Annotated in this window: 103 protein-coding genes (2 of these 103 cut by a window edge); 26 read left to right on the top strand and 77 right to left on the bottom strand. The window is 45.3% G+C overall.

Features of this window, described 5'->3' with window-relative positions:
* A protein-coding gene (locus AC27IB_RS05545) for an IS982 family transposase (RefSeq protein WP_487119501.1) crosses the window boundary here: on the top strand, nt 1-366 show its end. Its footprint begins 519 nt before the window's first position; only the last 366 of its 885 coding nucleotides appear in the window; the start codon falls outside the window, past its left edge; the stop codon is at nt 364-366.
* A 66-nt stretch (nt 367-432) separates the two neighbouring features.
* Here AC27IB_RS05545 and AC27IB_RS05540 read toward each other — a convergent pair whose 3' ends face one another.
* The 18 genes from AC27IB_RS05540 to AC27IB_RS05455 form a co-directional block, all read right to left on the bottom strand.
* Entirely contained in the window at nt 433-804 is a 372-nt protein-coding gene (locus tag AC27IB_RS05540; RefSeq protein WP_044447462.1) for a hypothetical protein, read from the bottom strand.
* A gap of 49 nt (nt 805-853) precedes the next feature.
* Nucleotides 854-1,306: a hypothetical protein gene (locus AC27IB_RS05535; protein ID WP_487119499.1), complete on the bottom strand. Its 453-nt coding sequence runs from the start codon at nt 1,304-1,306 to the stop codon at nt 854-856.
* Between the two features lie 10 nt (nt 1,307-1,316).
* Nucleotides 1,317-1,970, bottom strand: coding sequence for a methyltransferase family protein (locus AC27IB_RS05530; RefSeq protein WP_487119497.1), 654 nt, complete (start codon nt 1,968-1,970; stop codon nt 1,317-1,319).
* Nucleotides 1,960-2,283 carry a DUF2933 domain-containing protein gene (locus AC27IB_RS05525; protein ID WP_013755268.1) on the bottom strand — a complete coding sequence of 108 codons (324 nt, stop codon included), beginning with the start codon at nt 2,281-2,283 and terminating at the stop codon, nt 1,960-1,962. Before AC27IB_RS05525 ends, AC27IB_RS05530 begins: the two co-directional genes overlap by 11 nt.
* 46 nt (nt 2,284-2,329) lie before the next feature.
* On the bottom strand, nt 2,330-2,683 hold the full coding sequence (locus tag AC27IB_RS05520) for a cupredoxin domain-containing protein (RefSeq protein WP_123324659.1): 354 nt from the start codon (nt 2,681-2,683) through the stop codon (nt 2,330-2,332).
* A gap of 12 nt (nt 2,684-2,695) precedes the next feature.
* On the bottom strand, nt 2,696-5,044 hold the full coding sequence (locus tag AC27IB_RS05515) for a heavy metal translocating P-type ATPase (RefSeq protein WP_487119494.1): 2,349 nt from the start codon (nt 5,042-5,044) through the stop codon (nt 2,696-2,698).
* A gap of 24 nt (nt 5,045-5,068) precedes the next feature.
* Nucleotides 5,069-5,479: a MerR family transcriptional regulator gene (locus tag AC27IB_RS05510; protein ID WP_487119492.1), complete on the bottom strand. Its 411-nt coding sequence runs from the start codon at nt 5,477-5,479 to the stop codon at nt 5,069-5,071.
* A 119-nt stretch (nt 5,480-5,598) separates the two neighbouring features.
* Nucleotides 5,599-6,651, bottom strand: a complete 1,053-nt coding sequence (hypE, locus tag AC27IB_RS05505) for a hydrogenase expression/formation protein HypE (RefSeq protein ID WP_487119490.1) — start codon at nt 6,649-6,651, stop codon at nt 5,599-5,601.
* Nucleotides 6,648-6,932: a Kae1-like domain-containing protein gene (locus tag AC27IB_RS05500; protein ID WP_241155671.1), complete on the bottom strand. Its 285-nt coding sequence runs from the start codon at nt 6,930-6,932 to the stop codon at nt 6,648-6,650. Before AC27IB_RS05500 ends, hypE begins: the two co-directional genes overlap by 4 nt.
* A gap of 16 nt (nt 6,933-6,948) precedes the next feature.
* Entirely contained in the window at nt 6,949-8,172 is a 1,224-nt protein-coding gene (locus AC27IB_RS05495; protein WP_487119487.1) for a hypothetical protein, read from the bottom strand.
* A 12-nt stretch (nt 8,173-8,184) separates the two neighbouring features.
* Complete coding sequence (locus AC27IB_RS05490) at nt 8,185-8,979, bottom strand: multiheme c-type cytochrome (RefSeq protein WP_013755284.1); 795 nt, start codon at nt 8,977-8,979, stop codon at nt 8,185-8,187.
* A complete protein-coding gene (locus AC27IB_RS05485; RefSeq protein WP_013755285.1) occupies nt 8,976-9,734 on the bottom strand; it encodes a hypothetical protein in 759 nt (252 codons plus the stop codon). The genes AC27IB_RS05490 and AC27IB_RS05485 overlap by 4 nt, the downstream gene beginning before the upstream one ends.
* Entirely contained in the window at nt 9,734-11,671 is a 1,938-nt protein-coding gene (locus AC27IB_RS05480; protein WP_487119485.1) for a 2Fe-2S iron-sulfur cluster-binding protein, read from the bottom strand. The genes AC27IB_RS05485 and AC27IB_RS05480 overlap by 1 nt, the downstream gene beginning before the upstream one ends.
* Nucleotides 11,668-12,513, bottom strand: coding sequence for a hypothetical protein (locus AC27IB_RS05475; protein ID WP_487119483.1), 846 nt, complete (start codon nt 12,511-12,513; stop codon nt 11,668-11,670). Before AC27IB_RS05475 ends, AC27IB_RS05480 begins: the two co-directional genes overlap by 4 nt.
* A 29-nt stretch (nt 12,514-12,542) precedes the next feature.
* Nucleotides 12,543-12,899, bottom strand: coding sequence for a hypothetical protein (locus AC27IB_RS05470; protein ID WP_487119481.1), 357 nt, complete (start codon nt 12,897-12,899; stop codon nt 12,543-12,545).
* Nucleotides 12,900-12,963: 64 nt separating this feature from the next.
* Nucleotides 12,964-13,419 (bottom strand): hypothetical protein, encoded by a 456-nt coding sequence (locus AC27IB_RS05465; protein WP_487119479.1) that lies wholly within the window; start codon nt 13,417-13,419, stop codon nt 12,964-12,966.
* Between the two features lie 93 nt (nt 13,420-13,512).
* The gene (locus AC27IB_RS05460; protein WP_487119477.1) at nt 13,513-14,043 is read right to left on the bottom strand and encodes a c-type cytochrome; all 531 of its coding nucleotides are present in this window, start codon (nt 14,041-14,043) and stop codon (nt 13,513-13,515) included.
* Between the two features lie 11 nt (nt 14,044-14,054).
* The gene (locus AC27IB_RS05455) at nt 14,055-15,227 is read right to left on the bottom strand and encodes a porin (RefSeq protein ID WP_487119475.1); all 1,173 of its coding nucleotides are present in this window, start codon (nt 15,225-15,227) and stop codon (nt 14,055-14,057) included.
* Between the two features lie 688 nt (nt 15,228-15,915).
* On the opposite strand from AC27IB_RS05455, the gene AC27IB_RS05450 reads away from it, so the two are divergent.
* Both AC27IB_RS05450 and AC27IB_RS05445 read left to right on the top strand, forming a co-directional pair.
* Entirely contained in the window at nt 15,916-18,036 is a 2,121-nt protein-coding gene (locus AC27IB_RS05450) for an SDR family NAD(P)-dependent oxidoreductase (protein WP_474377580.1), read from the top strand.
* A gap of 75 nt (nt 18,037-18,111) precedes the next feature.
* Nucleotides 18,112-19,527: a hypothetical protein gene (locus AC27IB_RS05445; protein WP_487119473.1), complete on the top strand. Its 1,416-nt coding sequence runs from the start codon at nt 18,112-18,114 to the stop codon at nt 19,525-19,527.
* A gap of 187 nt (nt 19,528-19,714) precedes the next feature.
* Here the strand turns inward: AC27IB_RS05445 and AC27IB_RS05440 are convergent, their stop codons facing one another.
* The 12 genes from AC27IB_RS05440 to AC27IB_RS05385 form a co-directional block, all read right to left on the bottom strand.
* Nucleotides 19,715-20,419 (bottom strand): acetyltransferase domain-containing protein, encoded by a 705-nt coding sequence (locus AC27IB_RS05440; protein WP_105935253.1) that lies wholly within the window; start codon nt 20,417-20,419, stop codon nt 19,715-19,717.
* 11 nt (nt 20,420-20,430) lie between these two features.
* Nucleotides 20,431-20,916: a nuclear transport factor 2 family protein gene (locus tag AC27IB_RS05435; protein ID WP_105935254.1), complete on the bottom strand. Its 486-nt coding sequence runs from the start codon at nt 20,914-20,916 to the stop codon at nt 20,431-20,433.
* 26 nt (nt 20,917-20,942) lie between these two features.
* Nucleotides 20,943-21,392 carry a YybH family protein gene (locus AC27IB_RS05430; protein ID WP_240621974.1) on the bottom strand — a complete coding sequence of 150 codons (450 nt, stop codon included), beginning with the start codon at nt 21,390-21,392 and terminating at the stop codon, nt 20,943-20,945.
* 42 nt (nt 21,393-21,434) lie between these two features.
* Complete coding sequence (locus AC27IB_RS05425) at nt 21,435-22,349, bottom strand: copper resistance D family protein (RefSeq protein WP_487119470.1); 915 nt, start codon at nt 22,347-22,349, stop codon at nt 21,435-21,437.
* Nucleotides 22,350-22,363: 14 nt separating this feature from the next.
* Nucleotides 22,364-22,765, bottom strand: a complete 402-nt coding sequence (locus tag AC27IB_RS05420) for a copper resistance CopC family protein (protein WP_071978933.1) — start codon at nt 22,763-22,765, stop codon at nt 22,364-22,366.
* 18 nt (nt 22,766-22,783) lie between these two features.
* A complete protein-coding gene (locus tag AC27IB_RS05415) occupies nt 22,784-24,616 on the bottom strand; it encodes a 2Fe-2S iron-sulfur cluster-binding protein (protein WP_487119468.1) in 1,833 nt (610 codons plus the stop codon).
* 1 nt (nt 24,617) lies between these two features.
* Nucleotides 24,618-25,229, bottom strand: a complete 612-nt coding sequence (locus tag AC27IB_RS05410; protein WP_487119466.1) for a peptidase — start codon at nt 25,227-25,229, stop codon at nt 24,618-24,620.
* Nucleotides 25,230-25,318: 89 nt separating this feature from the next.
* On the bottom strand, nt 25,319-28,453 hold the full coding sequence (locus AC27IB_RS05405; RefSeq protein ID WP_487119464.1) for an efflux RND transporter permease subunit: 3,135 nt from the start codon (nt 28,451-28,453) through the stop codon (nt 25,319-25,321).
* Nucleotides 28,450-30,450, bottom strand: coding sequence for an efflux RND transporter periplasmic adaptor subunit (locus AC27IB_RS05400; protein WP_487119462.1), 2,001 nt, complete (start codon nt 30,448-30,450; stop codon nt 28,450-28,452). The genes AC27IB_RS05405 and AC27IB_RS05400 overlap by 4 nt, the downstream gene beginning before the upstream one ends.
* Nucleotides 30,450-31,811 (bottom strand): TolC family protein, encoded by a 1,362-nt coding sequence (locus AC27IB_RS05395; protein ID WP_487119460.1) that lies wholly within the window; start codon nt 31,809-31,811, stop codon nt 30,450-30,452. Before AC27IB_RS05395 ends, AC27IB_RS05400 begins: the two co-directional genes overlap by 1 nt.
* Complete coding sequence (locus tag AC27IB_RS05390; RefSeq protein ID WP_044447419.1) at nt 31,811-32,326, bottom strand: DUF411 domain-containing protein; 516 nt, start codon at nt 32,324-32,326, stop codon at nt 31,811-31,813. Before AC27IB_RS05390 ends, AC27IB_RS05395 begins: the two co-directional genes overlap by 1 nt.
* A gap of 99 nt (nt 32,327-32,425) precedes the next feature.
* Nucleotides 32,426-32,785, bottom strand: a complete 360-nt coding sequence (locus tag AC27IB_RS05385) for a hypothetical protein (protein ID WP_013755305.1) — start codon at nt 32,783-32,785, stop codon at nt 32,426-32,428.
* Between the two features lie 334 nt (nt 32,786-33,119).
* Here AC27IB_RS05385 and AC27IB_RS05380 point away from each other — a divergent pair, with 334 nt between their 5' ends.
* Complete coding sequence (locus AC27IB_RS05380) at nt 33,120-33,797, top strand: heavy metal response regulator transcription factor (RefSeq protein ID WP_071978925.1); 678 nt, start codon at nt 33,120-33,122, stop codon at nt 33,795-33,797.
* The gene (locus AC27IB_RS05375) at nt 33,787-35,199 is read left to right on the top strand and encodes a heavy metal sensor histidine kinase (RefSeq protein WP_487119457.1); all 1,413 of its coding nucleotides are present in this window, start codon (nt 33,787-33,789) and stop codon (nt 35,197-35,199) included. The genes AC27IB_RS05380 and AC27IB_RS05375 overlap by 11 nt, the downstream gene beginning before the upstream one ends.
* A 43-nt stretch (nt 35,200-35,242) precedes the next feature.
* On the opposite strand, the gene AC27IB_RS05370 is transcribed toward AC27IB_RS05375, so the two are convergent.
* The gene (locus tag AC27IB_RS05370; protein ID WP_487119455.1) at nt 35,243-37,840 is read right to left on the bottom strand and encodes a TonB-dependent receptor plug domain-containing protein; all 2,598 of its coding nucleotides are present in this window, start codon (nt 37,838-37,840) and stop codon (nt 35,243-35,245) included.
* Nucleotides 37,841-38,292: 452 nt separating this feature from the next.
* On the bottom strand, nt 38,293-39,453 hold the full coding sequence (locus AC27IB_RS05365) for a DNA-binding protein (protein ID WP_487119453.1): 1,161 nt from the start codon (nt 39,451-39,453) through the stop codon (nt 38,293-38,295).
* 54 nt (nt 39,454-39,507) lie between these two features.
* On the opposite strand from AC27IB_RS05365, the gene AC27IB_RS05360 reads away from it, so the two are divergent.
* Nucleotides 39,508-40,482, top strand: a complete 975-nt coding sequence (locus AC27IB_RS05360) for a tyrosine-type recombinase/integrase (protein WP_487119451.1) — start codon at nt 39,508-39,510, stop codon at nt 40,480-40,482.
* Here the strand turns inward: AC27IB_RS05360 and AC27IB_RS05355 are convergent, their stop codons facing one another.
* Nucleotides 40,483-40,731 carry a helix-turn-helix domain-containing protein gene (locus AC27IB_RS05355; protein ID WP_487119449.1) on the bottom strand — a complete coding sequence of 83 codons (249 nt, stop codon included), beginning with the start codon at nt 40,729-40,731 and terminating at the stop codon, nt 40,483-40,485.
* A gap of 69 nt (nt 40,732-40,800) precedes the next feature.
* Between AC27IB_RS05355 and AC27IB_RS05350 the strand changes: the two genes are divergently transcribed.
* From AC27IB_RS05350 to AC27IB_RS05330, 5 genes are all read left to right on the top strand, one after another.
* A complete protein-coding gene (locus tag AC27IB_RS05350; RefSeq protein WP_487119447.1) occupies nt 40,801-41,316 on the top strand; it encodes a hypothetical protein in 516 nt (171 codons plus the stop codon).
* Complete coding sequence (locus tag AC27IB_RS05345; protein ID WP_487119445.1) at nt 41,213-42,706, top strand: DEAD/DEAH box helicase; 1,494 nt, start codon at nt 41,213-41,215, stop codon at nt 42,704-42,706. Before AC27IB_RS05350 ends, AC27IB_RS05345 begins: the two co-directional genes overlap by 104 nt.
* 278 nt (nt 42,707-42,984) lie before the next feature.
* Nucleotides 42,985-43,854, top strand: coding sequence for a SprT-like domain-containing protein (locus AC27IB_RS05340; RefSeq protein ID WP_487119443.1), 870 nt, complete (start codon nt 42,985-42,987; stop codon nt 43,852-43,854).
* A gap of 46 nt (nt 43,855-43,900) precedes the next feature.
* Nucleotides 43,901-45,049 (top strand): DUF4158 domain-containing protein, encoded by a 1,149-nt coding sequence (locus AC27IB_RS05335; RefSeq protein ID WP_487119441.1) that lies wholly within the window; start codon nt 43,901-43,903, stop codon nt 45,047-45,049.
* Between the two features lie 21 nt (nt 45,050-45,070).
* Nucleotides 45,071-46,954 carry a Tn3 family transposase gene (locus AC27IB_RS05330; RefSeq protein WP_487119439.1) on the top strand — a complete coding sequence of 628 codons (1,884 nt, stop codon included), beginning with the start codon at nt 45,071-45,073 and terminating at the stop codon, nt 46,952-46,954.
* A 186-nt stretch (nt 46,955-47,140) separates the two neighbouring features.
* Here the strand turns inward: AC27IB_RS05330 and AC27IB_RS05325 are convergent, their stop codons facing one another.
* The 11 genes from AC27IB_RS05325 to AC27IB_RS05275 form a co-directional block, all read right to left on the bottom strand.
* Nucleotides 47,141-49,390 (bottom strand): xanthine dehydrogenase family protein molybdopterin-binding subunit, encoded by a 2,250-nt coding sequence (locus tag AC27IB_RS05325; RefSeq protein WP_487119437.1) that lies wholly within the window; start codon nt 49,388-49,390, stop codon nt 47,141-47,143.
* Between the two features lie 13 nt (nt 49,391-49,403).
* A complete protein-coding gene (locus AC27IB_RS05320) occupies nt 49,404-49,859 on the bottom strand; it encodes a (2Fe-2S)-binding protein (protein ID WP_487119435.1) in 456 nt (151 codons plus the stop codon).
* Between the two features lie 207 nt (nt 49,860-50,066).
* Entirely contained in the window at nt 50,067-50,720 is a 654-nt protein-coding gene (locus AC27IB_RS05315; RefSeq protein WP_487119433.1) for a hypothetical protein, read from the bottom strand.
* 313 nt (nt 50,721-51,033) lie between these two features.
* Nucleotides 51,034-51,630, bottom strand: a complete 597-nt coding sequence (locus AC27IB_RS05310; protein ID WP_487119532.1) for a flavodoxin family protein — start codon at nt 51,628-51,630, stop codon at nt 51,034-51,036.
* Between the two features lie 46 nt (nt 51,631-51,676).
* Complete coding sequence (locus AC27IB_RS05305; protein WP_487119431.1) at nt 51,677-52,582, bottom strand: LysR family transcriptional regulator; 906 nt, start codon at nt 52,580-52,582, stop codon at nt 51,677-51,679.
* An 11-nt stretch (nt 52,583-52,593) separates the two neighbouring features.
* A complete protein-coding gene (locus tag AC27IB_RS05300; RefSeq protein ID WP_487119429.1) occupies nt 52,594-53,763 on the bottom strand; it encodes an efflux RND transporter periplasmic adaptor subunit in 1,170 nt (389 codons plus the stop codon).
* Nucleotides 53,764-53,765: 2 nt separating this feature from the next.
* On the bottom strand, nt 53,766-56,936 hold the full coding sequence (locus AC27IB_RS05295) for an efflux RND transporter permease subunit (protein WP_487119427.1): 3,171 nt from the start codon (nt 56,934-56,936) through the stop codon (nt 53,766-53,768).
* Between the two features lie 188 nt (nt 56,937-57,124).
* The gene (locus AC27IB_RS05290) at nt 57,125-58,177 is read right to left on the bottom strand and encodes an alpha/beta hydrolase (RefSeq protein WP_487119425.1); all 1,053 of its coding nucleotides are present in this window, start codon (nt 58,175-58,177) and stop codon (nt 57,125-57,127) included.
* A gap of 115 nt (nt 58,178-58,292) precedes the next feature.
* On the bottom strand, nt 58,293-59,900 hold the full coding sequence (locus AC27IB_RS05285) for a carboxylesterase/lipase family protein (RefSeq protein ID WP_487119423.1): 1,608 nt from the start codon (nt 59,898-59,900) through the stop codon (nt 58,293-58,295).
* 75 nt (nt 59,901-59,975) lie between these two features.
* Nucleotides 59,976-61,085 (bottom strand): carboxymuconolactone decarboxylase family protein, encoded by a 1,110-nt coding sequence (locus AC27IB_RS05280; RefSeq protein WP_487119421.1) that lies wholly within the window; start codon nt 61,083-61,085, stop codon nt 59,976-59,978.
* A gap of 28 nt (nt 61,086-61,113) precedes the next feature.
* A complete protein-coding gene (locus AC27IB_RS05275) occupies nt 61,114-62,199 on the bottom strand; it encodes an alpha/beta hydrolase (protein ID WP_487119419.1) in 1,086 nt (361 codons plus the stop codon).
* A gap of 310 nt (nt 62,200-62,509) precedes the next feature.
* On the opposite strand from AC27IB_RS05275, the gene AC27IB_RS05270 reads away from it, so the two are divergent.
* From AC27IB_RS05270 to AC27IB_RS05255, 4 genes are all read left to right on the top strand, one after another.
* A complete protein-coding gene (locus AC27IB_RS05270; protein ID WP_487119417.1) occupies nt 62,510-63,199 on the top strand; it encodes a heavy metal response regulator transcription factor in 690 nt (229 codons plus the stop codon).
* The gene (locus AC27IB_RS05265) at nt 63,192-64,577 is read left to right on the top strand and encodes a heavy metal sensor histidine kinase (RefSeq protein WP_487119415.1); all 1,386 of its coding nucleotides are present in this window, start codon (nt 63,192-63,194) and stop codon (nt 64,575-64,577) included. Before AC27IB_RS05270 ends, AC27IB_RS05265 begins: the two co-directional genes overlap by 8 nt.
* Nucleotides 64,578-64,693: 116 nt before the next feature.
* Nucleotides 64,694-66,619 (top strand): PQQ-dependent sugar dehydrogenase, encoded by a 1,926-nt coding sequence (locus tag AC27IB_RS05260; protein WP_487119413.1) that lies wholly within the window; start codon nt 64,694-64,696, stop codon nt 66,617-66,619.
* Nucleotides 66,620-66,629: 10 nt separating this feature from the next.
* Nucleotides 66,630-67,106 carry a cupin domain-containing protein gene (locus AC27IB_RS05255; RefSeq protein WP_487119411.1) on the top strand — a complete coding sequence of 159 codons (477 nt, stop codon included), beginning with the start codon at nt 66,630-66,632 and terminating at the stop codon, nt 67,104-67,106.
* A gap of 171 nt (nt 67,107-67,277) precedes the next feature.
* Here AC27IB_RS05255 and AC27IB_RS05250 read toward each other — a convergent pair whose 3' ends face one another.
* The 4 genes from AC27IB_RS05250 to AC27IB_RS05235 all read right to left on the bottom strand — a co-directional run bounded on the left by AC27IB_RS05250 (nt 67,278) and on the right by AC27IB_RS05235 (nt 71,260).
* Nucleotides 67,278-68,201 carry an aldo/keto reductase gene (locus tag AC27IB_RS05250; protein ID WP_487119409.1) on the bottom strand — a complete coding sequence of 308 codons (924 nt, stop codon included), beginning with the start codon at nt 68,199-68,201 and terminating at the stop codon, nt 67,278-67,280.
* Between the two features lie 405 nt (nt 68,202-68,606).
* On the bottom strand, nt 68,607-69,458 hold the full coding sequence (locus tag AC27IB_RS05245; RefSeq protein WP_487119407.1) for an aldo/keto reductase: 852 nt from the start codon (nt 69,456-69,458) through the stop codon (nt 68,607-68,609).
* A gap of 17 nt (nt 69,459-69,475) precedes the next feature.
* Complete coding sequence (locus AC27IB_RS05240) at nt 69,476-69,928, bottom strand: nuclear transport factor 2 family protein (RefSeq protein ID WP_487119405.1); 453 nt, start codon at nt 69,926-69,928, stop codon at nt 69,476-69,478.
* 204 nt (nt 69,929-70,132) lie between these two features.
* Nucleotides 70,133-71,260: an aldo/keto reductase gene (locus tag AC27IB_RS05235; RefSeq protein ID WP_487119403.1), complete on the bottom strand. Its 1,128-nt coding sequence runs from the start codon at nt 71,258-71,260 to the stop codon at nt 70,133-70,135.
* Between the two features lie 215 nt (nt 71,261-71,475).
* Between AC27IB_RS05235 and AC27IB_RS05230 the strand changes: the two genes are divergently transcribed.
* Both AC27IB_RS05230 and AC27IB_RS05225 read left to right on the top strand, forming a co-directional pair.
* Nucleotides 71,476-72,393 carry an AraC family transcriptional regulator gene (locus AC27IB_RS05230; RefSeq protein WP_487119401.1) on the top strand — a complete coding sequence of 306 codons (918 nt, stop codon included), beginning with the start codon at nt 71,476-71,478 and terminating at the stop codon, nt 72,391-72,393.
* A 196-nt stretch (nt 72,394-72,589) separates the two neighbouring features.
* Nucleotides 72,590-73,732, top strand: coding sequence for a multidrug effflux MFS transporter (locus tag AC27IB_RS05225; RefSeq protein WP_487119530.1), 1,143 nt, complete (start codon nt 72,590-72,592; stop codon nt 73,730-73,732).
* 525 nt (nt 73,733-74,257) lie between these two features.
* Here the strand turns inward: AC27IB_RS05225 and AC27IB_RS05220 are convergent.
* Both AC27IB_RS05220 and AC27IB_RS05215 read right to left on the bottom strand, forming a co-directional pair.
* The gene (locus tag AC27IB_RS05220) at nt 74,258-75,235 is read right to left on the bottom strand and encodes a GGDEF domain-containing protein (RefSeq protein ID WP_487119399.1); all 978 of its coding nucleotides are present in this window, start codon (nt 75,233-75,235) and stop codon (nt 74,258-74,260) included.
* A gap of 15 nt (nt 75,236-75,250) precedes the next feature.
* Nucleotides 75,251-75,625 carry a hypothetical protein gene (locus AC27IB_RS05215; protein WP_487119397.1) on the bottom strand — a complete coding sequence of 125 codons (375 nt, stop codon included), beginning with the start codon at nt 75,623-75,625 and terminating at the stop codon, nt 75,251-75,253.
* A gap of 187 nt (nt 75,626-75,812) precedes the next feature.
* On the opposite strand from AC27IB_RS05215, the gene AC27IB_RS05210 reads away from it, so the two are divergent.
* The gene (locus AC27IB_RS05210; RefSeq protein WP_487119395.1) at nt 75,813-77,321 is read left to right on the top strand and encodes an ATP-binding protein; all 1,509 of its coding nucleotides are present in this window, start codon (nt 75,813-75,815) and stop codon (nt 77,319-77,321) included.
* On the opposite strand, the gene AC27IB_RS05205 is transcribed toward AC27IB_RS05210, so the two are convergent.
* The 4 genes from AC27IB_RS05205 to AC27IB_RS05190 all read right to left on the bottom strand — a co-directional run bounded on the left by AC27IB_RS05205 (nt 77,318) and on the right by AC27IB_RS05190 (nt 82,618).
* The gene (locus tag AC27IB_RS05205) at nt 77,318-79,306 is read right to left on the bottom strand and encodes an ATP-binding protein (RefSeq protein ID WP_487119393.1); all 1,989 of its coding nucleotides are present in this window, start codon (nt 79,304-79,306) and stop codon (nt 77,318-77,320) included. The genes AC27IB_RS05210 and AC27IB_RS05205 overlap by 4 nt on opposite strands.
* 221 nt (nt 79,307-79,527) lie before the next feature.
* The gene (locus AC27IB_RS05200; protein ID WP_296044526.1) at nt 79,528-79,926 is read right to left on the bottom strand and encodes a GGDEF domain-containing protein; all 399 of its coding nucleotides are present in this window, start codon (nt 79,924-79,926) and stop codon (nt 79,528-79,530) included.
* A complete protein-coding gene (locus AC27IB_RS05195) occupies nt 79,916-80,317 on the bottom strand; it encodes a response regulator (RefSeq protein ID WP_296044579.1) in 402 nt (133 codons plus the stop codon). Before AC27IB_RS05195 ends, AC27IB_RS05200 begins: the two co-directional genes overlap by 11 nt.
* A gap of 195 nt (nt 80,318-80,512) precedes the next feature.
* Entirely contained in the window at nt 80,513-82,618 is a 2,106-nt protein-coding gene (locus AC27IB_RS05190) for an EAL domain-containing protein (protein ID WP_296044525.1), read from the bottom strand.
* A 180-nt stretch (nt 82,619-82,798) separates the two neighbouring features.
* On the opposite strand from AC27IB_RS05190, the gene AC27IB_RS05185 reads away from it, so the two are divergent.
* The gene (locus tag AC27IB_RS05185) at nt 82,799-86,245 is read left to right on the top strand and encodes an ATP-binding protein (protein WP_487119390.1); all 3,447 of its coding nucleotides are present in this window, start codon (nt 82,799-82,801) and stop codon (nt 86,243-86,245) included.
* A 230-nt stretch (nt 86,246-86,475) separates the two neighbouring features.
* Entirely contained in the window at nt 86,476-87,402 is a 927-nt protein-coding gene (locus AC27IB_RS05180; RefSeq protein WP_487119388.1) for an alpha/beta hydrolase, read from the top strand.
* Between the two features lie 29 nt (nt 87,403-87,431).
* On the opposite strand, the gene AC27IB_RS05175 is transcribed toward AC27IB_RS05180, so the two are convergent.
* Nucleotides 87,432-88,001 carry a phosphoribosyltransferase gene (locus AC27IB_RS05175; protein ID WP_296044519.1) on the bottom strand — a complete coding sequence of 190 codons (570 nt, stop codon included), beginning with the start codon at nt 87,999-88,001 and terminating at the stop codon, nt 87,432-87,434.
* 89 nt (nt 88,002-88,090) lie between these two features.
* On the opposite strand from AC27IB_RS05175, the gene AC27IB_RS05170 reads away from it, so the two are divergent.
* Nucleotides 88,091-88,657, top strand: a complete 567-nt coding sequence (locus AC27IB_RS05170; RefSeq protein ID WP_296044517.1) for a phosphoribosyltransferase — start codon at nt 88,091-88,093, stop codon at nt 88,655-88,657.
* Between the two features lie 10 nt (nt 88,658-88,667).
* Here AC27IB_RS05170 and AC27IB_RS05165 read toward each other — a convergent pair whose 3' ends face one another.
* The 5 genes from AC27IB_RS05165 to AC27IB_RS05145 form a co-directional block, all read right to left on the bottom strand.
* Nucleotides 88,668-89,030, bottom strand: a complete 363-nt coding sequence (locus tag AC27IB_RS05165) for a hypothetical protein (protein ID WP_296044516.1) — start codon at nt 89,028-89,030, stop codon at nt 88,668-88,670.
* 76 nt (nt 89,031-89,106) lie between these two features.
* Nucleotides 89,107-91,326, bottom strand: coding sequence for an ATP-binding protein (locus AC27IB_RS05160; RefSeq protein ID WP_487119387.1), 2,220 nt, complete (start codon nt 91,324-91,326; stop codon nt 89,107-89,109).
* A gap of 212 nt (nt 91,327-91,538) precedes the next feature.
* Entirely contained in the window at nt 91,539-93,809 is a 2,271-nt protein-coding gene (locus AC27IB_RS05155; RefSeq protein ID WP_487119386.1) for a xanthine dehydrogenase family protein molybdopterin-binding subunit, read from the bottom strand.
* Between the two features lie 10 nt (nt 93,810-93,819).
* Nucleotides 93,820-94,275 (bottom strand): (2Fe-2S)-binding protein, encoded by a 456-nt coding sequence (locus AC27IB_RS05150; RefSeq protein ID WP_487119385.1) that lies wholly within the window; start codon nt 94,273-94,275, stop codon nt 93,820-93,822.
* Nucleotides 94,276-94,407: 132 nt separating this feature from the next.
* A complete protein-coding gene (locus tag AC27IB_RS05145; RefSeq protein ID WP_296044510.1) occupies nt 94,408-95,319 on the bottom strand; it encodes a LysR family transcriptional regulator in 912 nt (303 codons plus the stop codon).
* A gap of 215 nt (nt 95,320-95,534) precedes the next feature.
* On the opposite strand from AC27IB_RS05145, the gene AC27IB_RS05140 reads away from it, so the two are divergent.
* Nucleotides 95,535-96,056 carry a M48 metallopeptidase family protein gene (locus AC27IB_RS05140; RefSeq protein ID WP_296044508.1) on the top strand — a complete coding sequence of 174 codons (522 nt, stop codon included), beginning with the start codon at nt 95,535-95,537 and terminating at the stop codon, nt 96,054-96,056.
* 8 nt (nt 96,057-96,064) lie between these two features.
* Complete coding sequence (locus AC27IB_RS05135; RefSeq protein WP_487119383.1) at nt 96,065-96,415, top strand: YacL family protein; 351 nt, start codon at nt 96,065-96,067, stop codon at nt 96,413-96,415.
* Nucleotides 96,416-96,681: 266 nt separating this feature from the next.
* On the opposite strand, the gene AC27IB_RS05130 is transcribed toward AC27IB_RS05135, so the two are convergent.
* Both AC27IB_RS05130 and AC27IB_RS05125 read right to left on the bottom strand, forming a co-directional pair.
* A complete protein-coding gene (locus AC27IB_RS05130; RefSeq protein ID WP_487119381.1) occupies nt 96,682-97,152 on the bottom strand; it encodes a hypothetical protein in 471 nt (156 codons plus the stop codon).
* Nucleotides 97,153-97,292: 140 nt separating this feature from the next.
* Entirely contained in the window at nt 97,293-98,219 is a 927-nt protein-coding gene (locus AC27IB_RS05125) for a catechol 2,3-dioxygenase (protein ID WP_296044501.1), read from the bottom strand.
* A gap of 450 nt (nt 98,220-98,669) precedes the next feature.
* Between AC27IB_RS05125 and AC27IB_RS05120 the strand changes: the two genes are divergently transcribed.
* Nucleotides 98,670-100,136, top strand: a complete 1,467-nt coding sequence (locus tag AC27IB_RS05120) for an amidohydrolase family protein (protein WP_487119379.1) — start codon at nt 98,670-98,672, stop codon at nt 100,134-100,136.
* 14 nt (nt 100,137-100,150) lie between these two features.
* On the opposite strand, the gene AC27IB_RS05115 is transcribed toward AC27IB_RS05120, so the two are convergent.
* The 10 genes from AC27IB_RS05115 to AC27IB_RS05070 all read right to left on the bottom strand — a co-directional run bounded on the left by AC27IB_RS05115 (nt 100,151) and on the right by AC27IB_RS05070 (nt 108,630).
* Entirely contained in the window at nt 100,151-100,930 is a 780-nt protein-coding gene (locus tag AC27IB_RS05115) for an RMD1 family protein (protein ID WP_296044496.1), read from the bottom strand.
* 137 nt (nt 100,931-101,067) lie between these two features.
* Nucleotides 101,068-101,661 carry a diguanylate cyclase domain-containing protein gene (locus tag AC27IB_RS05110; RefSeq protein WP_487119377.1) on the bottom strand — a complete coding sequence of 198 codons (594 nt, stop codon included), beginning with the start codon at nt 101,659-101,661 and terminating at the stop codon, nt 101,068-101,070.
* A gap of 54 nt (nt 101,662-101,715) precedes the next feature.
* Nucleotides 101,716-101,895, bottom strand: a complete 180-nt coding sequence (locus tag AC27IB_RS05105; protein ID WP_487119527.1) for a PAS domain-containing protein — start codon at nt 101,893-101,895, stop codon at nt 101,716-101,718.
* 24 nt (nt 101,896-101,919) lie between these two features.
* Nucleotides 101,920-102,600: a PAS domain-containing protein gene (locus AC27IB_RS05100; RefSeq protein WP_487119375.1), complete on the bottom strand. Its 681-nt coding sequence runs from the start codon at nt 102,598-102,600 to the stop codon at nt 101,920-101,922.
* A 314-nt stretch (nt 102,601-102,914) separates the two neighbouring features.
* On the bottom strand, nt 102,915-103,052 hold the full coding sequence (locus tag AC27IB_RS05095) for a hypothetical protein (RefSeq protein ID WP_487119373.1): 138 nt from the start codon (nt 103,050-103,052) through the stop codon (nt 102,915-102,917).
* Nucleotides 103,053-103,474: 422 nt separating this feature from the next.
* Complete coding sequence (acuI, locus tag AC27IB_RS05090) at nt 103,475-104,458, bottom strand: acrylyl-CoA reductase (NADPH) (protein ID WP_296044491.1); 984 nt, start codon at nt 104,456-104,458, stop codon at nt 103,475-103,477.
* Nucleotides 104,459-104,472: 14 nt separating this feature from the next.
* Nucleotides 104,473-105,099: an acrylate utilization transcriptional regulator AcuR gene (gene acuR, locus AC27IB_RS05085; protein WP_296044489.1), complete on the bottom strand. Its 627-nt coding sequence runs from the start codon at nt 105,097-105,099 to the stop codon at nt 104,473-104,475.
* 104 nt (nt 105,100-105,203) lie between these two features.
* Nucleotides 105,204-105,938 (bottom strand): substrate-binding periplasmic protein, encoded by a 735-nt coding sequence (locus AC27IB_RS05080; protein ID WP_296044487.1) that lies wholly within the window; start codon nt 105,936-105,938, stop codon nt 105,204-105,206.
* Nucleotides 105,939-106,252: 314 nt separating this feature from the next.
* Nucleotides 106,253-107,173, bottom strand: coding sequence for an alpha-E domain-containing protein (locus tag AC27IB_RS05075; RefSeq protein ID WP_296044485.1), 921 nt, complete (start codon nt 107,171-107,173; stop codon nt 106,253-106,255).
* Nucleotides 107,174-107,175: 2 nt separating this feature from the next.
* Complete coding sequence (locus AC27IB_RS05070) at nt 107,176-108,630, bottom strand: circularly permuted type 2 ATP-grasp protein (RefSeq protein ID WP_296044483.1); 1,455 nt, start codon at nt 108,628-108,630, stop codon at nt 107,176-107,178.
* A 168-nt stretch (nt 108,631-108,798) separates the two neighbouring features.
* Between AC27IB_RS05070 and AC27IB_RS05065 the strand changes: the two genes are divergently transcribed.
* Nucleotides 108,799-109,560: a proteasome-type protease gene (locus tag AC27IB_RS05065; RefSeq protein ID WP_296044481.1), complete on the top strand. Its 762-nt coding sequence runs from the start codon at nt 108,799-108,801 to the stop codon at nt 109,558-109,560.
* Here AC27IB_RS05065 and AC27IB_RS05060 read toward each other — a convergent pair.
* From AC27IB_RS05060 to AC27IB_RS05045, 4 genes are all read right to left on the bottom strand, one after another.
* The gene (locus AC27IB_RS05060; protein WP_296044479.1) at nt 109,532-110,608 is read right to left on the bottom strand and encodes a zinc-binding metallopeptidase family protein; all 1,077 of its coding nucleotides are present in this window, start codon (nt 110,606-110,608) and stop codon (nt 109,532-109,534) included. The genes AC27IB_RS05065 and AC27IB_RS05060 overlap by 29 nt on opposite strands.
* A 98-nt stretch (nt 110,609-110,706) precedes the next feature.
* Nucleotides 110,707-110,856 carry a DUF2256 domain-containing protein gene (locus AC27IB_RS05055; protein ID WP_296044576.1) on the bottom strand — a complete coding sequence of 50 codons (150 nt, stop codon included), beginning with the start codon at nt 110,854-110,856 and terminating at the stop codon, nt 110,707-110,709.
* Nucleotides 110,849-112,381 (bottom strand): cryptochrome/photolyase family protein, encoded by a 1,533-nt coding sequence (locus AC27IB_RS05050; protein WP_487119369.1) that lies wholly within the window; start codon nt 112,379-112,381, stop codon nt 110,849-110,851. The genes AC27IB_RS05055 and AC27IB_RS05050 overlap by 8 nt, the downstream gene beginning before the upstream one ends.
* Nucleotides 112,381-113,808: a cryptochrome/photolyase family protein gene (locus tag AC27IB_RS05045; protein WP_487119367.1), complete on the bottom strand. Its 1,428-nt coding sequence runs from the start codon at nt 113,806-113,808 to the stop codon at nt 112,381-112,383. The genes AC27IB_RS05050 and AC27IB_RS05045 overlap by 1 nt, the downstream gene beginning before the upstream one ends.
* A gap of 186 nt (nt 113,809-113,994) precedes the next feature.
* On the opposite strand from AC27IB_RS05045, the gene AC27IB_RS05040 reads away from it, so the two are divergent.
* Complete coding sequence (locus AC27IB_RS05040; RefSeq protein WP_487119365.1) at nt 113,995-115,266, top strand: DASH family cryptochrome; 1,272 nt, start codon at nt 113,995-113,997, stop codon at nt 115,264-115,266.
* A gap of 16 nt (nt 115,267-115,282) precedes the next feature.
* Here AC27IB_RS05040 and AC27IB_RS05035 read toward each other — a convergent pair whose 3' ends face one another.
* Nucleotides 115,283-115,343, bottom strand: partial view of a hypothetical protein gene (locus AC27IB_RS05035; RefSeq protein ID WP_296044574.1) — the final stretch only. The gene runs 197 nt beyond the window's last position; the window shows 61 of its 258 coding nt (coding positions 198-258); its start codon lies beyond the right edge, outside the window — the gene reads right to left on this strand; it ends in the stop codon at nt 115,283-115,285.

Here is a 115,343-nt window from a genome sequence, read left to right as displayed (position 1 = left end):
ACAAAACCCGTCGAGGAATTAGCGCGACATTTACCGGCTAAATTGTACGGCGACAAAGGCTATCTGAGCAAAGCACTCGAAGCCAATTTATTTGAAAAGGGCGTTGAGCTTATCACTACGGTTCGCAAAAATATGAAAGCAAAAGCGATGTCTTTATGGGACAGAGCGATGCTCTCAAAACGCTTCATTATTGAAACAATCAACGACCAATTGAAGAACATTTCATTCATCGAGCACTCAAGACATCGCAGTATGAATGGTTTTACACTCAATCTGATGGCAGGCTTGGTCGCTTATTGCCTCAAGAAAAACAAGCCATCCCTGAATATTAGTGATGTTGAGCGGAATTCAATGGTCGTTGCTTAAGCCGATCTCGGGTTAATTAGTGCTGATTGGTGAAGTCCAACATAAAGTTGCTCGATTCGCGCTACACTATTTCTGTCTATTGCTTTGCCCGGGTGGGACACGATGGCAGCTCCAGGGTTTATGTTTCGCATTTTCACGAATGTTTTCGTCAACGAATTGGTAGTAGCCTTCTTTCATCTTTGTCCAAAAGTCATCAGAAATGTCTGCACCGTGTGCACGAATGATTGTCTCAATGCCATCTAAATTGCAGTGGGTCGCGTCATAGCCGATATGCAAAGTGTTTTTGGCTTCTTCAAATGAAACGGCATCAATACCAAAGGTCCCATCAATTTCAGCAACAATTGCTAATAAATTACCGTCGGTAATGCCGGTTAACTTCAAATGCCGTACCACTAAATTAGCCTCAGAAACGCCCACTCTGTGATCTAAATCGCTCATACTTTTCTCCTATAAATTAATTACCTACACAGTTATGTCAGTCACGTCACTAATTACTTAAAACGCTATTGGCATTAACCACTTGCTGCATTAACGATTGTAAAACTGTCATTCTTTGTTCTATTAACAACAAATGTTCATCTATCGAGTTCCCCATCACAACAATGTCGCTTGCTGATATGCCGCTTTCGATAAGAACAAGACTTCTTTGCAGGCCTTTTGTATATGTCTCTTTTAATCGTATCTTTTGTTCAGTATTAGATTCACTTTGGATCCTCTTCTCAATACTCGTTAAGTAGGTATCCATCATCTTCATATGCTCAACAATCAACGTTTGCCTCTCAGAAACGTCATTGATCCGTTGGATGCGTTGCCTTAATGCATCCATGACGCGCTCGTTACTGCGTAACATCTCATCGGCACTCATGGATACCTGAGCACTCGTAAAGGTAGCGGATAAAACGCCTGCGACAAACAATATTGAAACTAATGCTTTCTTCATTTTGTAATCCTTACACGGGGCTTGAAGCATTTGAATTGAGAAATCGTGGGAACCAACCTGGCGTGGCTTGCTTATATTGCCTATAGGTATCACCAAACTCAGTTTCGGCGTGCTGCTCTTCGCGTTTGGCCAGTCGAACATAGACAACAATGAGAATGGGAAACATGAGCAAAGTGGGTAGTGTTGGCCATTGCAGTAAAAAGCCAAACATGATCACAATGAAGGCAACATATTGGGGATGCCGACAACGTGCGTACCAACCGCTGGTTGCTAAGCTGCTCGTTTTTTGCGCGTGATGCAGGACATTCCACGAAGCAGATAAAACAAAGAATCCTAAAACGATGAGAACATTACTCAAGATGTGCAGTACATCCCAATGCGCATCGCCAGATAACCCCAACAGTGTATGCCACAAGTGACCATTTTCGTGACTTAAAAAATCTACGCCTGGGTAACTTTCGGCTAACCAACCGGACAAAAAATAGATGGTAAGCGGGAAACCATACATTTCAGTAAATAACGCCACGATAAAAGCGGAAAATACGCCTAAGCTTCGCCAGTCTGTTTTTGACTTCGGCTTGACGAAACTAAACGCAAAAAAGATAAATATTGCGGAGTTAATGATGACTAACGTCCAAAGCCCATAATCTGATTCACCGTGCATTGTCGCTCTCCGTTTTACGTCTTTCCTTGCGTGCCTGCTCTAACCCTTCGATATAACCTTGTCTGTATTGATCATTGTCTTCGGTTTGCTCTTTAAATGTTTGCTCGTCGTTAGTATGTGTCTCATGCCCTTTACCATGACTTCCGTGCATAAAGATATGCATCACTGGGCATAGCAGCAGGATCAAGTATGGTAAATAAGGGAAAACATGTTCACCATGCTCGACAAACAAGAAATAGCTTGCCGCCGCTATAAGTCCGATGGCGGACCAACCACTGGGGGTGCGCCAAAAAGGTAATTTTTGTTTATTCACAATACACCTCGCTTTTGTGTCGTTTAAGTTTTCAGAAAACGGTAAATCACTTGATCACCAAAGTGCCACGGTACATTTGCATCTGACAATGAAACGGATAGCGACCTGCCTTTTGGGGGGGAATAGTGACCATCACACGCTGGTTAAGCACTAATGTTTCACTGATCTCCAACTCGGGTATTAGTAGTGTTTCCGCACAGGGAGTCGCATCTTCTCTGTAGAACATCAGTTGTACAGACTCATTCGCGGGCACTGTGATATTGGCAGGTTGATACACGCCATCTTTCACGCGGACTTCGATGCTGCCGTCTCGTACTTCAGTTGACTTTGTTTGGTAAAGCCAAAACCACCAAACAATAAGCCCAATCACGACTAACCCTATCAAATTAATCCACATCATCTTTAGGTTCTCCTAGTGCTCTTTAGCTTTGAATAAACGTAATCGATTCGCGTTGGTCACTACCGTTAACGACGAGAATGCCATCGCTGCACCGGCAATTACTGGGCTAAGTAGTAAGCCTAAAAATGGATAAAAAACACCTGCAGCAAATGGGATCCCCGCGACGTTATAGATAAATGCTCCGAAGAGATTCTGCTTTATGTTTCTCAGCGTTGCCTTACTCACTGCAATCGCATCCGCTAACCCATGTAAGGAGCCTCGCATCAACGTGATATCTGCACTTTCTATTGCGACATCAGTGCCTGTTCCGATAGCAAATCCGACGTTGGCATGGGCTAAGGCGGGCGCATCATTGATCCCATCGCCGGTCATTCCGACGATTTCACCCTCACGTTGAAGTTCGAGCACTTTGTTTGCTTTATCTTCTGGCATCACTTCAGCAACGTAATCAACAATCCCCGCCTTTCGAGCAACGGCTTTTGCAGTCATACGATTGTCCCCCGTCAACATCACCACACGTATTCCGTTGTGCTGTAGGCGGTTAATCGCATCTATTGAGTCTGATTTTATTGGATCCGCAACAGCAATGACGGCAACTAATTTTGAATCAATCGCGAAATACATTGGGGTTTTAGCCTCTGCGGCCAGCCTCTGCGCTTTATAAACGTAATGATGAAGTTCTATTGATTTTTCTTTCATCAATTTTTCATTGCCAAATAGCAAACGCTGAGAATTCAGTGTTGCCGCTACGCCCTTCCCTGCAATGGACTCAAAATCAGTCACCGAGTGGATCGGCACACCTTGCTCTTTCGCTGATTCAACGATCGCCATTGCGAGTGGGTGTTCGGAACCCGACTCCAGGCTTGCAGCTAACGAAAGCACGTCATCTTGATTGTGAGCTGACGCAATAACAACGTCGGTAACTTTAGGCGCCCCCTCTGTTATGGTGCCGGTCTTATCTAATACCATTGTGGTAATTTTCGAAGCAGATTGCAGCGCTTCACCGTTGCGGATAAGTACGCCTGCTTCAGCCGCCTTGCCAACCCCCACCATGACCGACATCGGCGTGGCTAAACCTAATGCGCAAGGACATGCAATAATCAGTACCGTGGTTGCTGACACGATTGCGAAGGCAACCTCGGGAGCCGGACCAAAATTGAGCCACGCTAGTGCGCTCATTACGGCAATGATCATAACAACCGGCACGAAATAGGCAGAAATAACATCTGCCAATCGACCAATAGGTGGTTTTGAATTTTGTGCACGTTTTACCATGTTGATGATCTGAGCTAGCGCGGTGTCTTTTCCCACGCGTTCTGCCCGAAAGACGATAGAGCCTGATTTGTTGATGGTACCGGCCACAACCTCATCGTCTTTTCGCTTCTCAATTGGCATAGGCTCACCCGTTAGCATTGATTCATCAATACTGGTTTGGCCCTCGACGACTACACCATCTACAGAAATGCGTTCTCCGGGTCGAACCCGGATAAGATCATTGAGCAAAACATCTTCAATAGGAATATCAATATCATCGCCATCTCGAATGACACGTGCAGTCTTGGCTTGCAAGCCTATCAGCCTTTTAATGGCCTCTGAGGTTTTACCACGTGCTTTGATCTCAAGGGCCAGGCCCAAATTAATTAGGCCGATGATCATGGCGGTTGCCTCAAAATAAACATGTCGTGCCATTTCAGGGACATACCCCGGAAAGAACACAACTGTCATCGAGTACAACCAGGCGGTTCCTGTACCCAAGGCTATCAAAGTATCCATATTGGCCGAATGATTTTTAAACGAATTCCATGCACCCACATAAAAATGACGACCAGAGAACACCATGACACCTAATGTCATGAGCCCAATAATCAACCATACAATTCGCTCCGTGGTCGTGTTGACGCTCATTTCCCCGGTTACCAAACCATAGATCATGAGCGGTACTCCAAGCGACAATGCAATGACCATATGTCGCATTAGCTTTTTATAATATGCCCAATCCGCTTGCTCTTTTTCTTCAATGGCAGCCTCATCAGAATCGGCATTTGCCAGCGTTGCGTTATACCCAGCTTCTTCTACCGCACGAACCAGTTCGCTTGGCGAGGCATTACCATTGATAAGCACTGTACGCTGTGCAAAGTTCATTTCTGCGCTGGTGACGCCTGCGACTTGTTTTAAGGCTATTTCAATTTTAGTGACGCAACTGGCACAACTCGCCCCTTGAATATTAAGTTGTATCTCGCCTGCATCGGAAGACACCTGTCTGGTCTGCGTTTTAGTGTCAACCGCTTCGTTCGCAGTTGATGTTTTATCGCCGCCACTACAACACCCATGTGCTTTCGCACTGTCTGTTTTAGAATTCATAAACCACTCCCTATTTAAACCTTGTTATGACTTAAGCGCTGTGAAACCTTCAATTAAATGGCATATCGTATCGGCCGTTGGAGGTTGATCGGGTTTGTTTTGCCACTCTGAAGTGGCTAAGCGCATGCGCTCTCTAAGTTCATGCATGTCCTGATACCGCTGTTCAGTCTCTTTCAACCTCTTTTCAATAAGACGCCTTACCGTTGGACACGGCGCATTGGTTTGTGAAGATGTAACTAGGATCTCTTTAATATCATTGACCGAAAAACCTAGTGACCGAGCACTTAAAATGAATCGTAGTCGCGTCACATCCGCCGGCCGATAATACTTGTATCCATTGTGGGATCTATTTGGGACCAAAAGTCCAATGCGCGTATAATAGCGTACGGTATCAACGCTAATATCTAGTACATCTGCTATTTGTTTTACCCGCATTTTAAACCCCCTTCTTTATCAACATAGTTGTGCTGCTACAACACGCCTTTAATCCTATGTTTTACTCTCACCTTCATACGATAAACCTGTGAGCCGCTCACAGGTCAACACCTAAACCTTCAACAGATCCGTGGAAGTGGCTCATCTTCAAGTTCACTCATGAAGCGTCGCCCTCCCATTGGCGTAATAATCGACACGCGGCCCTTTAAGTCTGTATTTTTTGATATAACACCAATATGTTGGGCATTTTCACCGTTTTTTATACCCCGCCAATGAGTGAGTACTTCGCTGCTAATATCGAGACTGACAATTGCAATAACGAGTCCCTCACAAGCCAAAACGAAAGGATCAAAGCCTAGAATGTCACACACGCTTGCGACCTCTGGACGCACCGGAATGTTATTTTCAATTAGCTCGATATTGAAACCCGTTTCAGTTGCCACGTCATGGAGTAACACTGATAGTCCTCCACGCGTTGGGTCTCGGACAAAACGAACGCCTTCTAAGTCTCTGATTGCATTGACTAACGGGAAAACGCTGGCACAGTCGGACTTTAATTGGCCATGCAACCCATAGTCCTCACGCGCCAGTAATACGCAAGCACCGTGATCGCCAACAGAGCCACTGACAAGTACATGATCGCCCGGCCTTATAAGACTCGTATCCCAAATTGGTGTTTCTTGGCTGTCACCCACACCCGTTGTATTGATATAAACGCCACCACCGAATCCCTTTGGAACGACTTTAGTATCTCCCGTTATTATGGACACATTGGTTTCTACAGCAGCTTTATGCATTTTATGGACAACCTCCTTCAGAGCCGTCATCGAAAAGCCTTCTTCAATAATGAATGCAGTACTGATATACCGAGGGGGCGCGCCAACGACAGCCAGATCATTCACGGTACCGTAAATACTTAATGCCCCCACATTGCCACCTGGAAATGTGTAAGGTGAGACAACGAAGCTATCGGTTGTCATACTCAGAAAGGGACCTGCGAAGGTTACCGAAGCCGCGTCGTGTAGCAGATCTAGTTCTTTATTGGCAGTATTTTTAAACACATCATTAATAAGTTTTTTGGTCAATATTCCACCATTGCCTTGCGCTAACCGAATAGTATCGGTGTCCAACGGTTCTGATGATGCTCGATTATTACGCTCTATGCCTTTCATGATGATCTCCTTGAGCAATATTCGTGAATTTGCCCGACACTTATTGCTGCATCGTTTAAAGGTAAACTGCTTGGGATAACAACAGGAATGTCTGATTGTGCAAAACGTTCAGCTAGGCCATCGCATAAAATGCGGTTTTGGAAGACGCCTCCGGCCAAACCAATATGTTTGAAATCATACTTTTTGCGACAACGCTGGGTTAACTCCCACGCAGTTTCAATGAGTGATGCGTGAAAATTTGCGACGCGAACTGCTGGCGAACATGTTTTTGCGGATTGCATTAGCCTCTGTCCTCTATTAACTGTGCGGTGCTGGTATCGACCAGCCAATCACAAAGGATAAGGAAACAACAATCGCGCAAAGACCAAGCAATTGAAGCGATTTGAAGCGTTGTTCTTTGGGGCGCAGTAGTACTAGCTTGAATGCGATGAGTGTTTGTATAAGGTAATACAGTGCAAATCCCTTTGACGCGAGATTAATGATTTCAAATACGTTGGATGACCAAACTAATATGCCTGCAATCGCGATGACAAGAACATAATAAAACTGAGGAAATATAGGTAAATGGAAGAGTTCTTTTAGCAAACCACCGCCACCGATGGTATCGGCTAATGCGGCACTTAACTGGCTTGCCGTCGCGGCCACAAGTAATAATATCGGCAATACCCAAATGGCTTGACCCAGGGTATAACTAATGGTTGTTTCATTCAGTTCGGTTATCGGAAAATCGAGAAAAATGGGACAGGTTAAACCAATAAAAACAACGTAAAGGAAAATGGCAATCCACTGGGCATATCGTCCCGCTTTAATACGCTGCTCTGCATTATAGCTATTGCCCATAAAACGCGTGGTTTCGAACCCTTGTGTCACCATAAGTATACCGGCAAGCATGCTAAGGGTTTCAAAATGGCTGAGGGATTGTATCGCCTCATGTTTAAACCACGCACTTTTTACTTGTATATCGTAAGTTGCTAGTGCTGTTAGTACACCAATAATAATCGCCAACTTAATTGTGACTGCGAATAACTCGATGGTTTCTAATCCTCTTGCACCGCGAAGCCAAGCGACCAACATAATGATGACAAGCAGCCCACTGGTAAACAATTTGATGAGCGTTGTATCGTCAATAGCCAAGCGGTCAAAGACAAACGCGGCAAACAAGCTAATGTAAAACGCCACAGAAATTGCGTATGCAGCACCGAGGGCCCATTGACTGGCTTTCTCAAGCGTTGCGATACTGCCTTGTGGATTGCGAGCAAGCTCAGGCTCTGCATGACGTATATTGAAGCGAATGACTGAACCCAACAAATATGCCAGAGTCGACAATAAAATAATGCCCAGTAGCGCCCATTTACCCATTACCGAATGCAACAGTGGTGCAATGATCAAAAAGCCACTGCCAATTATTGAAGCCAGTGGTGTTACTGTCGCTCGCCATTGGACAGATTGTCGTAGGCGAGGCAGAAACAATACTATTGCTACCAACAGTGAGGTTGCCAGCGCAATGGAATTTGTGATCACAGTTTCTCCCCCTTAATGATGCTTGTACCAGCCGGCACGCTTAATATCGTTCCAGGAAGTCGATTGATGACAGGCATAACACGCCTCCACTTTGGCTTTTGGCTCGCCAGCGACTTTGGCGGAAATCATTTTAAAATGTTGCATGTAGTGACTGGGCGGCGCTTCATGACATTGATTGCAATCACGAGATTGACTCGAGGGGTGAATAAACGTCGGCAGTGACCACTTGTCTGTACTGTGGCATTGCACGCAATCCTCTCCGAACAACGTAAAGTGGCGATCATCGTTGCTGTGGCACTGTGAACAATTCAATAATGCTTCTTTATCACTGACGTCGGGATGCACAAATAGGGGATCAGCCGTTTGCTTATTCGCTAGAACATTTTCTAAAAAAGCCATCGTGGCTGCGCCTTCGTCAAACGGCACGTTTGGGTTGGGGAGCATATTGAACCCAATATCGACCAATGCAATATGGTTCATCAGTGAAATCTTAGCATCCTCACCTTGATGCTCAGTATGACAACTAGCACATTCTGTTATGTCGGCGTGAAACGCAGTAGGTTGACGCGCGACGATATGCGTATCATTTGCATGACAGGCCACACACTTGTCGCGCTCAACGCCTTCTACTGGCGTGTGACAACTCAAGCAGTCATCCGCCAAAAACGCATGCGCTTTGCTCAGTGAACCAGGCTCTACCATTTGTTCCCATGGAATTTTTGAAAGATCCTCTGGTGTGTGAAAAAAATGGCTAACACCAAAGCCCGCTGCGACTAAGCCCAGAATGACTATTATCCACTTGATCATAACCAGCGTAGTCCAAAGTAAACTTCACTGAAAATGTGAAAGAACAATACGCCATAGAGCGTTATCGAAATCACGATATGAAATTTCAACCAACGAGCAAACCAAGTTTTCGCAGTGTCGTGAATCAGAATGCTGTATTCAACATCAGAAATTGCATCGATAATAGATAGAACCTTACTCTCTTGTCGAAACAGCTTACTTTGCGCTGAAGTAGGTACACTTAAAGCAATGTATGGAATGTGTCTCGCTGATGTTTGGGCGAAAGTCGAATATCTTACGTCGCAGACCGCGTCTTTTAGCGATTGTTTGGCGCTTGAAAGTGCACCTTGGAGTTCGGTCACTTGACGCTTTTTCTCTTTCACATTTGAGGAAATAAGTCCTAGTACATACCGACCAACAAACCCACTGATCACAACGACCATCATAAAGATGATGATGGAGACTCCAGTAGCACTATCAAAACGATGGGCGCTATGGATGAGTGCAAGAATAGGTCCCAATACTCCAGCATAAATATGAATGCGCAGTAGCGTAGGCATGGCTATTTGCTTGGTCACGACTTTCTTAAGTGCTTTGTTGCGTTTAATGATCATGTAAAGCAACGGAATAAACATCAATACCAGCGCAGTCAAACCAACGACAAATCCAGCAAAGCTGCCAGGGAATGCTGGGTCACGGTGCCACACAAACCCTAGCCAAAGTAAGATCATTAAGACCACCAAGCTGCCTACAATGGTTCGTTCTTGACTATTCACTATGCTTCCACCTCCACATCAGTTTTAGGGATGGCTTGACAGGCTAAAATATAACCACTGACCCTATCTTCTGGCTCCAACCCATCATCAACCTCCATATCAACATCGCCGCGCAGTAATTTCACTTTGCAACTGCCGCAAGAGCCTGCCCGGCACGAATTCTCAATATCAACATCAAGTCCATCAGCAACGTCCAATACGGTTTCATCTGTGCCGGCTTGTGCCTGTGCATTTGATAAACTAAATCGCACTTGGCGCGTATTGTTTACAGGCGTGTTTGGGGCGACCTCCGTTTTAGTGGCCGTTTTCTTCGGACTCGCACCACCGAAAGCTTCTGTTTTAATATTCGCTTCAGGCATACCCAATTCAGATAAAATATCCTTGGTTGCATCCATCATTGCCGGCGGCCCACAAATGTGTGCTGTTTTTAATGCTATGTCCGGCACGAATTCATTTATCAATGCCGATGAAAAACGCCCCTGAGGTCCCATCCAAGATGTGCCATCCGCCTGTGTCATACTGACGAGTACTTTCAACCTTGGGTGACGTGCTTGTAGATATTTTAATTCCTGTTCAAAAATAAATTCGTTAGACGTTCGCGTACAAAACAGAAAATAAATGTCACCGTCCCAGCACGTCGTGGTTAAATAACGTACCGCGCTCATCATGGGCGTGATCCCAACCCCCCCTGAAATCAATACAACGCTACTTGCATCTTGACCATTGAAGTAAAACTTGCCGCCAGGCGCTTTAATTGAAAGCGTATCTCCCACATTTACGACGTCATGCATATGACGAGAAACAACACCGAATTCCTCGCGTTTGATGGTGACTTCAAAGTAATACTGCTCAGTGGGTGATGATGCGATGGTGTAAGACCGCTTCACCGGTTTTTCAACACCATCAATCGTGAGCGTAAAAGTCACAAATTGTCCAGGTTCAAAACTAAATGGGATGACTTGACCATCGGCGCTGGCAAGTCGAAACGTTTTAACATCATGGGTCTCATGAAAAATACCGGTGACTTGCATACTGCCACTATAGACACCTTTACGCGGTGACATAGTCGTAGAAGGTAATACATGCGCTGTAGCGGGTATTAAAACAGCGTCAGTCCCTACAGGTGCGTTAGTAGGTATCTCGTTAGGTGATGTTTGCTTAGTGGGCGCAGAAGCGCTTGCGGTCTCAGTGGACCTAAGCTCTTCTAGCAATGCGGCAGCTCTGCGCATTTTAAATCCATAAACATACACCATGACGACAGTGAAGATCAGCAGAACAAGCATCACTGCAGTATGAAACGGCGTCATGCCAAATAGTGTTGAGGAATCATTCACTGGTGAACTGGGTAGCAAATTCATTTGCGATTTAAACCAGGTTAATGCCACTCTTCTGGGATCTTGCCCATCTTGTATTGCCCGTTTTGCCGCAAGACCACTATCAAAATGCGCGATCCCTTCTTTAACGGTCTCAACAGCTACTTGCATTTGGGTATAGTCATCAACGGCTGCGGCACGGGCGAGCGATTCAAACCCGGTAGTCAGTTGTTCACTTCCTTGTTGCATACGCGCCGACGCTTTGCCTAAGATACTATCTCTTTGTTCCGGCGTGGTTGATTGCATCCGCATTAAAGTTGGATAGAGATCTTTAGGTTTAGGCGCTCCCATTTTCTCCATCATTTTATCCATGCCTTTTGCCATACCTGGCCCCATCATTGCGTTGGCATTGCCCGGCTGACCTTTAACTTGGCTGGCTAAAGCTGGAGAATCTGTGCTTGCCGCAACAATCGGCCCATTCGCTGCCTCAGGATGATGACTGGCATGCTCACTATCCTCAGTCTGTTGCTGTGCGTGCGCATTTATAATCACGAAAAAAAGAACGACGTTTAGAATGACACAATAGCGGTGAATGATTGATGCGCGTTTACTCCCCCTAGTCATGACGCATCCTTTTGTTCAGCCGCCCATAGCGCATTTATTTTCGCAATCTGCGGGGGTGTTAATACTGAGACGGCTTTCCCCACCGAAGCAATAAACTGTAGGCGTAGGGTGCTGTTTATGGCCTCTATTTCACTAATGGTGTCTTTAATATTGTCGTATTGAGGCAATCCTTGGGCTGTCAATTCCCACAATAATGCCTCTAATGCACTACGCTGCTGCGCAAGGCTTTTTTGGGAAGACTCCCACTCAGATTGAATCGATAACAACGTTTGATACTGCGTATCTGTTAGTTCTAATGTTGTTGTGTGGTTTAAGAAAAAGGCTTGTTCACCAAGGTGGTAAATATGAGGTGCACTACTCGCATCTGGCAAGCTTATCGTTGATGAAGGTTTGGATATCTCCGGTGTATTTTGTTCAGGAGGCATACCCATCATCGAACTATTTTTCATCATCATCTTACACATCATCCCCATGCAAGACTTTCCGTTCATTGTCATCTTCTTTTTCCCTTTTCCCATGCCCATCTTCATCTTGCTCGTCGCTTTGGGGGGCGTAGATGATTCGTTGAGTTGAGGGCTGGCATCGCTTTGTTTAACGCCGATATTGCTTTTTGATCGCGCTGCCAGTGAGTTGTCTAATGAGCGCAAAGCTGATTGGATCTTTGCAAAGTCAGCCGGTGCTAACTCGGGCGCAGTGTCTGAAGATTGTGTTTCTTGAGATTTTTCTTTCGAACTAGTTTGTTGTGTTATCGCTGAACACGCGGTTGTGAATAAGACACTAGATAATACCAGACTCACAATAGCCGCTAAACGGTAGGTTTGGTGACACTCTCTAATCTTCACAACGGCATGCTCCTATTCAAAAATATCGATTAAAACCCACGATCAAACTCAACCATGTCATAACGTGCAAGTTCGCCATCAAGTACAGTAGCCTCTGCAAAATGCTCATCCTTCGTCTTACCTAATCGAATTTTGCCCACGAATTCGCGCGAGTAGCCGTCTTCCCCTTCAGAAATTGCTGTCGCATCAAAAACGGTGCGATAAACATTAAAGACTTGATGTTCTTTGAGACCATCGGTGTCAGAGACACACACCACTACTTGTTTATCATCGACGGTAACAACCTGCCCACTCATGATGTAGTCATGGTATATCTGGCTTGCACAGCCCCCTAGTAGCCCAATAGACAAGATTGCAATTGATAAAAGCTTGATTAATTTGTTCATGTAAAACTCCCGCGATTATTAAAAGAAAAGAGGCAGTCGCTTTTCCTGCCTCATAACGCATTGATTAGTTCTTTTTATGCTTGTGTATTGGCTTCGCTTTTTCAGCCGTATGTCCCATCATTTGCCCCATCATGTCTTCCATCATGGCCATACGCTGTTCCATCATTTTCATTTTGTCATCAGTCGACATATCACTGTGTTTATGCTTCATGCCCATGCCGCCTTTCATTCCTTTTCCATCTTTCATTCCCATCGAATCTTTGCCTTCCATCATGCCCATCATGTCTTGCATCTTTTGGGCATGCTCATGCAACATGGCTTCGCGCTTTTCAGGATCAGATTCACTTTTTACAGCATCTAAAACTGCTTGCATTTCTTCCATATGTGTTTGCATTTTCTTCATCATCTGACTGTCCATCATCGGCATGTCAGGTTTATCAGTGTGTTGATGCGCGTAAGAAGTCGCAATTGGCGCAGCGACAAGGGCGCTGGCCAGTAATAATGACGTTAATGTTTTCATAATTTTTCCTTTAATTGTGCTCACATGAGCGGTTTAGGTTTGAAATAGACGACTTGTCACCTTAATCCTATGTCTTAGACTCAGGTCAAGGTGCTATTTGGGCGATAAAAATTCGGCCAAAACCTCAAGCTCTTCATCTGTTATAGGCATTTGTGGCATTGCAGAAGAAGCGTTATTAAATTGAGGCTCTTTGACCTTTCGTAAAAAGAAGGCTTTGCCTCTATCGCTGATAACATTGTCTAACGATGGGCCAAGTGTTCCGCCCGCACCTTGAACCTGATGGCAGCCTTGGCAGCCATAGCGAGTGAGGACTTCTCGTGGATCCACCGCAATAGTGACAGGCTCAATGACTTTTACAGCCTTTACAGGTGTCGCTGCAATTTCCATAAAGTTAAGAATGGCTTGGACCTCTGTTCCGGTTAAGTGGGCCTTTTCTCGCATATGAGGCATAATGACTTTCCATTCACTCATGGAAAACTCTTGTATTGGACGGCTGTTATGGCATCGCGCACAATTATTATTTATTAATTCGGCGCCTGACAGTGGTTCACTACTGTGCACGTGAAGCGATGCGAATAAAGAAGCAAACAACACAAATATGTTAATGGTAGATTGATTATTCATAATTAGTCCTCCTAGAAGCCATAACTAAATTGCACGGCGAAACGTTTGTCGTCAGGGCCATCAGCAACGTCTGTATCTTCGTAACCCACTTTGATGACTGAACGCGGATCCAACCAGTAATTAATACCGACCATCCATCGCTCGGCTTCTTCTACTTTTTTGGTTTGCGCATGTTCAATAACAATTTCGGTACTCCCTAGCTCTTCGAATAGATGGCCTACAAAAAATGTTCCTTGTAAAAACCAACCATTGCGAGAAAACGAATCAATTACATCCTCATGATCTCGCTCTACAAACGCGTCGGTTTCAGTGCGAATGTACTCGCCTCGCAAAATTGCGTGTGTACTGATCAAATTGATGTCGATACCATTAGCCCTAATATCCAGCTGTCCACCTTCATCATAAGCGCCCTGATAGTAAGACGTGCCTATTTCAATTGACGGGAGAAAAGCTACGGCGATTCGGCCGCCAAACGCCTTATTACTATTGTTGTCTGAACTCGTCGCCTCAAACTCGACTTCAGGGAAGGCTTCGCCATGTTCATCCACATCTGGATCGAGTGTGGTCGTAGGCGAAAACAAGCGAGCAAACGCAATATCATGGTCGTCTTCCACTACTTCTTCTTCGTCATGTTCTGCTTCTGAACGAGGTCCATTTGTCATAAAGACATCGAAAAACACCTTTGCGGATCCTACTTGGTAGACTTGCTGTGCTGCCACACCGACATCACTTAAAATAGGCAACATGGGATCCATTGCTTGGCTAGAGCCGTGGGCACCATATATGCCAGGCGTCCAGATGCTGCGATTGATCCAACTGGGATGCCAGTTGGCACTAAATTGTCCAAACGGCAGTAAAAATTTGCCTGCTGTAATGGTCGTGTTGTCGTTTAAGAAGTAATGGATATCTGCATATTCAAGCTCAGTTTCTGTTTCCCCATCTTCATTTAAGCCAACTTCAAGTTCAGCTTCCACGTGCATCTTGTCATTTAAACTAAATAAAAATATCGGAACAAAGCGCGCTGAAAACGCATCGGTGCCCGCAACATCGGCGCTTTCATATTTCACATCGCCGTAGCCAACGAAAACGAATCGGTCGCTTGATTCAGCCGCATGTAAAGGTTGCTGTATAGCAAGCCCGGCCGACAGCATGGTTACAAGTCGTATTGTATTTATTATTCGCATAACATTTCCCAGTGTGTACTGTGTTCATTACTTACTAAAGTTGATGGCAACAAAAGCGCCGCCAGCTATTCTTATATTCAAGCCTGAAATAGAAATGTTATCGGTGGAGGAATATCTGGTGGAATTGAGCGTGTTAACGTAACAAAGACCTCGATGAAATTATCAGTTCCCATAGTTACGGGCATAAGCCCGGCGGATAAAGGGACAATAGCTAACGACAAATTCGAGTTGGTATTGTCTGAGTAAAAGCAATCCGAGCAATAACATGATTGCGCAGATTCTTTACTAGAGTGTACTGTGGTGTCATCAGCATCAACACTGTGTGTATAAACGTGCGTATGAATTCCGACATTTTCAAATGCATGCACACTGACTGATACAGAATTGATCAGTAATATGGCAATGCAGATTAGTGCTATCGTAATTTTTTGCACCCGATTTATCCTTTGCTTTTGATGAAATCCATCCTATAAATCACACGATAAATGTAATTGATTTAGATCAATCCTTCACGACAATCGGATTACAGCATCATTACATTTCCGTAATCAAATCATGGGTTTATTTATCCTTGGTTCAAAATTATCTATGCTCAAGCTGCGTCAACAGGTCTCCTCATAGCTACTTTGCAGCGGCATATGCTGAATACCAGATGCGATTTTTTAATTGGGTGAGCGGATAATAAGAAATGACGAAACACAAAATTGCGGTAATTACCGGAGCAGGATCAGGGATTGGATTAGCATTGACTAATGAATTCTTATCAAGGGATCCGGATATGCTTGTTGTTGCACTGTGTCGTGATAGCTCAGAACTAGGAGCGTTAAATGAAAAATTTGAATCCCGGCTCGTCATAGAACACGTTGATTTTAATCACGAAGCGGCAACGATTGAAATTCAAGAATCGCTTAGCCAATACGAACAGATTGATTACTTAGTGCATTGTGCAGGTATTGTCACACCGCTTAAACCTATTCAATCAATAGGCTACAAAGAATGGCGCACGGCACAAAGAATCAACTGCGATATCCCCTTTTTGATAACACAACTGTGCCTGGATAAGTTTAAACATAGCCGCGTACTGTATTTGACAAGCGAGCAACCCGTTAGTGCAGTGAAAGGCGCATCAGCATACTGTGTGAGTAAAACGGCTTTGAATATGGTGTGTAGTTGTTTTAGACAAGAAGTTAATGAAGATGTAGCTGTTTTTGCCACCGCAGCTCCCGGAAATGTTGATACAGCGATGCAAAAAAAAATCCGGCAAGTGCCAAGCGATGTACTGCCGATGTCGGCCTTTTTAAGAGGCTTACATGAAGAGAACAAGCTACTACCGCCGCGCCTTGTTGCACAATACCTTTGGCAATTGTTAAATCGTATAGACCCAAAGACATTTAGCAGAACAAATTGGGATTTATTGCAAAGCATTGACGAAGCGCCGCTCAACCCAATTGATACCAATAAAACTATTTCAACGAAGCCAACTGAATCTGACTTACTGTCGTTGCGAAACAAGTTAAGCGGCAGTGTCTGGGACGTTGGAAGTACAGGCTATTCAGCGCGGCGTCATGTTTTTAATCGAGCCATTTCACATTTTCCATATGCGATAGTCGTGCCTGAGTCAAACGTCGATATTATTAATACAATTGACTATGCCAATCGCCTTAATTTACAAATATCAGTTAAAGGCGGCGGCCATGGGGTAACGGGTGCGGCCGTTATTGACGGTGGCATTGTCCTTGATATGTCTGCCTTTCAAAGTATAGAACTTTGCGCAGTTGGTCAGTCAGTAAGAGTGGGCGCGGGTGTGAAAAATCATAATTTGGATCTGTTCTTATCGAAATATAAGAAAGTGATCCCATTAGGCACCTGCCCGGATGTCGGTGTTGTAGGAGCAACGTTAGGCGGCGGGATCGGTTTTTTGTCACGCAAACATGGGTTAAGTTGCGACAATGTCTTGGCGTTTAATCTGATCACAGCAGATGGTCAGCAAAGAGTTATAAACACTTTGGAACACTCTGATCTTTTTTGGGCACTACGCGGCAGTGGCGGCTCTCAATTTGGCGTTATCACCCACATAACATTTAGGCTGCACCCGGCTCCAGCTTATGTTCAAGGAGGTATCATTGAATGGCCAATTCAAAAGGCAAAGCCTATTTTAAAGCAATACAGCGATGCTGTACTGCAGGGGCCGAGAACGCAATTCTTATATGCATACATCGCTCGTTCAGCGTTACAAAATGCAAAAATATCAATTATGGGGTTTAGTGAAGACCCTGACTCCAACCTAAATAACATAGCAAAATGGGAAACGGATGCCGATATCTCTGTTACGCATAAACAATACATAGAGTGCCAGTCAAATGAATATGAACAAGGGCACGCACTTTATTGGCGCAATGGGATCATTGAAGGTGAACTTACGGAACAGTTTATTGATGCGCTTTTGCAATGCTATCAGTCTTGCCCAGACAACGCAGCGGGCATTATGCTCGATCCGTTATGTGGCGCGATCCAGGATATCGAGACCCATGAAACCGCATTTATTCATCGCGATGCCTCATTTGTATGTAGCATCACGGGTGTGACTCTGCCCGATCGAGACAATACCAAGGTTATAGACTGGGTTAATCAAACCTATGAACGATTATCCCCATTTTTTAATGGCCATGCCTACCAAAATTATGACATGGGCAACGACTGTCCATTGACCAGTTATTTCGGTCACCATGTAGAGCGTTTGATTGCTTTAAAAAAGAAATACGACCCTCAACTTAGGTTTGCAGGCTCTTTGCAGCGGGATTTACAATAAACCGTTAAGCTGGTGTAATACTTACTCAAGCGCTATGGCGATCAACCGTCAGTTGCAGTAATTAGGATATATACAGTGTTTAAATGGATGTTAGTTTTTACTCTACTTCTTCCCACCATTTGCTTTGCCGATACCGATGACTATGTTCACGCAGACTTCTATCGCGGATTAGTTGGCCTTAAGAAACAGGTTGATGAGATTAATCGAGATTTACTGTTATTGGAGAATGCTACGCTTTCCAATGCAGAAGTTAATCGTCGACTTGCGCGTATTGAACAAGATATTGATGCGGTGAAAACGTTATATAATGAAGCGATCAAAATGCAACCCTCAACGCTTAGCGCATCTGAGTTAGAGCAAATAAAATCATCTTTGGATATTCTTGATATGCAAGAGATTCGCTTACGATTGCAATCCGAGTTAACGCAACAGCATCAATCTGTTAAATCAGAGACATTGTTAGCTTCGCGCGACTTTACTAATGAAGCTACACGCAATTTGGCCACCACAGTATTAACATTAACAGCCATCCTAGTTGCCGTTATTTCTGCAGTTATTGCTTGGATGAACCACATTCAAAGTACTCGAACTCAAGCAGTAAAAAACAAAGCAGAACAAGACTTGGAGGCGCTAAAAGAGGCAACAGATCAAGATCTACTAGCGTTAAGGGGGGTAACACAACGTCAAATTTCAGCGCTCACTGAGCGGCATGAGAAAGATATTAAGAGGCTCACAGACGGACACCAACAAAAAATTGAACGTTTGGAGCAGATAAATTTAGAAAAAGTTCAGTACGCGGCAAACGCTTTCGATAAGTTAATGAGTGAGACGGAGACGCAAAACGGTCTTGTTTTTAAAAATTTAGCGATATCGATTTATCTTCGCCGGTTTCTAATTGAAGACGGTTATGACCGTTTCTTTGATGATCTAAGCATGACGTCAGTTGAAGACAGCACTACCGCTCGTTGCGATCCGAGTGTTCTTAGAGAGGTCATCGCAATACAAGAACATGCTATTTCACGCTTCGAAATGGTCAAAGACAAATTAGATGACGCAAGAATGCTTTACTATGAAGCGCTACTCGATTTAGCATTTTACGAAGCAGAGATGACCCGCTTTGGTGTATTAAATGACAATGCCTTGCAGAGTATTAACAAACGGTTAAAAAGTTTTGAAGAGAATTTAAATTTTTGGTTGACCGAAGAGCGCAGTGAATACCAAGATCCTGAGCGGCTTCCGCGGTTCATTTTTCGGGTGATATGCATGGTCGATAGTCTAATTTTTATTAGAGTCTGTTTACGTGATAAAAGCCTTTTTACGAAACAAGCGGCGATGCATGAAATTTCTTGTCAGGTGAGACTATTATTGGCAGAAAAAGAAATGGCCACAGACGACGCTATCACTAACGTACTCGCGGGAGCACAATGTAACAGTCTATGGCAAAAATATACTGGATTCCAGAAAGAGCGCCCAAGATTGTTTGAAGACTAGCGGTAATCTGGGTTTGTTGGCACTAAAAGCACAGCGGTCCCTACCTAAAAATGTTGTTGTACGCTAAGTATATCCACACTATTACTGATATACAAGTGCTAGAAACGCCGAGACTACTTGTAAAACAAACAACGCTCTACTTTTGTCAAAGGTCCCTTATTATCATTGTCTCATCTTCAACTTAGACTCACATAACCGAATGCGAAAGCCAATACACGCTGCCTAATGTTACAAAAAACAGAGGTTGATGTAACACATACACAGCAAGACTGTGACGTCCTAAAAACGTGATTTTAGTTGATAATTTCAGTGAAGCACAGGGATCTATACCCTTAATAAACATATGGCCAACGCCAATGCCCAGCAATACAACGCCAACCCAAGGAAATAGTGCAACATAATCGTTGGGTGATGACGGCAGCCCCAATTCCCATAAGTTAAACGGCCATTTACTTGTAACCACATTCGTTAAGAACAGTGTAATAATCCCTATCCCAATAAAACAAGCCATGACTGGATAACGTGCGAAGGGAAGGCATAGTACACTGGCCACGGCGATAAAGTGTAAAACACCAAAAAATATCCAATTACTATTGAAAAACCAATAAGTAAATAGTGATATAACGCATGCCCATACCACTATCCACATTATTCGCTTCGCAAAGGATTTCAAATCCACGCGTTGGTGATGAGCGAACACCAATGATGCACCCACACTTAAGAAAAAGAGTGATAAAATGACATACCGAAATTGTTTCCAGCCAGGACCATTTGGCACACTCCAATCTACCCAGCCAAAGAACCGCAAGTCATACGCGAAGTGAAAGATCACCATTAATACAATGGCGACCGTGCGCATGATGTCTAGGGTAACGTTGCGAGTGATGGGCATACTGACGTCGCTTAATGATGCTTGTGGGGCTTTTTATCGCGGGTAGACGAATGTGAATGTATGACTTTCCATCCTTTACTCGTTCGTTTAAACAAGTACGTTTGGTAGCCCTTTTTGTCAAATGTTGAGCCAGTTTTTCTTACTTCACCAGACACATTTACGGTCGTAATCGCCCATGCCATATCGTCATCAATTGTAATATCCATATCCAATATATCGATGGTGAGGCGTTTGAGTACTTCTTTCTCTGGCTCCACATGATTTTCGACGAGATCACTTAATCCTGTGTTTTGGCCGCCTGATTCAATGTATCGAGCACCTTTATGGTCGAGATAGTGTTCATAAAAAGGCCGTCCTTGGCCCGACTCCCAACCGTTTTCAATAGCAATGATAATTTCTTCAATCGTCGCTTTGTCTTCATCTGCCTGTGATGCAAAGACGCCCAGTGTAGTTGTGCTTAACATCAGGACGAGTGAGATTCGCATAAGTAACGTCATTTAAAGTTTTCCTATAAATTAAAGTGTTAATGGGACCAGTGGATATGACTTATTTTCCAATGACCATTGATAAGGTTAAGTACCAGTGTTTCATTTCCTTGCTTATCAATTTGTTTACCTTTGTATGTGCCAAGGGTGTGGCTTCTGGCAATTGAGACCGCCGTATCCCCATAAACGCGAACATGATGTTCAATTGTTGTGGTTTTGACAGCCGCAGAAAACCGCATATCACCGTGTAAATGATGTTGTCGATATTCTTCAGCACTGCGTTCTATTCGCGATCCCTCTAAAATAATGACTTCGGATGTCAATGCACTCATGACGTCATCCGCTTGTCCATTAGATAATGCTTCGTGATAAGCGAGCACACTGCGACCCGCTGCAGTATCCAAGCCACTGAAGTGAGTTGCAGAGTGCTCTATTGATTTGAGTGGCTCATGAGCAAACGTACTAAATGAAAGCAGCGCAATAGACAAAACAGTCGTTAAAACGTAATTAATTTTCAGATAAATCCAAAGTTAAGATTGAGGACCAAGAACAGTAGTCAAAACAGCGGTGATCAGAAAAATGCATAGTCCAATGAGCATTTCAATTTGGATCGAACGGCGCATGTCTATCGCTGCGTTACTGTGCGTTAAAAGCTTGGGCGTTAATTTTAATTTATGCCATGCGGCAAGCAGCAGGATCGCATTGACAAAGCCCAGCTTTAACAGAAGGCTTTGTCCATAGATTTGATTGAATAAATTACCTACAGAACCAACTAGCTCCCATGCTAGCAGAGTGCCGGCAAGGAGCAGCAGGCTCACCAGTCCTATAGCAAGATGACCAAATTGCCGCATCAGACTGTATAGCGGTGTAGGCGATAGGTGTAGGCATGCTGCTGACAACGGCCAAAGAGCGCCCATCCAGCTTAGCGCGATGATCACATGCACAGCTAATGCATAACCATATGAACGTTCCAGTTGCACGGTATGCCCGGAAAGCATGAATACATATCCAATACTCCCCCACAGAATTATTGCACCAAGAAGAGTCACGATAAATTGAGGCGTTTTTTTGCGAGCGAGTTGCCAATAAAACGATCCACAAAAAGCAATGCCGACGATGAATATGCACTGCCGACTTATTGCAATAGTCCCTAAAGTAGATTGTGCAACCATACGTCGCATGACCGCATCAAACATGCCTGTGAAACCCGTTTGAGATAGCGACCCCACTTGGAAAAAGAAATCCAACGTAGTCGCGAAAACACCAACTAAACCAAACATAGCCATATACTTAATAATATGACCTTGCAGAAGCAGACGAGCGTGAGATTGTTTTTCCAGGCTAAATGGCACTAAAAGAAGGATAAGAAATCCGCCCAAAAGCGCCGACAGTCCTAGATAGACAGTAAGCTTGGTGGATAGGATCAATACTTCCCAAATTGCCATTTTAATCTTCCTCTTTAATGGTCTTTGTGTTGACTATGGGCTTTTTTGTCATCTTGCATGGACTTGCTTCCGTGAACCATGAAGTCAAATGAACCGTCCATTTTGTGCCCATCCTCACCAAGTAACATCCACTGTGCGGTATAGTTACCCGGCGATAACGTCGGTAAGTCGTAATTAAAGAAAGTGCTAGACTCCATCGATGGAGAAAAATTAAAGTCGACAGGCTCGCCGTTTTGAGAATTTAACGTCAATTTGGCCAAACGAACTGGCTCAGTAAAAACAACGGACAATTGTGGAGGCGATGACATTAACATCGCATTGTTTTTTGGCATGGACGTTTTCAACGATGTGTGAGCATAACTGCTTGTGCTCAAGAAAAGAGCGGTCAGTAAGAACGTTGACAATAGTGTTTTCATAAATAAACCTCGGTAGTTTTAAGTAGTAGTAAATGGTGAAAATGAATCGATTTGTATAGCATTTTCATTGACGGAGTAGCGTAATAGTAACTGGGTTACATCGTTCATCATTGCCGGAGGACCGCAGAGGAAAAACAAACATCGATGGAGGCTACGGTGCGCAGACACAAATGCATTCAACGGCGTTTGTACGCGGCCCACCTGTCCATACCAAACAGAAGACGCGTTAGACACGATAGGTTGATAGGAGAAATTGGAATGCTGTGTTTCAACCGCTTTTAACCAGCAATGATTTGCCAATTCAACAGGGTGTTTGGCGCCATAAAAGAGGGTTATAGGCAGTGTCGAATGCAAGTCAAATATTAGTTCATCGATTAGAGCTTTTAGAGGTGCTATACCCGAGCCCCCACCGACCAACACAATTTCTCGTACACCAAGATCATCAGGTAAGTTAAATCCCCCTCGAGGCGCAACTATATCAACCACCGTGCCGATGCTTAAATTACCAAGGTGAAAAGAACCGATGCCAGGTCTTTGGTTGTTAGATTGTGCCGGTTGCATTTTTATATTGAATGTAAGCACGCCACTACCATCATTTCGGTTTGCAACTGAATAATGCCTGACAGTGTTTGGATGGGAAAATGTAGCTGATTCAAAACGCGGCCAATAAGGCTGATAGCGTCTCGGTAAGTCTTTCGGAAACGCTAAAGATTGACCTTCTTTAATCGTGAATTGAACAAAACTGCCAGGCTTAAAATCCAGTGGAACACTGCCTTGATATTTAAATCTTAATTCTTTGATAAAGGGTGTAATGAATGTGTTTGAGAGCAACTCGCATGATACTGTTTTGGGGTTTGGAGACTCTACAAGCTGAACGTTGCCTTTCAAATCAGTGTTTTGCTGACAAGCTAAACGATAACCGGACAACAACCTGTCTTGAGATAAGCGGTATCGTTCTGCAACTGAAATGGCAGCCGATGGATCAAGACGCACAATACATTGGCCGCATGTTCCCCCTCCCCCACATACTGACCCAATAGAAAGGGCGTTGTGCTGTAGACAATCCAGAAGTGATTCATTGTCCTTAGCAACGACGTTTTGGAGGTAACCTTGCTGATCTCGTACCACTAAGTCTTGCTTTCTATACCACCACCTAATGAATACTTGCTTATTTTTAACGAGGCTAACCAGCCACGTAATTCCTGAAATACTCATCAGCACAGTCAGTAACGCGAGAGCCTTGATCCACCAGTGATTAAATGAGCCGGTGTTCTGATAATCCATAAAGTGCAATAGCATCAACAAGTTTGTCCATTCCCTGTTGCTATCGACGACGCCGGCCAATTCCCCTGTCGATGCTCGGACATAAATGTGTGTCGTTTCTCTGTCTGATAAACGTACATGCCAAACCGATTGTTGCTCTTTGGGTAGATGCTCTATCGGCGGATCAACACGGCGCAAATCTTGAATAGGCGAAGTTAACCGGAACTGATTGTTGACCAGATCACGGATATCGTTCGCTGTTAGTTCTATTTTATTTCCCTTTATCGCGTCTATTAACTCATACTCTCTTTCATGGGCATGTCTAGCATAGTGCGTCATAACCTTATAGGTCGGGTTTCCCAGCAAGCTAAGCAGCTCAATAGAGAGCGCATTGGGTGAGCGTATAAGGACGTTCTCGACGGATATTAGGTTTGGCGTTAATACACTTCCTGCAATAGCGTCACTTGCGATTCTGGAGAGGGGTTTACTGTGCTCAGCCTGTCCGAGTAAAAAACCCGTAGCGAGCCAAACCATTAATTGTGAAAACACAATCAATGCAAGGTATTTGTGAATGATCCGCCAGAACATTTCAGTCAGCTGCCTTTCGCGATGACGAAAAGGAATAAGGCAGCAATAGCAAGCCTGCTAATGCGGCCAACAGCCCTATGATAGTCATGCTCACTAATAGTGTATTACTAACGTCTTCACCGTCTTGGTAATCCATAATATGGAGGCGCCATAACCAATCAAATACTTGCCAAGGGGCATGTCGAATATATTCAACCGTACCTGTGTCTTGACTGACGTAAAATGTTGGCGCAAGTGCGCCTTTAAATTCAACTCGCCATAATGGACGTCCTCGTTGCCCAACCGCACTATCCTCTTCGTTTTCACCCAGCAAGGTCACATTGTCGACCTCATACGACCGACTTGACCTGGACATTGCGATGGCGGCGGCTTGTTTGTCTGACAACGGTTGGATGATGTCTCCAGATAAGCCGCTGATCAGGTGCGTCTTACCGGTGAGGGTTAATCGGTAAACCGGCATCTCCCCCACACTGTCCAAAACGATTGACTTAGCATCAGGATAAAGAGCGACTATCTCATCAAAGCCAACATTTACCGTTGACAATGATGAAAGCGCGCGCGAGCTTCTGATGAAATGATCGCCATGAATATAGTGGATATCAAACCAGACCATGTAGAGTCCACTCACTGACCAGAGGAGCATCTGCCCACCAACAATCAACAGTAGGTATCGGTGTAACCGACGAGCAAGGCGACGCATAACTACCAATTACTCATCGTTTTGAGCTGCTGTTTTCGCCATATTAAATAAATGGCTGGTAAAATAAGTAGCGTCAATAAAATCGCACTGACCATCCCGCCCACCATGGGCGCAGCGATACGACTCATCACTTCAGACCCCGTACCTGAGCCATAAAGTACCGGTAATAGTCCGAATATAATGGTTGCGGTCGTCATCATGACTGGCCGGACACGCAAACCCGCGCCATGCAATACGGCTTCGGTTAGCATTCCTACGGTGGGTTTAATACCGTCCATTTTGCATTTGTCGATTAACGCCTGGTACTCATGATTCAAGTACACCAACATAATGACGCCAATCTCGACAGCGACCCCGGCCAATGCAATGAAGCCAACGCCCACTGCCACTGAAAAGTTAAACCCCTCTAAGTACATAAGCCAAATACTACCGACCATCGATAAAGGCAACGTTCCCATGATGATCGCTACTTCAATAAAATTGCGGAAGTTGAGGTATAACAAGATCACGATAATGGCTAAAGTCAATGGCACTACATAGGTTAATTTTTCTTTTGCCCGCAACATATATTCATATTGTCCCGACCACGTTATGGAGTATCCTGCAGGCAATACCAGCTCCTCACTGACGACCTGCTGCGCTGCGACGACATAAGAGCCAATGTCTACACCATCAATATCCACATACACCCAGCCATTAAGGCGTGCATTTTCACTTTTAATGCCTGGGGGACCATCTTCAATATACACATCCGCGACATCAGCCAACGCAATGCGTTTGCCTTGTGGTGTGACAATAGGCAACAATGACAATGATTCAGGTGATGAGCGATATGATTGTGGATATCGAATATTCACTGGGTAGCGCTCTAATCCTTCGACGCTTTGTGTAACATTCATTCCTCCAATCGCACTAGAAACAACTTGTTGAACGTCTGCTATGTTAAGACCATAGCGAGCGGCCCGTTCACGTTGGATATCGACTTTGACATAACGCCCGCCGGCAACGCGCTCTGAATAAACGGATGCAGTGCCCTCAACATCTGAAAGTATCGTTTCAATTTGTTGACCAATCTTTTGAATTTCCATGAGATCTGGACCTCCAATCTTGATGCCCACGGGGGTCTTAATACCGGTAGCCAACATATCAATCCGCGTTTTAATTGGCATAACCCATGCGTTCGTTAACCCCGGCAAATTAACCACAGCATCAAATTCTTTAATCAGATCTTGGGTAGTCATGCCTTCACGCCATTGATCTTGAGGTTTTAATTGTATAAACGTTTCTATCATTGTTAATGGCGCAGGATCGGTTGCCGTATCGGCTCGGCCGACCTTGCCAAACACCGTTTCGACCTCAGGAACGGTCTTGATCAGTTTATTGGTTTGTTGCAATAACTCGCGTGCTTTACCTATCGAAATACCGGCATAAGTCGTCGGCATATACATTAAGTCACCTTCATCAAGCGGCGGGATAAATTCGCTACCGATCTTATCAATTGGCCAAAGCCCAATTCCCAGTACTATAACGGCGACCAGCATGGTCAACTTGGGAAAACGTAATACCGTTTTCAGTGTTGGCATGTATAAAAACGTCAAGAACCGATTTACAGGATTCTTATGCTCCGCAAGTACTTTACCGCGCACAAAGTACCCCATCAAAACTGGCACCAAGGTGATCGCAAGCGCTGCGGAAGCGGCCATCGCATATGTTTTGGTGAATGCAAGCGGCGAGAACATCCTGCCCTCTTGCGCTTCCAGCGTAAACACTGGTACGAAACTAACGGTGATGATCAACAAACTGAAAAACAGCGCAGGTCCGACTTCAGACGCTGAATCTATGACGACCTGCCATCGATTTTCTTTCGTCAGGGGGGTTCGCTCCATATGCTTATGCATATTTTCGATCATGACAATGGCCCCATCGCTCATTGCACCAATAGCAATAGCGATCCCCCCCAAGGACATGATGTTCGCATTGATACCTTGCATATACATCACGATGATTGCCGTGATGATCCCGACAGGAATACTTATAATTGCGACCAGCGATGAACGTACATGAAATAAGAACGCGATACACACTAGGGCAACGACGATAAACTCTTCTACCAGTTTGGAGGCCAAGTTATCTACCGCCCGTTCAATCAAAGCTGAGCGATCGTAAACCGTGACGATTTCGACACCATCCGGCAATCCTTTTTTAAGGTCTTCTAGTTTAGCTTTGACTCCGTTTATGGTTGTTTGAGCATTTTCCCCAAATCGCATTACAACGATGCCGCCTACGGTTTCTCCCTCGCCATTCAGCTCAGCGACCCCCCTGCGCATTTGAGGGCCTAATTGCACATCCGCGATATCCCTAACCAACAGCGGCGTGCCGTTTTCATTCACGCCGAGAGGGATCGTTTCGATATCTTGTTTACTTGAAATATACCCTGTCGCCCTAACCATATATTCAGCCTCAGCCATTTCAATAACAGATGCGCCAACTTCTTGGTTGCCTCTTTTGATGGCCATTTGAATATGCGATAGCGGGATCCCATAAGCCCGCAGTTTTTCAGGATCAACTTTAACTTGATATTGCTTTACCATGCCGCCTAACGCAGAAACCTCAGAGACACCGGGAACGGTTTGCAGTTCGTACTTGAGGAACCAATCCTGCAGACTACGTAGTTGTGATATGTCGTTTTTGCCTGTGCGGTCAACCAATGCATACAAGTAAACCCAACCCACACCCGTTGCATCTGGGCCTAATTGTGGCCGAGCATTTTCAGGCAAATTGGGAGCAACTTGAGACAGGTATTCTAATACACGGCTTCGGGCCCAATAGAGATCCGTGCTGTCATCAAAAATGATGTAGACATATGAGTCGCCAAAGAAAGAATAACCCCTGACTGTTTTAGCGCCTGGTACCGACAACATCGCTGTGGTAAGCGGATAAGTCACCTGATCTTCAACCACCTGAGGTGCTTGTCCAGGGTAACTCGTCTTAATGATGACCTGGACATCAGATAGGTCGGGCAATGCATCAATTGGTGTATTCTTTAGCGTGAATAAACCACCGCCGATAATAATTAAGGTCGTCAGTAATACGAAGAAGCGGTTGGAAACTGACCATCGAATAATAGCAGCGATCATTCGTGTGCTCCTCCATGGTTGCTATGATCCATCGAAGCATCTTGGCTTTCAGACTGAATGCTCAGGATCCTAAAGTTGCCGTCAGTGATCTCAAACGTAAATGTAATGTCAGCACCGACCGTAAATTGGCTGATATCGATAGCGTCGCTCACGGTAAAGTCAAGAGTTGCCGCAGGCCTATCCCACTTTGGGATCGCTTCACGTGAAATATTGACTACACGAGACTGCGTATTGATGGCATTAATGGTGCCTGTCACCACTGCGCTTTGCGCTGAACTTGGTTCTGCTGATTTTACATGGATGGTTGTTACCAGATAGTCGCTATCACCGGTTTTGGTGATTTCAATATGCAAATCCATACCAGCTTCCAACTGTGATAAATCGATAGTGTCAGCAACAAAGAAATCCATTGTCATCGCGGGCCAATCCCACGCTTCAATTGCTCCGTGGTCAAGATTTAACATTTTGTGTGAGGACATAACCGAATTAATCGTTGCTTCAGTCCATATAGTGCGTCCATTTATAGTCTGTGTATCAGCATTGTCGTCAATGATATGCACCGTCGTTACCACATACTGACCATCGTTTTCTTTACTAATTTCAATATGCGCCCCCATACCTTGCCGCAAACGCGTTAGGTCTACGTGGTTGGCGACAGTAAAATCCATTGTCATTTCTGGCCAATCCCATTCACTGATGGCGCCATGGTTCACTGTTATCATGTTATGTGAGGGCATAACATCGGTGATGGTGGCTTCGGTAAAAACCGACGACGGGAGTGCATCAGGTGCTTCCATCCGTTTAAAATCTGAACTGATACTGCTTTCTGAATCGAGTAAAAAGTGTGCAGAGGTGACAATCTGATCCCCGTCGATGAGACCTGTAGTAATCTCAGTGTAGTCCTCTACCACTCGACCTACATCTACGGCAATGGACTTGAATTGCCCGTCACCGAACGCCAAGACAACACGATCTTGCGTGCCGGTTCTGATAACCGCTTCTGATGGCACAAGAACGTTGTCTGAGTCAAAGTCTGAATGTATTGTGATCTGGGCAAACATGTTCGGCTTAAGCGCGTAATCGGCATTTTTAAAGCGTAACCGAACCCGCAGCGTTCGAGTGCTCTGTTCAAGTGTGGGGTAGACGTAATCAACCTCACCCTCCCATGTTTTGCCGGGTAAAAAATCCAACGTCATTGTGACGGGAAGTCCAACAGTGACTTGCGCGGATTGCCGTTCAAAGATTTCAGCATCAACCCACACCTCATCCAACGCACCAATGGATAGGAGGGTATTGCCTGGCTTGATAAAGAATCCTTCGCGGATATTTAAATTGTCAACAAACCCGGTTTGCGGTGCCGAAAAAGTGATCGTTTGACGAACTTTTTTGCTCGATATTAAGGACTGAATCGCTTCATTTGGCATTTGCAACGCATCTAACCGCGACCGAGCAGCATTGATCAAATCGTCGCTCCCGCGGCGCATCGCGATCAGCAGCTCTTCTTGCGCATTGACCAATTCTGGGGAATAGAGCGAATACAATGGTTCGCCTTTTTTGACATACTCTCCCGAGGCTTTCACATGCAGTGTATCTACCCAACCTTCAACGCGTGGGTGGATATGTATCAAAGTGTCTTCATTGTATTGCACATAGCCAACCGTACGAATAGGGACATGCAGCGAGCGGCGTTGAACCGATGCTGTTCTTACCCCTAAATTATTAACTACATTGGGTGATATGCTAATGGTTCCCGGACCTTCATTACCTCCGGTGCTCTCCTCATAAACGGGGACGAGATCCATTCCCATCGGAGATTTACCCGGTTCATCACGACGGTAATTGGGATCCATCGGTGCCACCCAATAGAGTGGCTGGGGTTCTGTGCTTTGCCCTGCTGCGTTAGATGGTGCATCAGAAGGAAGTAGGAATGTATATGCTAACGCAGTCATTGCACCGCCGATAACACATCCTAAAATAATGGCTTTCGTGTTATTCATTATTGTTCTCCGAATTGAGTCTTGGAAATACCTGCGGTGGTATTGAAGTAATAATTAAGTCGAATGTTTGTTCTGACGAGATCCACATCGATATCCAATGCATCAATACGCGCATTCAAATCCGCGATACGCGCGCGAGCAACTTCGGCGAAATCGCCGTCATCATTGGTGTAGGCATTCAAGGACGCATCTGCTTGTTCTTGCATTTGTGCTAATAACTCGTCGTTGTATAACGATTGCCTGTCAGTTAAACGTTCTCGCTCAGCGTATAACGACTGGATGGCAGACATCATTTCGCGCAGTGCGAGTAACTTGTCAGTCTTTATGGCTTCTGATTGATTTACGGCTGCAGAGACTTCTTTGTCTTGACGGTTTTCAGTAAAAATAGGTAAATCAAAACTAACACCGACTGACAAGAAATCAGCTCGACTTGCACCTGCCGGGGTATCATCGCGAAAAGCGTAACTGGCATTTACGCCCCATTGGGGTTTGTATTTTTCTTTAGCTAACTCAACCCCGGTTTGACTCGCTCTGATACGTTGATTAATGGATAAAATATAAGGGTGATCTGCGAGTAATTCCGCGAGCTGTTGTTGGTTTTTCCTTTTTACCATTAACAACGTGTTGTCAGTGATTTTTGCAATGGCAGGTAATGTATTAGGCAACTGCAACGCGCTAAATGCATCAAAGCCAAGTAGGCGTGCAGACTGCTGGTTTTTTAGGATCCATTCCAATAACTTACCTGTGGCGCGTTCTTCCAGTGCTTGTAGTTTTGTTAATCTGTCTTCTAACCGCGTCAATTCTAACTTTGCCCTAATGATGTCTTGCTGTCGCACGCGTCCAAGGGCGGTCGCATAATTCGCTTTGGCAATGTCACTGAGTTGCTCAAACAATGCCCTATCTTGATGGATTAGCTTAATACTCTGCTGCGCGCGATAAATTTCAAGCCAAATATCAGAGACCTGCACACGTGTGCGGGCGATGCGATCAGCACGCATTAATGGGTGCTCGGCGGCTTGCTCTCTTAATTGACGAGAACGAATATCTAACGAATCCCCTCTGGGGAACATCTGTGAAACCCCTGCCTTAAGTTGCGTCATGGGTTCTTGATCGAATGCGAATCCATCTGTTGGTAAGTTCGCTAAACCAATATTAACTACCGGGTCCGGCAAACTAGCGGCTGCCACGCTACTTGAAACAATGGCTTGCTCGCGATACTCACTGCCTACAAGCCAAGGATCGTTGTTAATCGCGATTTCAACAGCCTGCTCCAATGTCAATACCGACTTGGTTTGACTTTGGGCGAGCCCAGTATTCAAAAGCGTCATTAGTACAATGACATGAAATGAAAAGCGTCTCATTAGAATTGCTCCTCATAGGTATTAACTTCGGCATAAGTGGTTGCGCTGCCATCGTCATTGAGTTGCAGAATAAGATAAGGACGAAATTGATCACCGACTTCCATACCAGGTGAGCCAATTGGCATAGCCGGCACACTGAGTCCGATGGCGCCTTCAGGTATATTGTCTAAAAATTGCTGAATGAATTTTGCTGGAATGTGACCTTCAAAAACAAAACCGCCTGGGGACAATGCCGTATGGCACGAACGGTAATTAGGCGCAACACCATATTTGTCTTTAATTCGAGACATTAACGTAACATTGGATACGTCTGCGTCGAACCCGTGCTCTTCAATATGGTTCACCCACTTTTGGCAACACTTACAAGAACGGCTTTTGTAGACTGTTAAGGACGTTATCGGGGATTCAGTCACTGCCTCTGAATCGTTATTTATCTGTGTTGCGTCGGTACATGCTGATAAAAACAGTGCAAACACCAAGGCTATCCACATCGAGCGATGCGTAATAATTGACATAATTACTTTCTCATTTCTATTGTTTAAATAAATGGCTTGCTACGAACATTCGACTAACAAGCGATATCATTGCCCGGATTCTAGACGGACTTATCCTGCTTAAATGAGAGAGTGTTTCGGAGGGCGCTGCAATCCACCTAAAAAGATTTGGTTTAGGTTTGGGTTAAGAGACTGAATACTCAGCGACACGCCTTCGGGTGACGAATGAGCTTGACTAGAGAGAAGACCAATATGAAACATCGCCATTGGACAACAGCAATCTTGCTGACAACAATCATTCATATCATCGCTTTGCGAGTGTTTCATCATGTCATGAGCGCTGTGCATATCGTGAGATCCGACCTCCATCTCCGCTGCCATTTCGTCACTGCATGGCATTTGCGCGAATGCAAATGACTCGCTCATTTGCACACTGAGCAATGCAATCACAATAATTAAGTGAATGAAGGCGCTTTTCACGGTCTCGTCGTTCCTTGGTGTTTGACAGACAGCAGTCAATGACTGTTTATTAATGGCTGATGATGTTAGCACCCTCGCCTGACAACCAGATTACCCCTACATTACAATTCGGTAATAAATGCAATTAGACGGATTATCATAGATCAAAGGCAAGGATTTCATTGCATAATCAGCGACCTAAGGGCTAACATCTTGATAGCGCTCAGCATTAAGATTACGGGACATTAGCGAAATTACAAAGCGACCTACATAGTAGGTGTTTCGTTTCACGGTTTCGTTAGGTACATTAATATTGTAAGCGGGCTTATCATAAGTAACACGGGCGGAACATCGCATGAAAATATTAGTCGTTGAAGACGAAACAAAAACTGGAGACTACATCAAACAAGGCCTTGCTGAATCGGGCTTTGTTGTTGAGTTAGTTCGGACCGGCCTCGATGGCCATCACAAAGCCATGCTCGGTGAATATGAGTTGATCATCTTAGACGTCATGCTGCCTGATATCGATGGTTGGAAAATATTGTCATCGTTACGAGAGTCTAACAATCATACACCGGTTCTTTTTCTTACTGCTCGTGATCATGTGAATGACCGTGTTAAAGGTTTAGAGCTCGGCGCAGATGATTACTTAGTGAAGCCGTTTGCATTTGCTGAGCTGCTAGCGCGTGTGCGTACGTTGATCCGCCGCGGCACGTCCGTGCCCAATAATATTTTACACATAGCCGATTTGGAGCTCGACATTCCTTCGCGTATTGCCACGCGAAGTGGGCGCACAATAAACCTGACAACTAAAGAGTTCACCTTATTAGAATTAATGGTGAGACGCCAAGGCGAGGTATTGCCGCGTTCTCTTATTGCTTCGCAAGTATGGGATATGAATTTTGATAGCGATACCAATGTGATTGATGTCGCCATTCGCCGTCTTCGAGCAAAAATCGATGATGACTTTTCACCAAAGCTCATTCAGACTGTGCGAGGGATGGGATATAAAATGTGCAGTAATGAATCTTAAGGATCTATCAAAGCGACCAAGCTCTCTCGCCTTTCGGGTCACTATACTTGTTGGGCTCACTATCTTTGTGTGCCTAACGTTTATAAGTCTTATGGTGCAGCAATCGATTGCTCAGCATTTTGAAGAGCAGGATGCAGATGAGCTGAATGAGGTGTTTCTAGCCGTGAAACGCAAGCTTAATACAGCGTATAATGAAGGGGTCGCACCGTCTAGCATATTATTCCAAGCTGTCTCTGGGCATCACGGTGTCTATTATTTAGTTAAAAATAAAGACAACGAAGTTATTTTTAGCAGTGAGAGCGCGGTGCTAGAAAAATACCCTGGGGATACGTATGAAATAGAACAAATAACGCCATCCATGTTAAGCCTCTTTTTCGACGGCGAACATATGTTACGGGCAACGGAAATAACCGTGCGTATTGAAGACGGCAACAGCCAAACACATTATCAAGTCATCGTTGCCTCGAACATGGAATTTCATATGAACTATATGGAAGACTTCGAGACAACATTGTGGGGGATCATTGTATTGTCTGGGGCTATTACGATCTTAGCCGCGCGGTTTGCTGTTTATCGTGGTCACTCCCCCTTACGACGTCTCAGTCGCAAAATCGGTTCCATCACCGCGGATAAATTGGATATCAGGTTGGAACCCACCGAAGTCCCAGTGGAGCTTGCTAATCTGGTGGAGTCCTTTAATGCGATGATTGAGAGACTTGAAAGCGGGTTTGAGCAGCTGTCCCATTTTTCCGCTGACATAGCTCATGAACTAAGAACGCCTATCACCAACCTGACTACACAGACCCAAGTCATACTCAATCAGCCACGCTCGACGAATGAATACACTGACATCTTATATTCTAACTTAGAAGAGTACGAGCGAATGTCGAAAATGGTCAGTGACATGTTGTTACTAGCACAAACGGAGCATGGCTTGATCAAACCCAACGCTGAGCGGATAGACTGTCAGAAAGAAATCGGTGAATTAATCGAATACTTTGAGCTCTTGGCCGAAGAGAAGCACATCAGCATTCAACTTATTGGTCACAAAATAACGTTAATGTGCGACAAATCGATGTTTCGACAAGCACTGAGCAACTTGTTATCTAATGCCATTCGGTACACTCCCGATAATGCAGAAGTAACCGTATCTACTCAAATACAGGATAACGAAGCATTGATATCGATTTCAAACCCAGGTAATAAGATCCCTGACATTCAACTTTCTCGCCTTTTCGATCGTTTCTACCGCGCGGATCCATCTCGAAAACGTGACGGGCAAGGCGCTGGATTAGGATTAACCATTGCGAGATCTGTTCTTGAAGTTAACGGTGCACATATACAAGTGGGATCAGATGAGCAGGCAACCACGTTCACGGTCATCTTTCTATTGCGTAGCTGACGCCTCGAACACACGCAAGTGTAAGTTCGAGACGCCCGTTGGACTAAAAGGTATACACGCCTTTTAAATAATAGAAACCGCCGTTAATGCCAATGGGTGACGTCGTTGGGTACTTTGAACCCGCCACTTCGGTATCATAAAGCACATTTTCATCAGGGAGGTTATCAAATGCATTTCGAGCGCCTAGTGTCATAATAAATGATTCATTAATATGATAACCAACTTCAAAATCGACCGTGTATTCCGCACCCACTTCCTCTATGGGTAAACCGGCATCGATGTGATCTTCAAAAATGTCACTAAAATAATTAAGGCGCGTTAATACCCGCCAATCGCCATTCGTATGATTGCCAGTCAGGCTGAAGCGGTATTCAGGCAAATTATCCTCAATCATTCGAATGCGAGTGGGTGAAATGTTTTGGACTTGCTCACCATTCACATCGAACGTTTTAACATCATCAACTTCTGTATCGGTCCAGTTCCCCGCAAACGAAAAAACCGTATCTCCTCCCAACATTTCCATTGAATAATTAGCGACGACATCAATACCTTGTGTTGACGTTGCAAAGTCATTTGTGAAGAAACTCACTTCACTAAAACTCGATGCGTCAGTGACGCCTTGGGCGAGAAGCGCATTGATATCCGCTTCCGTGAGGGTGATACGCGACGTTGTGCTGATCCTATCTTCAACTTCAATATTGAAGTAATCGATGGTAACAAATAACCCATTTTCAAATTCTCCTACCCATCCTACACTGTAGCTCGTAGATTCCTCAGGTTGGAGGGGCGTTGTTGCCCCCTTTTGAATGGAAATCGGATCCGACGGCGGCAGCGTGGCTCTATCAACCAATCCCGTTGCACTGAACGCGGTAGTGACGTTTCGTACATTCGATTGTCCTATGGTCGGCGCTTTGAATCCAGTTGCAATGGCGCCGCGTATTGCGACGGTTTCATTCAGTTGATAGCGCGCAGACAACTTGCCTTTGGTTGTGTCACCAAAATCACTAAAGTCCTCGTACCGAATAGCTGCCCCCACCATAAAATCGTCGCTAAAGAAATACTCCGAATCAATATACAGCGCTGCGCTATTACGACTATTCTTGCCTTGGAACCGAGCGGCTAGCCCAGGAAAGCCGTTTGAACCGATACCAAATCCCTGTGCGGCTAAAGGGCCTACTTCGTAGGACTTTGGATCCCCAGCGATGGCTTCAAACGCTTCATATCGATATTCAATGCCCCCGGCTAAGAACAACGGTTCATTCCCGCCAATATCAATATACTTATTGATGTCGATATTGAAGCTCGCTTCTGTTTGAATGTAGCGCCCGGGATTAAACGATGTTGGTGTCTCCGGTCCTAATGACGGATTTATGGTGTTGCTAATGGCATAATCGATTTCATTAGTACCATAAGTACCACTGACATCGTAATTTAGCTCGTTATCCAATTCTCCACGAGTACCAACAACCAATGAAGCATCAGTAACGATCCCCCCAAATTTTGGGGTAAATCCACCAGGAAAGAGTTCGTTGAATGCAAAACAATCAGGATTGTTTGCAACTTGGTTGATATAAACAGGGTTTTCTAGCACATTTGAGCCGACAGCTATATCGGTCGGACAGTTGCCCGATAGATCTGGCGTCAAGTCGGCTACCAGTAATAATTGCTCACCACTGTCATTGGTTCCGCCATCATTGACACCACCGCGGTTGTGTGGGTTTCGAAAGTAAAACCCGCCCTCCACTTCTCGTCTCGCATAGTTACCAAATAAATACGCTTCACTGTTTTGATCAAGCTCCAAACCTGCATTGGCAAAAAACTTAAGATCCCCTTTTATTTCAGGACTCCCCCAGACTTGCCCCGGATCTTCAACGAACGTGTTGCCATTGTTAATCAGCGCCGCCGCATCATCGCGTTGTACGCTTCGTGACGTGGGATCGGCCGTTCGATATTCTAGAGAGAGATTGACAAACCCTTGATCAGTCAATGGCAACCCAACATTGCCCGCGACCATCGTCGTTGCGCCATCCCCTTCATAATATTGACCTTTATTAAATTCCACTAGGCCTCCTTCAGCGTCATCTTTAAGCGCAAAGTTGATCACGCCGGCAATTGCGTCAGAGCCATATTGCGCTGCCGCACCGTCCCGTAATACTTCAACTTGTTTAAGTGCAACAGACGGTATGACGGATATATCAGCCCCTTGCGCACCGTCGGATATTTGACCACCTAAAAACGTAATAACCGCTGAGCGATGACGCCGTTTTCCATTCACCAGTATCAAGGTGTGATCCGGCGCGAGCCCTCTTAAATTCGCGGGACGTACTAGGGTTGAAGCATCATTGATTGGTTGGTCGTTAACATTAAAGGATGGCACGGCGGCTTGCATCATTGTCGTGATGTCGGTGGACCCCGTACTTTTAAATTCTTCTGCGCTGATAATGTCAACAGGTACCGCAGAATCTCCTATCGAGCGTGGCGCTGAACGCGTACCGACCACTGCGATTTTTTCTACATCCGCCTCAGTGGTGCCGGCCTGCTCTTGTGCAACCAGCGTGGGTGAAATAGCCACTGCGATGGAAGCAGACAAAAGAGTCTTTGCAAACCCCAACCTTGTCGCCTTTGATTTAGTGTTAGTCATGTGTTTCCCTGATTTTATGTCTATGTCGTGTTGTTTGAAAAATCTCTTGAGAACCCAAACCGGTTGTTACAGATGTAGGAGGGCTAAGAGACTACCGTGCTGCGCAAAATACGCGCAGACACTGGCCAAAACTGACAAAATCCGCCATGACCTACATGGCGGTGGGATTACATGATAATTACAATTTTGAAAGGCACTGAGAGTGTAAGAAATGCCTGATCTTCAGCCGGCAAATCATGACGATGCCATGGGACGCATAGGCTATGCTGCGCAGCGCCCCAGCACCGATAGCGTCATGAACAACGGTAGGGATTGGATCTTGAGCACAGCAATGTCATAAGAAAAGCAGACGGTCGATGTGCTCACCTGGTGAGACATTGTTCATTTGATAAGGTGGTATGTTTATCGTTCGCTACATAACATCTTGTGTCGTTTACGCATCAACAGCATTATCATTGCGGCGTATCATCGTTTACGCTTAACTTCTTCGTTTTTTTCACCGTTTTGTTTGTTTGGTGCATGTATTCTGCGATCAGATGCGCTTGTGTGTTTACCGTCGCGTCAGCTGCCACTAATTGTTGGCGAGTTTCATTAAGTGCAATCGTTTGTGTATTCAGAGCGTCAGTCGAAGAGGACAGATCATCGCGAAGCAGATCGGATGCGTGCTCTAACCTCTCGACGGTTTGTTCAAGACGCTGATTGTTACTGCGGGATTGCGCGAGTGCCTCTTCCAAAAAGCGGTTCTGCTCTGCCAATGCTTTGTGATCGTTAAGCGCCTGAGACAATGTAACCTCCAATCGCGCCAGTGTAAGTTTTTGCTCTTGGTTGGTGCCGGTTAAGCCGGCCAGCTCTTGCGTCAACGCGTGTTGTTGATGATTGAGTTGTGCGATCGTACTTTCAAAATGATGGGTTTCGCGCTCACGCTGAGACGCGACAGACGCACGATAATGCTCAAGCGCCGCACGCGCATCCACGTGCTTGTCCTCTAATGATTGATTATGCGTTGTCAGTAACTGGATTTCCTGTGTCATTGATGCGAGCCGTTGTTCGTAACGATCACACTCGCGAAGTGCTGTATCGCGCGCCGCTGTGATGTCAGTCACATATTGAGTCAATTCAGCGATGTCATTGTTAGCTCGCGCAATCTGAGCCTGCAACGTATCGTTTTGCTCCGATAGTGCGACTGCGCAAGCCGCCTGCTCGTCAAGTGACTTTTTAAACCTACTTTCACGTTCAACCAACGTGGCATGCGTCTCCTTTTTTAATCGCGCCGCAACGTGGCTTACAAGCTGCTGTAATTCTTCAGACAGTAAGACTTCTACCGGCGCATTTGCGCCCCCTTCGGTTAAGCGTTTCAAATGCTTATGAATAGTGCTCTTTGAGCCCGTATGCCCGAGCTCTGCGCGCACAGCGTCGATCGACACACTGTTACCGCGCGCAATGATGGCCTCTGTGGCTTGTTTAACGTTTGTCAGCGTCACGCCGGTTCGCGCCATGATAATGTACTGTATTACGTAATATGTATATACAGTATAATGTTTGAAGCATTCGAAATCAAAATAGGGAAATATAAACAAGCGATAATCTTGAATTATACTATCTTGACTCTTCATTACCCCCTATTCTCATTATTTAATACTGTACTGACCCGACGGAGTCATCACACCGTGACGAAATCACTTTCACAACAAAATGAAGCAAACGAGCAGGAAATCGCCGAGCGGATTTCACGTTATATCCATGCGGCTACCCGAGATAACACACGCAAAACGTATCGCTCTGCAATCGAGCATTTTGAGGTGCATTGGGGCGGCAAGTTACCCACGACGCCTGTAAATATCGGACGCTATCTGGTGACATATGCCGATATCTTAGCCTCCAGCACATTGAAGACGCGTCTAGCTGCTCTCAGCCAATGGCATAGAGCGCAGGGGTTCGCTGACCCCTGCTCTTCTGAACATGTTCGGAAAATCATGCGAGGGATCCAAGCAATTCACAGTAAAAAGCCAAAGCAAGCGCACCCTTTACAAATAGAGCACTTAAATCAGATTACTTCATCGTTGGATGCGCAAGTTTGTACTTCTGATAACAATGCTAGTGTAATGCGCGGCTACCGTGATAAAGCACTGGTCTTACTGGAGTTTTGGAGAGGGTTTCGCAGTGACGAATTATCCCGCTTAATGTTTGAAGATTTGGACATCATAGATAATATGTATCTTCGTGGGTATGTGAGGCAGTCCAAAACAGACCGTTATAATCAGGGTATGTATTTTGAAATGCCTGCGCTTCAAACATTATGCCCCGTCAAAGCCATGTCAGAGTATGCAACGCAGATAAATCAGCAAAATGGGCCTGTATTTCGCAAAATTGATAGGTGGGGAAAAATCAGTAAATACGCTGTCAGGGCTGGCAGTATCCCTGCCATACTCCGGCGTGTTTTATCTCAATCAAACATACCAAACCCTACGGCATTTAGTAGTCACTCTTTACGGCGCGGATTTGCTCATTGGGCCAATCAGCAAGGATGGTCGTTACACGAATTGATGCAGTATGTCGGCTGGAAAGACATTCAATCTGCAATGCGATATCTCAATGGTAATGAAGCTTTTTCTAATCGACTATCGACAAACGAATCCTTCTGACTACTTAGCCGATAAAGAAGAGACAATGATACTGAGCCCCTCTTGAGGATCAGCGTCTAAAGCCTGGCAATATTCAACAAATTCGACTAAATCAACGCGTCGGCGTCCTTGTTCTATTTTACCGAAAATAGAGTGATGGATCCCGGTTAGTGTGGACAATTCACGGAGGGTAAGCCCTTTCTCTACACGCTTACTTTTCAGCCAAACGCGTAGCTTGTCATAATGAGGTGAATAGACTGAATTTTTCATTGTCTCGATGATAGAGACACAGTAAGATGTCGCGAAATTCGAGACAGCTCTACAAAGGGATGCAACTAAATGTATACGACACGTATTGATTTTGATGTTCATACGTTTGTTAAAGACAACATGCCAAAACAATTTACCGTCACAGAATTAACTCATGTGTATTTTCACTCTCCTCTTACACAACATACTGAGTTAAAGTCAGCACGTCAGTACATGTACAGACAACTGCAAGATCTCGTTAAACGCCATCATGTCGTTGCCCTAAAGGGAAGCGATGGAAGAAGTACCGTCTACCATTTGTCTTCCGAATCTGAACACTATCAATGTGCATTGCAGACTGAGACTCACCAAGCAAATGAAAACAGCGACCTCAAGTCACAATTGATTGAGAAAATAAAACTCAACAAGGTAGAGTTGTTAAGTGCCATGGGCGAAACGGAGGCATTTTTAGAATGGACAGATATACAAACTGAATTAACTGATGAAGTCAAAAACCTGTACAAGGCATCGAAAGACAAAACATCAAAATTGCTTGGAAAAGTCAGTGGCTATGAAAAATTGCTCGCACTCTATCAGTCACGTTAAGCAGAAAATGTCTCATACATCTCTCCGTGAGTGGCAGGTGGAGTGTGTCAACTCCGCAAAACAAAAATTTCAGATACCCCATTCTCATTATATGTGTCTTGCAACACCAGGTGCAGGGAAAACGTATATGGCGGCAACCCTGAGTCAGTATCTTCTGGAAAACGATATGGTTGACTATATTGTGGTATTTTCGCCTTCAACGACCGTAGCCCTTGATTTTAAAGAAACGTTAGAAGACACGATCGGACGGAATTTTGAAGGGAAGTTGGGTGATGCTGGTCTGTCGGTAACATATCAAAGCATGTCGTTCCAACCAGTTTGGTTTTGGCAACTCTTTGAGCACAGCCGTGTATTTGTTATTTTTGACGAAATTCACCATTGTGCTGGGCACAGTATCCAGAACGCCAATGCTTGGGGTGAGAAAATAATATCCTTCATCCAGGGAAGAGCATTGTACTCGTTGGCCCTATCCGGCACGCCTTGGCGATCAAATAATACGCCTATTTCACTAGCGGCGTATTGCATCACCAGTGGTGAACTATGTGTAGATTACCAGTATGGTTTGCACCGTGCGATTAATGATAGGGTTTGCAGACTACCTCATATCACTGCAGTAGATAACAAAAGTATAGCGGTTCGCGATGAAACGGGAGTCACTTACTTTCGTTCCTTCGAAGAGCTTATCTCAGATAGCGAATGCCAGTATTCAGACGTGATACACCATCACGAGATCATCACCGTTCTGCTCAAACAGAGTGTAACGCGCTTAGATAAAATAAGGTTAGCTCAAGCAAATGCAGCTGGACTGATAGTCGCTGCGACGATTGAACATGCGCGAGTTATTCAAACTTTACTCCGGGCGTTGGGCGAAGTATCCATTGTAGTAACAAGCAAAGACCAAGATGCTCAACAACGAATTACAAATTTTAAATACAATCAGGATAAATGGATCATCGCTGTTGGCATGATTAGCGAAGGTACCAACATTCCCAGACTGTCAGTCTGTTGTTATCTTTCTGTCGTCACCACGGAATTATATTTCAGACAAGTCTTAGGTCGCATACTACGACGTCAATCTATCTTAGATGAGACAGGCTTTCTTATCATGCCCGCACACCCCACTCTGGTAAAGTATGCACGGCGGGTATTCGATGATATTCCTGAAGAACAAAATATTTTCTTAGATATTATAGAAAGTAATATTAACAAAGCAGAGATGTTAATAATTCCCAGAGAGCGTATTGAAAAGGTGGCTGAGCATTCACTAATGGTAATTAATGCCGAGCACAATACCCTGTCGGGAAGTAATTACCGTGGAGGGTTAGAGCAATGGTACAACTCTCATATAGAAGCACTCGGACACTACAAATCTCAAATTATTGCGCTGTAAAATCCCCTTATATTGAGTTCAGCGCTTCTGCTGGCCTCCCCCCAAATGACTTTTAAAAATAACCGTCCTACTTTTCCATTAATTAAAATAGGACGGAATGTACTCAATACGTTATAGTTTTGGAATAAGGCATGGCGAAAAATAATTTTAATGAATGGAATAAATGTTGCTGATTTTCAATATCTATTAAGGTGTGATCTGGTCAACCAGATTTCTCCCAGATAACCTATTGATACCTATCAATTATATTTAAAATTAAGATGGAGATTTTGGATTGTATGATCCAAAAATATGTGAAAAGTTATGAAGGAAGAATAGATTTAATGAATTCGCCTACCAGTGAAACTTATCAATCGTTAATCTACGCTTATGATTTTTTCAATCAAGCGCTTTTTAGCGGAATGCTGCCTCCGGTAGTCTTCACGTATCACCGCCAAAACAGAGTGATGGGATATGCTTCATTTCAACGGTGGATTGATGACAGCCAAAAAAGTATTGATGAAATTGCAATCAACCCGGAATATTTCGCAAAATTTCCTCTATTGGAGATTTGTCAGACACTAGTTCATGAAATGGTACATATCTGGCAAGCACATCATGGAAAGCCGGGTCGCCGCGGGTACCATAATAGTGAATGGGCTGACAAAATGGAAAAAATTGGCTTAATACCATCATCAACAGCAAAACCTGGCGGCACCAAAACCGGCGAAGCGATGATGGACTATGTATCTATAGATGGGTTATTCATCAAGGCATGCCGTAAATTGGTTCGCTCAGGCTTTAAGTTTCCATTATTTGATCGCTATCCAATCTTCAGAGAAGACACGCCAATCATTGCTTATGATGATGAAGGCAAAGTCGTGACGCTTGATCCAAAGTACGAGCCTAAGGGCTATAGGGAGGCCGCTCTAGCATCCTATAAACAGGACTCCTCTAACATTACACCTGTTCCTACGCTTCCTGAGATTCGGATCAAGACTGCTCGGCCGGATCAAACGCTCTTAGATACGGTAACGACAACCAAACCTAAACCAAAATCCGGTCGGGTAAAATATATTTGCAAAGGTTGTCAGACTTTTATCTGGGGAAAGCCTAATCTCAACATCGGTTGTTTAGATTGCGACCAAAAATTCCGGGAAGAAGATTAAAAAACGTTCTATAGTGGTCTCATGAAAAAAATGGATTTTTTAATTTATGAGCAAGTCAAGGTTATTTACGCAAGATGAGCATGATCGCCCGCCAAAATTCTCTGGTGTTCAACGAAAACGTTACTTGTACATCGATAAAGCTTTTACAGATAGCATTGTCGCGTCAACACGGTCCATGTCAAATAAAGTATACATAGCGCTTGCCTACCGTTACTTTTGCTATACAAATCAGTTTTTTGATGACGCATTTCCCGCTGATCTGAAATTTATTGCAAACCAGTTAGGGGCACAACAGGTTCCAAAGTGGGAGGATTATAAATGGGATAGCAAGAAACGACATCGAAAAATCATTCTTGAGTTCATGGGCGTTAGGTCCTTTGACGCTCCCGAAGCACAAGCAATAGTTGAGCAAGAAAACCATAATTTCGCATTATCACAACGCTCTTTCAAATCTTGTTTTCATAATCTAGTGACAAAACTTCGTCAGAAGTTTATAGAAATCCCCAATTTTCGTACTGTTGAACAAACGATTCGAACAGCATACGAAAAGCATGAGCATACACTATTAACCAATTTGGAGCGTGAGCTTACAACGACTGCGAAAACAAAATTAGATAGCTTGTATGAACAAAAAACAGATGGGAATGCACAAAGGTACCGGCTTACTCTACTTAAGCGATTTAGCCAAAAGTTAAAGCCGACAGAAATTAGTAAGAATGTGGAGTCATTCAACATACTTCACGAGCTCTTCTCACAAATTGAGCCTGCGTATAACGCTCTGAATCTAAATGCTGAAGGCCTGAAGCACTACGCCAATAATGTGCAGCGGGCACAAATCCTCCAAATCGGTCAGTTAGCACCCAATAAACGGTATTTACAACTGGTCGCTTTCACGTCGCATCAGTATTTCACACTGCAAGATATTTTTGTTGAAACACTCATTCAAACTGTAACAAGCGCTATTAACACAGCAGATAAGAAGGCAAAAGAACATTATTACAGTGTCAGGCATGCTCAGACTAAGCATACTCACGATTTAGTATTGTCAGCAAAAGAGCTTCAACAGGCGTTGGGAAATATTGAATTAATCTTAACAGATGACTCCATCAATAACGCGGAAAAGGTTGAGCGTGCCCTGGCATCTTTGAAAAATACGTTATCTAAAAAGGGACAATTGGCAGATACTGTCGAGTAAGTAGAATCAGATCTGAATTCAATGAGTGGCGAGGCGCTCTTTTACCATTTTCTCGAAGAAGGCTCTCTGAAACTTCAGCAACGCTGCAACAAGTTGGTAGAAAGCTTGCAATTTGATGAGCAAAGTATAAACCGCCCGCTCTATCAAGCCATTGAGAAATTCAAGGAGAAATCAGGAAAAGTGGACGCGTCATTTCCTGTCGATTTTATGACTGATAAGGAGCGTAAATATATTGATACCAAAGAAAAATTTAAAGTATCCCTGTACAAGGTTGTTTTGTTTGATCACATTATGCAGGCCATTAAAGGGGATGTGTTATCGATTAAATACTCGTATAAATATCAATCTCTAGAAGATTACTTAATCAGTAAAGACGCTTTCGAGCGTGATATACAGAGTTACTTAGATCAAGCTGGGATACCTGAGGCTGAACACCCAACTAGACTTCTTGATAAGCTTGAGCTAACCATACATGCTCAGTACCAAGAGACAAATACACATCTTCTCAACAATGAAAATGAGTACCTGAAGACAGATGGTCTGGGCGGTTTTAAGTTATCCGCCTACAGAAGGCAGGCTGCAGATGTGATGGAATTGGAAGAAGCCAAAATCGACCTCTTTCCTGCAGAAGAACGTGTCAGTTTGTGTGAGGTTCTATCTACTGTTAACCGGGTGACCGGCTTTCTTAATGAGTTTGTTCATCGTTCAAACATTCATGTGAAACAACGTCCCGAAGATCGTGCATTAGTCGCAGGATTAATCGGCAAAGGATGTCATTTTAGTCAGCATCAATTCTCAAAAATATCAAAACAAATAAAAAGCTCAACGCTAGTAACTGCACAGAACAACTATCTCACATCGGAGAGCTGTAATCAGGCATGTAACGCTATCATGCAGTATGTTGAAAAAATGGCTCTAACTAGCATTTATTTGGTTGACAATGAAATTCATACGTCCAGCGACGGCATGAAATACACAGTCCCAAAAGATTCTCTAAACGCGCGAAACTCATTTAGGTATGGAGGGCGTGAGCCCGTCGTCTCAGCATATGCGTTTTCTGATAGTAGAAATCTTTTCCCTCACGTTGAAGTCATCAGTGGCAGTGAGCGCGAAGCGCATTACATGATCGATGGCGTTTTAAAAAACGAAGTTGTAAAATCAGATATGCATGTTACCGATACCCATGGATATACTGAAATGGTATTTGGAGCATCTCATCTTCTGAATATTTCTTTTGCACCTCGAATAAAAAATGTTCATCGCTTAAAGCTTTACGCATTTAAAGGGAAAAAGTCATATTCCAGCAAAAGCTACCCGGTCCTACCCGATGGGCGGATACGTAGACCGCTAATAGAAAAAGAGTGGAAACAAATATTAAGAGTGATCGTTTCGATAAAGCTTGGTCACACGACAGCCTCTCAGATTTTCAAACGATTAAATTCCTATACAGAGGATAGCAACCCTCTATATATAGCACTTAAAGAGTACGGTAGAATAATAAAATCTCTGCATATTCTTCGTTACATCGACAGCCTGGAGTTACGGCAAGCTATCCATAAGCAACTCAATAAAGGTGAAAGTGGTAACAAACTCGATCGCGCCCTCGCAATTGGTCATACTGGACTTTCATTGGCGACAAGAGAAGAACAAGAGGAAGTCGAAAACTGTAAACGTGTGATGAAGAACGCAATTGTCTGTTGGAATTATATGTATTTAACTCAGCGGCTACTTGATGCATCGTCTGTCTTGGAACGGCGCGCAATCTTAGAAAAAATCAGAACATCTTCCACCGTTTCTTGGGAACATATCGTTATTCACGGTGAGTTCGATTTTTCCGATAACAGTCTTCAAGATACTCATCATTTCTCGTACGAAAAAATGCATGACCCTAATGTTATTAAATAGCTATTTTTTCAAATAATATTAATTCTGTTATAGATTTGGATTTGGGCGTTTTGATGAATTAAACATATTGCATCCTACTGATGCAATTTTCTGTCTGCTCTTTGGCTAAATTAATCGGCTGGGTTATGTAACCCAGCCGATTAATTTAGCCATCACGGAAGCTTAGAAGCACAACGTTATTATCTTTCAACCTTTTAATTGTTTAATAAACGGCTGCTCATAAAAACGTTCTCCAGTGTACTGATACAGTGCGTTGGCCAGCGCGGCAAATACCGGCGGGAACGGCGGTTCACCGAGACCTGTTGGATCGATGGTGTTTTTCACGAAACTCACATCTACAGAGGCAGGAATTTCATTCATCCGAATCATCCGGTAGCGGTCAAAGTTATCCTTATCCGGCTTGCCATCGGTAAAGGTCATCTCGCCGTACATCGCATTACCTATACCATCAATCACCGCCCCCTGTACCATGTTAATGGCGGCAATGGGGTTCACCACAATGCCACAGTCCATGGCACTGAAAACCTTATCGGCTTTTGGTAATCCGCCTTTTTCTGTCACCGTAATCACCTGCGCGGCATAAGAATTATGACAATAGTAAGCAGCGACGCCTTTCTTCACATCGTCGCCCATAGTGTCCCAGCCAGACTTTGCCCGTACTTCCTCTAGCACGCCAGCGTAGCGGGATGCATCGTAATCGTAAGCCTCACCAACCGGCTCATTTAAGGCCTTATCAAACAGCGCCAGTCTAAAGTCGATAGGATCCTGGCCTGCCATTTCGGCCACTTCATCGAGAAAAGCCTGCTCTGATGCCCCCATAAAATTTGAACGCGGGGCGCGAAAGGCTCCCGTTGAAATATTCGACGCTACAGCAGCTCCTCTGGCAAGATAATTCGTTACCGCACCAGCAGGATAACGATTATGTGCAACACAATGCTCTGGTACTCCCACACCATCTACCTGATAAGCAGCAAGGTTATTGTTTTCATCTAAAGCCGCACGGAATCGTACCATGTAGGTGGGGCGATATACGTCCATGGTCATATCGTCCTGACGGGTGTACATCAGTTTAACCGGCCTTTTCACTTTTGCTGAAATTACAGCCGCTTCCACCAGATAATGGGAATATGCCCGTCGGCCAAATCCACCGCCCATGCGGGTCATCTCGATGTGTACTTTATCCTCTGGTACGCCAAGCCGCTTGGCAACTGTACCCGCGATGAATCCCGGCGCCTGCAGAGGCCCGGCAACGTGAACGCCTTCGTTAGTGACGTTAGCGAAGAAGTTCATTGGCTCCATGCAGTTATGCGCAAGATACGGTGCAAAATATGTGCGTTCAAGCTGCCGATCGACTGGGGTATTTTTGAAAACAGAGGTCACATCGCCGTCTTTACGCAGTACAGGTAAATCTGAATCCAGCAGCTTTTCCATTTGCTCGTGGTGCCAGCCGGTACTTTCCAGGCCAGCGGGCACAGCTACATCAGTGAGTGAGCCGAACCGGTCCATCTTGTGAGTGGATGCCTCAGCCGCTTTCCACTTTGCCTGCAGCGCTTTTTTCGCTTTCAGCACCGACCAGGTTTTGTCGCCCACAATGGCAATCAGGTGAGTAAATCCGATGGTATCGAAATAGTTACGGGTATAGTCGTCTTCCATGGAATCGAATACAAACGCATCGGCGATGCCCGGCATGGATTTGATGGCATCAAGATCGGCAGATTCCAGCGTAGTACCGTACGCAGGCGGATGCACAATCCCGGCAGTTAGCATACCGTCAGCCTTGTAATCGATACCAAACATGGGCTGACCGGTTACCACCTTGTTGCCGGTCAGATTCGTTTTAGATTGCCCGATAACGGTGAAATTTTCTGGGTTTTTCAGATTGATATTGTCGGGTAATGTCATTAGTGCTGCATCAGCTGCCAGTTCCGCAAAGCTGGCTGACTTACCCGAGCCGTGAGAAACCACACTGTTTTTAACCGTTATTTCAGACGTAGGCACTTGCCATTTTGCCGCAGCTGCCATAACCAACATGGTACGGGCACCAGCACCGGCAGTCCGAAGAGGCTTCCAGCCCTGACGCATAGACTGACTGCCGCCGGTAAACTGGCGATCAAATTCTTCTGGCATAAAGTCGGCTTGTTTAGCTGTGATGTGATGCCAGTCGGCATCCATTTCTTCGGCCAAAATCATTGGCATAGACGTCATCACGTTCTGACCAAATTCCGGGTTGGGCACCATCGCTGTTATGCTGCCATCGGTATCTACTAGCAGATAGGCATTCAGTTCGGTGGCGCTGTCGCTATGGTTTTTATCTTCATAATGAGCAGCCCTGCCCGGCCAGCTGAAACTGATCATCAAACCGCCCGATGCCGCAACGGAGGCTTTGAGAAACTGACGGCGGCCAGTGGAAGTAACGGTATTTTGCTGTGCTTTCATAGTCCCCCCCTTTTTAAGCTTTCACTGCCGTTTTAATGGCTTCTTTAATGCGCAAATATGTTCCACAACGACAAATGTTGCCTGTCATTGCCGCCTCGATATCTTCATCAGAGGGGTTAGGGTTGCGCTTTAGCAACGCTGCGGCATTCATGATTTGACCAGTCTGACAGTAGCCACACTGGGCGACGTCGAGTTCAACCCAGGCTATTTGCAATGGGTGGTCGCCTTTCTCAGAGAGTCCCTCAATCGTGGTGACAGCATTGCTGCCTACGGCAGAAACCGGCACCGAGCAAGAACGTACAGCGTTACCAGCCAAATGCACGGTGCAAGCACCGCACATTGCAATACCACAGCCGAATTTTGTGCCGGGCAAATCCAGATCGTCCCGCAACACCCAGAGTAATGGTGTGTCTGCGTCGGCTTCCACTTCCCGGGACTGGCCGTTTACATTAATTTGATACGTAGGCATTGCTTTCTCCTCTGAGGGATATTCTATTCGTTATTTATCTGTAGCATGATTTAGCGTTTAAACCTCTTGTGAACCTATCATGGTCTAAGCTTCAGAAACGCATCTAACAGTGTAGTGTAAAGTTCTACTTTATCGCGCTGCCATTAGCCAACAATGCATAAAATCAGTAAAGGCTTATGATAAATCCTCATCAATGTACGGAATGCGTTAGCTTGAGGGACAAGCAGCCCCACTTTGCAGCCAGGCTCGTGTCAAATCACCCAGTATTTGTTGGGACCCGGGCGCTGATTCGCGTCCCTCTCCTGGTGCCCAGGCCCAGCCTACTAAAGTATCTTTAGTCATATGATGGATGAGTGCTTCGCTATCCATGTTGCCGTTTCGGGTGGGGTCTTTGAGCTGACGGCAGATTTCACCTAGTGATTTTCCGACCCAGCCCATTTCAACGGGCGCAAGGTGCCATTTTGGATGCCCGGGAATACTTTTAATGCTTTCAGCTTGGGCGGTAATTGTTGTATTCGAGTCATGATGGCAAGTCTGACATTGCATTCCAGGTACACCATGATTGTCTTCACCGCGCGTTACGGGGGGTTCATGAAGTCGCATTGTCATCCCTTGATAAGGGCTATTAGAAGTAGGGTGGCAGTTCATACATCGTGGATGCTGTATGACCTTACTCATTTCGCCGAACAGCGCCAACGAGCGTTGCTCTTTGTCTCGGATATACGAGAAATCATTTGCAGACCTAAGTTCCTCAGCCATAGCCGACGTGCCCCAGAATGAACTTGCGATTACGCTAATGAATGCAGTTACGACTCGCATGCGCGCCTTTTTTCCAGTTAGTAATTGCGCTTTTTTCTCCATCTTTGACTCCTTTGCTTCATTCGATAACGTAATACTGGTGATTGAACAATTTCTACGCATCTTCAGCACGAGGGATTAAAAAGATTGATGGGTATTACTCATAAGGCGGTTTACTTTTTCTTATAAATAATTCAGTGGAATTCCACGTAAAAAAATGAACGCATTATTGAATTAATTTCATAACGCTCTCTGATTTTAAGCATTTAACTATTGCTTCAAAGGATGTCAGATTTGTTAGTGCGGCTATCAACAACAGGGCATGTGAGCGATACCGCAACCCCAGATGTTGCCCTCCCTTTTAGGGCAACATTTTTTAAACTTCATCTAAATTTGCGGCTTTATCAACGGCGCAATATTCGGTTTCAAGCCACGACTTAACTTCACCACGCACTTCCACTTCTCGTTTTCCTTTGATAGCCAGAAGCACACCGTTCCGTTCAATACCGCCTTTTACTGAAAATTCCGGCTTAACGGTACACTCAACACAAAGCTTACGAAATGTATCAATACTGCTTCCCAGGCCATAACCGGCATTGGTATTAAAAGGAAACACGGTTTTATTGCGCAGTTCAGTGGCACTAAGAAGCGCTTTCACGGGCGGAGGTAGTGCCATACCCCAGGTCGGAAAACCAATGAAAATTTCTGAGTAGCGTTCGGGATCATGTTTTAACGACACCAGATCGGGCAAGAAACCATTTTCGTTTTCTTCCCTGACTTGCTGCACAGTTTGCTGGTAGTTTTCCGGGTAAGGTTCAACCAGGGAAAGCGATTCTGTATCTCCCCCTGTAAATTGTTTAATCATTTCCCCCACTGCAGCCGTGTTGCCGGTTCTGCTGAGAAATAGTATGAGTGGCGCTTTTTTTTGCTTCTGACAGCTCACTGTATTAATTTCAGAGGCAGCGGCTGTCATTGCGCTAATGGCCGTTAAACCGGCCAGCACTATTTTCTTCACGTGTTTATTCCTGTTCTCCAGGCAATGGTTGGCGCATCGCTTCTACGAATAGTGAAAAGGCTGGTGAATACTGACTTCGGTTAGGAAAATAAAGATAGTAACCCGGAAACACGTCGCACCAGGGCTCTAATACCCGCTCAAGTTTTCCTTCCTGAATATCCTCCAGCACCATATCTTCCGGCAGATAGGCCAAACCAAGGCCGTCCAGTACTGCCTCGCGAATGAAACTGGACTTATTAGAAGTGAACTGCCCCTCTACCCGCACATTCACATCGTGTCCGTCTTTTTCAAAATCCCACACTAAAAGGCGCCCATAGGTAGGCAAACGCAAGTTAATGCAGTTATGCTCAGACAGTTCACGGGGTTCCTGCGGTTTACCGAACTTTTCAAAATACGCCGGCGTAGCAACCACAGCCATACGCATGGTAGGGGAAATACTCACGGCAATCATGTCTTTTTCGACACTTTCACCTAGGCGAACACCGGCATCGTATTTGGCTGCAACGATATCGGTTAATGAGTATTCGATTGTCATTTCAATATTGATATCAGGATATTCGCGCATAAACGCGACGATTTTCGGCCACACAAATGCCCGGGCAGCATGCTCGGCAGTAGAAATGCGAATGGTACCCGCCGGAGAATCTTTCAATGCATTTAGCGAATCCAGCTCACTTTCAATTTCGGTGAGTCTGGGCGCGACTGAATCGTAAAGTTTGCGACCAATTTCAGTGAGCGACACACTACGGGTAGTGCGAGTGAGCAAACGCAAACCCAGCCGCTCTTCCAGACCTTTAATGGTATGACTTAATGCAGACTGCGACACCGATAGGCGCGCAGCTGCACGAGTAAAGCTTTCTTCCTCTGCCACCGCGATAAAAGCGATGAGATCGTTCAGTTTTGTTTTCATTTTACTTATGCTTATGACTGACCGTTATTGTTACTCACTACCCTGACTTCATCGCCCGTTTTAATGCCATCTGGGGGATTAGAGATGACATCAGCGTTGTTGGTTATACCCCGGGTAATTTCAATATTCCGCCCTAAATCACGGTTCACCGTTACCGGCATCACTTTCACCCTGGCCGTTTCCGCTGTGTCGTCGATGACCGCTACCGACAAACCTTCTGCGTTAAAAATAAGCGCACTGGCTGGTACAGTGATCATAGGTTCAGCACTGGCTAGCGGTAGGCTGACACTGGCATAACTACCTGGTAAGAGTTTTCCTTCGGCATTATCCACAAGAAGCTGCACCATCATTGTACCCGTTTGCGGGTCGACGGCGGAATTAGAGCGAACAATTTTGCCTTCGTACTGCGCGCTAGGGTCTTCAGGTACGGAAATTGTACCAGTCACACCGGATGACATCTGGCGGGCAAATTTCTGTGGCACATCAACATTTAAGCGCAGTGTTTCTGTTGCTGCCAGACGGAACAACGGAATACTGTCGTCGGAGCCCGCGTTAATCAGATCCCCCGTGTCTTTGTTTCGGGCAACTACTACGCCGTCAAATGGTGCAGGAACACTGGCCAGATTTTTCTGTACTTGCAGTCTGCGCAAGTTCGCCTCCGCAGATTCCAGAGCTGCTGCGGCAGAGCGATAGCTATTTTCTCGCTGTTCCAGTTCCTGCGCGGTTACCGCATTGGTTTCAACCAGCTTGCGCCAACGCTTGACGGTAGATTCGGCTAACTCCACATCCGCTTTCGAACGGGTTACGTCGGCCCGCGCCTGCATCATCTGCTCGTCCAGTTCCGGCGTATCCAGTTCAGCCAGAATATCACCGGCTTTCACCAATGCGCCAATATCGTGATCCCAGGACTTAATGTAGCCATCAACACGGGCATAAATCGAGGCCTGCCTGAACGGCTGCAAACGTCCAGCCAAATCTAATTGTTCCGTGTTAACCCCATAGGTCGGTTTCACCACAGATACGGTTGGAATAAGCCTTTCTTGTGTCCATGTGGCAACTTCTTCACTATCAGCCTGGCGGGATAAAACCCCAGTAATAACGACGGCAACGGCAGCAACGCCTAAACACGCCAGTGCCAGTTTGCCCCGGCGAGAGCCTGGTTGAATGTGTGGTTCAGACATAATTATTCCTCTACCGGTTTGTCTAAGATAATTTTACTGTCATTACGATGAAGTACGCTGAAGATCACCGGAACAAAAAACAGTGTTGCCACAGTGGCAAACAGCAAGCCGCCAATAACCGCACGGCCAAGTGGCGCGTTTTGCTCTCCACCTTCACCAAATCCTAATGCCATAGGTAACATGCCGACAATCATCGCTAACGCCGTCATGAGTACCGGGCGAAGACGGGCAAACCCAGCTTCAAGTGCCGCCTGTACAGCATTGCCCGTCGCTTCAAGACGCTCTTTGGCAAAGCTAACAACCAGCACACTGTTGGCAGTTGCCACACCCATACACATAATGGCACCAGTTAACGCGGGCACACTGAATGTTGTTCCTGTGGTAAAGAGCATCCATACGATACCGGCGATGGCTGCCGGCAACGCCATGATAATAATGAACGGATCACGCCAGGACTGAAAATTAATCACAATGATGAAGTACACCAGGCAAATCGCCCCAATCAACCCTGTGAGCAAGCCCGTATAGGCACTCTGCATGGTACTCACCTGCCCTTTCATTTCCACTGTCGCGCCCCGTGGTTTTTCGGCTTCAAATTTATCGATGACAGTCTGAATGTCAGCCGCAACGGCCCCCAGATCCCGCCCCTGTGTGGTGGCAAAAATCTGGACCATGGGCTCGATGTTATATTCTGAATACACACCGTTTAACTGGGTGCGCGAAAACGAAGCCATACTGCCAAGCACAGATGGTTCGGCGTCTCCCCCTGACGCACTGACTGGCACATTATTCAGTTCAGTGAGCGAGTCGATACGATGCTGGGGCGTTTGCATTACGATAGGATAAGACACGCCATTAGCCGGGTTTAGCCAGAAGGTTGGTGCAACCTGAGCTGACCCTGCCAGATTCACCACCAAAGAGTTACTGATATCGCGCTGGGAAATACCGGCAAAAGCGGCCTGATTACGGTCGATATTAACCTTAATAGCAGGCGCCTGTCTGGACTGCTGAATACGCGCATCAGCCACGCCGGGGATCGCCCTGATCTCCCGAAGCATCGCGTTGGCAAAATCGAAACTGGCGTTTAGATCGCGCCCGCGAATTTGTATATCAATGGGGGAAGGCGCCCCGAAATTAAGAATTTGACTGACAATATCTGCGGGCAAAAACGAAAATGTCATGTCCGGGAACCGTTCCGGCAACACTTCACGTAATCGCTTGATGTAATCTGCCGTAGGCGCATGCTCTGCGGTGAGCGATATACTGATATCGCCATCGGAACTGCCTATCATACCGGTGTTGGAATAGATGGTGTTCATACTGGAAATGTAGGTGCCCACGTTATCCACCATGGCACTGATTTCCTGCTGCGGGATCACCTCGCGGATCACGTCCTGAATTTCTGCAAAACGGGCGGCGGTCTCTTCTACCCGCATTCCCACCGGCCCTCTTGCATGCAGAGCAATTTGGCCACTATCTACATCCGGGAAAAAGTTACGGCCGATGAAAGGGAGTAATGCAAACGAGGCAATCACCACTAACATAAAGGAAAAGATGAAAACCTTTCTGGCATGCAACGCACGGTCTAGAGTAGCCTGATAGCGTTCGCGCATACTGTGAAAGCGCTTTTCAAAGCCGCCTTGAAAACGATTGAAAAAGCCTCGCTTCGCCATCGATTCATCATGTAGTTGATGTCGCTTCAGCATGTATTTCGCCAGTGTGGGCACGAGTGTGCGCGACAACAGAAACGAAAACAGCATAGATAACATTACCGCTTCTGCCATAGGCACGAACAGATAACGTGGTACACCTTCGAGGAAGTACATTGGCACAAACACAATACAGATACACAGTAATGACACGAATGCCGGCACAGCTATCTGCCGGGCACCATCCAGAATCGCGTTTTCTACCGGTTTTCCCTGTTCGAGGTGATAATTGATACTTTCTATAGTTACCGTGGCTTCATCAACCAGAATGCCCACAGCAAGCGCTAGTCCGCCAAGAGTCATGATATTCAGGGTATGTCCGAGTAGGGACATCACCAGAATGGCTCCCAATATTGATAGCGGAATGGATAGCGTAACAATGACGGTTGAACGCCAACTGCCGAGAAACAGCAAGATCATCAAACTGGTGAGTAACGCTGCAATCACACCTTCGACAACAACACCGTGAACAGCGTTGAGCACGAACATAGACTGATCGCCAATTTGCTTCACTTCAAGGGACTCAGGCAACGCGTCGCGCACTTCTTCGATTCTAGCTTTAATCCCATCTATCACATCCAGCGTTGAGGTGTTCCCGCCTTTAAAGATGCTCATCAACACAGAACGACCGCCGTCCACATGCACAATGTTAGTCTGTACAGCGCTGCCGTCGTACACGTTAGCCACATCACGAATATAAACGATAGTTCCGCCTACAGTTTTTACCGGTAGGTCGCCAATTTCTTCCATAGTGGCAGGTGCGTTGTTAATTTGAATAGCGTATTCAAATTCTCCAATTTTCTGGGTGCCAGCCGGAATGATGACATTTTGATCTGCCAGTGCATTGGCTACATCCTGCCCCGACAAGCCCCGGGCCCGTAAGGCATCAGGATCCAGACCGATTTGAATTTGTCTTGATTTACCACCAAATGGCCAGGGAATGGATGCCCCCTGCACCGTGACCAGTTTCGAGCGGAGCTGGTTCATCGCCAGGTCCGCAAGCTGTTGCTCGGTAAGCCCTTTCCCCGATAACGCCAGCTGCAACACAGGTACAGTAGAAGCGTTATAATTCATGATGAGTGGTGGCTGGGTTCCTTGCGGCATTTGTCGTAGCAGCGTTTGTGCGACACCGGTTACCTGCGCGTTCGCCATATTGATATCGACCGAGTCGTGAAAGAAAATTTTCACAATACCGAACCCTGTGTATGACGTAGCTTCAATATGCTCTACATCGTTCACAATACTGTTCAGCGCTCGTTCAAAGGGTGTGGTGATCCGCCCAGCCATTTCATCTGGCGGCAGCCCACGCCACTGCCATGCAACGGCAATAACAGGAATATCTACGTTAGGGAAAATATCCGTTGGCGTGCGCATAGCAGACAACGGGCCGAGAATAAGAATGAGTAACGCCAGTACAACAAACGTGTAAGGCTTACTCAAAGCGATGCGGACAAGCGCGAGCATAGATTTATCTTATTTGTGAATAATAGAGTTTAATTTATCAGCAGTACCTAGTAATGATTAGTGGTAATAATCTGCATAAACTTATTATTTAAATTAATAGATTGTGTGAGGTATGTATGAATTCACTGTCAGGGGAAGCAAACAGTTTACTTGTGGCGACCTCCCCTAACTGCCCATCTTGTAAAGCTCTAAAGTGTCTCTTTGAAAAAGGCATTGAGTTTTCTGACAGCATCATCGACGTACTCTGTTTTCCAGTATGTATCGATATGGCTGGCACCTTTTAGCAAATACAGATTTTTATCTTTTGCATTCACCGCAAGATTAAAGGCGTTCTCACTCATATAAAGAGAATCGGCTTCACTTCCCGCAATCATCAATAACGGTTGATTAATTAAATCAATATGATCGGTTGCATCCCAGCGTATTAACTCAAGCAGGCTTGATTTGGTGTATTTGCTTTGTGAATTTGGGTGTTTGTGGGTAAAACCATAGTATTCGAGTCCTTCCCGGTAGAGCTCAAAAGGTAACTTCGCGATTTGTTCTCTCGTAAGGCTCTGTCCACCCACGTACTCGACAGTTCCGTCTTCAACTTCAAGCTTTTTAGCCTCAGAGGCGTCAGCTAAACGGCTTTGGATGGTGTCGATTTGAGAGTCGATGTAGCCATTGCGACGCACTCGACCAGAGTTAAACATCGATAACGTTGCAACAGACTGAAAGCGTTTATCCGTTTGTGCTGCGGCCAGTGAATAGCCACCACCGCCGCAAATGCCCAGCACACCAATTTTGTCAGCATCAACACCGTTGAAAGTACTGATAAAATCAGCCATACCGTGAATATCACTTATGCGGTTGGCGGGTATATCTATATAGCGAGGTTCACCACCGGAAGCCCCTTGGTACGCTGCATCAGCGGCGATGGTGATGAAACCCTGCTTAGCCAATCGCTGTGCGTAAAGCCCTGCTACCTGTTCTTTTACACCACCATTTGGATGAGCAACTACCACGGTTGGGTAGCGCTTTTTAACGTCATATCCCGGCGGCGTATAAACATTCGCTGCGATTTTAATCCCATGTAAATCATAAGTTACCGGGTGTATGTTGACTTCATCTGGCAAGTTTTCCGTTATGGCGCCTTTGTAGACTAGCGTAAACGGATTTTCGTCTGCAGATGCGGAAAAGGCTGTCTGAGAGAAGGCTAGCGTTGAACTGAATAATAAAACAGAAAGGTGTTTGATCAGCAAAATGAGGTTCCTTATCAACGTTAAAAACCTATTATTGCTGGTATGAGCCGTCTTGTTAGTGACAAAAAGCTGACAGATTTGTCAGCTTTCATCCACGCGTTAAATTGTCTGCTATCTAGAAATACTTAGAATTTACCGCCTTCTCAACTACGTCGAGTCGTTCGGTTGTCGGATCTGGAAGAGAACGGGTGTTTCCGGCTTTATTCACTCTCAGAAGCATTGATGATTCACCCGAAAACCGGGACCATTCTGATAAAGCTTCGCCATTTGGATTGCCAGTTTTTGCAAAGTTGACCCAATAGGCATTCAACATACCGGATACTTTCTTATCGGCTTCGGTAATGGGTAAGTTACCGCGACGAGCATCTAGATTATTGAATACATAAGGAATTTCGGAGGCATGTGGCGCGCCATAGCGGAGACTGCTTGAGAGTGCTTCGGGTACATAACCAAACCGATATACGTAGACAGGTAAATCATGCTCTGCAAATATCCTCGCAGTAAAACGCGCCGGCTCTGCCCACACTTTGTCAGTGTTCACATAGGTTAGCACTTCATCCAGTTCACGATTACCTTGCGGATCGTAAGCGTTTGCTGCGTTTGATGCGAACTCACCGAAGGCAGACCAAAGCGCGTCTTTTGAAGACGCATTAACAAACCCCGCTGGCACTTCTGCCGTGTTAGATCCGATTATCAAAGGTACTTTGTTGAACATATTTTGTTTATAGGCGGTCTCAGCTGTTCGTTGAACTAATTTACCGTCTTTTATAGGGCCGGAATAAATCGGCTTACCAGTGTCAGGATCCTTTTCTGCACCACCGGCCACTATTGCCTCAAAAGGCAATGCCATGAGTTGTGCCAGTGCTTTTTCGTCAGTTCCTTTTATGCCAGCAAATTCGGCGAAGTTAATGCCTATTTGTTCGGCCGACTCGGGATAGTGAGGATCTGCGTTGTTTTCTGATAAGGGACGGGCTGTTAACACTCCGTCACGGCCGCCACCCGATTGCACGATGGCCTTATGAAACAAGCCTTCGGCGTCTGCGATGCTCAATAGAGAATGCACAGATACGCCACCAGCGGATTCACCAAAAATGGTAACATTATTATGATCACCATTGAATGCTTCAATATTAGCCTTCAGCCATCTAAGCGCCTCCACTTGATCCATATAAGCATAGCTACCTTTGCTTTCATTACCATGCATTTTAGTTAGCGCTGGAAAAGCGAAATGCCCAAGGCGTCCTAGCCGGTAATTGATGGTGACAAGAATAACCCCGCTTTCGGCAAAGCTGTTACCTATACTCTCATCAACCGAGCCCGAACCGAAAACAAAAGCACCACCGTGGATCCATACCATTACCGGTAATTTGGCTTTCGTTTCCGCCTCATGAGGGCGCCATATATTGAGATACAGGCAATCTTCCGACATCCCTTCTTTCCAGCTTTCAGGATCGCCAAATCTAACCTGGGGGCAAATATCTGAAAAGGCATCGGCGCTCCGAGCCTCACCCGATTCCCATGATTTTACTGGTACGGTTTCCCGCCATCTAAGGTCACCTACCGGAGGTTCTGCATAGGGGATCCCTTTGAATACATCCACATTGCCTTGTTGTACCCCTACTACTGCACCCAATGGCGTTTTCACTTTTACGTTGGTTGCTGAAAAGGCACTACCCGCGCACAAAAGTGCGAGTGATAGTGTAAGTAATGACACCGCTCTCATTTTTATTTTTCCGTTTTTAAATTCAATATGTTTTAGTGCAATTTTGCTGCGGGCTATTTGGTCAATCGCTTGTGCTTAATCAAAACCCTGCCAGCTCACTGTTGAACCTGCTTCTGGGGTAGATATTGCTACGTGAGCCATTGGCGATTCATCAGTAGCGCCGTGCCAGTGCAAGGTGTCAGGTGGAATAGTCACTACACTGCCTTCTTCCATAAGCAACTTTTCTTCACCTTTTTGCTGAACATAGCCTTTTCCGGAAATGACGATCAGTGTCTGACCATTAGGGTGTGTATGCCATGCTGTTCTTGCCCCTTTTTCAAAACTCACGATGCCACCACGATAATGAGACGATGCAGGCGCCTTAAATATAGAGCTTACAATGGCTTTGCCTGAGAATTTATCTGCAGAACCGGTAATCGTTGATTTGCCTGAATCGACAATAACCCGAGTAGGTTGTTCACTTACATCGATATCAGATATTGTCGTAAGAATGTTAAATGCACGGCTGGCGGCTGCTACATCAACGTCATTCGCCAGCACCTGTGTAAATGCCAGAAGCTGCTTTGCGCTGTAGCCCACGCGCATGGAAATATTCATATGGCCGGTAAGTTGAGCATCGGTGCCGGTTAAGGTTGAAAGCATGCTAATGGTGACAAGTTCACGGTCTGCTGTTGAAAGTACATCCCGATAAAAGATATCCGCAAACAGGTGCTCAACCAGAAAGACATCGATGGTCGGGACAAAAGCCGCATAACCGGTCGTGCGATTAGAAATATCCCGTCCCACTAAGCTATTTCGGACTTCATGCCCATAGGCGTTGTTGTCGAAGTTTTCAGGAACTGGCGTCGCGCTTTTTCCAAGTTTATCGTTGATGCCGTTGCTTTTTCTGTTATCCACAACACGATTAAATGCATTAATGCCATTCAGTGCGCGCGGAAAACCAACATAGGCGTAAGCGTGAATGAATATTTCTTTTATTTCATTCACCGTGAGTCCTGCATCAAGGCCATCCGCAAGCGCTATATTCAACGCAGCGATATCGCCAGATGCGGTATGCGCAGCAATCGGGATGATTGCCTGTTGCCGCGCGTTTAATGGGTCTTTGACTTCTGCCTTAACGTTAGCAGACAATGAACTGAAAATGAGTACCAATATGCTTGTTGTATTGAGCAGGTATTTTGACATCAGTAGTTCTCCATAATTAATGATTTTCCTAACGAATGTTTAGTGATTTACTGTCTAGCCACATAGACATGCGTTCGGCAATCTCACGGTTATTTAAATCGGAGAACGGAAAATGGGTGTTTCCATAAATGCCCACGGTTGGCAGGTGAATAACCGTGGCATCACCACCGTATTTATTTACGACATCTGCCCATTCATAGGCCATTTCCAGTCGCACCCGCCATCCGTCCTGACCAGGATTGTCGTCAGGTTGCTCAGGAATATTGTCACCGTAGTAGATCACGATGGGTATTTCGGTAAGACGCTTAAACTGATCAAGGGGCACTTCTACAGCCACTAACGGACCTGCTGAGCTCTGTTTTGGCGATGGTGCTTCACCGGTCGGGAAGACAAAGTTACTACCCGGTTCATAAGACACGATTGCTTTAATTTTTTCGCTTTGCAAGACGGCTTGCCATCCCATGCCGCCACTATGAGAGTGGGTGACCAATACGCCATCGCCAATCTCTTCAAACAAAGCCTCTACGGCGTCGACATTCACATCGATATCAATAGGGCCTATATTCGGTGTCATTTGTCGGAAATATTGATTCAGGGACGCGCGATCTGAAGGGAATTGCACATCTGGAAAATAGTCAGGCCATTTTCCTACACGAAAAATGTTGAACCAGTTTTGCTCGTCGGTAACCGGGACATATTCGCCTGCTACAGTCCCTTTTCCTGCGTTTCCTCTGCGCGGTTGGTCAAGCAAGTAAACGCTATAGCCTTTTCTCAAGAACAGATTCTGAAACCCCTCTCTGCCATCAGGCGTGGTTCCCCATGTTTTTGAAAATTGGCCTATTCCGTGCCACATCACCAAGGGGTATTTTCTTGCATCAACCGGTTTTTGGTAAAAGACATAGGCATGATCACCATGAAGCGTTTGTCCTTCAGGCCCGCGAGTCTGTGGATCATAAGTACCATCAGTGGTGATAACCGACCCGCCAACAGCGAAACTACCCTGCTCTTTCAACGCAATGTTTTCAGACTTTTCACTCGAGGCACAAGCGCACAGTGTTATTACGCCTGAGATAAATAAACCTTTTGCAACGCTACTTAATTTTTCAGCTTTCAACCAACCTCTCCTTTTTACGCTTAACGTACGCACTTAACTATTAGCCTCTTTTGAAAGAAGATTCAGTGCGTAAGAAACAACATAGTTAACAGTATGTGTATCCGACTTGTCTTCATGATGTCTTTTAGCTGACATTTTTGTCAGGTTTCAGGCAGATATAAAATCGGCCAAAATTCGAAAAGAAAGCGTAATTCGATGATATTAATAAAATTTATAAAAAATGGATTTTCAAACACAGTGCAATTACAGTGTTAGCTATTAAAAAGCATTAATAGCTGGTGATATTGAATACCGCCCGATATAGTCATTTATGAAAATACTCATTGTAGAAGACGAACAGAAAACGCTGAGATACCTCACGAAAGCCCTGGAAGAAAATGGATTTGTTATTGATGGTGTTGATGATGGCATCGACGGCCTTCATATGGCGTTAGAACAAGACTACGAAGCCATTATTCTTGATGTTATGTTGCCGGGCATTGATGGTTATCAGGTTTTAGAGCGGTTAAGAAAAAAGAAGCAGACGCCGGTATTAATGCTTTCGGCCAGGGGTAATGTTGAAGAACGGGTAAAAGGGCTTCAGAAAGGCGCCGATGATTACCTGCCTAAACCATTCAGTCTTGTTGAATTAATTGCCCGTATTCAGGCATTGGTAAGGCGACGACATAACGATACCCGTGATATCAGTGAATTAAACATTGCCGATCTCAACATTAATCTGCTGTCCCGAAAAGTATTCAGGAGCCATCACCGAATAGAACTCACGGCAAAAGAATATAGCCTGCTAAGCTTACTTGCCCGTCACGAGGGCGAGATATTGTCTAAATTGATGATTGCAGAGCAGGTTTGGGATATGAATTTTGATAGTGATGCCAATGTGGTTGAGGTCGCTGTGAAACGGTTGCGTGCCAAGATAGATACCCCGTTTGCGACTAAATTGCTGCATACGGTTAGAGGGATGGGCTATGTACTTGAAGAGCGAGGCAACCAGGATGTTTAAGTGGTGGAAAAGCAATCATTACTCTATCTCTGCCCGTCAGGCCGTCATCTTTGCTTCCGCAGCCATATTGATTGTCTCAATGTATGCGCTCACGCTGCGATATACCCTTCATGATGCTATCCGAACCCAAATGCATCAGGAATTGACCTTCAGAGAAAAACTGGTGTTACCGACTATACAGGACTATGCAGATGAAGGCCGCTGGGATGCATTAAACCATGAACTCGAGCGAATATCCGCCATCGAAGGTCGTCGTGTTCAATATTGGGTTAAACCCACCATGCAGACGTTTAGTGAAGTACCTGAATTGCCAAACAATGTCGTTTGGGAAAGTCTGCCCATGGGATATTCAAAAGTTTCCGTGAGTGAAGATATTTGCTCACTGTATTTATTGAACACCGAACTTACCCTGTCGTCGGGCAATACCAGGTTAGCACTTTTGGTGGCGATTGATTCAACCCCCTATATGGGAACGTTTGATTCGTTCAATCAGAAAATGTTCTTCCTTACTTTGTTCGGGGCATGTTTAGTCGCATTATTGGGCTATGTCATATCACGGGCAGGCATGAAACCCGTCAATGCATTGAGCATTCAGTCAGGTAAAATAGAACCAGGCGTGAATGGCCAGCGTTTAGATACCAAAGTGCTACCTCTTGAGCTACAACCGCTTGGCGCTAGCTTCAATGGCGTGCTTGAGCGTCAGGAAGTGGCCTGGCAGCAACTTGAAAGCTTTAACGCGAATGTGGCCCATGAACTTAAAACGCCGCTTACTAACCTGATTGGACAGACGCAGTTGGCTATCTCTAAAAGAAGAAGCCGGGAAGATCTGGAAGAGCTACTTTACTCAAACCTTGAGGAATTAGACAGATTAACCCGCATCGTCAATGACATGTTGTTCTTATCCCGTTCTCAGTCTGGGCAAACACCGCTTTTGAAAGAGCCGGTTGATCTCGCTGTCGAGGCGAACAAGATTATTGAATATTTAGAGCCGCATTTTCACGCGAATACATTGCACGTGAGCTGCACAGGAAGTGGAAAAGCGCAGGTAGACAGGGGCCTTTTCCATCGTGCCCTTGGTAATCTTTTAGAGAATGCGATTCAATATGCGGAGCCTGACTCAACAATCTTAATTCACATAGAAGTCAATGCCGGCCAGGCGTCTATTTCCGTTACAAATACCGGCGAAACAATTGATGACACGGTAAAGGCCAGTCTATTTGAGCGCTTTTTTCGTGCAGATCCCAGCCGAAACGGCAGCTCAGCAAGGCATGGATTGGGCTTATCTATCGTAAAAGCGATAGCGACTTTACACGGCGGAAACGCTTTCGTTTCTACGAGTAAACAGCAGAACACCTTTGGTTTTTCCATAAATTGTTGATGTTTTCTATGTGTTAAAAGAAAAGAATGTGCTTTCTGACAAATCTGACAGCTGAATGACAGTTAAGCTTCAGATCACTTTGCAACAATACCGGTAATGAATATCGGGAGTTTGTAATGAAAAAATATCTTTGTTTGGCCGCCTTTTTAACACCCGCTTTCACACACGCTGAACCTGCGGTCACTGACCATGCTGCAATTAAAAACGGAGCAATGCGTTATCAAAGTTATTGTGCTGCATGCCACGGCGATGCGGCAGAAGGTGCAATCAATGCGGGACGGGAGATATCCATCATCACGGACAGCGGCGGGAATCAGCCTCCTGATTTAACCGATGATGAATCGCTATATGGTACAAGTCCTGATGATATTTTAGCACTAATCGAAAATGGTGTTCCCGGAACCATGATGCCAGCATGGAAGGGACGCCTCACCGATGTTGAAATGAAAAATATCGTGGCATATATCCATTCGCGAATGGGGGGAATGGCACAATCTTCTATCGAAAAATTGCTGGATACTGGCAGTCAGCCGCGTAATCCAGAGCAAAGCCCTTATACACTTGTACTGTCAGACTATATCAGCATGCCAGTCACTGGCGATTTGGCCAGTGAAAGTAATACCCTTTCACAGATTTCCCGGATGAATTTTATTCGACAGGAGCCTGAAACAGAGCGTTGGTTTGTTCCTGATCTGAACGGGCCACTTTACATTTTCGATGACAAGCAGGCAGTCCCTGTTGAGTACCTCAACTTTAAAACCATCTTTCCTGCCTTTCATGACAGCTTTGGCTTTGCCAGTGGTCTGGTGAATATACAATTTGATCCGGATTACAGTAAAAATGGTCGCTTCTACACTATTCATCTTGAAGTGAAGAAAAACGATGTCCCGCTTCAACCAGTACAAGGCCCGTTTAAAAGCCTGAATTTAAGCAATTATAACGTAACGAAAACCATAGAAACGCCCTCTTTTGGCAATGATAATGGTTTTTATGGCGTATTGGTGGAATGGCAGGACAGCGATCCTAAAAATGATGTATTTGAAGGAACGGCCAGAGAGTTATTGAGAATGGACATGAATCGGCATATTCATCCAATGGGGGCGCTTTCATTTAATCCTTACGCACGGCCGGGTGATGAAGATTGGGGAACCCTGTATGTAGGCATAGGAGAAACTGGTTCTGGCGGTATGCAGGACGAACGCAAACTTAATGCGCAGCGTTTAAACAATGTTGCTGGCACAATTTTGCGGATTATTCCGGACCTCAAAAAGCGAACTTCAGATTCCAGCCTAAGTGAAAATGGACAGTACCGGATTCCCAATGATAATCCGTTTGTAAAGCTAAAAGGCGCGCGGCCTGAAATCTGGGCCTATGGATTACGCAATCCCCACCGGTTGATTTGGTTCAAAGACAATCAGAATACCCCGCAACTTATGGCTTTCAATATTGGTCAGGTAAACTGGGAAATGATCAACATTATCGGTAAAGGTAAGAATTACGGTTATCCGATTTACGAAGGAACGCAACTGATGATGCCCGATGCCGTGAAACGGGATGGCGATTTTGTAAAATTGCCCGTTATGATCAGAGGTGTCCTGCCTAAACGATATATCGAGCCATCCTACCCCGTATTGCAATACCCCCATATGGCGGAAATTGGTGGCGATGCGATTTCAGGGGGCTACATTTATTCAGGCACTAAACACCCTGAACTTAGAGACAAGCTAATATTCGGTGACATGACCACCGGTAATATCTGGTACAGTGACATAGCATCTCTGGTTGACGCAAATGATGACAATCCCGAACATCTTGCGCCTAAATTTGCTTTTACGACTACACTCAGAGAACAAGTTGAATCGACCTATAAGAAACGCGGTGGTACACAGTTACCTTTACCTGGCAGAGGCGTCATCGCAGGCCCGGGTCGCATTGACCTTAGATTCGGCCAGGATCGCTCTGGCGAAATATTTATAATGACAAAAAGTGATGGCATGATCCGCAAGATAGAAAATGTTGTGGATAGCGAATTTAAAAATTAAAAGGCACAATATGAAAAAATTAAGCTTCGCCCTGTTTACATTAGCGCCACTGACTGCTTACGCTGCAAACTCAGATTATAACGTTTCATCGTATTACACCGCGGGAATGAAGGCACCCAATACGCATTATATTGGGGAAGCCTGGCTGAACGCTGTCATTCACGACGATAACGACCTGGGCTACAACATTACTAAAGCCACTTTCAAAGCTAATTCTACGCTAGACTGGCACAAACATTCGTCGGCGCAGGTTTTGATAATTGTCGATGGCCAGGGCTATTATCAGGAAAGAGGGAAAGATGCGGTAATTCTCAAAGAGGGTGACATAATTAAGTGCCCGGAGGATACGGAACACTGGCACTCATCAACCAGGGACAGTGACGTTACCTACCTGGCATTGTACGGTGCAGAGAATCCCACTACCTGGACTGAAGTACTAACACAGGAATATTATGACTCGGTAGCTGATAAGCTTAAAAATCACTGATTTCTGATTTACTTATCAAGCAGGACCACGTTGTTCTGGTGTGGCCCTGCTTATGCAGATACTTATGTAAGATACTGTGTGAGAAGTAACGCACCCGGTGGCAAAAATGCGAAATGAACTAACAGCCACCGTCTCAGTCCCTACAAATTCTTTTGCAAAGTGTGCATAGATTTAGTATCTATCGCCTACCACCTCAATGTCTGCCATTGCATCCTCGATTTGGGATAAGTCCGTTGCAGAAAGCGTGATGTCGGCAGCCGCCATATTTTCATTTAACCGCGATAGCGAACGACAACCCGGGATTGGTACAATGTAAGGGTTCTGCGCTAATAACCACGCAAGCGCAATTTGAGCTGGGGTTGCATTATGTTGTTTACCAATGTCGACTAACAGGTCCACGACTGCCTGATTTGCATCAATTGCTTCCGCGGTGAAACGGGGATTGTTGCTGCGAAGGTCGCTTGCATCATAGGTGGTATTTTTTGTAATTGTTCCGGTTAAGAACCCCCGACCTAAAGGGCTATATGGCACGATGCCAATACCCAAATCTTCGCAGGTTGGTAAAATTTCAGCTTCGATATCGCGCCACCAGATGGAATACTCGCTTTGCAAGGCTGTAACGTTTTGGACACTATGGGCACGACGTATTGTTTCAGCATTTGCCTCTGACATGCCAAAGTGCTTTACCTTGCCCTCTTTAATTAAATCCTGAACTGCCCCCGCAACGTCTTCGATGGGCACATTAGGGTCTACTCTGTGCTGGTAAAAAAGATCTATGGCTTCTACATTCAATCTTTTCAGCGAGGCTTCAGCTACCCGTTTAATTTGCTCTGGCCGGCTATCAAACCCGTGTGAAGGTAAAGGCCCAACACCATCGTGATGTTTAAAGCCAAACTTGGTGGCAATGACCAGGTTGTCTTTGTTAACGTTAGCAAAGGCTTCTCCGAGTAGTGCTTCGTTGGTAAAGGGGCCATATACCTCAGCAGTATCAAAAAATGTCACACCCGCATCTACAGCCTGATGCAGTAACTTTATCATTTCGCTTTTATCTGCGGGTTTGTCTGCGAAGCTCATTCGCATGCAACCAAGACCCATAGCTGTTACTTCCAGGTCACTTTTACCCAAAATTCATTTTTTCAAAGTCGATGTCTCATTGGTTGAATTGAGTATATATCGTATCAAAAATCAATTTATTGGATAAATTGATTAACGAACTTACGGTTAGCAATTTTTCTAATGAAACGTACTGTCTCGCTTATGGTCTGCCTGAGGTTTTACCAACACAGATGGGTACTCGCATCGGATGTGCAGCAGGCTATCGACATCAGTATCAACAATGGCACTGCAATGAACAAATAGCTCTGGGCGACGACTTGAAAAACTTGCTTTCTTTTCATTGTTAATTTCCAAAACAAAAGACCGGCGAAAAGCCGGTCCGATAATATTTAGCAAAAAACTAGATGTTATTGCCGGAAAGCACCCAGCAAATGTTATGACGATTTACACGTCAAGTTTACGGGAAGTCAGCCATTCAACCATGGCTGGATCCCGGTGGGAGAAGAACGCACTGGTCGCAGTATCTAATGCCGTGATCATTGTCATGTCTTCGTCAGACAAGGCAAAATCAAATACTGCCATGTTTTCTTTCATTCGCTCCACACTCACCGTTTTCGCCAATGCCACAATTTGACGTTGAACCAGCCAGCGAAGTATCACCTGCCCGATGGATTTGCCGTACTCATCGGCTATTTGCTGAAGCACGGGGTGATGGAAAAGGTTGTTTCGGCCTTCTGCAAAGGGGGCCCAGGCTTCTGCCTGAATACTGCGAGATGAAAGCCAGGGCGCAGCTTGTAATTGCTGATTAAAGGGATTAACTTCAATTTGATTCACTGCCGGTACAATTTCATTAAATGCGATGAGGTCTGCCACTCTGTCTGGCGAGAAATTACTGACTCCTATAGCCCGCACTTTGCCTTCCGCAACCAGTTTTTCCATGGCACGCCAGGCACCGTGTACATCACCGTAAGGCTGATGAATTAAGTACAAATCAACGTAGTCCATCTGAAGCCGCTTTATCGAGCGCTCAAATTGTGCCAGCGCTCCCTCGTAAGATGCACCTTGTAACCAGAGTTTAGTGGTAACGAAGAGGTCTTCCCGATTTACGCCACAACGTTTAATCGCATTCCCAACTTGCTCCTCATTGCCATAAGACGCCGCCGTATCAATGTGGCGGTAACCGGTTTCAATAGCATCTGTAACCACTTTTTCACATTGGGCGGGGTCGGTTATCTGAAAAACGCCATAACCCAGAATTGGCATTTCTACACCGTTATTCAATCTAACTTTATTCATAAAAAATTCTCTTTGTATTAATGTTCTATTTCATGCGTGTCACGCACTTTACTGAAGGTGAGCCCAAGAATTTTCCAGTCACCGTCAACCTTGCTGAATGCTTCAGTTACCGTAAATTCATTCTCTACATCATTGCCACGAACATGTGCAGTTAGTGTAATGCGACTCCAGACAACGCCTGTATCACCCACAACTTCTGTGGCACGGTCGTGAATGGCGGCCTTTTTGTACCAGATAGAACCGCTTTTAATGATTTCCAGCTCACGAGCCGTTTTCCAGGATCCACTCATATGGACAAACTTGGCGTTAGGGTGAAAGAGTTGTTGCAGAGGGGCAATATCTTTTGCTGCCATCCATTCCCACTTGCTGTCTGATAAGGCTTCGAGTTGTTTTGCGGTGTCATCTGCAAATGCTAGCTGGGTAAAGCTATATGAAACAAAAAAAATTATAAGTAATTTAATTTTAGTCATTTTCTTTCCTCTATTTATGAACAGTTGTCGGCGTCAAACTCAGGTATCGCATAGTTAAACGGCCATCGTTGCAGGCAGATATTGTCATTTTGATGAAGTTCAGCTGACACAAATGTCAGCTTTACATGTTCTGTCGTCGTAACAATTCAACAGACATCATCCTGCGTTTTACATCCGCTTGATTTGTTTAGTAAGCTGTTTTAACTAACGCTGCATAGGCGCCTCAACATCGGAAAATGCCTGAACAAATGGGGGCAATCTTTCCCCTTTAATGGTTATGGAATTCAGTGCTGTGTTTAGTTCAACGATTTCACTTGCAGACAATTCAATGGTTACGGCAGCACTGTTCTGAAGCATGTGCTGCAAGTTGGTCGTACCCGGTATAGGTACAATCCAGGGCTTCTGGTGCAGTAACCAGGCAAGAGCAATTTGTGCCGGCGCCGCATTTTTTCTTTCCGCCCAGCCATTCAAAAGGTTAACCAGAGCCATATTGTGTTTAATATTCTCCGGGGTGAAGCGTGATTCCATTGATCTGAAATCACCCTCTGCAAACCTAGTTTGCGCGTCAATCCATCCTGTAAGGAACTGCACACCAAGCGGACTCCAGGGTACAAAGCCAATACCTAGTTCTTCGCACAAGGGTAAAACTGATTTTTCCGGACCTCGCCATAACATGGAATACTCACTCTGCACGGCTGTTACAGGAAGTACTTCATGGGCGCGTCGTAGAGTATTAATACCCATTTCAGAAAGACCCCAGTTAAGTACTTTTCCTTCTTTCATCAGGTCTTCCACAGCACCTGCAACATCCTCAATAGGCACAGCAGAATCAACACGATGTTGATAAAGTAAATCTATCCTGTCAGTCTGCAAACGCTTAAGCATGCCTTCTACAACGGCTTTAATATGTTCAGGTTTACTGTTCAGACCAGGTAGCCTGGCGCCTGTTTCCTGATCGATATTCCATCCAAACTTAGTGGCAATTTTGACTTCATTCCTGAAGGACTTGATACCTTCGCCCAGAATACGTTCAACCTCAAAAGGTCCATAAGCTTCCGCAGCATCAAAAAAGGTCACGCCGTTTTCGTACGCCGTATGAATCACTTCATACATTTCTTTTCTATTGGGAACTGACGTATCGTATTTGCGGCTCATGTTTTGAACCCCAAGGCCAACAGCGGATACTTCCAGGTTGCCTAGTAAACGCCCGGGCATATGTGAGACTGATACCATTCTGACAGGCCCCCCTGCACTACCAGCGTTTGCCGCGCGCATAAACCCCGTTGCCGTAATACCGGCTCCGGCAATAAGAAAACCTCTTCTGTCTAGCATATTTAGCCTTTTAACGTTTATGAGTGTGATGAATGGATGAACTTTGTCTTTGCGTTAATTCACTCTATACACACTAAGAGATGATTGGCACCTTGGTATATCGCGATTCTGCCAGAAGATAGCCTGATCCTCTGAGCGGCGAAAATTCTGTGAGATCCGTCAGTGAGATTGACGTTATACTTATTTTAATGACATGAAAGAGACCGGATTGATTTATGACGATGAATGCTGAGCTAACACAACAGATGGCTCTACTTGCAGAAGGCATTGCAAAGTTAACGCAGCACACCCCATTTTTGGAAACCGCTATTCCGGGACTCGCGGTATTTCGAATATCGGAGACCTCCGAACCGCTCTCAGGATTATATGAACCTAGTGTGTGCCTGATTGCACAAGGAGAAAAACAGGTTCAACTAAATGAAGAAACCTTCATCTATGATACTGAGCATTATCTGTTTTCAGGTTTGCACTTGCCCGTTTTTGCTCGAGTTGTAAATGCCACAGAAGATAAACCTTATCTTGGGCTAAAACTCACGTTTGACTACAAGGAAATTACCCAATTAATGCTGGAAAATCAGATCCCTGCCCCTCAAACTAAACAATCAAACAGAGGTATGCAAACCGGAAAGCTGACCAGTCAAATGATAAGTGCCTTCCAGAGAATGATTGACCTGAATAGTGAAGAAGAAGCGCATATTCCTACGTTAGCCCCCATGATCCGGCGTGAGATTTTTTATCGGTTGCTTGTTGCCGAGCAAGGCGAAACCCTTAGAAATTTGGCTTCACTGGGCACGCCGTCCAATCAGATGACTAAAGCGATTATCTGGTTGAAAGCGAATTTATTTGAAAACATTCGAGTAGAAACTCTCGCGGATTTAGCCAATATGAGTGTCTCGACGTTCCACCATCATTTCCGCAATATCACAGCCATGACACCACTACAGTACATGAAAGCATTGCGACTACAGGAAGCGCGCAGGTTGATGCTCACTGAACATCTAGATTCAGCAACTGCTGCATTTAATGTAGGCTATGAAAGCCCGTCTCAGTTCGGCCGGGAATATAAGCGAATGTTCGGTAATTCTCCCGTAAAAGATGTGGAAAAGCTGCGTGAGAGATTCATGGCTAATTAGTATCACTACTTTAAAGAAGGAGCACAACAGCCTCTACATCGTTACTCATTTATGAATTATTCTAATTAAACACTACCATTATTGTACCTTTTTTTTATGATTTTCTGATTAGAGAATAGCGACTTCTTTAACCTTGGAGTTTTTCGCTATTAATACTGTCAGCCACCAACACGAGCATACAAATTTATTGCTTATCGTGATCTTAAGCGCTCTGATGGCATTCACTTCGTTGTCCACCGATGTGTATCTTGCCGCGATGCCACAAATGCAACAAGATCTTAATGGTAATGCCGAGCTCACGATCACAGGTTTTCTAATTGGATTTACCATCGCTCAATTATTTTGGGGTCCGGTCAGCGATCGCATTGGTAGGAAAAAACCACTTTACATTGGGATGTTACTTTTCGTGATTGGCTCAATTGGATGTGCCCTATCCTACAGCATGGAACAAATGGTGTTCTGGAGGATTTTTCAAGCGTTTGGAGCTTGCACTGGCCCAATGCTGGCACGGGCCATCATACGGGATAAGTTTGGTCGCAGTCAGGCGGCGCATATGCTATCCACTTTATTTATGATCATGGCGATCGCACCGATAGCTGGACCAATCCTTGGCGGGCAGATATTGTTGTTCTCAACTTGGCACACTATATTCTGGCTCTTGGCAGCAGTCGGCACAATTGTGTTGAGCACTCTGGTATTACTGCCCGAAAGCCTTCCCGCAGAAAAAAGACTCACTGCCCCCCTGTCCCATTCATTTCAGCACTACTGGTTGTTGCTGGGCAATTCAACCTTCATGCAATTCACATTATGCGTAGCGTTATATTACGTTGGTGCCTACGCCTTTATTACCGGTTCTCCCCAAGTCTACATAAATTACTTTAAGGTTCCGCCTGAATACTATGGGTGGTTATTTGCAATCAATATTGTCGGAATTGTTAGCTTAAGTTTCTTTAACCGTAAGCTAATCCGGCGCTTTGCGATGGAAAAACTACTCATGGTTGCCTGTTCCATTGCGGCGCTGGCAGTGATCATGCTCACCATTTTGGCTTGCCTGGATGCTGCCAGTCTGCCCGTTGTAGTTTTTCTCGTGTTTATCTACTTTTCTATGAACGGCGTAATTGCTGCCTGCGCGTCATCATCTGCACTGGATCTGGTGCCGGAGTTGGCAGGTTCAGGCTCAGCACTGATTGGTTCATTGCAATATGGCAGCGGTATTATTTCCTCATTGCTGCTTGCGATAGCAAGCGATGCATCGCCATTTACCATGATCATAATTATGGCATTTTTCGGAACATTCAGTGCTCTAATGGCTGTTCTTGCCCGAAAATCTTCTCGTTAGCTTTACCCTTAGAGCTTCGGCTTAGGGGTGTTTATAAGTAAAGTAATGAAACGAGTTGATGGCTAAGTGTTCAGCGTTAGGATGGTTTATTACCCAACGAACCTAATAACAATCTAAGTGGCGGCTTGGCCAGCCCCAATCCATCTACAAAATACCGATAGCCTTATCCGAACGTTCAAAACTCTTCCGCCTGTAAAACTAATACGTCTACATACTTTTATTGATATTTAAGCTGTTTTGACAAGCTTTTAACTTAGAGCATCCTATTCCCTAAAAAATCGAATGGGCGAATAAAATTCAAACCTTTTCCAAAATGCTAAACCCGGAAACTGACATTAAGTTGGAAAGCAGTTACACCCTATCTTGTTGTAATAATTATAAATTATTTCAATCGCGTGCTGATTATCTGGATTATATTTAACAAAACCCTAAGGAGGCCTGGCTGTGTTTCTGCTTGCTTTAATTAGCCAGAGTTATCACCAGAATTGCCTCGAGCCTTGGCCGTTCGTAAAACCTGTAGGCTTATTAATAAAATGAGACTGCATTTCTACCTGCACTTTTTGATGCGTAAAGCGCTTCATCGGCTTTATTTAATAAACTTTGAAACGTTCCATTAGGCACAGCTTTAGCGACGCCGATGGATATTGTCACAGCACCGTAGGTATCGATCCAACCTTTAATGTGCTCAGACTCGATATTTCTGCGATTACTTTCTGCTACGCGTTGCGCTCCTTCTAATGGCGTATCAGGCAACAGAATTGCAAACTCTTCGCCGCCCAGTCTTCCTACGGCATCAATTTGGCGAATTGAGGATTTCAGCGTTTGGGCAATAATCTTTAACACTTTATCACCCATAGCGTGTCCTTCTGTGTCATTTATTTCCTTAAAGTTGTCTACGTCAACCATCAGCATCCACAAGTCTGGTGATCCCCGTTCAGTTCTGGATAACTCTAATTCAGCTCTCTCGATAAACGTTCGCCGGTTAGGTAAACCCGTTAACTCATCGGTGGTTGCCATGAGAGTCATCTCATTTAACGTGTCTCTTCTTTGTTCATCCACTAGCTCCGTTACAAACGCCGATAAGCCAGCCATGATTAAAATAAACCAGCATACTCCTATTACAAACACGCCAAAAAAGCTGGTTTGATTACTAACGATGGATTTAATAACAAGAAAACCTAATAAACAAGGCACCAGATAGCCCGCCAATGCCTGATACCTTGCTACTCGTCCACCAATATACGGGCTCAATAGTGCCCTCAGTATGCCTTTGCTTGCACTCAGGCAAAACGTTGCCATTGCGAGTGCAAAGCCAGAAATAGCAGTTAGCATAGACATTTCGCCGTAAAAACCACCTATTCCGTAGGCATATCCCAGAAATGAAATCAGCGGAATTGACCCGGCTATGGAAACAATAAACTGTGAAAGAATGGGTTGCTTAAGCGATGCAAGTAAAATGGATAAGCCCAGCCCACCTAACATTATGGCGGTATTGAGTCCCATGCTATTATGTTTTCCTCACGCAAGTTCTTGCGACACCACTCCCTGAAACGGCACAAAGTGATGGGTAAATTCTGATTCAAACAAGATTTCGGAGGCTCTGCTTAAACAAATACCGATAGCTAAGAGTGAAAAGAAGCGTTGCAGAGCGATTTGTGGTGGTCGCTTAATATTGCAGTAGAGCGCGATACCAATAGCAGAGATTGTTAATGCCGTTAAAGGATGAGTTGCAGAGCCATATGCTATGGGACGATAGAACTCCTCAAATGCGCTTAGATACCCTATTATCGCTATCAGACCGAATAATAGCGCGACAACACCAAATGGGCGTATCGTTGAACTGGCCACTTTTACAAGCCGCCATGTTTCATTTTGAGTCTGATTGGATGTCACTGCTACTACGTTCTTTTAATTATCAGCGTTATTGTTTATAACAGTAGTTCAAAAAACAGACAATAAAAAGTAACTAGTGGTTAACTTATCCTAAAGTATTGGTATGTTGTAATAGCCGGATTGATGAGATCCGCCGGGTACCAATGCTGCCAGGTATCTGACTGGTTACCCTTTACAGGAGAAGTAAATGTCCACAGGGCTGGAAATACACGAGGCTATATTAGAAAACCTGGGTGAGGCACTCATCATAATTACCGGATCCGGAGCGATAGAGCAGTTTACTTACGCGGCTGAACAGCTCTTTCAGTATGATCGTAATGAGGTACTTGGTAAGAATGTTTCAATGTTAATGCCCGATGAGATTGGCCTTACTCATCAGCACCATATCAATGCCTACGACTCAACCGAGCGTAGTACTGCCCTAGGTAAAACCCGCGAATTGATTGGGCTTCGCAAAAACGGGGAACGATTTCCTGTTGAAATCATTGTTACTAAAGTGGTCGTTGATGACCGTAGGTTGTTTGTGGGCCTGCTTAAAGATATCACTGAAAAAGTAAACACTTTTAATGCTTTAAGTGAAGCCAAAGCAATGGCAGATGCGGCTAATCATGCCAAGAGTGAGTTTTTAGGCAACATGTGCCACGAAATCAGAACGCCTATGAATGGGATATTGGGCACACTGCAATTGTTACAACAGCGTTCGTTAGATACGGATGCGGCTAAACTGGTTGACATAGCTTTAACTTCGTCTGAATTACTAATGCGAATATTGAACGATTTGCTCGACTTTTCCAAACTGGAAGCCAGTAAACTCAATATTGAAGAGTCCCCTATTCTACTAAGCAGCCTGGTAAGTGAGGTTATTAATAACGTGCGAGATGCTGCTGAAAAAAAAGGTGTGCAGTTAGTGGTTAGTAGTGACGCGTTACCTACAGAAGAATGGCTAGGGGACTTAGTAAGAATCAAACAAATTCTGGGCAATATACTTTCAAACGCGATTAAGTTCACTGACAAAGGCGTGATCTCATTATCGGTTACCACCTCGGATAAATCTGTGGTTTTCATTGTGCGGGATACCGGAATTGGAATGACGAAAGAACAAATTCACAGCCTTTGCGACAGATTCACTCAGGCTGATCTTTCCACCACACGAAAGTATGGCGGAACTGGCTTAGGGATGGCCATTGTTAACGAACTTATTTCGTTAATGAACGGCTCGCTCAAAGTCGATAGCACACCGGGTGTCGGGACTGCTATTACCGTTGACTTACCACTGGCTAAAACTGCCAGTACCAGTCAGTTCGAAGAAAATGTCATTGTAGCGCCCAATTTTACCGGTAAATCATTATTAATAGCCGAAGACAATGATATCAATCGAATCATCCTCGAAGAACTTTTAAAGCCAACTAAAGCGAAGTTAGTGTTGGTATCAGACGGTAAGCAGGCCTTTGAGTATTGTTGCCAATCACACGTTGATATAGTGATCACCGACATCAACATGCCGGTAATGGGCGGCGAAGAATCACTCGAAAATTTAAGGCGTTCAGGTTTTAGCAAACCGGTTGTTGCACTTACTGCCAATGCTGTAAAGCATCAGGTGGATCATTATCTGGCGTTGGGGTTTAACGACGTCGTGGTTAAACCTGTTTTTGCCGAGTCGTTGTTTAACGTTTTGCAAAAACATCTTGATGATTAATTTTTCAGATTAACCGCAGACAACTCTGTACAAAACTCAATAACATCGATTATTTTCTCGATCGTTAATGGTTTTAAAATGACCTTATCCATCCCAGCCTCCTCACATCGAGCTTGGTTATCTTCAGTTACATCAGCTGTCATAGCGATTATCATGACGTTGTCGTTACTGGTTTCCCTTATCTTTTGAGTTGCTTCAAAGCCATCCATGACCGGCATGTGGCAATCCATAAAAATAATATCGTAGTCACAACGTTTTAATGCAGCTAGGGCTTCTTCACCATTAACGGCATGGTCTGATTTTAAACCAAGCTCATTCAAAAAAACTTCTGCAACAAGTCGGTTAGTGTCTACGTCATCTACCAGAAGAACGTTAAACCTAGCATTTATTTTGCTAAGTGATTTTTGTTCAGTCTCGGCCGGTTGTTCTGATGGCTCAACTGCCTTTAAAGATACTTCAAAGAAAAACTCACTTCCTTTGCCAAACTCACTCTTTACAGCACAATGACCATTCATTTTTTCACAAAGCTGTTTGACTATAGAGAGCCCAAGTCCCCTGCCCGGCGTAATCAGGTTATTAAAACTATTGGTTTGAGAAAACGGTAAGAAAAGTTCAGGGAGGTCTTTTTCAGAAATACCAATACCAGTGTCAATAACACTGCCTTGCAGGACGAGAATATCGTTATTGCGATGGGTACTCACATGCAAACACACTTCGCCTGAATGGGTAAACTTTAACGCATTATCGAGTAAATTAGTCAGTATTTGTCGCAAGCGAACTTCATCACCTTTTACGCTATCCTCGCTAATGTTGAATGAATGAGATAATAGTATTCCTTTTTCATTAAAAGGTTGTTGGTAATGAAGCATTACGCCTGACAGTAAGGAATACACCAGAAAATTCGTTGAATATAACCTTAGCTCCTCGTGATTGACCTGGTTAAAGTCTGTAATATCGTTTATCAGGCGAATTAACGTGCGAGCATTCGCTTTAGCGATGGATAGCTTCTCTTTGGCACTTCCCTCAGGTACCCCGGCGTCAATGGTGTGGAGCATCCCATGCACAGCATTAACCGGTGTACGTAATTCATGACTAATTCGAGACAAGAGCCGATTTCTGGAGTTAAGCAATAATTCCAGTTCATTCCGCTGTTTTTCAACATCCAGTTTTGCTCGTTTCCGCTCATCAATATCCTGAAACGCACCGAACATCCTCACGCATTGCCCATTTACCATTTCTGCCGTACCCAGTGCGGCAACCCACTTTTCATCACCATGGTATGTCACAATCCTAACTTCCAGGTCCCAGGATTCTCCATGATAAATACCATTAAACACCGCATTGGAAATTTTTTCTCTGTCTTCTCCCTCTTTGTAAAACTCAATAGCTTTGTTTAAGTCCGGCTCAAAATCAGCAGGTACCTCATGAATGGCGCGAGTTTGAAGACTCCAGTAAATCGTATTTGCGATTAAATCGACTTCCCACCATCCAATGGTTGCCAACTTCTCCATAGAGCGCATAGAGTCCGACTTTTTCTGAGACACACGTTTAGCTTCGCTTAAAGCAATTTGCGTTGCCAAAAGCTGCGTTACAACTTCTATTTGATGCTGAATGCTCTTAGTGAGCATTACATCAGGAAGTGAATTTTTACTTACAAAATATAACGCACCATTAAAACCACAGGCGGCGGAGATCGGAGAGCATAAATAATTGATGGGCTTGCTTTGGAACTTTGTTTGGCTTGAGCAAAGCTCCAATGGAGGGAGAGGAAGCGTTGCGACTAACTCTTCAACGCTTTCTTCATCGCCAAAACTGCTCTCTCCAATGCTTGTTAAAACAGTTAAGGTTTTACCATCTGCACGAGCTAGTATCAGGCAATCTATCAAAAAGTAGTTAGCCAATACTCTAAGCATTTGTTCAGAAATGCCCTTTGGTTCATTTGCGTGGTAAGAAAACAGTGCCGAGATAGCCTTAGTCAAACTCATCTATGATCCATACTTTTCATTATCCTCTGAAAATACATTTCACTCGATAAATATTGTTGAACAACGTCACCTACCGGTTAAATAATTGTTGACTATGTTAAAGAAAACGCAAGGAATTTAGTGTTAAAAGGAGCGTTATAACCGAAGTTGATTTGGTGCTGCACCGCCATAGCTATTCAAAATTGAACACAAATAAAGATACTAACCTACCTATCAAAAAGCTAAATACTATGACCAACGCATTGGTTTTTACCAGCCGTTTTAGCTTCAAATAGGGCAAGTTCGGCTTCGTTTACTAACCCAGCTAATGACGTTTGATCGTCCGGTTTAGTGACTACAAACCCAAGACTAATCGTGATTACACCACTGCCACAGTTTGAGTTTTCCATGTTTAAGCTCTCTACATTCTTACACATCGCTTTCGCCAACTGCTTCACCCCTTCTTTATCGGTATTGGGCAAAAAAACTGCGAACTCTTCGCCGCCATACCTTAGTATTTTATCTTGTGGCCGTCGTAATGTGTGTTTTAGCGCTGTTGCCACTTGAGCCAAACAGTTGTCCCCTTCCAGGTGACCGTATGTGTCATTAAAAGATTTGAAATTATCAACATCAATCATCATAACAGCCAAAGTTAACCTGCTCTCTCACACAGTGCTTGAAAACAGCTGGAATCTCGGCATTCATGTAATAACGGTTATATAATCCGGTAAGTGGATCTCTGAATGTTTCCTCAGTGAGTAGATCTAAACGAAGCTTGCTTAATAAGATGTTTCTAACCCTGTGCTGAAGGGTCGATGCTACCACTGGTTTAATAATGAAATCAGAGGCACCCGCCTCCCAGCATCTATCCTGGTCCTCGGGTTTACCCGCCCCGGTAATAAAAATCACAGGTATGTCTGCCGTGTTCTGATTGGCTTTAAGTTCCCGGCAAACAGTAATACCGTCTTTTCCTGGCATATTTAAGTCGAGCAAAACCACGTCTGGCCTAGATTCGAGGCAAAACTCTACCATATTCAAACTATTATATTATCACTGTACTCAGTAACAATAATGTCCTGTAAAATGGCAGCTAAGACTAACAAACTGGATTTATCATCATCGACTATCACCGCCTTGCACTCTGAGAGGCCTTTTGTTTGAAATTGAGGCTCTTTGAATGTCGTATATTCATTTAATAAAGTCATAGCGTCTCTGTGTTTGTGCACTTCATAGAGCAATGGGCGTCCAGGCATTTTTAAGTTCATCCATTGGCAACGGTTTACTAAAGTAATAACCTTGCGCTTCCGTACAGCCTAATTCTTTTAACATAATCAGCTGCGCTTCATTCTCAACCCCTTCACACACAATATTTAAATTCAGTGAATCTGCGAGGTGTTTAATGGCCTTAAACAGGCTTCTGGCTTGTTCATCGACAGCGATGTCATTGATAAAAGAACGGTCGACCTTTAGCACGTTAAAGTTAAAACTACGTAAGTACGATAAACTGGAGTAACCCGTACCAAAATCGTCCAGGGCGATACTAATGCCAATCTTTTGCAAAGATGTAATGGCTTGCTTGGCAGCGTTGATATTTTCAATTAAGGCTGATTCAGTGATCTCAAGCTCAAGATACTTAGCAGGTAACTTGCACTTTAATAGCGTATCAGCAACGGTTTTCGTAAAGCCAAATTTGTTAAACTGCGCGGCACCTATATTTACTGCAACCTTGGTTGGGCGGCCTTCTTCTAGCCACTGTTTCGCTTGTCGGCAACTCTTCTCAAGTACTTGTTTGCCTAGCTGATTGATAAGATCTGACTCTTCCGCAACGGGAATAAAATGAATAGGAGGGAGTAGTTGGCCGGTTTGATTAAACATTCTCACCAACGCTTCCATACCCGTTAATTCGCCATTAACCAGGCTATATTTGGGTTGAAAGTATACCTCTAAGGCATCTTCCTTTATCCGTTGGTGCAACAACTTTTCTATACTTAAACGTTCTTCCAGCTCGTGAGAAAGTGAATTGGAATAAAGCGCAATATTGTTCTTCCCCTCACTTTTTACTTTATACATTGCAGTGTCTGCATGACGCATCAGCTCTTCCGGTGTATTCGCATCATTGGGGTAAATTGAGATTCCCATGCTAACAGACAAACGATGTTCTTCGTCGTTTAGCGTAAAGGGTTCATTTATGGCGTCCAGTATTTGCGACGACACACGATTGATACAACTCATGTTTTTACAATCGCTGATCATTACCACAAATTCATCACCTCCAATGCGTGAAACCGTATCTCTGGAGTCAACTACCCCATCAAGACGCCTTGCCACGTGCTGAATGATATTATCCCCAAGGTGATGGCCTACCGCATCGTTAATGTATTTGAAATTATCCAGGTCGATTAGCAGTGTTGCGACCATGTGGCCGGTACTTTCTGCCACCGTTATCGCCTGTAGCATACGGTCATGAAGTAATACCCGGTTTGGCAGCCCAGTTAGTTGGTCATGATTAGTAAGATGTGTCATCTGAACAGCCATGGATATGGCATCACTCACGTCCTGAAATACAATCACCCCTCCACTCAAGTGCCCTGCTATATCAACTATCGGGCTGGCTGTGTCTTCAACTCTATAGCGCTCACCATCTTTAGCGACCAGTTCAGCATTAAGTGCCATTGCCACAGTACGTCTCTGCCTAAGCGCTACTTTAAGTGGATTTTCCATTTTCTTACCACTGCTGGCATCTTGTAAGTTCATTACTGTGTCTATCGACTCCCCTTGCGCCTGTTTATCCGTCCAGCCGGTTAAACGCTGCCCAACAGGGTTGATATAGGTAATCTTTGCATCTTTATCGGTGGCGATAACGGCATCACCAATACAATGCAGTATGGTATTCAGGTGGGTCTTTTCCCGGTGCATGGTTGAATAGGCTTGATGAAGAGAACGAGCCTGCTGTTTTATGGTAATTTGACTCTTTACACGTAAACGGCACACTTCCATATGAATGGGCTTCGATATAAAGTCCACTGCACCGATTTCTAATGCCTGCGCTTCCGACTGAACGTCTTTATGGGAAGTAATAAAAATAAAACTTGTATTAACCAATGCAGGGATGGCTTGCAATGCTTTACAGAGGGTAAAGCCATCCATATCCGGCATTTCGATATCCAGCAAAATAACATCGGGCAGGTGTTCTTCTGCGAGTTTAAGCGCCTCAAATGGTGATGTGGTTTTGATTACAGAGTAATAATCTTTTAGCGCATTTTCTACAATCAACAAATCGGCTTCCTGGTCATCCACAGCAAGCACCACGCCTTTTTGGAAATCTAGTTTCATTAACAATCCTTCGTACACGATAATACAAATAATGACTTCTTAACCAAGTCTAGTAGGCTTTTGCATTTCAGTCATTTTTTTATTGCTATTCTTATAGTTATCATCTATTCGTTATAGCAATATTGATATTTTCTTCGTGCTTTCCGTGCACAATCCATTTCATCACACGGGAAAATCTTAATGGATTCAAGATTCTCTTTTTCTTTGTATGCAGCAGTCACCACAATCGTGTCATTGCTTATTGGTTTCATTGGTAATCAGCAGATTGTTGCTTCATACAACGAAAACCTGCTGACTGATTTGCAAATCAACCTGAAAGAAGCGGATGTACATCTAACTAATGAATTCGCTAGCTATAGAGAAGACTTCGGCTTTTTGCACACTACGCCGCCTATAAGTGGTCTTACACGCGCAAGTGAAACAGGCGTGGATCCGCTTGACGGTACTACAACTGCGTTGTGGAAATCGCGACTTGAAAAAATTTTTATGGGCTTTATGCAGCACAATCTAGCCTACTTCCAATTACGGATTCTGGATAATCAAGGGCAAGAGCTAATTCGGGTGGAGCGATTAGATAACCTCATTACCGCTCGTGCCGAGAACGACCTCGCGGATAAGAGTACACGCTATTATTTCACCGAAACCTCGATGCTTTCCGAAGAGCAGTTATTCGTCTCCATAATCGACCTGAACCGGGAAAATGGTGAAATCTCATTCCCATACCGTCCTACACTCAGACTTGCCCGGCCAATATATGGAGAAGATAACGCCTTTTTTGGTATCTTAATTGCCAATATCGATGTCAGTTACCTAATAGCAGAGCTGGACCTCCTTGTTACCAACAAATATGACTTGCTCCTAACTGATGCAGAGGGCTTTTTTATTAAACATCCCGATGAAAATCTCCGGTATAGCCGCGATCTGGCACCTTCGCTAAATTTCCCCAGCTATTACCGGGAAACTCCTGCTTCTATTGTAAACCTCCGGCAGTACGAGACTACAGACCAGCTATATTGGGGAATTGATGATGAGCTAACCGTTTCTGGTTACTCTCAGGGAAGTGTATTACACCCTTATATATTGTTTTCAAACGATAAGTATCAGGATGAGTTGAACAGTGTAAGGCTTCAGTTTTTCCTTGCACTTACAGGCATCTGGGCAGCCGCGTTATTCGGACTTTTCTTTTTGAGTAACAACAATAAGCGGCTATCAAGTCTTTTAAAAGTTGCAGAAGAAGCGCAATCAGCGGTTAATGTGGCAGACGATGCTATCATCACGGTAAATGAGCATGGGGACATTAATACAGTCAATAATGCTTTTGAAAACATATTGTTAGTTCACCGCAATGAATGCTTAGGTGAGTCTGTGTCTGATGTGTTTTCTCGGTTTGGTTGCAATGTATTCAAAAACAGTTTTGAAACAGGCGAAATTGAGTCGTTACACAATTTCGAGTGGCAATTGGTACGCCCAGGTGCTCCTGATAAATGGCTAAAGACGAAAATACAGCCAGTCGAAAACTCAAAATCTGAAGCCGCATTCGCGATAGTTACCTGTGATATCACCACGGAAAAACTGGCTACTTTAGCTATTGAAAAGAGTAATGAACGATTAGAAGCTACGGTAAATGAGAGAACACAAGAGCTTAAATCTGCAATGGATAAAGCGCTTGAGGTCAGTGATCTGAAGTCTAACTTTATCTCCACTATCAGCCATGAAATGCGAACCCCGTTAAACGGCATTGTCGGCGCAGTGAGCCTGTTAAAAAATCAACCATTAAACGCTCAGCAGCTCGAGCTAACACAAATGGCCGAAAATAGCGTTGATGCGCTGCGGCGATTAATAAACGACGTTTTAGATCTATCCAAGATTGAAGCAGGAAAACTTGAATTACAGCAACGCCACTTCAATGCAGAAGCATTAATAGAGAGCATTGCCAGTACGATGTCAGTTGTGGCCAATGAAAAATCACTGGATTTTTACATTGATACTGTTGATCTTGATTTATCCATGATTAATAGCGATCCCCACCGACTCACCCAGGTGCTTACCAATCTACTTAATAATGCTATTAAGTTTACCACTGGTGGTTATATCTTGCTTAAAGCATGGAGTAATATAACTAACGACAATGCCTGTCTTTACATCGACATAACTGACACTGGCACCGGGATTGCGGCCCAAAATCTGGACAAATTATTTAAAGCGTTTTCTCAGGCTGATGAAGGCATTTCGGCCAAATATGGCGGAACCGGGCTGGGGCTTTCTATCTGTAAACAAATTCTCGATTTATTAGGCGGCAATATCACTGTAGAGTCAACAGAGGGAGAAGGCTCAACATTTCACGTAGAGTTACCTGTAAACCTATGGGAAGAAAAATCCCTGGCAGGCAAAGAGCGATTAAGGGGCCAGACAATAGGCATTTTGATCAACAAAAGCCCTTTAAATTCGATAGTAAATCGTTTAGTCAAAAGCCATGGCGGGAATACACACACTATTAGTGATTATCAGCACGAAGATGAGTGGGCGAAGTTATCAATGCTCGTGGTTGATAATTCGCGAGAAGATTTCAGTCAAATAACCGCCATGCACCAATCGGTAGTCTCAAAGCTTGGGCGAGGCATTAAATTCATTATAATTTCCACTACGCCAATGGACATGGAAGATTTACCAAAAGGCTCAGTTAATTTAATAGAGCCTCTTTATCGCTCTTCATTTCTATCCTCGTTACTGGACAGTCGTCAAAAGACCTGGAACAGCCCTCTCAACCCGGAAACTGTTATTGAGCGTCGAAGTACCGACGTCAACTCATCAAGTGCAACAATATCAGGCCAGTTACTCAATTGCCGGGCACTTGTTGTCGACGATAATGAAATCAATACCCAGGTCGCTCGATACATCTTAGAACCCCATAACGTGAAAGTCTCCGTGGTTGAAAATGGCAAGAAAGCGATTAAACATTTAGCGGCCTCTAAAGAAACCTATAACGTTATTCTGATGGATTGCAATATGCCTGTTATGAATGGTTACGATGCCACCAGAGCGATCCGCGCTGGAAGTGCCGGTGTAACATATCAATCGATTCCGATTATCGCCATGACAGCCAATGCCATGAAAGGTGAAAGTGAGAAATGCATGGCCGCAGGCATGAATGACTACATTACGAAGCCCGTCGAACCATCTTTGCTTATTCGAAAAATTTCACAACACATACCTACAGGCACAGAGACTCAGGATGAATCAGAGCCAGTAAAGGTTGATACTTCTGAAAACGAGTTTGTTACCGCGCCGCTTTGGAAAAAAGACGATGCGTTGATCCGCTTAGGAGGCAGAGAACCGCTGTTGGCGCAATTGTTAGCGCTATTTGTTAAAGGGGCTGAGCAAAAATTTGAAGCGATACAAGATGCCTTTACCGCTCAGGATAGAGAGAAGCTTCGTTTTTCAGCTCATGCCCTTAAAGGCAATTCAGGGGATGTTGGTGCAGAGGCACTGCATAAGACTCTGGCTGAACTAGAGCAGCAGGCTCCGGATGCCCCTTTTGATACGTTAAAATTACTCGTTGAATCTTCCCAAACCTTGTTAAATGAGACGTTACAGATATTCTATGATTATCTACAATCGCAAGCATAAGAACGCATTGATGCTTGTTGAGCCTGATTAATCGCCAGAAGACGAGCTACAAATGATGAGAGCAGACCAACTATATTCTTCAATTGTATTAGTACATGTGATTCATTAAAGCAGCGACTCAACTTTCAACAACGCATCATTGATATTCGGTTTATTCATTGGCAACCTGGCCATTCTGATTTTATTTATTGTAAGCTTGCTATTCACCGGCCATCTGGAGTTATTCGTTGATGAACACCGTTTCAGCAAAACTTAGCAATTTTCTTGAGCAAGTCAGCATCGCCAGAAAGCAGGCCCTGGAAAATGGTATTGAGCCTTCACCGGCGCTCGCGCGCAGTAACATGGAAAACCTGTCGACATTGAATGGTAAAGGCCCGGATGTTCAGTATGTCTCAGACGGTAGCTTCTTTGTAGAAAACGGTTCGCGTACAGAAATCCCCTTTCGTATTTACTCGCCAAAACCCGCTGATAAATTGCCTGTGATACTCCATCTGCACGGCGGAGGCCATATGTGCGGTGATCTGGATACCTACGATGCTATAAGCCGCAGGATGGCGAAATATACTAATAGTGTGGTGATTACGCTGGATTACCGGCTGGCACCAGAGCATCCCTATCCAGCCGCTATCGAGGACTGTCGGTTTCTTTTATCTCACTATAAGTCGTTGTTAGGTAGCCTTGGGTTTACAGATGAGCTTATTCTGGCTGGAGACAGTGCCGGCGGCGCCCTGGCTGCCACATTATCAGCCGCAAACAAAGGCCCGCAAATCAGCAAGCAAATCCTGGTTTATCCGAGTCTTGATTACACAATGGCGCATCCTTCATTGGATACATATCAAACCGGTTACTTGCTGGAAAAAGCGGGGATTGCCTGGTATTTCGATAATTACCTGCAAAACGGTGAAAACAGAATGCAGGTCTCGCCACTCTACTTGCCTGTGCCAGAAAGCATTCCCGAAACACTGATGATGGTGGCCAATTGCGATCCGTTGCAGGATGAAGCGTATGCTTATGCCGACAAACTAATAAAAGCTGACGTACCAGTGCAGATGAAAATATTTAAAGGCATGGTTCACGGCTTTTTACTGCTGAACACCCTGGTTGATGAAGAATGTGAACAGGCTTACGAATTAATGAACCAGTTTATTAACGGTTAGCAGGTTAATGATTCACTTTTATAGTTACCCTACTCGTCTTTCAAATGCCCTTTAAGGATGTCGTACAACTTAGGGCGGTTTTCGGCAATCTCCTGTGTGCTGAGCCCTTCTAATGAATGTGGGTATTTGAGCCAGGCTTCTGTTTCATACAAGTAATAATCCGGCACCAAGTTAGTTTGATTGCGTTGAGGCTTGTAATACGGTACGGCTACGCGAATATCCTCTGGCGTGTTCAGCCTGCATAGATCCGTTAGTTTATTAAAGATGGCTTGTACTGAACGGCCACTGTCGAATACATCATCAACGATTAACAACTTGTCCTGATGCTGGATATTCTTAACCAGGTAATTTAGGCCATGAACTTTAACTTCTTTAGCCTGATCGTCGATGCCCTGGTAAGACGAAGTTCTAATTGCAATATTGTCGGTTTCCACACCATGAAACGCCAGGTATTCCTGCACCGCGATGCCTATTGGCGCTCCGCCTCGCCACACGGCAATGATAAACGTCGGCTCAAACCCGGAATCATACACCTTCGCGGCCAATTTAAATGAGTCGTCTAACAACCCCTGCGCATTTAAATAGGTTTTACTTTTCATCACTCGCCTCACTAAAAGGTATTAACTTACCGGTCGGTCAAATGCTATGGTAGCCTTAACCTGGCATTGTGTCACATGGGAGATGCTCGTTGGAAAAGCGTTATCTTGAAGAACAGCAAATTATTGAAGATTCTTTTCGTTTAGGCGTTCAGATTTTTGAAAGTGGTTTTCGCCCTACGTTTATTGTGGGCCTGTGGCGTGGTGGCAGCGCAGTGGGTATTTATGTTCAGGAATGTTTGCAAACCCTTGGCGTGCAAACCGACCATATAGCGTTACGAACCTCTTACCCGGGCTTGCCGGAATACCAGAATATGGTTGAAACGCCTGAACGGATAAGGGTTCATGGTACCCAGTATCTGATAGAAAACCTCAACATTGACGATGGCCTGCTAATAGTAGACGACGTATTTAGTTCTGGTCACAATATCACTGCTGTCATTAACCGCCTGAGTACCAAACTCAAACGTAACATGCCGGAAGAAGTCCGAATCGCAACCCTTTATCAGCGCACCGGTTATAACCGCACTACCCTCAAGCCCGATTTTTGTCTGCATGAAACCTCCGACTGGCTGGTGTTTCCCTATGAATTAAAAGGGCTCAGTCACGAAGAAATTGCTGCCAATAAGCCTTATGTCGCGCCCTATTTACGAACTTAACGACTTGATATTACAGATTGATAAGTTTGTTAAGGTATTCTTTTAGCGGCGTATTGATAACCTTAACATCCGGGCTGTCGTTTATCTTCAGGGCCGTAATTACTATAGACTTAAGATACTGATACTCTTCATACACCTCAGGAATGTCGAGGCGCTGTGTAAGTGCTTCAATCTGTTCGTTGGTTAGTTTATTACGGCTAATGTAGCGCCGAATATAGCTACGCCATTCATCAACATGGCTTATTTCCAGACGCTCCGGGAAAACGTTGAGCTCCTCAATATCCTGTTTAAAATCATGAGGCGGCTGCGGTTCGTCCAGTAAATACCGGTAAGTAAATAGTGTAATGATTGCATGATGGTTGGTGGCTTGCATAGGCTTTACCTTTGTTGCGCTAGCTTATTGCTTGTTACGCAGATCAGTCGGTAAAAGGCCCACAATAACTAAAGAGTCAAACTTTCCGATTTGCACCGACTTCGGCCAAAGCGGCATATAAGCGGTTCATATCAATAGGTTTCCCGATATGCTTGTCAAACCCGAGTTGTAAAAACTCTTGTACCTCATCAGCCATTACATCTGCGGTCAGGGCGATAACGGGGAGATGCGGGAATAGCGTTTTAATTTCCTTACAAGCCTGAACACCATCCATGACAGGCATTTGAATATCCATTAAGACTATATCGTACGGGTCCTGCTTAGTGGTAACCGCATCAACTGCCCGTTTACCGTTATCGACAATGTCAAAGCTGGCGCGGGTTGACTCAAGCATCGATTCAACAATCGTCTGGTTAATCATATTATCTTCCGCTACCAGTATCCGCATACCGGTTAAATCAGGCGCTTCAAGACGTTCTGGTTCGCCAGCTGCTACGGCCAACGCGGCTGTAGGTAGAGGTAATTCAACGGTCACCCGGGTGCCCTGGCCTTCTTTACTAACGAGGCTTAACTGGCCGTGCATCATGGCCACCAGGCTCTGGGTAATCGACATACCCAGGCCGGTACCACCAAATTTTCGGGTGCTGGACGTGTCTGCCTGGGAAAAACGCTCAAATATTTTACTTTGCATTGCCTTATTCATACCGATTCCGGTGTCGGTAACTTCTATTACTACCTGCTCTTGCTCAGCGCCAGTTTGCGAGGTACTTAACCGAATAGTTACCGAGCCTGACTCGGTAAATTTCACCGCATTTGACACCAGATTAATGATAATTTGTTTAACCCGCACTGAATCACCCAGCCAGCCATCCCTGAAGGATTTATCAACGTCCACAGTCAGGTGAAGCCCCTTACTTTCAGCCAGTATCATTAAATCGGCTACAGCGGATTCGGTGATTTCCAACAGAGAAAAAGGTTGTTCTGCCAGCTCAAGTTTATTGGCTTCTATTTTTGAGTAATCGAGGATGTCATTAATAATGATCAACAGGTTTCTGGCGGAAAATAACGCTTTATTCACCTGCGCTTTGGTTTGCATCCCAAGATCTGAACGCTCAAGCAACTGCAATGTACCCAGCACACCATTCATAGGTGTCCGAATTTCGTGGCTCATATTGGCCAAAAACTCACTTTTTGAACGGTTTGCGCTATCGGCTGCGGCCAAGGCGTTTGCCATATTTTTATTGTGTAAATGAGCGCGGTATAACATATAAACCGTCATAACAATGATAATGACCAGAAAAAAGCTGATAATAAAGAGCACCATCTCCAGGGTATAAACGGAAGGCGTTTGGTTAACCACTTCGGCATTGGGGGGCAAGGAGGCTGAGTCGATGCCCCATTGTTCCAGTTGTTGCGCGTTAAATTGCAGGCTTACTACATTATTGGTATCAGCAGCCAGGGTCTGCCCTCTTGCCAGGGCTACCGCAATGTCGGCAATTTTTTCCGGCACAACTACCGCACCGCCGGCGTAGCGGTTAACATTGTGGGCAAAGATGGTAAAAATCGGGTGTTTATTCTGCGAGGTTAACCAGTTGTGCACAGCTTCCCAGCTTCGCTCGTGATACTTGTAATTAATGTAGATAATCGGCGTACCGGCTTTGCTTTTGTTCAACGCGTTGAGTGTTTTTTGGGGAGATTGTACAGGGTTAAAGTAGTTCACCCGGATACCCGCGGGCACCTTCGATAAAAAGTTTTGCACTAACCCGTCATCCTGTTCCAAACCAAGAGAACCATGGATAAACAAAATGTCGTCAGTATCAGGAAACGCGGTCAGGATCTGTGCATAAGATAATTCAGGTTCATAATCAGAACGCACGAGCGTGCCCGATTTGGGTTGCCAGTCGATGTGCAAAAAGAAGCGTTGGGCAGCCGGTAGTAATGATGGATTTGTATCAATAAACACACTGGCGTGGCGTCCGATAGCCACAAGTCGGGAAAAGTTAACCTTACCTTTTTCCTGAATTAAGTTGCGTAACTGATATTCGAAATTATCCCGTATCGTTTGCCGGATGTCTGTGTCAAAGTCTTCAACAGTATCAGCATAGTAAGCGGGAACCGTTAACACCAGAACATTTTCCAATTCGGAAACCTGGGTCATTAACCGGTACATCATTTTAACTTCAAAGTCAGACTCGTTAAACGAGTTCACCAGAATAATACTGTAATCATCGTTTTCAGAGGCAACGCTGCAGGCAGAAGTAACCAGTAATAACAAAATAAACAGCCGCAACATCATAATACGTAATCACTCAGTGATGATTTAAGCCATACCTAGACGGTAAGTGGCACTTTGTAATAGGTTAGCCAATTTTAACGCTATTGTTAATTTAATTTAACAACTGAATTTTACTTCGATACCGGGCCCTCAGTTCTGTTCTTTCCAATCACCGCTGAGCGAAAATAGCGTTCATCTGCAAGCCGGGAAAAGCTTATCTCCCGGCTTACGATTCAGGACTTTTGCAACTGGTGAATAAATGGTTGCTCGTAAAAGCGTTGTCCTGTTTGTTTATACAATGCATTGGCTAATGAGGCAAACATGGGCGGGAAGGGCGGCTCTCCTAAACCTGTAGGATCTACGCTACTCTTAACGAAACTCACATCAATAGCAGAAGGTGCTTCATCCATGCGTATCATCCGATACTGATTAAAATTTTGCTTATCTGGCTGGCCATCCGTAAAGGTCATTTCGCCAAACATGGCATTACCAATAGCATCTACAACGGCCCCCTGCACCATATTAGCGGCCGCTATTGGGTTAACTACAACGCCACAGTCAATTGCGCTATAGACTTTATCCGCTTGTGGCAGGCCTCTCTTTACTCTGGTGGTTACCACGTGGGCCGCATAAGAGTTATGACAGTAGTAAGCAGCAACGCCTTTGCTGGTATTTTCTGGCATAGTATCCCAGCCTGACTTTTGTCTAACCAGTTTAAGTACCCCGGCGTATCTTTCGGCATCATAATCATATTTATCACCCACCGGGTTGTTCTTAGCCCGACTAAAAAGTGCAAGCCTGAAATCTATAGGGTCCTGCCCTGCCAGCTCAGCTACTTCATCTAAAAATGCCTGTTCTGAAGCGCCCATAAAATTAGACCGGGGAGCCCTGAACGCGCCGGTAGTAATATTCGAATCAATGGCACCACCCCTTGCCAAATAATGCTCGACCGCGCCGGCAGGGAAACGGTCTCCGTGTACAGCGTGTTCCGGCACGCCCACGCCATCTACCTGATAAGCTATAAGTTCATTAGTGGCATTCAAAGCGGCTTTGAATCGCACCATATAGGTGGGGCGATAAATACCATTAGTCATGTCATCTTCGCGGGTGTACATCAACTTTACCGGGCGCTTCACGTGAGCGGAAATTGCTGCCGCTTCTACCAGATAATGTGAGTAGGCGCGTCTACCGAAACCGCCCCCCATACGCGTGACTTCAATACGAACCTTATCCTGTGAAACGCCGATACGCTCAGCTACCCAGGGACTAATCATTGCCGGGGCTTGCAGTGGGCCCGCAACGTGAACACCTTCATTGGTCACATTGGCAAAAAAGTTCATCGGCTCCATGGTATTGTGAGCAAGGTACGGGGCAAAAAAGGTTCGCTCGATGATCTTATCGGCTGTAGAAAACGCCTTATCCGGATCGCCGTCCTGACGTAAAACGGGTAAATCGGAGTTGAGTAAAGCTTCCATCTGCTTACGGTGCCCTGCACTGTTTTCAAGATCACCAGGCACGGTAATTTCAGTCAGTGTTCCAAATCGATTGAGTTTTTCAGTATGGGTTTCTATGCCTTCCCAGTTGGCTTTAACAGCACGCTTGGCCTTAATAACTGCCCAGGTTTTTTCGCCTACAATAGCGACCATTCGGGTGAATGCACTCGTATCGAAGTAGCTTTTAACATAATCAGGGGTGGTTGACTCAACCATAAAGGCATCCACAATGCCTGGCATATTTTTAATTGGGGTCAGATCAGCGTCGCTTAAAGTTTTACCGAATGCCGGCGCATGAACAATACCAGCAATCAGCATCCCTTCACTGGTGTAATCAATACCAAACAAAGGCTTCCCGGTTACAATGTTCTGACCTTCAAGGTTAGTTTGTGACTGTCCGATTATGTTGAAATCCCGATTTGCTTTAAGCACAATACTTTGTGGTAACTGCATTAACGCCGCATCGGCTGCCAATTCACCAAAGGTTGCACTATTTCCTGTTGCCGCATGAGACACTACACTATTTTTTACCGTGAGTTGTGCAGTAGATACCTGCCATCTTGCTGCTGCCGCCATGATTAAAAGTTGCTTAGCACTGGCACCAGCCATTCTCAGGCTTTGCCACCCTCGCCTTATGGATTGACTTCCTCCGGTAAATTGCCGCTCAAAATCAGCGGGCTCGTATTCGGCCTGTTTAGCGTTGATTTGCGACCAGTTTGCATCCATTTCTTCTGCAAGGATCATGGGCATCGACGTCATCACGTTCTGGCCAAATTCCGGGTTGGGTACCATCGCAGTAATTTCGCCGTCAGTGGCAACATACAAATAAGCATTGAGCCTGAAGGGTGAAGAATCTTTGTTAGGAGACAACGCAGACGCAGTTCCCAACCAACTGAAATTCACCATCAGTCCACCAGTGCTGGCTACTGTTGCTTTTAAAAACTGCCGGCGACCGTGCGATGTTACAAATTCGCGTGCTACAGACTCAGCTGAAATGTCTTTCGTTGTCATATATTTCCCCTCAGGCTTTGGCTGCGGTTTTGATGGCGTTTTTGATACGAACATAAGTACCACAGCGACAGATATTGCCTTTCATCGCTTCCTCAATGGTGGCATCATCCGGGGCAGGATTTTTGTTTAACAACGCTGCAGCGTTCATTATCTGGCCAGTCTGACAATAACCACATTGCGCCACATCCTGTTCTACCCAGGCTTTTTGCAGTGGGTGGTCGCCGTTTTCTGATAATCCTTCTATGGTGGTCACTTCGTTACTTCCGATCGCAGACACTGGCATCGAACACGAACGAATTGCATTGCCATTCAGGTGAACGGTGCAGGCACCGCACATTGCAATACCGCAACCAAACTTTGTACCTGGCATCGCTAAATCATCACGGAGCACCCACAATAATGGGGTATCAGGCTCTGCATCCACCTGATGTGTTTTACCGTTTACTTTCAGTTTATAGGTTGGCATTACATTCTCCTGTCTTAGGTGCTTTATTGTATGTCTCTGACCGATCTGTGTGATGCTGCAATTAACCCTTTGCCTTCTTACTATGAGGGTAGATTATATACGGCACTATGCGACTCTTAATTTCCGCAACTTTCAATTCTTATTTTCTTTTGAATTCAGGCTATCGCGCATGGCGTCGACAAACAACGAAAAGGCCGGCGAAAACTGACTACGATTGGGGAAATAAAGGTAATAACCGGGGAATTCATCGCACCAGGAACCCAGTGCCCTTTGTAATTTGCCCGCGGAAATATCTTCCACAACCATATCCTCGGGGACATAAGCAATACCCACACCCTCGAGAACAGCCTCGCGAATAAAACTGGCTTTATTGACTGTAAACTGTCCCTTAACTCTAACATTCACTTCATGACCGTCTTTCGCAAAATCCCATACCAATAGCCGTCCGTAAGTAGGCAAGCGAAAGTTGATGCATTGATGTTCTGCAAGATCACGCGGTTCCTTCGGAATGCCATACTCTTTAAAGTAATCTGGAGTGGCGACCACGGCCATTCGTAAAGGCGGCGATATACTTACCGCTATCATGTCTTTATCAACGCTTTCGCCGAGCCTTACCCCGGCATCATATTTTTCTGCCACAATATCGGCTAGTGCATTGTCCACGTTCATTTCGATATGGATGTCGGGATAACGCTGCATGAAATCCAATATACGCGGCCACAGTACCGCGCGTGCAGCATGTTCCGCAGTAGAAATTCGAATAGTACCAGCAGGCTTTTCTTTTAGTGCATTCAGGGAGTCAAGCTCATACTCAATTTCCTGCATGCGCGGTGCTATGGAAGAATAAAGTTTACGGCCAATTTCAGTTAACGAAACGCTACGGGTGGTGCGAGTCAGCAACCGTAATCCTAATCTGTCTTCAAGACCTTTTATAGTGTGACTGAGCGCAGATTGTGATATCGAGAGGCGTGCTGCCGCTCGGGTAAAACTTTCTTCTTCCGCAACGGCTATAAAAGCAATAAGATCGTTTAGCTTGGTTTTCATTGTTATTGTGACCTGATATTTACTAAGGGTGTTGACGCATCGCACCTTTCAGCACAGTTTACCCCTTGTCCCCGGCAATGATTAGCCATAGAAATCGGTATGAGCTTATGAATATTTTAGATTAATTAATCGACTGAGCTCATTAATAATCTTAATAATTCCCTGTTCGCAATGTGTATAATAGAGCCCGTCTTACCAGCAATAAAGAATCATCAATGGCCACTCCCCTTACCTACCTGTCTCATTATCCGCAACATTTGCAAGATCAGGTTACGCAACTATCGGACGCTAATAAGCTAGGAGACTGGCTGCGTGCACGTTATCCCCGGATTCATAAAATAAATAACGATAAAGCGTTACGTGATTATGCGATGACCATCAAAAATCAGTACATGAAGAAAACGCAGCCATTAAGTAAGGTGGTTTACGACAATAAGATCCACATTGTTAACCATGCGCTGGGCCTGCATTCCTATGTCTCGCGGGTTCAGGGCGGCAAGCTGAAAAGTAAAAATGAGCTGAGGGTGAGCGAGCTATTTAAAACTACCCCGGAAGCCTTTTTAAATATGATTGTTGTGCATGAGCTCGCTCACCTGAAAGAAAAAGAACACAATAAAGCGTTCTATCAGCTGTGCCGACACATGTTGCCCGACTACCATCAAATTGAGTTTGACGTTCGCGTGTACTTAACTGAGCTGGAAAATACCGGCCATGTTTTTGTACCAACCACTACCTGAGATAAACCATGGATTTTGAATTTTTAACCGATGTTACCGGCGAGCCGCTGGCCAAATGCGATGTGGAAAGTGAATATTTTGGCGACTGGTTAAGCCATGATATTGGCGCAGACACTGTAGCCGTTACTACTTTACTGGCAGCGATTGAAAAGCTGCTCGCCAGACAACAAATGGAATTTGACTACACTGGTAAAATTTATCACCTGAACATTGCCGACGACGAAGTAGAACTGTTCCTGAATAACACCGAACTCAATCACAATGAGTTCGACGAAGATTTGGCTGAAGGCCCGGTCTCAGGCTGTGGCCTAATGGACTTTGCTAATCTACTTGAAAACTGGCTGGCGTTTATCCGCTAACGTCATATACAAGGTGTTCAAATTGTAGCAGTTTTTCTGTAGTTAAACGCATTCCTTACAAGTACAGTGATTAAACCTGTTTAGTGCAGCTACACATCTGGCTGTGTGAGCTGACGACAATGGATGATCCTTAATCTCTCATTGGTCTGATTGTAGTGGCAATTCAGGCGTAGACCTGGTGCAGGTTACTCGTAGCGGCGAGACGATTGTGCAGCAAAACCTGGCCAGAAAGCACACCAATACCGCTTGTTGATATCAGGCTTTGGCTAACAACGTGAATAACGGTTAGCCCACAAAATACGGTTTATCATAGGGTCGTGCGTATTCTGCTGTTTGAGATACATAGCCCCCAGCAAATAGGCTTCTAATTCCCCCTGGTTGGAACACTGCCATTGCTCAATGCTCTGGCTGTGCCACTGCACATGATGCACCAGTTCATGCAGCAAAATCTCCCTGAACCTGGGGTTTTCCGTCGGGTTAGCGAAACGGTTTGCGCTGTTTACTGCCGTAGGACTCAGAATATAAATGGTCCCATGTGGACCGTCCTCAAACGCATAGAGTGCTTTAAGTCGTTCATCAACACCAGCTCCTGGCGCTCGGTTAGCCACGCCACTGTAATATTCCTGAGTTAATTCCTCACGGGTCATCACAACCACCCTCGGGTGTGGCAATGCCTGCGTACTATAATGGGTATGCATATCAATCCAGCTTAAGAGTGTTGTGATAAGCAACTCCATTTATGCCCCCCAAGAGTGTTGCTGCTATTTATTACGCTTCAGCCGCCTAAACAGTGCAATTATTCTGGCTCGGAACACAAAAAGCCGGCTATCAATGATAAGCCGGCGTGTGAATGTGGTTGGATAACATTCAAAATAGATTAGGTATAAACCGCCAGGAAGCTCTCGGGTACATGCAGAGACTGTGAAAACGCGGCATGGTCAAGTTCGTCCATGGTCCAGGTTAACAGCGGCATATCCGGATAATAGGTATATCCGTCGCAGAACACTTCGTTACGGTTACCGGAAGGATCGAAGTAATACACCGTTTTTACCTGCGTCACACCATGGCGGTCGTTCATTTCGACCGGAATTTCATATTTGCCAATCAGATCTGCAGCACGAATGTGATCCTGAGGGTTTTCCAGTCGGAAAGAAACATGGTGGATTAACCCAGGATTGGGATTAACACCAAATGCGATGTCGTGGGCGCGGCTTGAACAGCTGACGAAAAATAACACCGTGTTACCCTCGCCATCAATAACCCTTTCTGTATAGCTAAACTCGAAGACTTCGGTAAACAGCTTAAGGTTTTGGTCAGCATCAGGCCCCACAATAAACACGTGATCCAGTGCATTAATACGAAACCCCCGGCATACCTCGTCATCGGGGATCACATCAGGATTAAACGTGCCCAGCGAGTTACCCACCTGTTCCTTCTCGGCAAACAGATGCATTTCATGCCCCGTGGGTAAAATAAACTTTAATCGTTGACCGCTCTTGGGATACACGCCGGCTTCAACACGCTCTACTTCAATGCCAAAGTCGATAATTTTCTTTTCCAAATCTGCCAGCGTTGCATCGTCATACACTTTAAAGGCAATGTGGTCCAGACCGGCACAGTCGGCTTCCCGCAGCACCAGGCTGTGATGATCATGTTCTGCCCAGGCCTTGAAATAAACTAAACCGTTATCATCGGTCATCATCTCGTGTAAGCCCATACGGCTTCCGTAATGTTGTTTGGACTCGGCCATATCCAAAACCCGCATTTGCACTTCAGCAAGTCTTAACACACCGCGCATTGACATATTTACCACCTTGTATTTGTTACATTTTTTTATGGCAACGAAGAAAGTTAGTCACGAATTGTTAAATTTATTGTGTTACTGATTACACAGAAACACTGCGACGTAAAACCTGGCAACTAACTGTATGTGGTTGTTCTGCTTTAACTTAGGCGATACCGTAGCGCAAAAACAGGCGTATCAGCGGGTTAAACATGCCCTACCATTGCAAAGCCATAAGTTAACATTGTGTAAACTTACACGGGCTTGGTTTGCCTGGGAAATACCTTTTACTCGCAGCTTGTATACCCTGAAGGTATATTCCCTTTTATTAGTATGGTTTTTGGGTATGAACAAACAAACCGTAGTGTCGTCCCGGGTGGCCAGTGTACGTTTGCTTACAGAATTCCACTTGTACGTCAGTCTTTGAATTATAAACTGAGCGGAATCACTTCTTGCAAGGAAATGCTAAAAATGAAAGCTAAACTGGTGATGCTGATCACGGCCCTATTCTGCCAAAGTGTGGCAACGGCAAGTGAGCTGATCCTGGAAAATTTCACGGTGGTGTCGGGCCATCTTACCGAACAGCAAGAAAATACCCAGATCCGCATAGTGGACGGAACCATTACCGAGGTCACTACGGAACCCATGCAGCCGCTGACTGCGCATGCCAAATTGATCAACGGTCAGGGAAAATTCCTTACGCCGGGTATTATGGACAGCCATGTCCATGTCGGTAGCATTCCTGGCATTGGCTTTTTAGATAGCCCTAATGCCGTAAAACATGCCGCCGTCGTGGAAGAGTACCTTCGCCAGTTGCCAAGAAGTCTGCTGTATTTCGGTATCACCGAGGTGCTTAATTTAGGTGGAAGCGATGGGAAGAAGCACTTCACAGCGGCCCGTGAGCACCCGGATTACTATACCTGCCAGCCCATTCCCGTTATTGGCGGCTACCCTCACCTGTCTGCCGGCTATACCCTGCGCCATGCCAGATACTTTATTATTGAAGATCCGACTCAGCTATCGTTGCCAGAATATATCGACCCAGCCTTGCACACCCCGGAAGCGGTAGTGGCCGCCATAGCAAAGACAGGCGCACGTTGCGTAAAGATCTATATAGAGGATGGCTTTGGCGCGGCATCAGACTGGCCGCTACTTAGCAGTACCAGCTTACAGCGAATTCGTCAGGCGGCAGATAAGGCTGATCTTCAGGTCTGGGCCCATGCCAATGCACTCGATATGTACCACATTGCCTTAAATCATCATGTCGATGGTATTGCGCACGGGTTATGGAACTGGCAATGGAAGACTAACCCGGACAATCCGCCCGTAACAGACACTCTCGAGCAACTGATTGCCAGTGATACCGCCTATATGCCCACCATTCAGGTCATGTTGTCTTTGCAGGGCATGTACGATAAAGACACACTCGCCGATCCCCGCCGGGAAAAGGTGTTACCGGCAGCGCTGCTGAAGTGGTATTCAACTTACGAGGGGCAATGGTTTAAGCGGGAAATCAGTAAAGATTTTGGCGATTTGCCCGACGCCAAAGTGCATGAACTCAGCGGCTATGGTGTTGGCCGGGCGAAACAAGCCGCGGCTTACCTTGCTTCCAAGGGACATCCGTTGCTGGTGGCTTCAGACTACCCTTCAAGCCCGTCTTTTGCTGCCGCCCCGGGTTTATCCACATTTTATGAAATGCAACAATTGGCCGATGCAGGGATCAGCGCCGAACAAATCTTTGCTGCCGCGACAATTAATGGTCCGCGGCAATTTGGTCTGGATAAACTGTACGGCACGGTTGAGCCCGGTAAAATCGCTAACCTGCTCATCCTTACCCAGAACCCACAACAATCGGTGGCGAACTGGGAAAGTATCGAAACGGTGATCCTGCGTGGAAAACCGATTCAACGGTCTGCATTGGCGGTTCCCCTGCCATAGGGAACCGTTTTAAATCAGAACAGCGAAAGCAGCCCTTCAGCGCCCACCATAACAATTTCAAACGCAATCAGAATAATAATGATCCACTCTAAAAAAGACGAATGTTTATGCTTCAATTCGTCTGCCAGCATATCGAAGAGTTCATGGATTACGTTGAGTTTATTCGACAATAACTCCACGCGAGGACGAATATCCAGGTATTTAGCTGCGCTGTTATAAGCCACTTCGTAAACCGGGTACTCCCAGAAAAATTCAGGCGTATCCAGCAGGTTGTAATGCAGGAAGATATCACTCTTAGTGCTGAATAAATGCCCACGGATACTGGCAATTTGACGTCGCCCCAGCTTTATCGAACCGGTTTCAGCCAGTACCTTGGGTAAATGACTGTATTCCGCGATGGTCAGCTGAGCTCTGAGTTCATAATCATTAAGCTTAATAGATTGTGCCAGCGCATGGCTGATAGACAGGCGCAATAGAGGATCGTCGCTGGAGAGCGATATATGGTCTTTTTGTAGTTTGACCTCGCTACCGCCCACCGTAAAACGAAAATGTTCCTGATGTTCGCCAGCCAGCAGTTCGCTTTGAATTTTCAGTCGGTGTAGCAGAGAAAGACGTTCGTCCTCATCGATGCCCCAAAACACGATAACGCCGTAATCGAATACCCAGGCCTCTCCCCCGGGGAGTTCAATTAATGAAGCGTCCCGATAACGGGTACCTATATCAATAGCGTATTCTGAAGTAAGTTGACTTTCGGGTAGCGCATAAACCGACACTCGGTCGTTGGTAAAGTGCATGAATCCTGGATCCAGTGAATAAAAACGGGGCGATTATGCGCGTTATCCGCCAATCTACCTATTCTATTCAGAACGGAAAATATTCTTCGCCAGGATAAATAATTTTTATCAATACAAGGAAGCTGAAACTGAGCCTGCTAGTTCAGTTGGTTGTCGTCCGGGTCGTAAAATCTTAAGTTATTTTTACCGTGCCGCTTTACTTGATATAAAGCAGCATCCGCGTTTTCAATGAGTTCGTGTTGCTCGCTTCCGTGTGCAGGGAACAGCGAAATACCAATGCTCACACCCACATGTAAATGGTTGCCATTGACATGCATAGCGGTTTCGAAAGCGCGAATAATGCGGGTGGCGACATCTGTTATGGCCCCTTTATCCAGGGGTTTATAAAGTACGATGGCAAATTCGTCGCCCCCCAAACGTGCTATTAAATCAATCTCACGGCAGTTTTCCCGAAAAACCTGGGCAATCACATTCAGCAGTTTGTCTCCGGTTTGATGACCATAGGTATCGTTAACCGCTTTAAACATATCCAGATCGAGGATCATTACTCCCAGTAAGGCGCTGTCCCGTTTAGCCATATTGATAAATTTGTCAAAGGTCGCATAAAACTGGTTTCGGTTTGCCAGTCCGGTGAGCTGGTCGGTCATGGCCAGCTGTTTTATTTTTTCCTGGGCAAGTTTGCGTTCGGTGATGTCCTGGACAATGCCATGAGACTGCACAACATTCCCCATGACATCGCGATCGTGAACACATTTCTCGTGGACCCATCGAACCTCACCGTTATCCTATCGGGTAATGCGATGTTCAACATCAAAAGGCGTATTGTTTGTTTTAGACAGCTCAAACTGTTGCAGCACATAGTCCCTGTCATCCGGGTGGATCACCGTAATAAAGAGCTCTTTGCTGGTAGATCGCACGGTGTCCGGTAAACCACAAATGTGATAGATTTCATTCGACCAGACCAGCTTTTCATTGGTTTGGTTCCAGTTCTAACTACCAATATGGCCCACTCGCTGTGCCTGGGTGAGAGCTTCTTCCGTGCGCTTCTGAGCGGTAATGTCTGTTCGTATTGCAATATACTGATTAGGTTTTTGCTGTTCATCCAAAACGGGCACTATGGTGGCGTTTACCCAGTAAAAGGTACCATTTTTAGCGCGATTTTTAATATCGCCGTGCCACACCTTGCCACTGGAAATCGTTGCCCACAGCGCTACGAAGAATGCCCGGTCATGATAGCCGGAGCTCACAATTCGATGGTTCTGACCGAGCAGTTCGTCACGATTAAAGCCGCTGATTTGACAAAATTTATCGTTAACATAAACGATGTCACCGCGTTTATCCGCAATACTCACAATGGCATGTTCATCGAGTGTTTTTTTCTGTAATGCGAGGTCTTTATTCAACTGGGTTAACTGACACCGGATCCGGTCTTCGTCGGCGCGCACTTTTTGCAGGTTCTGTTCATAAGGCTGAATCACTGCAAAATAAATCACCGGTGTTGAAAATAACGTCAGTAACGCAATATCGACCAGCACATTTTGCCAGGGTGATAAGTCCGTCCTGAGTAAGTGCAACCCTATCATTATCACTGTCTCAACCACTAGCACGATTGACAGGATTTTGATGAACAGCCTGGTGGTAACTTTTTGATTAACGATTTGCTTTGACACCCTTAAACGACCTGACCTCTTCAGATATAACACTGCTGATAAACTTGTCTGAAGCCGGCAACCATCCACTGTTTTTTTTAAACTAAAGTCACCGAACCCTGATTAGGGCATTTTGTGAGTATAGCGCAAAATTAATCCGCACAATTCTCTCGTATTTGGCAATTAGTCGTAGTCTGTCGATACCAAAGGCGTACTTAAACGTGCCATAACTGGCTTGTTCAGTAATGAAGACCGTCTGAAATTTAATCGCTACCTAAGCCGGTTAGATTAATGGCCTTAGGCTGTTTATTAAAAGCCTGCTTTGGAATACCTTATTATTGCAGAATATGAAAGACGGTAAAGGCTAACCCGTTATGCATTGAAGTCACCGGCCAGCAAATACTCAGGTAGCCATGCCTGTATACCGCCAGTAATTCCCGTTTCATACCGCTCATCATAGCCAGCATCAGCATGAAACAATCGTTTCACTGATAATAAAGCCCACTAATCACTCGTCACAGATATTCGCTCTGCTGAGTGCCTGGGACCTAAAAAATGACCATAATTGCAGAAAAAAGAGTTACGCGTAACGTTTTCAGGTGATTTTATCGTCTTATTTTCACAAGATAGCGTGCTTTGAAGTGGCGTTGCCCAGAGTAAGCTAAGTCCTAGTTGCCGATTGGACGAGCAGATCAAGCGGGAAATAACAGCGCTTAATTCACAACGAATAGTCTGCGCGGGGTTAAACAACCCTGAGTGGCAAGGTGGGTATTCATCTGGAATAAATTAGCAGGAAAAATACGCTTATTGTTTTGAAGTGAGGATAGCTTGCAAGCGGCTGCCTGAATGTTACGACGAAAAGCCCCTCTTAAATCAGAGGAGCTTTATGAGCAGATTACTGATTAACATCAACCACTATGCGACCCTGTACCTGGCCAGACAGAAATTGAGGAGCAATGTCCAGAGCTTCGGCTAAAGTAACCTCGCGGGTAATCGTCGCAAGGCTCGACTCAGGTAAATCCTGCATCACCCTGGCCCACGCTTTTTCACGAACAGCCAGTGTTTGAGTAACACTGTTTATGCCCATCAGCTTAACGCCACGTAATATAAATGGCGCAACAGTAGCCGGAAAGTCCATGCCCTGCGCCAAACCACAAGCTGCTACAGCCCCCTCTGATTGAGTTGCCGCACACGCGTTGGCAAGGGTATGGCTGCCAACTGAATCGACGACCCCTGCCCAGCGCTCTTTGGCAAGAGGACGGCCTGGCTCGCTAAGGGAAGTCCTATCTATGACCTCTTTGGCTCCCAGTGCTTTTAACGTATCGGCCTGTTCGAGGCGGCCCGTAGAAGCAACCACGTGGTAACCAAGATTGGCCAGAATCGCAATAGCGGTAGTCCCTACTCCGCCATTTGCGCCGGTAACAAGAATCTCGCCTTTGTCGGGTGTGACGCCCTGTGACTCCAGCGCCATAACACATAACATGGCAGTGTACCCTGCGGTGCCTACTGCCATCGCGTGCCGGCTAGATAAACCATCAGGCATTTTTTGCACGAAGTCTGCATTGATCCGCGCTTTCTGAGCGAGACCGCCCCAGTACTGCTCGCCCAGCCCCCAGCCATTAACTAACACTTTATCACCGGGCTGAAATCTATCAGAACGACTTTCCACTACCGTGCCGGCTAAATCGATGCCTGCCACCATGGGAAATTGTCTGACTACCGGACTTTTACCGGTTATGCCCAACGCATCCTTAAAGTTCAGGGTACTGTATTCTACCGTAATCAGCACGTCTTCATCAGGCAATGCCGATTCATCTAGCTCGGTAATGTCTGCCGTGTAATCCTGGTCGTCTTTGTTGATGTAAATCGCTTTAAACATTGTGCCCTCCTGGGTTAACGTTTGACAGTAAGTTGATGGATAAATCCATCGGCAAATTTTTGCATGGGTGAACTGGATTGCATGACTTTAGCGGTAAGGATAGCGCCCTCCCAGCCAATCCAGAAAAACTCGGCCTGCTGTAAACAGTCAGTCTCTTCAGAGATAAGGCGAAGTACCTTTGCCTGCTCGAGGTTATGGGCCAGCATGGATGTCCAGTTTTTCAGGCATTGTGCCAACGGCACCTTAAATGACTCCGCCAATATCGGCATTTCCTGACCAAAATTGCCAATCAGGCAACCCCGGCTAAACCGGTACTTTTCCATGCCATCAATCGCTTCCTGCACAAATGTGCTGATACCAGCCAGCGGCTGGGTGGGACTAGAAGCCAAACAGCGTCTTAGCTTGGCGCAGAAATACTGGTCATACCGTTCTATCACCTGCAGGCCGAAGTCGTCTTTGTTTTTAAAGTAATGATAAAACGAGCCTTTAGGCACACCGACACGCTTGAGGATCATTTCGATGCCTACCGTGTTGAATCCGCGCTCAGTCAGTATGGCCATACCGGCCAGCAGTAAGGCTTCTTTGGTATCGTCAAAATTTCGGGCTGATTTTGGTGGCCTGCCCCGGCGATTCTGCTGCATAACATCTCGTTTTTAGACCGAACGTCTAGTTATTATAGACCGGTCGTCTATAAATGAAAGTTAAAATAGTGAATAAAAACCTATACCACTGATTATTAAGGCTTTTAATGTTGCAGCAAGAAGTGTTTATACTGCTTGAGGGTTTGCTTTGATTGAGGCGTTAGAATGGGGTTTGTCAGTGATATAATCTGTCTTCCCTCGAGGATTTTATGTGCCGATTTAGCAAACCGTTGCTGTTCATAAAGTGCGGTTAAACTGCCATCGGCCAGGGCAATATCCAGGCCTTTTTTCAGGCGTTTCGCGAAAGACGGCTTTTGTTTGTTAACAAAGAAATACGTAGGCGACGGATAGTAAAATGCCAGTTGCGGTTCAATAGCCAGTTGAGCTGAGTTACGGGCAGATAATTCATATTCTATTTCCATGACCGACCGAGGGAAAAAATCAGCCATTCCAGACTCGATTAATTTAAACATCATATTTAATGGGACTTCTTCAACCCGATAACCATTAAAGCGCATTATTTCGTTGTCGGGCCATCCTATTCCCTGTACCGATAATGCTTGTTTAAGTTGTGCCGGAGATTTACTACCAAATGCGTCCTGATTGTCGGGATGGACTACAAATACGCGATAGCCCAGCAATCCCCTGGCCAGCGGAAAGTAGACCGCCTGGTGTTGTGCTTCACGCTCTTTAGACGTTACCGCCCAGGTAATGTCAGTTGAGCCTTCTTTTACCTGACGCAGCAATCGGTCCTGATTGGCATTAAACGGATCAGCCTCGATTTTGATATCGATGCCACCAGGGTTAGCACTTATTAAGTGCCAGCTCGAGTACGTCAACGAAGTACGTGTGTGCTGTGTTATCTTCAAAAACCTGGGCAGGAACACGAACGGTTTGTTTGAGCCGCTGCTGACAAATAGCCTGGCTGGGCGTAAGCAGCCCTGCAACCAGAAGCACCCTGAAAGCACACCAAAAACAGTTGAAAAGGTTGTTAGTATTGAACACGATAAACCGCTACAGAAACCATCACTACACTAAGCCTAGTTAGCCCGCGGCAAAAAATACAGCTCAGAAAAAAATAACCTGGGGAATTCTGACCGGTGAAGAGCCGGGCTGGATTTAAAATTCCAGCCCGTCACCTTTTACTAAGAGATTAAAAATACTGAGCGTCAATGGCCTGATGGATTTTCACCACGCCAAACTGAATGTCATCGATGACTTTATGCAGGGTCTCCTGGGCGAGTTCGTGAGTATTGAGTTGTTGCAATTCCGCCGACAAAGCGCTGACCTGCTGGGATATACTCTCTGAGTGAGGTAATTCTTTCAGACACTTACCAATTTGCATCAGCCCGTGCTGCAACGAACGAGGAAATTGCTCATTGTTAACTAAGAATTCCAGTACGTCAGCCCGGTTAATTCTGATCCGCATTTCCTGCCGATACATCTGATATGCAGTTAAAGATTTTAATACCCCCATCCACTGAATATTCTCAAAGGCTGATTGTTCAGGGGACAAATCCGGTAATAATGATGCCGAACGTACATCAATAATACGCGATGTCATATCAGTCCGCTCCAAATGCCGACCCAGTCGCAGGAAAGCGTAGCCTTCTCCGCGCAGCATGGTGCCGCCAAGCAGCCCGGTAATGGTTTGATTAGCCACAATAATGCGGTGCAGACAATTAAACCTGTGACGTCGGGTTAACACACTCTGCCCATCGGCCTTAGCCGCGATATACAGATTATTAATTTGTTCCCAGGCTTCGGAAGGAATAATTTCGCGAATAATACGCGCATTTTCCCGTACAGCTGCCAAACAATTAATGATTGACCCGGGGTTGGCCGTATCAGTTACCATAAATTTGATGACGCTCTTCTCATCGGCCTCTTTATAGAGGTCATAGAACACATCACGAAACGATAACATATCGATAATGGGTTCCCAGCCGAGGGTTACATTGCGTGGTAAATCGAGTAAAAGGTGGGTGTTCACCTGAATTAAACGGGCGGTGTTTTCGGCGCGTTCCAGATAACGTTCCATCCAGTAAATATGATTTGCTACCCTAGATAACATCGTTAGTCGGCCTCCATGTCTACAATCCAGGTATCTTTACTACCGCCACCCTGAGAGGAGTTCACTACAGTAGAGCCTTTGCGCATCGCTACCCGAGTTAAGCCGCCGGTGGTCACGCTGATGTCATTACCGCTTAAGATAAACGGTCTCAGATCGAGGTGACGCGGTTCTGCTTTAGTGCCTATTAAGGTGGGCGCGGTGGATAACAACAACATGGGCTGCGCCACATAGTTACGCGGATCACGACGGATAAGGCGAACAAACTTCTCTCGCTCCGCTTTGGTCGCATGAGGTCCAATTAGCATGCCGTAACCGCCTGATTCGTTTGCTGGTTTAACCACCATTTTTTCGATATTGTCGATAACGTAATCGCGCTCTTCCTTATTGACACATTTATACGTGGGCACATTAGGTAATAAAGGCTCTTCGTCGAGGTAAAATTTAATAATTTCCGGCACGAACGCGTAGACAACTTTATCATCAGCCACCCCGGCTCCCGGCGCGTTTGCCAGTCCGACGTTACCGGCTTTCCAGGCGCGCATCAGGCCAGGTACGCCAAGCATAGAGTCCTCCAGGAAGGCTTCTGGATCGAGGAAGGCATCATCAATACGACGGTAAATTACATCTACCCGTGACAACCCATCCACGGTGCGCATATAGACAATGTCGTCATCATCAACCACTAAATCGCTTCCCACAACCAATTCTGCGCCCATTTGCTGAGCAAGGTAGGCGTGTTCGAAATACGCGGAGTTGTAGATGCCGGGAGTGAGTACGACCACCTCTGGTTGTTCTATCTCTCGCGGTGAAAGCTGACTAAGCATGTCATACAGCTGAGAGGGATAGTCATCTACCGGGAGGATATTATATTTCTCGAACATATCCGGGAAAACCCGTTTCATTACGTGGCGGTTTTCAAGCATGTAAGACACGCCGGAGGGGACGCGCAGGTTATCCTCGAGTACATAAACGGTGCCGTTATGATCGCGCACCAAATCTGAGCCACAAATGTGCGCCCATACGCCATGCTTTGGTTTGATTCCCATACACTCGGGCAGAAAGTTCTTTGAGGCTTCCAATAAACTTCTGGGCACGATCCCCGCTTCCAGGATCCGCTGTTCATTATACAAATCGTCAATAAACATATTCAGCGCTTTAACCCGCTGCTTGAGCCCTTTTTCTATTTGCTGCCACTCTTTTTTGTCGATAATGCGGGGAATAATGTCGAAGGGCCAGGCTCTGTCAATTGAGCCCTCTTCTTCGGTATACACAGTAAAGGTAATCCCCATTACATGGATAGCTGTGTTGGCGGCTGTTTTATATTCTTCTAATTCCTGGTCGGTGAGATTTCGCAGGTATTTACAAATTTCTTCTGCAGCAGGACGCGGTTTATTTGCAACGCGAATGAGTTCATCGTAAAACTCGCCTGCCCGATAATTTCCCCATCTTATTGCCATCTACAATCCCTAGAGCTTTTTTTCGGTATACGAAATACCATCTAAACGAGTTTTAGCCGAAATTGCAACGAAAATAATGACAAATTGATGACAAATTGATCTGGAAAATTGCCCTGAATCCATCCATTCTATCAGTATCGTTTTTTGTGTGTTTTCAGAGAGTTTCCAGTGACCTATTGTTTAGCTGTAAAAGTTAATCGCGGATTAGTATTTGCTTCAGATTCCAGAACCAACGCCGGCGTCGATTATGTCGCGACTTACAGCAAAATGCGTCGCTATTGCTGGCCGGGTGAACGGGTATGCGTGCTCATGACCTCTGGCAGTCTGGCCACTTCACAGGCCGTTATGAATGCGATTAACCGCGATCTTAATGATCCGGACGCAGAATTCAGCCTGCGCCACGGTAAACAGCTTTACGAAGTGGCTCAATACATTGGTAAGCTCAGCCAGCAGGAGCAAACGCTGCACGAGCGGGCCATGGAAAAATCTAAAAGCAGTGCCGAATCCAACTTTATTCTGGGCGGGCAAATAGAGGGCCAGGCTGCTGAAATATTTCATGTTTATCCGCAGGGAAATTTCATCAGCGCATCCGAGGACACGCCTTATCTGCAGATTGGTGAAACCAAGTACGGCAAACCTATTCTGGATAGAATTATTGCGAAAAGCACCACCCTGGAAGACGCCGCTCGCTGCGCTATGGTGTCGCTCGATTCAACTATTCGCAGTAATATTTCCGTTGGGCCGCCCATTGAACTGGCAATGTATCAGAATGATTCCTTTGATGAGCCCTTTCATCACACCTACACCCTGAACAGCCCGATGTATAAATCCATGAAAAAACAATGGACAGACGGATTGCACCGCGCCTTTGAGCAACTGCCACGGTTTGATTGGGAAAAGACTAAAGCGGACGAACCAACAGGTGAATAAAGTGCAACTTTTCCTGGGTTTTAGGGTTGATTACAAAGGGGTAAGCATCGTCGAGCCCCATACTGCTATTAAGTGAGTTAAGCAGATTAGTCAGCTTGTCCCAGTCGTCAATCAGGGTGCCAAAACTCTCTTCGTTGTAGCTTGCTGTATGGGGATGGTCTGGGTCTAACGGATTAGACAACAAACGGTTTTCCAGACTCGTTTCATATTCATTAGCGGTTTCCAGGGTGTCAACCATGTGCAGGTAATGCGCCCAGGTTTCGGCCCAGTCTTCCCAGGGATGCATGCTCGCATAGGCGCTAATACAGTTTTGTTGCCAGTCAGCCGCCGGGCCATTGGCATAGTAGGTTTCCAGACATTGCTGATAATCCTGACGCTCATCACCAAACAATGCCCTGAACGGCTCAATATACGAGCTGTTTTTAATTAACACATCCCAGTAATAATGCCCGGACTCATGACGAAAGTGGCCAATCAGTGTCCGGTAACGTTCATTCATTAATTCCCGCATAGCCAGACGTTTGGTTTCTTCGGCTTCTTTAAGGTTAATGGTGATCACACCATTGCTGTGCCCGGTTAATACAGTATTTTGCACGGTTAATTCACGGTTATACAACGCCTGCGCCACTTCATCTTCAAGGAATCGAAAAGACAATCCCCGGGGATTGTGACGTTTACCGATAACCGGCAGTTCCAGCTTATACAGCGTGTAAAGCAAATGCCGTTTGGCCTGCTCCATACGAAACCACAGTTTACGGTTATCGGGTTTCGAGAGGTCAGGAATGGTGTCGGTCAGTTGGCAGGAGGCGCAGAGTTTCTGTTCGCTCTCAACCGGTACCAGCCAGTTACAAATATTCTGTTTTACATAGTTACTGCACTGGCGGTAAGCCTGACCATTATGGCTGGCTATCCAGTTACCCGCGGCATCCACATCGCACGAGGAAATCACCCGGGCATCCGATAAAAAACCTACCGGACGCTGACAGGATAAGCACAGGCTGTTGGCGAAATATAAAGTGTTACCACATTGACACGTATATGTTTTCAAATCTTTTGCTTCTATTTGGGCAAACTGTCATTAGCTCACTAAAACTATAGTAGCAAAAGATATCACAGCAAAGTAATGTCAGTTTCACTACATTACGATTAATTTGTTGGTTTTTGTCGCGATCGGACACTACTGCAGCGTTTTGAGCAGTATTTCACCTCCGGCCAGTTTTTTTCCCATTTTTTACGCCAAACGAACGGGCGCTGGCATACCACACAGATTTTGCTGGGCAGATCGGCTTTACGCATCATCTAATGCCAACAGCAATTGCTCTGCCTGTTCCTGCATGGCATCAACCGTGTCCTGAGACATTCGGTCGAGGCTTTTATAAATCAGCCCCATGCGGTGATTATTACCCAGTTTCTCGCGGTGTTTGATTAAAAAGTCCCAGTATAAATAGTTAAACGGACAAGCATTTTTGCCGGTCTTTTTAGACACTGCATAACCACAATTCTTACAGTAATCCGACATGCGGTTGATATACTGACCGCTGGCTACATAAGGTTTACTGGCCAGGTTGCCGCCGTCGGCAAATAAAATCATGCCACTGACATTAGGCATTTCCACCCACTCGTAGGCATCGGCGTACACCAGCAAATACCATTCGTTAACGGCTTCTACCGATAAACCGGCCAATAAACTGAAATTGCCAATCACCATTAAGCGCTGAATATGATGGGCATAGGCGTGACGCCTGGTGTCGCCAATACACTGGCGCATGCAATTCATATTGGTGTGCCCTGACCAGTAAAAATCCGGCAGTTTGCGCTGGTGATTAAAGTAATTCTCTTTTTGAAGGGTTGGCATACAGTGCCAGTAAAAGCCCCGCACATACTCACGCCAGCCCAGAATCTGGCGAATAAAGCCTTCTACCGCATTGAGCGGCGCATGACCATCGAAATAAGCTTGCTCTGCCGCTTTCATGACTTCCATGGGTAATAACAGCCCACAATTAAGGTAAAACGAAATATGTGAATGAAACAGCCACACGTTGCCTTCACGCATAGCATCCTGATAGTCGCCAAAATCGCTAAACCGCTGGTCAATAAACTGCTCGAGTACCTTAAGTGCCTCGTCCCGGGTGACCGCGTAGTTAAAATCTTTGGCCTCCCCCATGTGGTCAGCAAAATTAGCCTCAACCAGGTCGATGACTTCACGGGTTATATCATCCGGAGACACCGTGTAAGGCTTAGGCGGCGCGACATCCGCAGGCAGTGATTTACGGTTATCCTGGTCGTAATTCCATTTACCACCAATGGGCTTGCCGTCCTCCATCAGAAGGCCGGTTAACTTGCGCATTTCGCGATAGAAATATTCCATGCGCCATTGCTTACGCCCCTCTGCCCACTCGCTAAACTGCCCGGGAGTGGCAATAAACCTGTCGTCATCGCGTATTTCTACCGGCAGCTGCAGCTGGTTTTGCCATTGCTGCATACTTTTCAGCAATCGGTATTCACCAGGAAATGTCACCACCACTTTGTCAAAACGATGCTGGCTACAAGCCAGCTTCACTTCATCAAGTAATGCGCCCTGATTGTCCTTATCATCATAACGACGGTAAATAACATCGTAGCCGTCATCTTTAAGGGCCCTGGCAAAATGACGCATTGCTGAGAATAACAACACAATCTTCTTTTTGTGATGCTTCACATAGGTTGCTTCTTCGCGAACCTCGGCGAGCAGGATCTTATCTTTGGATTTTGTGCAATCTTTTAAACTGGACATCTCAAACGACAGTTGGTCACCCAGTACTAAACGCAATACGCCAGCCATTAGTTCTCCTTGGTATCCGCGTAGGCATCAAGCGCTCGCTGCCGCGATTGCTTCAGGTCGGCTATTGGCTGCGGGTAGGTATCACCAAGCGTTATACCGGCTTTTTTCAGAACATCCTCGGGCGCATTCCAGGGTTTGTGGAGGTATTTATCCGGCATGTTTTTTAATTCGGGACAATAGGTCTTTACGTAGGCGCCCTGCTTATCAAATTTCTCGCCCTGCAATACAGGATTGAATATACGAAAATAAGGCGCCGCATCTGCCCCGGAACCTGCCACCCACTGCCAGCTCGCTGCGTTACTGGCACGGTCAGCGTCAACCAGACAATCCCAGAACCAGCGTTCACCTTTACGCCAGTCGACCAGGAGGTTTTTAACCAAAAACGATCCCACAATCATTCTCACCCGGTTATGCATATAGCCGGTCTGCCACAACTCGCGCATGCCGGCATCAACGATAGGGATCCCCGTTTGTCCTTTGGTCCAGGCCGTAAACTTATCGTCCTGATTAAGCCATTTAAACTTATCAAATTGCGAATTAAAGTTTTTATCAGTAATCGTTGGGAAGTGAAATAACAGGTAATAGCTGAACTCGCGCCAGCCAAGCTCACTTAAGAAACAGTCGAGGTCACTACTACCCTGATCGTCAAACGCATTAAGCAGTGCATACCACACCTGGTTGGGCGAGATTTCACCAAAGTGGAGATGCGGAGACAAACGCGATGTCCCTCTTACCGATGGAATATTCCGCTGGTCCTGATAACCGTTGGCCGCGTGTTGTATAAATTCACTGAGTTTATCTGCCGCTCCCTCTTCACCGGGTTTCCAATGGCTGGCGAATTCACTGTCCCAGTTAATCTCTGGCAATAATCCCGCATCCTCAATGCTGTGGCCTTCATGCGCCACATCTGCATAAGTGATTCGCTCTGGTGCGGACGAGGGGTAACGGGGGGCGGAGGCTTGCAGACAGCCTTTGCGATAATAAGGCGTAAACACCCGGTAAACGCCACCATCCTGTTTACGAATGCTCATGGGTTCCCATAAAAGCGAGCCATTGAAGCTGCTAACCAGACAGTCCTGATCGCGCAGGTGTTGCTTAATATCTTTATCCCGGTCAATCACCGCTGGTTCGTAGCAACGATTCCAGAATACCGCCTGGGCGTTAAACGTCTTAATGAGTTCACTCAGGATGTTTTTCGGTTCACCGGTATAACACTGCAGATGACCATTTAATCGTTTATTTAACGACACCAACGAATGGTGGAGCCACCAGTTAGATGCGCCACCGGGTTGGTCGGCCTCTTCGATTTCAGGGTCAAAAATATACACCGGAATAACACTGCCATACTCTACCGCAGCAAACAAAGCGGGGTTATCGATGACGCGTAAATCCTGCCGGAACCATACAATACATACAGGCTGACTCACTCTACTGTTCCTTTTTTAATCGTTGTTAGTAATGTGCCCTGCTTTGTACGTCGGTAGCCTGAAAACGATCGCATTCTGCCGCCAGATTAACGTTTATTTTTAGCTGCTAAAAAGGCTCTGACTATTTTTTTCAATTTTCTCTTCTATGCTTAAATCCATAACGATAAGGACATCGTAAAGACTGCTATGAATAAGACTTCCGCAACGACCGGGCTTTACTGGTTCAGACACGACTTACGCCTCGACGATCAGCCTGTGCTGTCCCGGTTGGCCTCTCGCTGTAATAAATTACTGCTGGTATTTTGCATTGATAAGCAATGGTTCGAGCCCAATCAGTTTGGTTATTGTGCAATGGGGCATCACCGACAGCAGTTTTTATTTGAATCCCTTGAAGCACTAAACCGACAGCTGGATAGTTATCATCAAACGCTATTAGTCGTGAGCGGCGATCCGGTTGAGGAGATCAGTCAGCTGGTGAAGGCATACCAGGTGGATATACTCGGTGTGAGCGAGTACCCGGGCTTCGATGAATGCCAGCAACTGCGTGAGCTTCAACAACGTGCTGCGGCGCTGACAGTGATAAGCGGTAGCAACAACAGTTTATTCTCCTCGCAAAGTTTGCCTTTTGAGGTGGATGCGATGCCAGACAAGTTCAGTCCGTTTCGCAAAAAAGTTGAAAAAGCGATATCACCTCAACCGCCGACTGAGCAAGTGGCCTTGTTGCCTCCCCCGCCCATTGCATTGCAAACTGACTGGCCGTCGGTGCCCTTACACCGGGGAAACTCTTCGTCTTATCATGGCGGTGAGCTGGCGGCTCAAAAGCAATTAAAGTATTACTTCTTCGATAAGCATCTGATTAGCCGATACAAAGAAACACGAAATGGCCTCGATGGCTGGGATTACTCGAGTAAATTCTCAGCCTGGCTGGCCAATGGCAGCATTTCCCCCCGGCGTATTTACGCCGAGTTAAAGCGATTTGAAGCGCAAGAGGTGGCAAACGAGTCGACCTACTGGCTTTATTTTGAATTGCTGTGGCGAGAGTTTTTCTGGTGGTTACAGCGAAAGCATGGCGTTAACTGGTTCACTTGTGGAGGCATTCAACAGCAGTCCAGGACCATGGAAGGTGCGTCTGCGTTGCTAAGCGACTGGCAACAAGGCACCACCGATAACGCTCACATTAACGCCTGTATGCGTCAACTGAATGCCACCGGCTATATGTCTAACCGCGCCAGACAGTGGGCAGCCAGTTATCTGGTTAATGAACTCGGTGAGCACTGGCGTTATGGTGCCGCTTATTTTGAACAGCAGCTCATTGACTACGATGTGGGGTCAAACTGGGGCAATTGGCAATATCTCGCCGGCGTGGGCAGCGATCCGCGGGGCCTGCGACACTTCAATATTGAGAAGCAGGCCCAAATGTACGACCCCGAGGGGCAATTTACCCAGCTTTGGTCGTGAATGAGTTGCGCGGAGCCTAACGGTTATGATCTTTTAGCCACTCGTTCAATAGCTTTACCTGACCGCACCGGTAAGCG

It is taken from the genome of Alteromonas sp. 4NH20-0104 (genome assembly GCF_057547795.1).
The sequence above is the reverse complement of the archived record's forward strand: the minus strand, read 5'-3'. Positions and strand labels throughout refer to the sequence as shown.

Coding starts and splice junctions, on each gene's coding strand:
- AC27IB_RS05540 (WP_044447462.1), bottom strand. CDS start 804: ATGAGCGATTTAGATCACAGAGTGGGCGTTTCTGAGGCTAATTTAGTG.
- AC27IB_RS05535 (WP_487119499.1), bottom strand. CDS start 1,306: ATGAAGAAAGCATTAGTTTCAATATTGTTTGTCGCAGGCGTTTTATCC.
- AC27IB_RS05530 (WP_487119497.1), bottom strand. CDS start 1,970: ATGCACGGTGAATCAGATTATGGGCTTTGGACGTTAGTCATCATTAAC.
- AC27IB_RS05520 (WP_123324659.1), bottom strand. CDS start 2,683: ATGATGTGGATTAATTTGATAGGGTTAGTCGTGATTGGGCTTATTGTT.
- AC27IB_RS05515 (WP_487119494.1), bottom strand. CDS start 5,044: ATGAATTCTAAAACAGACAGTGCGAAAGCACATGGGTGTTGTAGTGGC.
- AC27IB_RS05510 (WP_487119492.1), bottom strand. CDS start 5,479: ATGCGGGTAAAACAAATAGCAGATGTACTAGATATTAGCGTTGATACC.
- hypE (WP_487119490.1), bottom strand. CDS start 6,651: ATGAAAGGCATAGAGCGTAATAATCGAGCATCATCAGAACCGTTGGAC.
- AC27IB_RS05500 (WP_241155671.1), bottom strand. CDS start 6,932: ATGCAATCCGCAAAAACATGTTCGCCAGCAGTTCGCGTCGCAAATTTT.
- AC27IB_RS05490 (WP_013755284.1), bottom strand. CDS start 8,979: ATGATCAAGTGGATAATAGTCATTCTGGGCTTAGTCGCAGCGGGCTTT.
- AC27IB_RS05480 (WP_487119485.1), bottom strand. CDS start 11,671: ATGACTAGGGGGAGTAAACGCGCATCAATCATTCACCGCTATTGTGTC.
- AC27IB_RS05470 (WP_487119481.1), bottom strand. CDS start 12,899: ATGAACAAATTAATCAAGCTTTTATCAATTGCAATCTTGTCTATTGGG.
- AC27IB_RS05465 (WP_487119479.1), bottom strand. CDS start 13,419: ATGAAAACATTAACGTCATTATTACTGGCCAGCGCCCTTGTCGCTGCG.
- AC27IB_RS05460 (WP_487119477.1), bottom strand. CDS start 14,043: ATGAATAATCAATCTACCATTAACATATTTGTGTTGTTTGCTTCTTTA.
- AC27IB_RS05455 (WP_487119475.1), bottom strand. CDS start 15,227: ATGCGAATAATAAATACAATACGACTTGTAACCATGCTGTCGGCCGGG.
- AC27IB_RS05450 (WP_474377580.1), top strand. CDS start 15,916: ATGACGAAACACAAAATTGCGGTAATTACCGGAGCAGGATCAGGGATT.
- AC27IB_RS05440 (WP_105935253.1), bottom strand. CDS start 20,419: ATGCCCATCACTCGCAACGTTACCCTAGACATCATGCGCACGGTCGCC.
- AC27IB_RS05435 (WP_105935254.1), bottom strand. CDS start 20,916: ATGACGTTACTTATGCGAATCTCACTCGTCCTGATGTTAAGCACAACT.
- AC27IB_RS05425 (WP_487119470.1), bottom strand. CDS start 22,349: ATGGCAATTTGGGAAGTATTGATCCTATCCACCAAGCTTACTGTCTAT.
- AC27IB_RS05420 (WP_071978933.1), bottom strand. CDS start 22,765: ATGAAAACACTATTGTCAACGTTCTTACTGACCGCTCTTTTCTTGAGC.
- AC27IB_RS05415 (WP_487119468.1), bottom strand. CDS start 24,616: ATGTTCTGGCGGATCATTCACAAATACCTTGCATTGATTGTGTTTTCA.
- AC27IB_RS05410 (WP_487119466.1), bottom strand. CDS start 25,229: ATGGTCTGGTTTGATATCCACTATATTCATGGCGATCATTTCATCAGA.
- AC27IB_RS05405 (WP_487119464.1), bottom strand. CDS start 28,453: ATGATCGCTGCTATTATTCGATGGTCAGTTTCCAACCGCTTCTTCGTA.
- AC27IB_RS05400 (WP_487119462.1), bottom strand. CDS start 30,450: ATGAATAACACGAAAGCCATTATTTTAGGATGTGTTATCGGCGGTGCA.
- AC27IB_RS05395 (WP_487119460.1), bottom strand. CDS start 31,811: ATGAGACGCTTTTCATTTCATGTCATTGTACTAATGACGCTTTTGAAT.
- AC27IB_RS05390 (WP_044447419.1), bottom strand. CDS start 32,326: ATGTCAATTATTACGCATCGCTCGATGTGGATAGCCTTGGTGTTTGCA.
- AC27IB_RS05380 (WP_071978925.1), top strand. CDS start 33,120: ATGAAAATATTAGTCGTTGAAGACGAAACAAAAACTGGAGACTACATC.
- AC27IB_RS05375 (WP_487119457.1), top strand. CDS start 33,787: ATGAATCTTAAGGATCTATCAAAGCGACCAAGCTCTCTCGCCTTTCGG.
- AC27IB_RS05370 (WP_487119455.1), bottom strand. CDS start 37,840: ATGACTAACACTAAATCAAAGGCGACAAGGTTGGGGTTTGCAAAGACT.
- AC27IB_RS05365 (WP_487119453.1), bottom strand. CDS start 39,453: ATGAAGAGTCAAGATAGTATAATTCAAGATTATCGCTTGTTTATATTT.
- AC27IB_RS05355 (WP_487119449.1), bottom strand. CDS start 40,731: ATGAAAAATTCAGTCTATTCACCTCATTATGACAAGCTACGCGTTTGG.
- AC27IB_RS05350 (WP_487119447.1), top strand. CDS start 40,801: ATGTATACGACACGTATTGATTTTGATGTTCATACGTTTGTTAAAGAC.
- AC27IB_RS05345 (WP_487119445.1), top strand. CDS start 41,213: ATGAAGTCAAAAACCTGTACAAGGCATCGAAAGACAAAACATCAAAAT.
- AC27IB_RS05340 (WP_487119443.1), top strand. CDS start 42,985: ATGATCCAAAAATATGTGAAAAGTTATGAAGGAAGAATAGATTTAATG.
- AC27IB_RS05335 (WP_487119441.1), top strand. CDS start 43,901: ATGAGCAAGTCAAGGTTATTTACGCAAGATGAGCATGATCGCCCGCCA.
- AC27IB_RS05330 (WP_487119439.1), top strand. CDS start 45,071: ATGAGTGGCGAGGCGCTCTTTTACCATTTTCTCGAAGAAGGCTCTCTG.
- AC27IB_RS05325 (WP_487119437.1), bottom strand. CDS start 49,390: ATGAAAGCACAGCAAAATACCGTTACTTCCACTGGCCGCCGTCAGTTT.
- AC27IB_RS05320 (WP_487119435.1), bottom strand. CDS start 49,859: ATGCCTACGTATCAAATTAATGTAAACGGCCAGTCCCGGGAAGTGGAA.
- AC27IB_RS05315 (WP_487119433.1), bottom strand. CDS start 50,720: ATGGAGAAAAAAGCGCAATTACTAACTGGAAAAAAGGCGCGCATGCGA.
- AC27IB_RS05310 (WP_487119532.1), bottom strand. CDS start 51,630: ATGACAGCCGCTGCCTCTGAAATTAATACAGTGAGCTGTCAGAAGCAA.
- AC27IB_RS05305 (WP_487119431.1), bottom strand. CDS start 52,582: ATGAAAACAAAACTGAACGATCTCATCGCTTTTATCGCGGTGGCAGAG.
- AC27IB_RS05300 (WP_487119429.1), bottom strand. CDS start 53,763: ATGTCTGAACCACACATTCAACCAGGCTCTCGCCGGGGCAAACTGGCA.
- AC27IB_RS05295 (WP_487119427.1), bottom strand. CDS start 56,936: ATGCTCGCGCTTGTCCGCATCGCTTTGAGTAAGCCTTACACGTTTGTT.
- AC27IB_RS05285 (WP_487119423.1), bottom strand. CDS start 59,900: ATGAGAGCGGTGTCATTACTTACACTATCACTCGCACTTTTGTGCGCG.
- AC27IB_RS05280 (WP_487119421.1), bottom strand. CDS start 61,085: ATGTCAAAATACCTGCTCAATACAACAAGCATATTGGTACTCATTTTC.
- AC27IB_RS05270 (WP_487119417.1), top strand. CDS start 62,510: ATGAAAATACTCATTGTAGAAGACGAACAGAAAACGCTGAGATACCTC.
- AC27IB_RS05265 (WP_487119415.1), top strand. CDS start 63,192: ATGTTTAAGTGGTGGAAAAGCAATCATTACTCTATCTCTGCCCGTCAG.
- AC27IB_RS05260 (WP_487119413.1), top strand. CDS start 64,694: ATGAAAAAATATCTTTGTTTGGCCGCCTTTTTAACACCCGCTTTCACA.
- AC27IB_RS05255 (WP_487119411.1), top strand. CDS start 66,630: ATGAAAAAATTAAGCTTCGCCCTGTTTACATTAGCGCCACTGACTGCT.
- AC27IB_RS05250 (WP_487119409.1), bottom strand. CDS start 68,201: ATGGGTCTTGGTTGCATGCGAATGAGCTTCGCAGACAAACCCGCAGAT.
- AC27IB_RS05245 (WP_487119407.1), bottom strand. CDS start 69,458: ATGAATAAAGTTAGATTGAATAACGGTGTAGAAATGCCAATTCTGGGT.
- AC27IB_RS05240 (WP_487119405.1), bottom strand. CDS start 69,928: ATGACTAAAATTAAATTACTTATAATTTTTTTTGTTTCATATAGCTTT.
- AC27IB_RS05235 (WP_487119403.1), bottom strand. CDS start 71,260: ATGCTAGACAGAAGAGGTTTTCTTATTGCCGGAGCCGGTATTACGGCA.
- AC27IB_RS05230 (WP_487119401.1), top strand. CDS start 71,476: ATGACGATGAATGCTGAGCTAACACAACAGATGGCTCTACTTGCAGAA.
- AC27IB_RS05220 (WP_487119399.1), bottom strand. CDS start 75,235: ATGGGACTCAATACCGCCATAATGTTAGGTGGGCTGGGCTTATCCATT.
- AC27IB_RS05210 (WP_487119395.1), top strand. CDS start 75,813: ATGTCCACAGGGCTGGAAATACACGAGGCTATATTAGAAAACCTGGGT.
- AC27IB_RS05205 (WP_487119393.1), bottom strand. CDS start 79,306: ATGAGTTTGACTAAGGCTATCTCGGCACTGTTTTCTTACCACGCAAAT.
- AC27IB_RS05200 (WP_296044526.1), bottom strand. CDS start 79,926: ATGATGATTGATGTTGATAATTTCAAATCTTTTAATGACACATACGGT.
- AC27IB_RS05195 (WP_296044579.1), bottom strand. CDS start 80,317: ATGGTAGAGTTTTGCCTCGAATCTAGGCCAGACGTGGTTTTGCTCGAC.
- AC27IB_RS05190 (WP_296044525.1), bottom strand. CDS start 82,618: ATGAAACTAGATTTCCAAAAAGGCGTGGTGCTTGCTGTGGATGACCAG.
- AC27IB_RS05185 (WP_487119390.1), top strand. CDS start 82,799: ATGGATTCAAGATTCTCTTTTTCTTTGTATGCAGCAGTCACCACAATC.
- AC27IB_RS05180 (WP_487119388.1), top strand. CDS start 86,476: ATGAACACCGTTTCAGCAAAACTTAGCAATTTTCTTGAGCAAGTCAGC.
- AC27IB_RS05175 (WP_296044519.1), bottom strand. CDS start 88,001: ATGAAAAGTAAAACCTATTTAAATGCGCAGGGGTTGTTAGACGACTCA.
- AC27IB_RS05165 (WP_296044516.1), bottom strand. CDS start 89,030: ATGCAAGCCACCAACCATCATGCAATCATTACACTATTTACTTACCGG.
- AC27IB_RS05160 (WP_487119387.1), bottom strand. CDS start 91,326: ATGATGTTGCGGCTGTTTATTTTGTTATTACTGGTTACTTCTGCCTGC.
- AC27IB_RS05155 (WP_487119386.1), bottom strand. CDS start 93,809: ATGACAACGAAAGACATTTCAGCTGAGTCTGTAGCACGCGAATTTGTA.
- AC27IB_RS05150 (WP_487119385.1), bottom strand. CDS start 94,275: ATGCCAACCTATAAACTGAAAGTAAACGGTAAAACACATCAGGTGGAT.
- AC27IB_RS05145 (WP_296044510.1), bottom strand. CDS start 95,319: ATGAAAACCAAGCTAAACGATCTTATTGCTTTTATAGCCGTTGCGGAA.
- AC27IB_RS05140 (WP_296044508.1), top strand. CDS start 95,535: ATGGCCACTCCCCTTACCTACCTGTCTCATTATCCGCAACATTTGCAA.
- AC27IB_RS05135 (WP_487119383.1), top strand. CDS start 96,065: ATGGATTTTGAATTTTTAACCGATGTTACCGGCGAGCCGCTGGCCAAA.
- AC27IB_RS05130 (WP_487119381.1), bottom strand. CDS start 97,152: ATGGAGTTGCTTATCACAACACTCTTAAGCTGGATTGATATGCATACC.
- AC27IB_RS05125 (WP_296044501.1), bottom strand. CDS start 98,219: ATGTCAATGCGCGGTGTGTTAAGACTTGCTGAAGTGCAAATGCGGGTT.
- AC27IB_RS05120 (WP_487119379.1), top strand. CDS start 98,670: ATGAAAGCTAAACTGGTGATGCTGATCACGGCCCTATTCTGCCAAAGT.
- AC27IB_RS05115 (WP_296044496.1), bottom strand. CDS start 100,930: ATGCACTTTACCAACGACCGAGTGTCGGTTTATGCGCTACCCGAAAGT.
- AC27IB_RS05110 (WP_487119377.1), bottom strand. CDS start 101,661: ATGGGGAATGTTGTGCAGTCTCATGGCATTGTCCAGGACATCACCGAA.
- AC27IB_RS05095 (WP_487119373.1), bottom strand. CDS start 103,052: ATGCTGATGCTGGCTATGATGAGCGGTATGAAACGGGAATTACTGGCG.
- acuI (WP_296044491.1), bottom strand. CDS start 104,458: ATGTTTAAAGCGATTTACATCAACAAAGACGACCAGGATTACACGGCA.
- acuR (WP_296044489.1), bottom strand. CDS start 105,099: ATGCAGCAGAATCGCCGGGGCAGGCCACCAAAATCAGCCCGAAATTTT.
- AC27IB_RS05075 (WP_296044485.1), bottom strand. CDS start 107,173: ATGTTATCTAGGGTAGCAAATCATATTTACTGGATGGAACGTTATCTG.
- AC27IB_RS05070 (WP_296044483.1), bottom strand. CDS start 108,630: ATGGCAATAAGATGGGGAAATTATCGGGCAGGCGAGTTTTACGATGAA.
- AC27IB_RS05055 (WP_296044576.1), bottom strand. CDS start 110,856: ATGCGTAAAGCCGATCTGCCCAGCAAAATCTGTGTGGTATGCCAGCGC.
- AC27IB_RS05050 (WP_487119369.1), bottom strand. CDS start 112,381: ATGGCTGGCGTATTGCGTTTAGTACTGGGTGACCAACTGTCGTTTGAG.
- AC27IB_RS05040 (WP_487119365.1), top strand. CDS start 113,995: ATGAATAAGACTTCCGCAACGACCGGGCTTTACTGGTTCAGACACGAC.